Genomic DNA, 88,939 nt, shown 5'->3' on the forward strand with positions numbered 1-88,939 from the left:
GGGAAGGCCCGCTTGCAAAAGCGCGAGAACAATTTCTCGACCGATGTGCCAACGATGGTTACTCACGCTCGATGCTGCAGAAGATCGCTTGGGTACTCCTGGCCGTCGCAGAGGGCCTTGACCTTGAGCATGGGAAGGTCAGTACGCAGGACATTGAGCGCGCTGCGGACTGCAGACGACGGTTGAGACATCAGCCCATCCGTACCGAGGACTCGGTGTGGACACGCCAGATGTTTATCCACTTCGCGACGGAATGGCTGCGATACCTGGACTGCCTTCAGCAGACCGAAGAGGCACCGAACGCCTTCATGGCTCAGATTGACGCCTTTGCCTGCCATATGCGCGACGAACGAGGCCTGTCGCCAGTGACGATCAGCACGCGTTGTGAGCGCCTGACCTGGTTCTTTGCCGGACTGTGCCCGCCCCGGGATACGTTGAGCGCGATTACCGTTGCCGATGTCGACGCCTTCATTGAGTCGAAGAGTAAGAAAGGTTGGACACGTGCCTCTTTGGCCGCGTTGTCCAGTTCGTTGCGCAGCTTCTTCGCCTTCGCCGAAGCCCGCGGGTGGTGCCCTTCGGGAATCACTGCGGTCATCGAATCGCCGCGGCTCTATACCCGTGAAGGTATCCCGGAAGGCCCAGGCTGGGACGACGTCCAGCGCCTCCTTGTCGCCACAAGCGGTGATCGACCGGCAGATATTCGCGACCACGCCATCCTGATGTTGCTCGCGGTCTACGGCCTGCGGCGAGGCGAGGTCGCGGCGTTGCGGCTGGACGATCTGGATTGGGAAGGCGAGTCGATCCACATCACGCGACCCAAGCAACGTCGTGCTCAGCGTTATCCTTTGCTGCACGCCGTGGGCGAGGCGATCTTGCGCTACCTGCGCGAAGTGCGACCGCGCTGCGGGCATCGGGCATTGTTCTTGACGCTCGGCGCACCCATTCGCCCGCTGTCGGCGCCGAGCATTACGCCGGTTGCGCATGCCCATCTGAGTCGCCTGGGCCTCACCCTGTCGCCACGTGGGGCGCACTGTTTGCGGCACGCCTGTGCCAGCCACCTTCTCGCGTCGGGCTTCTCCCTGAAGCAGATTGGCGACCATCTCGGACATCGCAGCGCCAATTCGACCCTGAGCTATACCAAGGTCGACCTGACGGGGCTGCGGCAGGTGGCCGAACTCGATCTGGGGGCACTGCTATGACGCTCTCCGCGCAGGTTTCCATGTACATCGCTCATAAGCGCGCCTTGGGATACAAGTTCGAGACCGAGGAGGCGATCTTCAAATCCTTCTGCCGGACCGTCGGTGAAGGCCCACTGGCCAGCGTTGAAGGCAAGTCCGTGCTCGCTTTCCTGAACGGCGACGGACCGGTGAGCGCGTACTGGGTCAAGAAGTACCACGTGCTTTCGGGGTTCTACCGCTTCGCTCTGGCACGTGGTTTGGTCAGCAGCGTGCCGTTGCCGTACAGCCTACCGAGGCTGGACACTCCCGTCTTCGTGCCCTACATCTACTCCCACGACGAACTCAAGCGCCTGCTCGACGCGGTCCCCATCGCCTGTACCGGCCGAGCGCCAATCGACGCGTATGTCTTCAGAGCCTTGCTCTTGCTGCTCTACGGGGCGGGGCTCCGCATCAGCGAAGCCGTCTCGCTGAACATCGCTGATGTCGACCTCGAGCAAGCCCGCCTGATCGTCCGGGGGACGAAGTTCTACAAGAGCCGGCTTGTGCCACTGGGCAAGGATCTGACGCATGTCATGAGCGAGTATGTGGGCAAACGCAACGACCGCCACTCAGGCGGCGGGGACACGCCGTTCTTCTGCTTCCGGAACGGCGCGCCGCTGAGCAAGTCTGCCGCGCGCTGCACCTTTCGACGCCTGCGAACTGCCGCCGGCGTTGCCCGCGACGGTGGCTCAAGAGAGCAGCCACGACTCCACGACTTGCGTCATTCGGCCGCCGTTCATCGGCTCGTCGCCTGGTATCGCAGCGGCGCAGACCTGCACGATCTCCTGCCCAAGCTGGCGACCTACCTCGGCCACGTGAACCTGTCGGCCACGCAACACTATTTGACGATGACGCCTGACTTGCTTCAAGAGGCAAGCCGGCGATTCGAACGTTACGCCATGGAGAATGATCATGACTGACCACGCTTTGCTCGGACCTTGGGTCCGGCGTTTCCTGATCGACTATCTGGTGCAGGAGCGCAACCTTTCGATCAACACCCAGAGAAGCTATCGCGACATGCTGGCGCTGCTCCTCCCCTACGTTGGCGATCATCTCAAGAAATCGGTGGACCGACTGACCGTCGAAGATCTGTCGGTAGATCTGGTCCGCCAGTTCCTCGCTGATCTGGAAGCGAGGCGTCGCTGTATCGCCGCCACTCGCAATCAACGCCTCGGCGGCCTTCACGCCTTGGCTCGATTCATCGGCCAGAACAGTCCCGAGCACATCGCGTGGTGCGCACAGATCCGGCTGATCCCCTTCAAGAAAACGGCTCACCCTGGCATCACCTATCTCGAGAAACCGGAAATGGATGCGATCCTGGCGTCTCCGGATCGCCATACCGCTCTGGGTCGGCGCGACTACGTGCTGTTGCTCTTCCTCTACAACTCGGGGGCGCGCGCGAGCGAAGCGGCGGAGGTCCGGGTCAGCGCCATTGACTGGTATGCTCAATGCGTTCGAATCACCGGCAAGGGTAACAAACGGCGTGCCTGTCCATTGTGGCCAAACACCTTGGATGAGTTGCAGTTCCTGGTGGCAAACCGCGCGCCGGAGCAGCGTCTGTTTCTGAACCGCAACGGTCAGCCTCTTACTCGCTTCGGCATCCATACGCTGGTCGAACGCTACGCATCCAGAGCTTGTGCGCAATCACCGTCGCTGGCCAGCAAGCGAGTCAGCCCGCACGTGATTCGCCACACCGCGGCAACCCATCTGCTACGGTCCGGCGCCGACATCAACACTGTCCGTGCCTGGCTGGGTCACGTTTCGCTCGCCACGACAAATCTCTATGCAGAGACCGATCTTGCGACCAAGGCCCGTGCACTGGCCATGTGCGCGCCGGCGGCAGAGGGCGCGATCAATAAGTCCTGGCGCCAACAGCCAGACCTGCTGGCTTTCTTGCGCGGTTTGTAGACAAAGTTTATGTGGCATTTGCCCGGCTCCCGGCCTCGTGTCTTCAAGAGAATGAGGCCCGGGGCCACATATCTTTGAGCGCCACATACTGATAGGGCGAATACGGCAAGGTTGTCTGATGCACGACACCCAGACGGGCGAGGCCGCTGACGGTCTCTTCGGCGAGCATGGCGGCGCCGTTGTCGGTCATCAGGGCTCGTGGCAATCCGCGCTTCATGAAGGCCTGCGACAAGCCGTGCACGAGGCTCTCGGCGGTCTCGTCGAGATACCACTGCAGATGGCAGACCAGCCGGGAGCGATCGTCGATCACGCTAAACAGCAGCGGCTTGACCCACAGGCCGGTTCGGGTCAGAACCTTGCGTGAGGCGTGATGGAAGTCGAGATGCCAGAGTGCGCCGACATAGTCGACTTCGTAGCTCCTGACCTCCAGCCGGTCGAGCCGATCCCGGGCCAACAGCGCCCCGGCGGTTGCCCGTTTGGCGGACGCCTGGCGGAACATTCCCCGGGCCTTGAGATAGCGACGGATCGTCGGATACGACGCCAGGGAAGAGTCGCTCCCGGCCAGTGCGACACGGAGGTTGTCGAAGTGCAGTTGCACCGTCCAGCCCGGATGCTCGTGGTACTGGGCCGTCAGAATCTGGATGGCCACGGGCGTGATGCTCGTGAACCGACCGACGTTGCTGCGCAGGCGATTCCTGAGAACCGCTACCGGATCGGCGGCCGCGCGGGCCGCGTAGTACCAGCGCTCAATTGTCGAGGCGCCAAAGCGAACCTCCTGTCCTGATACCGGATGCCGCCAGGACTTGGTCGACAGGGCGCGCAGCGCCGGGGATAACTCGCCGGCGGCGGGCGGAGCCGCCAGCAAGGGGCCGATGATCGCAAAGCGCAGGCGCGCCCAGCGATCGCGTTTGAGGGGATCGATGAGAGAGGTCAAAAGGGTCTTCCAGAAGGTCGGTGCCGGCGGCACCAGGACGGGAAGTGAAGGCTACAAGCCCTTGAGGAACGGGCCTATCGACATCTTCTGCGGGTCATCAGCACCCCCCACGCAACGTGCTCGGCCGGACCGTGATCGGCGCCAGAAAGAGGAGAAGATGCCCCATGGCTTCTGTGTCATCGCCGACAAAACGTTCCAGCAAACGGCTCGGGAAGTCGTCAGTTACCGGCGGCATGAAGCGCGCACAACACGCTTGCCATAGCGCGGTCAGCGGAAATTGTTCTTTCCACCACTGGCGCCAACGCGCCAGGGTAAGCAACGGAATCGCCAGGGTCGTGGAGAGCCGCGCCGCTGCTGGGTTCTGCCCGGCATGCCGGGCAGAACCCAGCACTACCAGCAGCGCCAGATAGACGCGCCGGCCCAGGAAACGTACGGACATCGAGGTCGTCCGACGGCGACAATCGTTGCAGCAGAAGCTGAACCGCCGAGCAAAGTCGGCGCGCACTTCCGGCGGGCACCCACGGGGCTTTCGCGGATAGTCAGCGCGGTGCAGAACGCCGCCGCACGCACATCCTGCCGCTCGCGCCTCGTCCGCCAGCTCCGTGTCAACACGCAGCAACCATCGAAAAAAGTGGGGTTTTTGCAGGAGGGCATGGCACACTGGACTGGTCTCTTGGCATCGAAACCAGAGACTCCCCCAACGGGTGCGTTTGTTCAAGCCCCCTGAGGGGGGTCACCACCTCAACATCACCCTGCTTGACCAGTCAGGCAGCGAATTCCACCACGATTGGTGACCGTGCTCACTACGCCCGAGGCGCTGCCGGGCTTGAACGAAAGTCCATGGCCCCGACTGGTGGGCCAGGACTGGGTAGACGTCAAGATCTCGAAAGATTCGACGCTGGTCGCCGCCCGCAAGCTTGACGGCAGTCTGTGGGTGAGCCAGGAACGAGCCATGAAAGTGCGCATGGAGCCGCTGGGTTGCGGCTTCGCCGACATGGCTTTTGCGTACGACGAGGCCCAGGGTATCCACCTGCTAGCGCTACGCTCGGATGGTACTTTGCTCGACTACCATAGCGACAGGCGTGATGACGCCAACTTACGCCGCAACCTGCTCGTGCGTAAACCCGACGTTTTGGTGAGCGGTGGAGTGAAGCTGTTCCAGGAGAACGACTACTGGGGCAGTATAGGCGCGGCTGTCTTCCTGTTGCGCCAGGACGGCACGCTGTGGCGATGGTATTGGCGCTTCGGGACGCAGTACCCCAAGGAGGGTGTGCCGCCAGAACAACGCTTGGGCCGGATTGACTTTCCGCAAGAGTGGTTTCTGGGAGTTGCGCCGCAGCGCTGAGCGCTGTCTTTCTCGTTCTGCTGTCAGCCGTCTTGATGCACCCAGCAGCTGACACGGCGATAGCCACTTGGCGTGCACCGGTTGATGTACTCCAGCAAAGGCTGGATTGAGGCCTTCTGACGCCAGTTGTGGGCGGAATCACGGCTCCCAGAGGCGATTCGGAGCAAGAACGTGGCGGAATCGCTCGGAAAAGCGGTAATTAGTCGTACACATTGAACAGAATCGGTCGCGCTTAACGCGCAGTGGCTGGATTCACGAAAACCTCATGTAATTCGAGGTGCCAGGTAGGTTGGCGGCAGTGCCCATCAGCGATCCTCTCGGGTGTGCCACAGCCGCAGCACGTAGATGGCAGTTTTCTTAATTTCATAGCGCATCTCGTAATGCCCCACGCGAATCCGGCGCACCTCGCGCGGCTCGAACTCATCGATCCGTTCGCCGATGCGTGGGTTGGCCAGCAAGGCAGACGGCGCGGCCGCTAGCGCCTGTACGGTGCGTGCAGCCGCCGGTTTGTTTACCGGGGCCAGAAATTCGTATAGACGAGCCAGGTCGGAGAGTGCCTTGCTGGTCCATTTCAGGTCCATTAGCGCGGCACCGGCAATGGCGTATCGGAGCTGAGGCTGTCCGCCCATGCCTGCACGGCTTGGTGGTCGATGACCCGGCCGGCATCCACATCGGCCAGTGCCTCGCGGGTCAGGCGACTGCGCTCTTCCTCCTGGTCGATCCAGGCCGACAGCGCTTGTTTAATGATCCAGCCGCGCGACCTCTCAAGCCGAGCGGCCATCTGATCGACCTTCTCGGCCAAGGGGATGGGAACGTGTGCGGTCAGCACTTTGGTTTCGGTCTGTGCCATTGCGAGATCTCCTTCGTTTGTGCGACGGCTCTGCTTATTTGTGATTGAAATACAATCATAGTGATTTATAGTGAGTCATTCAAGCAAGGTGTCATCTTGAGCTATGTTTCAAATTAGCGTCAGGTGAACCGCTCAAGTCACGTTAGATTAGGGCAGCTTTCTGCCTTGTCTGACGTTGCAGGCCAAACGTCTTAGACTTGAACCTGACAGGTTCGCCGCTAGCGTGCTTTATTTTCCGTTCTCTGAGATGACCCTTGGTACATGGCCCAAATGCGTTTGACCTGACTTTCGCTACACCCAGCCAGCTTGGCGGTTTTCTGGATCGTATGGCCCGCCCGGCGTAGGGCAACTATGCGCTGGTGTGTGGTGGCATCCGGCTTCCGACCGGTGTATTTGCCGGACGCTTTGGCCAGTTGCACGCCCTGACGCTGCCGCTCGCGGCGTGTCTCGTAGTCGTCGCGAGCCATTTGCAGGGCCAGCTTGAGCAGAAGTTCCTGCACCGACTCCAGCACAATCTTGGCAACGCCGTCGGCGTCAGCCGCCAAGTCGGAGAGATCGACCAAACCCGGTACGGCCAGCCTCGCCCCTTTGGCCCGGATCGAGCCGACCAGTTGCTCGGCCTCGGCCAATGGGAGTCGGCTGATGCGGTCGATCTTCTCGGCGACCACCACTTCGCCCGGTTGCAGATCGGCGATCATCCGCAGCAGTTCAGGTCGGTCGGCGCGGGCACCGGATGCTTTCTCACGGTAGACGCCGGCGACGTAGTAATCGGCCGCCCGGGTACTGTGCTCGATCTCGGCCTGACGGGTGAGGTTCTGTTCATCGGTGCTGACGCGGAGATAGATGCGGGCGACTTTCATGGAGCCTGGCCAAGATGGGTATACGGAACTTGGCCAACTATAGATCAAGTAGCCAATAATGTGAAAGGCAATGTAAGTTGGCCAGCGTCTATTTGACCATCCCAATTGGCTAGAAACGAGGAAAAGTTGGCCTGCTTCGGCAGATTGTATATACTTGCGTATATACTTTTGCGCTGCGCCAGGGAGAACCGTGATGATCGAGACACGTATTGCCAAGCTGTTCAAGAACGGCGCCAGTCAGGCGGTGCGTCTCCCCTCGGACTTCCGCTTTGAAGGGGACGAGGTCTATGTCACGCGCGACGATGCAACCGGCGATGTCGTGCTGTCCAACCGGCCGGGGGCCAAAACCTGGAACGAATTTTTCGAGTTGTTGCATGAAGTCGACGTTCCCGCAGATTTCATGGCCGAGCGCCCGCTGAATGTGTTGCCTCAAGAACGAGGCGTCTTCGACGACGATCTCTCTACGAACAACAAGGTGAGCCGCTAGCGATGCTGCATATGCTGGACACCGACACGGCAAGCTACCTGATCAAGGGAAAATCGCGCGCGATAGAAACCAAGCTGGCGGCCCTCATGCCGTCGATGGTTTGCATCTCGGTGATGACGCGGGCGGAATTGCAATATGGCCTGAAGCGATTGGCGGGCGACCATCGTTTGCATCTGGCGGTGCGCCAGTTCTTCAAGATCGTCCGCATCCTGCCGTGGGACGCCGATGCCGCCGACTGGTACGCCGAAATCCGCCACCAACTCGTTAGCACGGGGCAACCGATCGGCGAACTGGATATGATGATCGCCGCACACTCGTTGTCAGCCGGTGCGGTGTTAGTCACCAACAACAGCCGCCATTACGAGCGGATCGCTGCACCGCTAATCCTGGACAACTGGGCATAGCACACCAACCAGGTTTGCTTGCTGCGAATGCAATCCTTGCGCAATCCCGCAGACGACGAATAGGCAGCGCGCTTGCCCTGATCTGGGGCCACACCTACCTTTGGGCCGAAATGGGGGAAGCGTACGGCTGTAGCCTTGGCTAGTCTGACGATGACAAACACCTAACCCGGTTTTCCGTTCTTATGGAAACGGGCAAATTATGGAAAGCTGACGTCGACGATAGTCTTTCTTGCCACCTCGCCGGCTTGAGCAGCTTTCCATAAAAATTCAGCTATCGCTCTATCGCCGCAGGAGGCACGGGGCGAGAAGGAACTACGTCCTCCAGCATGTCTGCGTCTGCCGTTAGTGGGTCTGCAAGGAAGCGATCAGTTTGTCCGGCACGGTGAAACGTCCTCGCTTGAGCCGTAACGGCGTCATTCCCTCAATCGTCTCGATCTTCTCCATGGGGTCTGCCCGCAGGTAAACCTCGGTCGTCTGCATCTGCGCGTGGCCAAGCCAAAGCGAGACCTTGCGCAGATCCTTGGTCGCCTGGAAAAGCACCATGGCGCAGGTGTGTCGCAGCACGTGCGGCGAAACCTGTTTATCGCGTAGCGATGGGCAATATTCAGCGGCCGTCTGGGCGTACTGCTTCAGAACGAAGGCAAAGCCAGCGCGTGTCATCGCCTGTCCGCGTGCATTGACGAACAGCTCCGGTGTCAACACATTGCCGCGAATCGCCAGCCATGCGCGCAAGTCGACCGCAGCTTGCTTCCACAGAGGCAATGCACGTTCTTTCCGGCCCTTACCCGTGATGCGTATCGTCGGCACCGGCTGCAACGCCAGGTCAGACAAAAGCAGTCCAGTCAACTCGGATACGCGCAGCCCAGCGGCCAAGCTGATATGCAACATGGCACGATCCCGGATGCCGATGCGGGTACTTACATTTGGGGCGTTCAGGACGGCTTCCATTTCCACCTGAGTCAGGTAGTTGATGAGGACGGTGTCTGTCTTCTTCGACGGAATTGCCTGGATACGCAGACTCTGCTCCAGCAACGATGGATCACGGTACTCGAGATAGCGCATGAATGACTTGATGGCGGCAAGCCGGGCGTTGCGAGTTCTGGCGGTGTTGCCGCGAGAAGCCTCGAGGTCAGCAAGAAAATCCATCACCAACGGCGCGTCAAGCTGCTCCAGAAAGAGCTTGGATGGCGTGACCTTGAAGCGGGCACTGGCGAATTCGAATAACAGGCGAAAGGTATAGGCATAGCTGTCGCAGGTATGGGGACTGGCACCGCGTTCTAACGGCAACCGCTCAAGGAGGTATGCTGTGATATGAGGGGCTATTGGGGTCATGATGCACCTCCTTGTAAATAGGCTTCGCAGGCACTGGCGATGTCGCTCGTCAACTGTGGCGTGCTGTCGAGATACCAGTAGGTATCGGAGACATGGGCATGGCCCATGTAGGTAGTGAGCGCCAGCGTGTGCTGCGCGACCCTGTCGCGCGACTCGGGACAGGTTTGCAGTGCCCGGACAGCAAAGCTATGGCGCAAATCGTGAAGTCGTGGACGGGGTCTGTCAGGGGGAGCGTTTACACCGGCAGCGGCCAGCACCGCCTGGAAGGTCTCGGCGGCAATCGCATAGCCCAACGGGTGCCCGCCCCGATGGGAAACGAACAGATGCTCGTCGGCGCCGACCACTTTGGTGCGGTGAACGAGATACTGGCCAATGGCGCTCGCCACACTGTCGGTAAATGTCAAGATAGTTGTCGCCTGAGTTCATGCTGCCAATGGCATACTCTTGCTGGTAGAGGTAGCAGCGGCCACGACGCCATCCCGTTCCGGGTTGAGCGTCACCGCAGCGATGGGCGACCAGTTCCGAGTCTGTCGACTCCAGCGCGCAGGGTTCTTCGCACGCGCGGCTTGGTGAGTGTGATCACCCGATTTGATGTTCTGATGTTCACCTACGGCGATGGTTGGTAGGGGTGATGGTAGGCGACCCTGGGGCTCCGCCCCAGACCCCGCGCTCGTCGCGAGGCAGCCGCCGGGGATGAACAAGTTCTTCCCCGGCAACTGCTCGCAAGCATCGGGACCCTCCAAGGCGTCAAGAGGCTTTCGCGGCATAAACGGGCCGATGAAGCCGGCCCATTTATTCCACGGTCCTCTTGACGCCTTTCCTGGTCAAAGAGCCACCCCCTTCTGTCGGCTCGTTCGTCGAGAGGGCCAAGACGACGCCTCCCGAGCGGACTTTCCGTCCGTCGTTCCTGTCGCCGCTGGTCATTCCGTGACCGTCATGAATCCGTACCGCTGACCGAAAGCCAGCCACGCCCGTCGGGCCGAAGAACGAGCCGGGTCGGATACCTCCACTCGCCCCAGGAGGTCGAGCAGCGCCCGAAGTGGCGCGTCGGTCTCATTGCCGATGGCGTCAATGACCGTTCTTCGGTCGCGCATCCGCTGGGCACGCTTGCGCTCTCGGTCTGTCATCGCTCGCTCGCCCTGGGGTGGGCGGCCTCTTTTCGTGACGGTCACCAAGGGCTCGGTCATCTTGTCCTCCTGTTTTTGTGCCCGTCACGGGAAGAACCGAACGTTCTGCGGTAGCCCCTCCCAAGGTCCGCAGGCGTCGTTCCGCCCGGGGCAGCGGTCAAGGGTCTTGGGGCGTGATCGCACAACAGCGCGGGCCCGTCGCCTGGCGGGAGGGTCGTCACCGGCCGGCCGCCACACGACGCAGCGCAGGGGCCTCGGGTGACGCGAAGACCTCGAGGTAAAGTTTCTCGTCGAGTTGCGGCAACTCACGCTGCGCCGCGGCGGCGAGCAGTTCGGCCGCGAGGGTGGTCAGGATGCGGTAGTTACCGGCGGCGTGATCGCACAGCGTATGACAGAGTGCGGGGGTCATCAGGCTGGCGTTCCCGGCGCGGCTCAGCAGATGGGTCAGGCAGGCGAGTAGCTCGTCACGCGACGCATACTCGGTGGCGAGGCGGGTACGGATGCGGGAGCCGAGCGGGATCAACTCCTCACGACGCAGCTTCTCGATGAGACGCGCATCGCCGGCCAGCACCACACACAGGAGCGGCTGCGAATCGAACCGCGCACTGGCGAGCAGGCGCAACTCGCAAAGAACGGCCGGACTCATCTCCTGCGCCTCATCGACCAGCAACACCACCCGGCGACGGGTCGTTTCCAGATGCGCGAACCAGACTTCGCGCAGAGCCTTGAAGCCACCCCAGCGGTTATGCGGGCGCAAGGGCACGGTGAAGATGTCGCCCATTTCGCGATAGAAATCGGCCAGGTTGCTCTGCGGATGGTTGATCGCGCCGACGGTGACGTCCGACTGACTTCCCAGACGGTCGGCCAGGAGGCGCAAGGCCACGCTTTTGCCGGTGCCTGGATCGCCGTGGATCATCGCGAAGCCCCCTTCGCGGATCTGAGCGTGTTCGATTCGCCAGCAGAAGTTCTCGATCCGGGGCGGAACAAAGAGGGCCTCGATTGGCAATTCAGGGGAGAAGGGATTCCACTTCAGCCCGTAGAGGGCGAGGAGCCGATGGTTCATGCCGGCTCCTTGTCGGCGGACGGCAAATACGCAGGCGGCAAGCCCGTCGCAGCGTAGTCAGCGAGCAGCTGGCGCAGCAGCGGCGCGATCCCGGTAGACGGCGGCGCCAGAGCCTCTGTCGTGACGGGCGCGAGGCGCCGACGCTGACCATCGGCGTTGGCCGACTTGTCGAGCACCTTGACCGGGCAAAGCACGACGCCGGTGCTCGGATCCACGAGATCGACGTGCCTGAGGTCCCAGCGGGCGTAGCGTAGATGAACCACCGGCAGGTGCCGATAACTGGCGGGGATCTCGAAGCGTATGCCAGCCAGACTGACCGTGCCATCGGCACGCCGCTGGCGGCGCGCGACCTCAATCCGGAAGGCGGCCTGCAGCGTGCCAGTATCCGGGCAGTCACGGCGAACACTGGGCCCAGCGAGATAGCGCGCCAAGGGGGTCGCATCGATCTCGGAATGGAGCGTACGGTGGTACTCTTGTTCGACCCAGGCCTGGCTGGCCTGATTGAGCAGGTCCAGCGTCAGCAATTTCTCGCCTTCGAGCATCGCCATCAGGCGCCCTTCGATGCGCCCCCAAAACGATTCCTGTTTGGCATTTTGATAGTTACGTGGCCGGCCACGTAACTATCAGTATGTGGCGCTCAAAGATATGTGGCCCCGGGCCTCATTCTCTTGAAGACACGAGGCCGGGAGCCGGGCAAATGCCACATAAACTTTGTCTACAAACCGCGCAAGAAAGCCAGCAGGTCTGGCTGTTGGCGCCAGGACTTATTGATCGCGCCCTCTGCCGCCGGCGCGCACATGGCCAGTGCACGGGCCTTGGTCGCAAGATCGGTCTCTGCATAGAGATTTGTCGTGGCGAGCGAAACGTGACCCAGCCAGGCACGGACAGTGTTGATGTCGGCGCCGGACCGTAGCAGATGGGTTGCCGCGGTGTGGCGAATCACGTGCGGGCTGACTCGCTTGCTGGCCAGCGACGGTGATTGCGCACAAGCTCTGGATGCGTAGCGTTCGACCAGCGTATGGATGCCGAAGCGAGTAAGAGGCTGACCGTTGCGGTTCAGAAACAGACGCTGCTCCGGCGCGCGGTTTGCCACCAGGAACTGCAACTCATCCAAGGTGTTTGGCCACAATGGACAGGCACGCCGTTTGTTACCCTTGCCGGTGATTCGAACGCATTGAGCATACCAGTCAATGGCGCTGACCCGGACCTCCGCCGCTTCGCTCGCGCGCGCCCCCGAGTTGTAGAGGAAGAGCAACAGCACGTAGTCGCGCCGACCCAGAGCGGTATGGCGATCCGGAGACGCCAGGATCGCATCCATTTCCGGTTTCTCGAGATAGGTGATGCCAGGGTGAGCCGTTTTCTTGAAGGGGATCAGCCGGATCTGTGCGCACCACGCGATGTGCTCGGGACTGTTCTGGCCGATGAATCGAGCCAAGGCGTGAAGGCCGCCGAGGCGTTGATTGCGAGTGGCGGCGATACAGCGACGCCTCGCTTCCAGATCAGCGAGGAACTGGCGGACCAGATCTACCGACAGATCTTCGACGGTCAGTCGGTCCACCGATTTCTTGAGATGATCGCCAACGTAGGGGAGGAGCAGCGCCAGCATGTCGCGATAGCTTCTCTGGGTGTTGATCGAAAGGTTGCGCTCCTGCACCAGATAGTCGATCAGGAAACGCCGGACCCAAGGTCCGAGCAAAGCGTGGTCAGTCATGATCATTCTCCATGGCGTAACGTTCGAATCGCCGGCTTGCCTCTTGAAGCAAGTCAGGCGTCATCGTCAAATAGTGTTGCGTGGCCGACAGGTTCACGTGGCCGAGGTAGGTCGCCAGCTTGGGCAGGAGATCGTGCAGGTCTGCGCCGCTGCGATACCAGGCGACGAGCCGATGAACGGCGGCCGAATGACGCAAGTCGTGGAGTCGTGGCTGCTCTCTTGAGCCACCGTCGCGGGCAACGCCGGCGGCAGTTCGCAGGCGTCGAAAGGTGCAGCGCGCGGCAGACTTGCTCAGCGGCGCGCCGTTCCGGAAGCAGAAGAACGGCGTGTCCCCGCCGCCTGAGTGGCGGTCGTTGCGTTTGCCCACATACTCGCTCATGACATGCGTCAGATCCTTGCCCAGTGGCACAAGCCGGCTCTTGTAGAACTTCGTCCCCCGGACGATCAGGCGGGCTTGCTCGAGGTCGACATCAGCGATGTTCAGCGAGACGGCTTCGCTGATGCGGAGCCCCGCCCCGTAGAGCAGCAAGAGCAAGGCTCTGAAGACATACGCGTCGATTGGCGCTCGGCCGGTACAGGCGATGGGGACCGCGTCGAGCAGGCGCTTGAGTTCGTCGTGGGAGTAGATGTAGGGCACGAAGACGGGAGTGTCCAGCCTCGGTAGGCTGTACGGCAACGGCACGCTGCTGACCAAACCACGTGCCAGGGCGAAGCGGTAGAACCCCGAAAGCACGTGGTACTTCTTGACCCAGTACGCGCTCACCGGTCCGTTGCCGTTCAGGAAAGCGAGCACGGACTTGCCTTCAACGCTGGCCAGTGGGCCTTCACCGACGGTCCGGCAGAAGGATTTGAAGATCGCCTCCTCGGTCTCGAACTTGTATCCCAAGGCGCGCTTATGAGCGATGTACATGGAAACCTGCGCGGAGAGCGTCATAGCAGTGCCCCCAGATCGAGTTCGGCCACCTGCCGCAGCCCCGTCAGGTCGACCTTGGTATAGCTCAGGGTCGAATTGGCGCTGCGATGTCCGAGATGGTCGCCAATCTGCTTCAGGGAGAAGCCCGACGCGAGAAGGTGGCTGGCACAGGCGTGCCGCAAACAGTGCGCCCCACGTGGCGACAGGGTGAGGCCCAGGCGACTCAGATGGGCATGCGCAACCGGCGTAATGCTCGGCGCCGACAGCGGGCGAATGGGTGCGCCGAGCGTCAAGAACAATGCCCGATGCCCGCAGCGCGGTCGCACTTCGCGCAGGTAGCGCAAGATCGCCTCGCCCACGGCGTGCAGCAAAGGATAACGCTGAGCACGACGTTGCTTGGGTCGCGTGATGTGGATCGACTCGCCTTCCCAATCCAGATCGTCCAGCCGCAACGCCGCGACCTCGCCTCGCCGCAGGCCGTAGACCGCGAGCAACATCAGGATGGCGTGGTCGCGAATATCTGCCGGTCGATCACCGCTTGTGGCGACAAGGAGGCGCTGGACGTCGTCCCAGCCTGGGCCTTCCGGGATACCTTCACGGGTATAGAGCCGCGGCGATTCGATGACCGCAGTGATTCCCGAAGGGCACCACCCGCGGGCTTCGGCGAAGGCGAAGAAGCTGCGCAACGAACTGGACAACGCGGCCAAAGAGGCACGTGTCCAACCTTTCTTACTCTTCGACTCAATGAAGGCGTCGACATCGGCAACGGTAATCGCGCTCAACGTATCCCGGGGCGGGCACAGTCCGGCAAAGAACCAGGTCAGGCGCTCACAACGCGTGCTGATCGTCACTGGCGACAGGCCTCGTTCGTCGCGCATATGGCAGGCAAAGGCGTCAATCTGAGCCATGAAGGCGTTCGGTGCCTCTTCGGTCTGCTGAAGGCAGTCCAGGTATCGCAGCCATTCCGTCGCGAAGTGGATAAACATCTGGCGTGTCCACACCGAGTCCTCGGTACGGATGGGCTGATGTCTCAACCGTCGTCTGCAGTCCGCAGCGCGCTCAATGTCCTGCGTACTGACCTTCCCATGCTCAAGGTCAAGGCCCTCTGCGACGGCCAGGAGTACCCAAGCGATCTTCTGCAGCATCGAGCGTGAGTAACCATCGTTGGCACATCGGTCGAGAAATTGTTCTCGCGCTTTTGCAAGCGGGCCTTCCCGGTAGCGCGCCAGCGCCGTGGGGCGCTTGAATAGCTCTTCAATCATGATCGATCTCCGTCTTCAACAAGATGGACGATCATCGTGATCCTGATCCGCGCAAACTTATGTGGCGTAAATTTGACCGACCGCCCGCAACCAAGCGGGGTGTTACGTCCGCCGCTCTCCAGGAACTGACGGCGTGAGATATCCCGTGGACGGCGAGGGCGAAAGAAGGCGGCCTGCCTGAAGGATGTTGGGACGAAGTGAACGAAAGAAGGGCCGGGACAACTCTGCTATCGTGGGAAGTTATCAAGACAAACCACACAGCAAAGCGCCCAGCCCATGCAGCGAATTGTAGCCGGCATCGAGACGATCGAGCAGCATCTTGAGGCCATCAAGCAAACCCCCGAAGCGTATCGCCCGCCGTGCTGCCCGCATTGCGGCCTGAAGATTCTCTGGCAGCACGGGCACTACGAGCGCAAGGCCGACCGGCGAGCCGGGCAGGATTCACTCAATCCGGTGCCGATCTGCCGCTACTGTTGCGCTGGATGTCGGCGCACGTGTTCGCGTCTGCCGGCGTGCATCGCGCCGCGCCGCTGGTATGACTGGTCAGTGCAGCAAGCGGTCCTGGCACAGCGGCTGAGCGGTGCGCCCGATCGCCCCGGCGCACCCGGCGCGGCGCCCGAGCGGCGCACCGCCGGTCGCTGGTGGGCCTGGCTCCAGGAGCGCCGCCTGCTGTTCGAGTTTCACCTGCGTGCTCGCTTTGCCGACCTCGGGCGGACGGTCGACGGCAGCGCTTTCTGGCGCCGGGTGTTCGAATCGATCGGCCTGGCACAGGCCATGACCTGGCTTGATCGGGAGATCAGCGTCCCGTGATGAACTGATTCCGAACGAGCGGCAGACGGTGAGGTCCCCGCCCGGGCGGGGACCTCACACAGTTTGCTCCTGTCATTAGAACGGCCGTTCTGGTTTGATCACCGCTCCGATTTATCACCAGGAGTGGTTATGAACCCGATTGATCCGAAAGCCCTGTTTCGCCTGTCCGTCCTCGGTCCCCTGATCAGCCGCGAGCGGCTGGAACGTGGCGAACTGCAACAGCTCCTCCGGGAGCTGGCCAGCCGCGAGTACGCCATCCCCGGCAGCCGTCGGCGCTATCTGAGCGAGAAGACGATTCAGGCGTGGTACTACGCCTGGCGCCTCCACCAGCTTGACGGCCTGACGCCCAAGCCACGCGCCGACCGCGGGCAGTCGAAGCTCCCGGCCGCCACCCAGGCGGCCATTCTCGCCGCCAAGCGCGACAACCCGCGGCGCTCGCTGTGCCAGATTCGACAATTGCTCGAAGCCACCGGCACCGTCGCCCGTGGCCGCCTGGCCCGGTCGACCATTCACCGTCTGCTGCAGCAGCACGGCCTGTCACGGATCACCGGCTCGGCCAGCCTGCCCGAGGAGAAACGCAGCTTCGTCGCCGCGACAGCGGGGGCGATCTGGTACGGCGACGTGATGCACGGCCCACGCGTGCCGATCGACGGCAAACTCGCCAAGAGCTATCTCGTATCGCTCTTCGACGACGCCTCCCGGCTACTCACGCACAGCGCCTTCTGCCCCGGAGAAACCGCCCTGGATATCGAAGGCGTGCTCAAGCAGGCGGTGCTCAAACGCGGCATTCCGCTCAAGCTGGTGGTCGATAACGGCGCCGCCTACCGCGCCGAGACGCTGCAAGGGATCTGCGCCCGGCTGGGCATCCACCTGATTCACTGTCGGCCGTACGCGCCCGAGGGCAAAGGGAAGTTGGAGCGCTGGCACCGCCGCTGCCGCGATCAGTTTCTCAGCGAACTCGATGAGCGCCATATCGCCAGCCTGGACGATCTCAATGCTCGCCTGTGGGCCTGGCTTGAACAGGTCTATCACCGCAGCCCGCACGCCGGTCTCGCCGGCATGACGCCGTTGGCGCGTTACCAGCAGGACCTGTCCAGGATTCGTCCGTTGGGGCCGTTGGCGGCAAGCCTCGATGCCCTGTTCCAGCATCGCGTCACGCGACTGGTCAGGAAGGATGGCACGGTATCGTATCAGGGACAACGCTTCGAGGTGCCCTTTGAACTGTCGGGCAAAACGGTGTCTCTGGTGGTCGATCCGCATACCGAGACGGTGATCGGCGTCGAGGACGAGCAAGGGGAATCGATCGGTGCGGCGACGCCACTCGATGCGCTGGCCAATGCCACGCGCCAACGACGCCAGTCTGACCCAGCGGACGCTAGCCCGCCCCAGAAAGGGGCGAGCGGCCCGAATCTGATCGAGCAGATCTATCAGCAGTACTACGACCCCGAAGGAGAGTGAGGTGGACCTTCAGCACTTTGGTTTGCGGCATCCGCCGCTGGGCAAGCAAGCGGCCGAGCTGTGGGATGACGGTACGCTGGGACAGTTGGCCGAGCGCTTTGCGTGGTTGTTGCACTCACCGGGCGTCGGCCTGATCACCGGCGAACCCGGGGTGGGCAAGACGGCGGCCTTGCGCCAATTGACCCGTGGCCTGAATCCGCATCGTTATCAGGTGATCTATCAGGCGGAGACCGACTTTGGTCGGCTGGATATCTATCGCGGTCTGGCACGGGCGCTGGGTGTCGAGCCGGGGTATCGGCGGGCGCAGCTGTGGCGCGATCTGAAGGAGCGGATTCTGCAGTTGGTCGATAGCCGTCAGCTGATGCCGGTGTGGATCATCGATGAGGCGCAGAATCTGCCGCCGGAGTTCTTTCGGGATTTGCCGGCCTTCCTCAACTTCGCCTTCGATACGCGCGATGTGATGGCGGTCTGGTTGATCGGTCATCCAACACTGGCGCAAACGCTGGAGCGGGCGCCTTATGCGGCGCTGGCGGGGCGGATTCAGGTGCGCGTGCAGCTCAAGCCGGTGCTCGAACGCGAGCGCTTCGCGCAGCTGATCCAGCACAGCCTGAAGAGTGCCGGTTGTACCAGTACGCTGCTCAGCGATTCAGGCCTGGAGATCTTGCGCCAGGCGAGCAAGGGCTTGCCGCGGCATGCCGGGCGAATTCTGCGCACGGCGATGCGCCTGGCGGTGCCGCGTGGTTTGAATCATTTGCCGGACGATCTGTTGCAGTTGGCGATCGAGGAATTGCGATGAAGCGCCGCTCTGCCGAGCCGCTATTCCCCGACGGCCTCTCCGATGAAAGCGTTGCCGCGCTCAGTCAGTTCCTTCACCAGCTCGCCGTCGCTTGTGAAAGCCGTTATGCCGTACAGCTACGCCGCTACCACCAGCGGCAGATGAATCTGTACGATCCCGAAGAGTCTTGGCGGTTGCCGCTGCTGCCGCCTCGGTAGGGCCTTCATCCCACGTTGCCGCCGGGATCACTCTTCCGGTTGCAGCATGGGACTCGGCCATCGTTTCAACCTCGAAAAGCTTGGGCCGAGGAGTCTGGATTAGGGCCGGACGTAACAGGTAACCACCAAGGCGAGCGACGAGGCGCACGGCATCACCCAACTGTCTGGGCTGAGGCAGTCTTTTTTTTAGCATAGGCCTCGAGCACCTCGATTTCGAGGTCGGAGAAGAGGACGTCAGGGGGAAGCCCGGGACATTCTCTGCCGAGCAGGGTCATCAACATGATCCGCCAGGCAATCACCAGATGGATGGCAATGGCGCGTTGCAATCGCTCGGCGCTTCGATGCGCCAGGGCTTCGACGCGACACCCGCTCTTCAGGACGCGATGCCAGTCTTCAATGCGCCAGCGCAGGCAGTACCAGCGCAGACACTCCTGTGCCTGCTCGACGGTCGTGATTTCGCGTGTCGTCAGCAGAAACCACTCAAGCGCCTTGGCATCCTCTGGCGGAGCGGTTTCCCGCACGTGCACGACCCACAGCGTGATCGGCGCCTTCCCCTTGTGTGCGAGTGGTGGCGGTAGATCGACGCGCCGATAGCGCAAGGCGACCGCCGCACAGCGCTGCTTTCGCGGCGCACGGGCCTTCTGCTTGCTTTTCTTCGCTCGGGCACTTTGCCGAGGCACCGTGATATTCAAGCGGCCCTGCACCGGGCTTTGTCTGGCCGACTCGAAGAGACGCAGGGCCTCGCCGGTACAGCGGTCATGCTGGGCTCGGATCAAGAGATCGACGCGGGCGCGTTGGCGCTGCTCATCGAAGAGTTCAAAGAAATCGGCCTCGCGATCCATGACACAGATCTGGCGTGTCGTGGGGAGCTCTTTGGCCAGTTGGCTGCACGTGCGCAAGCCCTCAATCCAGGCGAAGGTCTTCTTCTCTTCAATCGGCACCGGCGTCGCCCCCGGCGGCTCGTTCTTCGCCGTGGCGATCGGCGCCGAGCACTGCGCCGCCAGAACGCCGAGCGGCAGGCCCTCGGTGCTCACGATCAGCGTCGAATGCAGGTGCAGCCCCCGACTCTGGGCACCCGTCTGATTGCTCCCGATCACCCCCAAGCCCTCGCATTGCGCGAGTCCGGAATAATTGAGGTCGCTGCCATCCTGGATGCACAGGACCGTCGCCTGCGCTTTCATCCGCTGCAGGGTCCGTTGGCGGTGCGGTGCCAGGATCGCTTCAAGGGTGACGGCCGAGTCAGCGGCCTGGTCGATCAGCCGGTAGTGCCCCTTGACCGCGGCGCGGTCGCCTTGTGCCGCGCCGGAGAACGCGCGTCCGGGCATCGCCGCCAGCGTGCAGGCACTATCGACCAGGCGTTGGCTGAGCCGCTCATCCCCCAGTGCGGCCCCGGCAAACTCCTGCGCCGCCCACGCGTTGCCCTCCAGGCCCTCGGCGATCGTCAGCGCCGGTAGGCCGATCGGTTCGGGAAGCCCCAGTCGGCTGCGCCAGTCCGACGCCAAGGGATAGGCGTAGATCGCTTTGACCGTCTTGTTCTTCTGATGCGCGCGGTCTTGGCGGCCTCGACCTCGGGTTTGCCCGATGGCCTCCCAGTTCGCCGCCCGGTAACAGGTTCCGGCAAAATGCGCGCTGTCGACAAAGCTCTCGACCAGCCAGGGCCGATACCCGTACTGCGTTTGGAAATCCCCGCCCAGGCGACGAAGAACCATGCCCAGCACGTGCGAGGCCAGGTTGTGACAAGCGACCGACGGCCGAATCAGAAAGCGGCTCATGCCCACCACCCGGTGCAACTGTTGCCGGCGCGTCGCAGCGTCCCAGCCCATCCAGCGGTCTCGATCCGCCAGTTGCAGGGCGGCGGCACCAAATCCCAGACCACCCAGCCAACCATGCGCCGAGCCGATCAGATAGCGTATCTGTGCCCCCACCAGCGGTCCGGCCCCCTGCGGATGTTCGCTCAGCATCAGTTCAGATTTCCTGATCTCGGAGGAAACCGGGTTGGCACTTCAGACAAGAGTGAAGGTCATTCTTGCCCCGGTTTCCGGATGCGGAAAATCTTGCAGGGTGAGTTCCTCGAGGAGCGCGGCGATAGCGCGATCATGAGCTGGGCTGGCCATCCGGTGAATTTTGATGGTCAGGGTGTTGGCTAGCGCGTTCGGTTCGATGTCAGCGGAAGAAACGAACAATTCGCGAATGAGCGCACGTGCGTCGTCCTCCTTCTTCAAGTGGCGGCGCAATAGCGCCACCATGGCGGTCTCGGCCCGGTAGGCGACCATTTTCACGGTATCGCAGAGCATCTTGTTCAGCGGCGGCAGTTGGGTCGGTCGCTCGGCCTCGGGCAGACTGTCGATCGTCACCTTTCGGGGGCTTGCCTTGCGCGCCGCGCAAAGTCGCTTGAGCTCCTCCTGAACGGCCTGCAGTGCTTCGACAGACTCGGCGTTTTTCTGGATTTCGCCGCCGTCGTTCAAGGCCGTCCTGGCGATTGCGGCCTGCAGTTTTCTTTCGCTCTGGCGGGTTTGCCTGACGGCCTTGTCGAGTTCCCGCCAGCGGGGGTTAACGACCTGGTGAGTGCCGGGAAGAGATTCGTCTCCGTACTCGATAAGCCCATCAATATCATAATGTTCCATCATGTACGCGAAGTAGTTTTCCTGGCACCAACGGGCGAACATCCGCCCAGCGATGGTGGTGTTTCCGAGTTGCCGGGCGGTCGTGATCACGGCTGTTTGATGTCCCGTCTGGGTCAGCCGACGAACTTCGCTCACGGCCAGGCTGCCATCGCCTGTGCCGAGTCGGGTTTCGCGCATGGCGAGTTTCATCCCGGTGCTGCCGCCTGCCGGCAGATGGACTTCCTGTTCCTGAAACACCTCTTCGGACCAGAGGTCCTTGACGTTCTTGCGGTAGGTCAGTGCGCCGATGCGCTGTTTCCAGAGTCTGCCGAGGAGACTCTGGGTGGCCCCTTCCCGATCGAAGACCATGACAAACCGGTGCAGGGTCGGGTCGGCGTCCAGTTCGGCCGGCGTCGGCTGTCCCGGGACAATCTCCAGCAGTTGGGGGACGATGTCCTTGAGCAGGGTCTCGGCGAGTCCGTCATTGAGCGGCTGCGAAACCACAAAGAACGGGCGACCCAGGGCATCGTTAACCCAGTAGTCGGTGGTGCCCCGCAGGCACAGGCGTTCGCGCGAGACGTAGCGCTTCGACAGCCTGGCCTGCTCGCCGTGATACACCCGAACATGACCATCGACATACAGGTAACCCGCTTCTTCTGGCTCGCTTTCCATCCAGAGCTTCGCGAGATCCCGCATCCAGGCTGCCGGGTCACCCGTCTTGGCCAGCAGATGGACCTTTTCCCGCAGGGTGCGGACTTCCGGTACCCGGTCCAGGCCGATGACTTTGCCGAGTTCTCCGGGCGAGGTTTGTCGCAGATGTTCCGGCCGCTTGATTCGCCCCAGGGCCATGAAGCCGAGGACGAGAAGGATGTGCAAGGCGCTGTAGAATCCCCGGGGCAGCTTGAGATGGCGATCCAGGCCGGTCAGTAGCCCGTTCGCGCACAAGGCCGGCAAGCCGGCCAACAGCCCCCCCATCGCCACATCGTGGCTCGCTTCGAAGCGCGTCGTCGCACCGGTCGCCAATCCCAGCGCCGTTTGGATCCGCTCGTCGGCGCGCGTGCAGGCGGTGCCCATCCCCGCGGCGGCTTCCGCATCCGCCCGGCTGCGCTCACTCTTGGTGCTCGCCGCTTCCAATTCCCCTGCCTCTTGCGGCAAGGCGGCCAACTGCGGCACGCCCTGGCGCCGGATCGCCTTGCGCAGCGTCGACTCCTGGACGCCCACCTGCCGTGCCACTTCGGCAGGACGCTTTCCCTCGCTCAACAGCCGCGCGCATTCGGCACTCTTGTCCGGCGTCATGATCCGCGGCCGGCTCGCCGCCGCCGGTCGAAAGAAAGACGATGGCCCGGCTTTGCGGCTTTGTCCCACCCAGTTCATCAGCGTGCGGTGCGGGATGCACAGCGGTGGCCTTTCCAGTTCGACCGCCTTGACGTGCCCGTTCTCCATCAGGCTGGTCAGAGCGAACCTGCGGCCAGCGTCGTCTCCTACGGGGTGCGAGAAGTAATTGTCTCCCCCAACAAAGTAGATCGCTTGGCCATCCTTCTCCAGAATCGCCAACCCTTCTCCCACTTTCTGCGCACCATCCGGAAACCCTGGAAGCCACGATTGCCTCAACGTCTGCTCCTCCTTGCACTCCTAGCGAAGCTTGGTTTATGCCATAAGAAAATCATGGCCGTCAAAATAAAGTGCCACGTGCAATTCCGGAATTCTACCTACATTCCCGGCCGGGATCAGGAAATCTGCAGTTCGTTCCACAGCCGCATCTGATCGACCGTTTCAACCTGGAGTAGTGACAGTTCCTGAACCGCCTCCGCTTGCGCCGGTACACCGCTCGGCGCCTCGACCGGCTGTCCCAGGCGCCGTGGTCGGCGGCCTTCGACCGACACCCGCGGCCGTGCGCTGGGAAGGACAAAGTGACCGCCACGTTCCAACTCCCGCAGCGCCTTTATACAGCCACTGGTTTGTGCTTTCCCGCGCGCGTCGACAAAACCGAAGTGCCCGCACACCGCGCCAACAAACGCCGAACGAGTAGAATCAGCACGGCTATCCAAAAGGCTGCAGATCGCTTCGATCCAGCGCTGAAGCATGACTGCGCCAGCCCAGTACTGGCAAGGCGTTGCGGTGGGCAGGCAAAAAAGGTTTCGCACAAGGGAGCTAGACAGCCGGGGGGACTTCTGGCAGGATAGGTGGAGGGTCATTGGTCCACGTTTCAGCCGGAGGTATCGTGGTGGTTGCAACGAGCGAAGGGGAGTGGGTGCACTGCGGTCGCGTATTCAGCGCCGCGGAGATCGCCGAGGTGTGCGGGACGGTGGCGTGGCTGCCGGGATTGGCGCGCAAGGAGTTGGCGGCGACGGTCTGCGAGCACCTGGGGTGGACCACTCTGACAGGGACGGCGAAGATCAGCGCCTGCCTGGAGTTTCTGGAGCGTTTGCAGGCGGCCGGGCTGCTGACACTGCCGGCGATAAGGCCGTCGTCAGCACGCCGTTGCGCGCCGCCCGCGGCACCCGTAGATACGGTCACCGGGGAGCTTCCCGTGCACTGCGCCCTGTCGGCACTCGCACCGGTCTGCCTGGAAGTCGTTCGCGACGCGGCGTTGGTGGCGCAGTGGGATGCGCTGGTGGCGCGCTGGCACCCACTGGGTTTCCAGGGGGCCTTCGGCTACCGCCTGCGCTACTTCATCACGGCGGGCGACCGGCGGCTCGGCAGCGTCCTGCTGGCCGGCGCTGCCCGCGCGGTCGCCGTGCGCGACCGCTGGATCGGCTGGACGGCCCAGGCCCGCCGCGAGAACCTGGCGCGGGTGGTGAACAACAGCCGCTTCCTGATCTTTCCCCACGTCCGGGTGCCGCATCTGGCCAGTCATGTGCTCGGACAACTCGCGCGCCGCGCACGCGCGGACTGGCTCGATCACTGGGGCTTCGAGCCCCTGTTGCTGGAGACTTTCGTCGATCCTCGTCACTATACCGGCACCTGTTACCGCGCGGCCGGTTGGCAGTTGCTCGGGGCAACCAGCGGGCGCGGGCTGGCCCGCCCCGGCCAGTCGTATCGCAGCACGCCCCGCCAGGTGTGGCTCAAACCGCTGAGCGCCGATTGTCGCGACCGGCTGTGTGCCGCCCCTGGGAGCTCCCGGCCATGAGCAAACCCTGCCGTCGCCCGACACGCGCTGCCCTCAAGGAGCTGCGCTCAGAGAAGAAACGGCAGGAAAAGGCACTGAACGCGAAACGGCGCGCGAGTGGACAAGTCCTCCACTCCCCCACTTCTCTGCCCAACCGATGCTCAGCCTTCGCGACCGTCGGCGAGGAAAGGGAGGCCCGCGAGGACGCCGTGAGCAAAAAGACGCGTCTCCTGCGCAAAGAGCTACCCGCCTTGCTCGAGCAACTGGAACAAATTCCCGACCCGAGAGACCCCAGGAAGCGCCGCCACAAGCTGACCGCGCTGCTGCTTTACGGTCTGCTGATGTTCGTCTTTCAGTTCTCCTCTCGGCGCGAGACCAACCGCGAAATATCCCGTCCCCAGTTCATGGCCAACCTCCACCTGCTGTTCCCGGAGATCGAGACCCTGCCACACGCCGACACCCTGTTTCGGCTGCTGCGCGACATCGACCTTGACCACCTTGAGCAGGCCCACGTCGATCTGGTGAAGCGGCTGATCCGCGGCAAGAGCTTCCGCCGCTATCTGATCAACCACTGCTACCCCATCGCCATCGACGGCTCGCAGAAGGTCGCCGGCGACACCCTCTGGGCGGAGGAACTCCTCCAGCGCACCGTCGGCAAGGAGGAAACCCGCCACACCCAGTACTTCGTCTACGTCCTCGAGGCCAGCCTGGCTTTCCACAACGGCCTGGTCGTCCCACTGCTCAGCGAGTTCCTCGAACACGCGCTGGGCGATACCGAAGCGCAAAAGCAGGACTGCGAGCTGCGCGGCTTTGTGCGCTTGAGCGACCGGCTCAAGACGCTGTTCCCCCGCCTGCCGATCCTGCTCCTGCTCGACGGCCTTTACGCCAACGGGCCGGTGATGCAGCGCTGCTTGCGCGCCCACTGGCAGTTCATGATCGTGCTTAAGGACAAGGATTTGTCCACGGTCTGGCAGGAGTTCCGCGCACTCCACGCCCTGAAGCCACAAGCCGTGCAGCGCGCTTGGGGAAGGCGCCGACAACACTTCAGCTGGGTCAACGACATCGACTACGCCTTCGCGGCCAACGGGCGTCAGCGTCTCAAGCTGAACCTGGTGGTCTGTGAGGAAAGCTGGGAAAAGATCGATGAACAGGCCAGGACCGTCACCGAAACATCGCGCCACGCCTGGCTCTCCAGCCAACCGCTCAGACAAGACAATGTCCATGAGCGCTGCAACCTCGGTGCCCGCCACCGTTGGGGCATCGAAGCGGGCTTCCTCGTCGAAAAACATCAGGGCTACCACTACGAGCATGCCTTTGCCCTCGACTGGAATGCCATGAAAGGCTATCACCTCCTCATGCGCCTGGCGCATGTGTTCAATACCCTGGCACGTTTCACCCGGCAGTTACGCAACCTGTATCAAGAACTCGGTGTGCGCGGCGCCATCGCCTTCATCCGTAATTCCTGTGCTGCGCCCTGGCTTGACCCAGCACGCCTGCGTCTGCTTCTCGCCGAACCGTTCCTGCTGCAACTCGAATAACCTTGCCCAGGCCTGCCCAACACATCTTCCCAAGCGCGGCGCACCCCGCGCCGGGAAAGGCTCGCCTGGCGATCGTAACGGAGCTCCCTCGACCTCTCCTGTCCCACTGACTGAACACCAAACCCCCGCGCCGCAAGCGCTCCCTTGCCGCTAGCCAACCCCCATCTGGCCGCCTCGGCGGCGAAAGTGGGCGTAACCGGCAAGTGCTGTCGATTCGGGGAGGTCATGCGTCAGGGCTGGCTTCGATCGCGTCTGATTGGGCCAGCGTTCGTTTGATCTGATGTTGTTTTTCCATCCCGTCAGGATGGCCGACCCGCCTTGAAAAGTCCAGCACTTATTGTGGGGCAAGGGCAGGGCTAGCGTCCGCTGGGTCAGGCTGGCGTCGTTGGCGCGTGGCATTGGCCAGCGCATCGAGTGGCGTCGCCGCACCGATCGATTCCCCTTGCTCGTCCTCGACGCCGATCACCGTCTCGGTATGCGGATCGACCACCAGAGACACCGTTTTGCCCGACAGTTCAAAGGGCACCTCGAAGCGTTGTCCCTGATACGACACCGTGCCATCCTTCCTGACCAGTCGCGTGACGCGATGCTGGAACAGGGCATCGAGGCTTGCCGCCAACGGCCCCAACGGACGAATCCTGGACAGGTCCTGCTGGTAACGCGCCAACGGCGTCATGCCGGCGAGACCGGCGTGCGGGCTGCGGTGTTGGACGAAGCCGCTACGCGGAGGAAACCCCGGTGCTGTCGTCGCGTTGACTCAAGATGTGACCTCGCCCCTCATCCGAGGGACGTTCATGACGAATGCGAGGTTACCGCAAGATGGAAGAGATGTCCGCTGTCGCAACGACGATTTTTGACACGAACTACGAGCTGCACCAGAAGCACCTGAAGCTCAAGGGCTTGCAGCCGAAGACGATCGACGCGTATTCGCGCGCCGTCCGCCGGGTGGGAGATTACTTCGCTCATCAGATCGACGATCTGAGCGAGGCCGACCTGTTGGATTACTTCGCCGACCTGCGTGAGACGCACTCCTGGAGTTCGCTCAAGCTCGATCTGTACGGGCTCAAGTTTTACTACGAGCACGTGCTGAAGAAACCCTGGGTGGCGCCCGGTCTGATCAAGCCGCCGCGCTCGCTGCGCCTGCCGGACATCGTCACGGTCGAGGAGACCGAGCGGATTTTTCTGGCCACGCAGGTGCTCAGTTACCGCGTTTTCTTCTTCACCCTCTACAGTCTCGGCCTGCGCCTGGGCGAAGGCTTACGGCTGACGGTCGCCGACATCGACGGCGCGCGCGGGCGGGTGCATATCCGCGATGCCAAGGGCAACAAGGATCGCCTGGTGCCGCTGCCGACGGCCACCTACCGACTCCTGCGTTGTTTCTGGCAGCGCCACCGTAATCCCGTTCTGCTGTTTCCCAATCGCCGCGGCGGCTTGCCAGGTGCGAGCAGCGCCAGGACACCGCTCAATCGCAGCGGCGTTCAGAAGGCACTGCGGGCGGTGGTCGAATCCTGCGGGCTAAAAAAAACATTTCGCCGCACAGTTTGCGTCACGCCTATGCCACGCACCTGATCGAGGCGGGCGTCGAGCTCACCGAGGTGCAGAGCATTCTCGGCCATCACTCGATTCTCACGACGGTTCGCTACACCCATCTGACGGATCAAACCCGGCATCACGCCATCGACCGCATCAACGCGCTGATGGACCGCTTTTGTCTGAGCAAGGGGACGCCGCGATGATCCGCCTCGGCTCTGTCATTGCCGAATTCGAAGCGGACTTCATGACGCAATTTCGCCACCGCCTGAGCTTCGATCAGCTTCGGGCACTCTCGGCGATGCGCGATTGCCGCGGCCCGGCCAGCCCGATGATGCAGCTCCAGTGCGAAGGCTGCGATCAGCAAAAACTCGTTCCGCATTCCTGCGGCCATCGCCTTTGCCCGCACTGCCAGCACCACGAGAGCCAGCAATGGCTGGAACGTCAGATAGAGCGCCTCGTCCCGGCCGACTACTTTCTGCTGACCTTCACGCTGCCGGCCGAATTGCGCGGGCTCGCTGCGGCGCACGCCGACGTCGTCTTCGATGGCTTGATGCGCTGTGCCTGGGAAACGGTGCACCGCTTCAGTCAGAACGACCGGCAGTTGCAGGGCACGCCCGGCGCCATCGCGGTCCTGCACACGCACTCGCGTCGGCTCGACTTCCACCCGCATGTCCATCTCGTCGTCCCCGCGGCAGCGATCGATGCCGCGAAGCAGCGCTGGCGACGCAAGCGGCGCGGCAAGAACGGCACCTACCTGTTCAACGAGAAGGCGATGGCCAAGGTCTTCCGGGCCAAAATGCTGGCGGCGATCGAGGCGGCCGGCATTTGCCTGCCGGCGTCCTATCCGCGGGAATGGGTAGCGCACTGCAAATCGGTGGGCAGCGGCGAGAAGGCCCTGATCTACCTCGGTCGTTACCTCTACCGCGGCGTCATCCGTGAACAGGACATCCTCGCTTGTAAGGATGGGCGGGTGAGCTTCCGCTACCGCAACGCACAAACCGGCAAGTCGGAAAAGCGCTCGCTAGCCGGCGCCGATTTCCTCTGGCTGATCCTCCAGCACGTGCTACCCAAGGGCTTTCGCCGCGCCCGCAATTTCGGCTTCCTGCACGCCAACTGCAAGCGCCTGATCAGTTTGCTGCACCGCTTGCTGAAGTTCGATCCCAGCCGCTTCACGCCGCCGCGCAAGGAGCGGCCAGCGATGCTTTGCCCGTGCTGTGGCTCCGTGATGTCAATTGTCCGGACGCGTATTCGATCAACATCGCCCGCCTTCGTCGCTGCTCCACCGCTCGTCGCGATCGCTGCCTGATCGTGTAAGCCGCCTTCACAGCGCTGTCCGGCCGCCTTTGGGACTTCAGTTTCCCCAAGCTGAGTGACGGGGTCGCCCGGAGTTCAGTGGCCGGGACGCCAAAACGGCCGGATTTGCGCGATCTTCGCTGACGGTGCCGCAGCGCGCGGCGACGGCCCGCTCCCCGCCCTTCGGCATTCATGCCTGCGGGGTAAATCCAAAAAAGATATTTGCAGAGGGCGCGCCCAGCGCTCCGGCCCGGGCTCGTCCAACAAACGGATCAGATCGTGGCTTCGCACGATCTATCCTTATTCGTTATGGGTCACGGCGTTCTTCTCACACAGGGACTCGAACAGCGACGACAGCGCTGCCAGACGATGCCGTACGGTCATGCCGCTCAAGGCGCGCTGCACCAGGTCGTCGCGCCAGGCGATGACATGGGCGCGGGTGACGGTGCGAAATTCCTCGGGTTTCACGATGCCGGCGAACTTCATGAAATCCCCGAGGGCGTTTTCGTAGGCGCGACGGGTGGCCTTGTTGCCGAGATTGGCGAACCATTCGATCTCGGGGGGGACGTCGGCCAGGCGTTGAAACTGGTCGGCAGTCAGCAGCCGGCCGGCGGAGGTCGCCGGCGCTGACAGTGGGTTGGTCACTTCATTCGAGGTTGTCGTCTTCAAAATCATGTACCCCTATGTCGCGCGCGCCGTGCAAAACACGCAACAAGTCGATGCCGTCCGCCATGGCCAAGTAGAAAGCAACATAGCGACCGACCGGAAAGCTCCGCAGCTCTGGCATAAGTTCCGGCCGCGACCGCCCCATCTGCGGCTGCATGGCCAGCAGCCTGAACTTTTGCTCCAGGACTGCGAGAAAGTGGTCAGCGGCGTCCGCGCTGTCATCTGCGATGAACGACCAGATTTCAGCTAGGTCGGAATAGGCAAGCGGCCGTTTGAGGACACGAGGCATCGTCAGGTCTGCTCACCGGTGCTCGCAAGCCGCGCCGCGCGCAAACGGCGGCCTTCGGCCTTGATCTCTTCCATATCGAGCGGCGTCGCAGGTCCGCTATCAAGACCGGCCTGGATGTCTTGCCGAAGCTGCGCCAGCGCCGCCGCGCGCAACTGGTCTTCGCGCTCCATCAGCCGCAAAGCCTCGCGCACCACCTCGCTGGCGGAGTTATACAGCCCAGAGGTCACTTTCGAGCGCACCAGCTGTTCCAACTGTGGGGTCAGGTTGATGTTCATCGTCATGAGTGTCTCCAGTGGTCATGTCGCATCATAACTATCCGCATTGTCAATTATTGTCAATCTTTGACAACACATCCGGCGCGGGTCGGCCTCCTTCGTAAGCTGCATCTGACTATTGATAAAATATGTTATCAAGAGTACCGCGACCATGTCGAGCTGTTGCCAAGCAGATGTTTGCCGGCACGGCTGATACAGCACAACTCGCCTTGTTGCACTTTGCGAGGCACGCGCTGTAATGATCATGTATATACTTGGTTAGTACCCTTTGACAGGAGACCTGATCATGTCGAAAGAAGCCGTTTTCACGATGAAGCTGGAACCCGAGCTGCGTGCCGAGTTCATGGCGGAAGCTGAAGCCGCCCACCGCCCGGCGTCGCAGGTGCTGCGCGAGCTCATGCGCGAGTTTGTTCGCCGCCAGCGCGAGGCACGGGACTACGATGAGTTCCTGCGCCACAAGGTCGAGGCCGGCCGGGCCTCGATGCGTGCCGGGCAGGGGCGATCGAACGATGAGGTTGAAGCCGAGTTTTCCGCACGGCGTGCCAATGTGACGAATCGCCCGTGAGGGTCGTCTGGACACCAGAAGCGCAGCAAGACCGTCCCAGTCTGGTCCAACAACTTGCGCTTGCGCTTGCGCTTGCGCTTGGTCGTGGCGCCGAACAACATCTTGCGAAAGCGCGCCAGCGACGTCTTCGCATTCTGCAAGGCTTGCATCACGAAGCTGAAGGTCGACAGTACCTGCTTGAGTAACTCGTACTGCGGTGCCGGGAACGTCGGCCCGGCGAGTGCCAGAAGTTCGTCGAGTTGCGCCTGGGTGGCAGTGACGTGCTCGGGCGCTCTCATCCGCTCACCTGCGACAGTCGCTGGCGAAAGTCCTTGACCAAGGCATAGCCCAGCACTTCCTTGATCGAACGATTGGCGGCGTAGGTCGGTGCGTCCTTGCCACGCCCGGTCGTCGTTCCCAGGACCTGCCAGTTGGCGGCGCGGTAGCAGGTGCCGCGAAAGCGCTGCGGCTCAATGAAGGTTTCGAGAAAGTAGATCGGGTGCCCGTACATCGACTGCCAATCGGCGGACAGCCGGCGCGCCATGTGCCCGAGCAGGTTCGAGGCCAGATGCGGCACGGTGACCCAGGGCAGAATCAGAAAACGCGTGTTGTAGGCGAGCAGCCGGATGTTCTGCCGCCGTGCCTGCGCCCCCCAGCCAATGAATCGGTCACGGCTGCCCAGATGTCGCGGCGCCGAGCACCACGCCAAGCAGGCGACTGGTCGGCCCCGGGCATAAACCAGGTACTTCAGATGCTCGCCCACCGGCTGGCTATAGCCCAGATAGTGGTGATGCTGGAGCAGGCTGTTGAACAAGGGCTCATCAGCGGTGCGTCTAACCTGGCGCACCTCCAGCGGCCCAAGCTCAGCGAAGATCGCTTGCAGGCCTCAACGCTCACGAAAACTGACCCTTTTTCGCTCACGGAAATTGACCCACCGTTGGCGCGCGCCAACACCCAGGTTTTCGCCTCGGAGCGGGGTCAAGGGCGGGCTGCGGTTTTTGCAGCCCGGCGCAGCGTACCCTTGACGCCGTGTAGAGGCGAGTACGCTCGGGAATGGCTGTGTGCGCGGCATTTTCGTGCGCACAGCCATGACGACTAGGCGGGTCCGGTTTCGTGAGCAAAAGTGGGTCAATTCCTGAGAGCGTCAAGGTGCAGGGGGTCTCATCCACGTTCACCCGCGCCGGCTGCCGGCGATCGGCCAGCGGATTGCGCACCACCCTGCGCACCGGCGGTAATGCGATCAGCCCCTCGCGATGCAGCATCATCCCGCGGCACACCATGTCGCGCAACGCGCCATTGGCCTGCACCCAATTCCAGGCCTCACACAATCGTTTCGACAAACCCCTGCGACTCAAGCCGGGATGATCGGCGATCAACTGGCGAATGAACACGAGGTCGTCTTCGGAAATCGCCCGGTGGCGGTAGGTCAGCGTCGTTTGCATGCCTCGCAAGGTAAGCCAGCCGGCCTTGGAACGTAAGTGGAAAATGCAGCCGATCTCTTCCGTGACGCCTTCCAGCCCAGTCTCTTGGCGAATTTAGGCAGACTTGCCGGAGGGACACGATCCAGGCGCTGCGCGACTCGGGCAAGGACATCGACGAGAGGCTGCTGCGGCATCTCTCGCCGCTGGGCTGGGAGCACATCAACCTGACCGGCGACTACATCTGGCGGCAGAACAAACACGCCGAGCAGGGCAAGTTCCGGCCGCTGCGGGTGCTCGGTGAGGCTTAGCGTACGATTTTTCCCATTTCGTGAGCTGACCCCAGAAAGACGGAAAAAATTGCCTCACGAAATTTGCTGGGGTTTGAGCTTACAACCCCAATCCACTGCACCGCAGACCCCTTCCAGGCCTACGCGAACCGTAGCCCCCAATTTGTCACAAGCCTTGTGACAAATTGGGGGCGGCTTTCTTGTGCACCGATCTCGGGATCACGCCGGAAGTCCGGGCTGGTCATGCCGTTTACCTGGTGCACTGTTTGGAGGTGCTCAAGGTAGTTGACCGAATTGATTGACGGTCTACGCGAATACCTCTAGTCTTGTAGACTTATATGATCCTATAGGTGTATACATGCAAATAATTGCTGTAATCGCGCAAAAGGGCGGGGCCGGGAAAACAACGCTTGCGCTTGGCTTGGCTGTTGCCGCCATGCAGGACAAAAAAACAGCGCCGTCATCGACACCGACCCCCAAACCACCGCCACCAACTGGACTGACCGCCGCGACGCCGAAACACCTTGGGTTGTTGCCTCGCCCGTCGCCCGCATCAAACAAGCGATTGCCGCGGCGTTGTCTCAAGGCGTCGAACTTCTGTTGATCGACACACCGCCGCACGCCTCGCAAGAGGCCGCAGAAGCCGCGCGCGTGGCCGATCTAGTCTTGATACCCGTTCGCCCGCATCTCTTCGATATCGAGACGCTCAAGACCGTGCGCGACCTGCTCAAACTGGCAGGTGGGCCTCCTTCTCTAGTCGTCATCAATCAGGCTCCCGTGCAGGGCTCCGCCGCCCAACAGACCGCCGCCGCCATTCGGAACATGGGCTTCACCGTTGCGCCAACGGTGCTTCATCAGCGCGCCGCACACATGCACGCCACCAATATAGGCCAAGGCCCCACCGAATTCGACCCTTCCGGCAAAGCCGCAGCCGAAGTTATACAGTTATACAAGTTTACGCGTAATCTTATAGACAAATTAAAAAAGGAGGCAGACCATGGCCAAGCCGAACCCACTCGCGCGCGGGCTTGAGAAATTCACCGCGCCCAGCACTCCGCCACCGGCTGCGCCGGCCATCAAGGGGCGTGGGCAGAACCGCCCCGGTGCCCGCAAGGGGCAAGTGCTGATCGGAGGTTTCTTCGCCCCGGAAGTACACAAGCAATTGAAGATGATTGCCGTTGAAGGGGAAATCACCTTGCAAGAATTACTGGCCGACGCGCTGAACACCATTTTTGCCAGAGAGGGAAAGCCGGAGATTGCAAGACTCGGTCGAATTCTTGAAGCTCGCGACAGTTAAGCCATATAAAATATACGAGTATAAGTGTATACATGCATACACATAGACACATAGACATCCAAGGACAGTCAGGCGAGCAGGGGGGGTAAAAAAATGACCACTAAAAAGCTCGAAACGAGCCTTGAACTTATGCGACAGACGCTTGATAAGCGTGAAGCCGCGAAAATGCATCAGCTCGCCTTGTGGCCCGACAAAGACATGGGTGTTCCGAACGAATTGAGCCGTTCAGCTCTGTTCGCCGCGATCGATGACAAATTCCCCCGCAAAACCTACGACAATGCGCTCATTCCGTCTCAAACCGGCTTCGACATCACTTACACCGGACACCAACTCGACCAAGACCACATTGATATTTTTGAAGGCATCATGCACTTCGCGCGCGGCGTGCACGAAGGCAACCTGGTCCGCTTCAGCCGACACCGTCTTCTGAAGATCATCGGCCGATCGACAGGAGGCAATGAACACAAGTGGCTGCTCTCCCGCCTAAATCACTTAACAGCGACATCGGTCTGCATCAATCAAGGGAACAAACGCGTTTTCTGGGGCTCCTTGCTGCCCCGCGGCGCCACCGACAACGAGACTGGGGAGTACATCGTCGAAATCTCCCGAGATCTTGCAAAACTATTCGGCCGTGGCTTCACGCGCGTTGAATGGGAACAACGTTACCAGCAACGGTGTCCGGCTTGAATTTTGGCCGAAGCAGGTAATCCACCACAAGGCGGCGTCGCAGTCGTGTTATACGCGGATAATTTGAGTATTTAATAGAAAAGCGGCAGGTTCGAAATCGACGTGCTCTATGGCGCGGATATTGAGGCGGCAAAAATATTTTTAAAATAATGCGAAAAACACTTGACAAAGGTTTGGCAAATTGCTCGCAATTTTGGCTGTATAAACAACAGCTTATTGGAGTGTCTTGTGGATACCGAACGATTAACTGCGGTCATGGATAGCCTCATGAACCAAACCGTCTTGGGTGAATTGTTGGCGCCGATGGCTCGTGCCTTGGCGCAGGTGCGCGGTACCGACGCGGTATCGCGAGTGTTGAGCATGGCGGATTTTATCGGCCTGGGGGTGCTGCAGGGCCTCCGCACTCGGCTGTCATAGCGGTGTGAGGCCCAGCATCGTCATCCGGACATCGTCATCCCAAGCAGCTCCTTTGCGCTTCAAGCGTAAGCTGGCTTTAGTCTTGTCGGTCGTATCCAGACGAATCAGGTTGAGAACGATTTTCTTCAAGAGGGAGAGGTTCTGTGGGGCGTTGTCCTTGCGTACAGTGCTGGCATCTTCACGAAAGCTGACGTCGAGCACCCAGTGAAGGCGGTTTTCTACGCCCCAATGGCCTCGCACCGCGGCCGCCAGCTCTTCGGCGGTCAAGGCACGAGAACTGATGTAGTAGCGTCGCTCGAAGTTCGATTCCTTGTCGCCAACCTTGCGCAGGGAGTCGACCAGGCCGATCGTCTGGCACTTCGGCCAATCGGCCAGATCAACGAGTCCTTGCGCAGGCAAGACCGAGGCGATCTGTCCGACGATTCGACCATGGGACTTGCGGGCCTGACGGTGGCGATCAACGGCCTCGGATTGATACTGGTCGATGAACTCGGTCTCGATGGCTTCCAGCAACGTCGGCTGGTTGCCTTTGACCGCCAGCAGGTAGTCACCGCCTTGATCCGTGATCTGCCGAGCAATAGTTTTCTGGCAGCCCATGGCGTCGATGGTGACCAGCAACCCATTGATATACAGTGCCTTGAGGAGTTCCGGGATGGCGGTGATCTCATTACTCTTGCTGGCGACCTTTTCCTGGCCGAGGACAATACCCAATTCCGTAGCGAAGGCGCTGACCATGTGAATCGCGGTTTCGCCACCACTGCCGGAACCTCGCACCGTCTTGCCATCGAACGCGACGCTGCCTCGCAAGGCGCCGACCACCCCGGCCACCCAGCGGCGAAACGCGACCTCAAATTGCTTCGGGTCAAGCGCTCGGAACACCCGCAGAAACGTCTCCGTGGAGGGAACCCCGTTCTTGAGCACCAGGAATTCACGCAGCCATTTTTCTTTCCGGCGCCCCCAGTAGGCGATGTCTTCGATGGTGTCACAATCCGAGAGTACCCCTGCCATGGCAATCACCAAAATCTCCTGGAAGTCATGCAGCGTCCCGTTGCTGGGTCTGCGCGGGTCGTCCACTTCCCTCAAGCAGCACATCAGGCTCACTCCCGTCGTCACAGTCATTTCGTTCGTCCAAAAGACGAGAGTAGACCTGATTTCAACAGGGTTTACAAGTGGTTGTCATAAGCCCATGAATGTTAACGATTTTCCGCTGATCGAGTATGACAACAAGCACTATGCTATCCGAGTGCGGAGGCCCTGGGGGGTGCTGCGCCACCTGCAGGGCATGCGCACCCTGCGCGAGCAGGTGCAGTCGCTGCTGCATTGCGAGCCGGGGACGGCGCAGCGCGTCCCGCTGGCACGTTCCACCTGGTCGGACGCGCTGTCCTCGCGCCGCCGCCGCACGGTCTTGGAGGCGGCGATGCCGCCGTTGCTCACCGAGGCCCGGGCCGCGCTGCCGGATCGCCTGGCGCAATTCCCAGCCCTGCAAGGACGGCCGGTGTATGCAATGGATGGGACCTATCAGAGCGAAAGCGCCCACTACGGGCGGTGTACGCCCCGCCAGGGCGGGACGGACAATCCCAAGGGGCACGCGCTGTTGAGCTTCTACGACGTGCGCCTGGGTTGCCCCACCGACGTGCACGTCGACACCCGCAGTCGCCACGAAATCACTCTGTTGCGCGACTATGACCAATCCGCGCAGGCCATGACCCGTGACAAGGGCGCGCTGTGGCTGGTCGACCGCGCTTTCATCGACGCGACGTTTTGGGATGACCGGAAAAAGAGCTTGGGCGTGACCATGATCACGCGCATGAAAAGCAGCCTGTGCGTCGAGTCCACCGAGCCCTTAAAGATCGAGGATGTCCCGGCCAACGACGGGGTGCTCAACGATCTGCGCATCACCTTGCTCAGTTCCCGCCAACACTGGCGCCTGATCACCTTCCGCAGCCGACGAGGACATCTCGTGGAGTTTCTGACCAACGAGTTCGACCTCGCGCCCGGCGTCATCGCCTTCCTCTACTCCCGCCGCTGGGAGGAGGAGAAATGTTTCGACACATGGAAGAACGACTTCAGCCTCGCCAAGGCATGGGGCGCCAGTGTGGCGGCCATCGAGAATCAGGTCCGCCTGGCCGTTGTCACCAGCCTCTTGGTGGCCCTGCTGGTGCACTACAGAATGGGGCAGCACGGAATCGTGGACGAGAAGGCTTTGCGCAAGCAGGACCGGCGCCAGACCTCGGCGACCGACGGGACCGATCGCCCCGACTGGACTGCCCCGGTATTCCGCTACACCTCCAAGGTGAGCCGCCAAGTCCTGCGGTTTTTTAAGCACTGTTTTCACAAACCCGCCTCGCAGGCGCTCTACGAGGCCCAGTTGCGGCCATTGTTGTTGGCATACCTATGAGGCAGCCGGACACCATTGCACCAATAGCCATGAGAGTTCTCCAGTCATTACCGTGAAAGAACACCCTCCTGAAGGCGAGCGAATCTCTGGCACTTGATGCCATTGAGAGCAACAGGCGGGAAGAGTAGCTCAGGCGGCAGCGGGGATAAAACCGTGCTTCTTGAGCATCTTCAACCAGCGAGGGGCGTTGCGTGCAACAGATAGGGCTTCGAAGTCGGTTGCCGAGTCCCGGTAGTGCGTCTGTCGGCTGATCAACAGGAAGACCGTTTTGAGAATCTTGTGGGCGATGGCGACGATGGCGCGCTTATGCCCTCGTCGCAAGCGAAGCGCCTCGAACTTGGACTTGAAAGCACATCGCGTCCGACTGGCCGCGTGCGCGAACTGGCAAAGCAGGCGTCGGACCCAGGGGTTACCTTTTACCGTGAAAGAACACCCTCCTGAAGGCGAGCGAATCTCTGGCACTTGATGCCATTGAGAGCAACAGGCGGGAAGAGTAGCTCAGGCGGCAGCGGGGATAAAACCGTGCTTCTTGAGCATCTTCAACCAGCGAGGGGCGTTGCGTGCAACAGATAGGGCTTCGAAGTCGGTTGCCGAGTCCCGGTAGTGCGTCTGTCGGCTGATCAACAGGAAGACCGTTTTGAGAATCTTGTGGGCGATGGCGACGATGGCGCGCTTATGCCCTCGTCGCAAGCGAAGCGCCTCGAACTTGGACTTGAAAGCACATCGCGTCCGACTGGCCGCGTGCGCGAACTGGCAAAGCAGGCGTCGGACCCAGGGGTTACCTTTTCGTATCCGTCCGGTCTTTCGCTTGCCGGCGGACTCGTTGTTGCCAGGACAAATGCCCACCCATGAGGCCAGTCGATCAACCGAGCCGAAGGCGCTCATGTCATTACCGATCTCGACCAGCAGCAAGGCGGCACCGACGGCGTCGATGCCGGGGATGGTCTGCATCAATGCCAGCGTGCTTCGGTAGGGTGTCAGTTGATCGAGCAGATACTGGTCGAAACGATCGATACGGCGTTCGAGCTCCTCGACGTGCGCGATCAATTCATGCAGCACGAAGCGGTGGTCGGCGGTGAGTTCGCCGTCGAGCGCGTCGAGCAGTTCCGTACGGTCGGCCTTGAGACGGTTGCCGGCGAGCATCAACACCTCGGCGGGAGAGTGCTCGGCGATCAGCGCCTTGACCATCGCCCGCCCGGCGACGCCGTGGATGTCGCTCACCACCACCGACAAACGAATGCCGCCGTCGGAGAGGATCTTGTGCACGCGGTTCTTCTCGCTCGAAAGGATGCCGACCAGCTGCTGGCGTTGTCGCCCGACGTGGCGCAAAGCCCGAAACTGTGCCGGCGGCACAAAGGACGCGCGTAGCATGCCGGCTCGCGCCAGCATCGCCAGCCACTGCGCATCCGCCCAGTCCGTCTTGCGGCCAGGTACGGTCTTCACGTGCCGCGCATTGACGACCGTCGCGACGATGCCGACCTGTTCCAGCGCCGCATGCGGACTCTTCCAGTAGATGCCGGCGCTCTCCATGACGACCATCTCGGCGCCGTGAGCGGCCACCCATTGCGCCATCGCCTGGCGGTCACGCTTGAAACCACCAAACTCGGCCAACTCGACACTCGTCTGGCCGGCCTCATCTTCCGTGATCGCACAGGCCGTGATCTTCGCCTGATGAACGTCCAGCCCGACGACACGCTTGTACAGTTTCGCCAGTTCCATCCGTTACTCCTTTCCCGTAAAGTCACGAACGGGTGGGAACGGCGCTTGACCGAAACAACCTGCAGGGTTGCCCCTGCGGCCTTTTTACCGTGCGCTCTCTACGAGGCAATCCGGGGTACGAGTCGGTTCAGCGGGTCACGTTAGGCATCGGGGTCCAACCACCATCTCATTGCTCGACCTCTGCCGTTTCCACCCACTCGTATTTTCTTTCATCATCCGGGGTGGCGCGAGCCGCCTCACGCAATGACCGTTAGGACGCAACTGCCCTGACACAGGTGGACTTTACCGAAGTGTAGGAAGTTCAACGCCACCACACCAGGGAACCGCTGATCAATTGATGTTTTTGGTAATCGCACTCAAGCCAGCCATTTGAACCGACGCCGATGATCGATTTTTCCGCTTCTACCGCTCAGAACCGAGACATTTTTAGGCCTCGAAAGCCCCAATTCGGGCGCAGCGGACGGATTTCGCCCATCAACTCATCGGTTTTCTCCTCGCCAAATAGAGGTTGGTCAATCCGATAATCGAGAACACCTGCACGGCGACCTTCTTGTCGCCACCGCGATAAGAAGGCCTACGACCTGTTGATCCAGAGCGAGGCCGGCTTCGTCTCGGTGACCGGCACCGCTGACGAACCCCGCAAGGTTCGGGTCGTCGATCGCTGACATCGTCGCCGGCATGTACGTCTACAGCAAAATCCTGGCCACGCAGATGCAGGGCATGCAGATTGGCAAGGGCCAGCGCATCGATGTCTCAATGCTCGAATCGCTGCCGAGTGAACGAGCTACCCGCTGTACTACGTCTTCGACGGCGCACCGCCGCCAAAGTGCTTGTTGATCTCCGTGTACTCGGCCAGCAGATCGGGAAGCGGACGCTTCTACGCGCACGACCTGGTCTACGACATCTGCTGTGCGACCCGGCCAACTACCTGGGGCAGTCGGGCGTGATGGTCGATCGGGTGCTGGCGAGCCAGCGCTAGAGACCCTGACGGCAGGAAACGCAGTGGCGGGCCGTTCGGCCCCCCCCCCAGGGCCTCCGCACTCGGATAGCATAGTGTTTATTGTCATACTCGATCAGCGGAAAATCGTTAAAATTCACGAGCTTATGACAACCACTTGTAAACCCTACTGAAATCAGGTCTACTCTCGTCTTTTGGACAACCGAAATGACTGTGACGACGGGAGTGAGCCTGATGTGCTGCTTGAGGGAAGTGGACGAGCCGCGCAGACCCAGCAATGGAACGCTGCATGACTTTCAGGAGATTTTGGTGATTGCCATGGCAGGGGTACTCTCGGATTGTGACACCATCGAAGACATCGCCTATTGGGGGCGCCGGAAGGAAAAATGGCTGCGTGAATTCCTGGTGCTCAAGAACGGGGTTCCCTCCACGGAGACGTTTCTGCGGGTGTTCCGAGCGCTTGACCCGAAGCAATTTGAGGTCGCGTTTCGCCGCTGGGTGGCCGGGGTGGTCGGCGCCTTGCGAGGCAGCGTCGCGTTCGATGGCAAGACGGTGCGAGGTTCCGGCAGTGGTGGCGAAACCGCGATTCACATGGTCAGCGCCTTCGCTACGGAATTGGGTATTGTCCTCGGTCAGGAAAAGGTCGCCAGCAAGAGTAATGAGATCACCGCCATCCCGGAACTGCTCAAGGCACTGTATATCAATGGGTTGCTGGTCACCATCGACGCCATGGGCGTAAGTATTCGGTGAACCCGTAGCCCCCGCTTTTTTGGTCGGCGTGGTTCAGTCAGCGATTGGCGGGTAGACCGGAAATCTGGACTGGACACAGCAGCGGAAATCCGGCACCATGCGGCGCATGGACACGGGTGCGGACATCATTGGCGGAGGATCGGCGGCAAGTCACCGCCAAGTGGCGCCGTTCGCCGAGGTGTTGGTGACGCTAACCAAGGAGCAGGAAATCAAGCTCCGTTGGGAGGCCAGCTTCTGGCGGAGCCAACATCGACAAGCGCTGGTTCGGTTGGCGCAATCGGAGGCCGCTCATCGGGTGGAAATGGCGCAAGCGGCGGCGCGCGAGGCGGCCTTGCGCAGCGAACTGGAGCAGGCCAAGGGCAAGATCCGCGATCTGCAAAAACGCCTGTTTGGTCGCAAGTCAGAACGCTCTTCGGGAGCCGAGAAGAACCCGGCGGCGGACCAAAAATCGTCGCGAGCTCGAGGTCAGCAACCGGGAGCAGCGGGTCACGGGCGGAACCCGGAAAGTCACTTGCCGACGCAGATCGAGGTCATCGACATCGACTGCCCGCATTGCCCGGACTGTGGTCTGGGCTACGTCGACTTTCCCGGCACGGAAGACAGTGAAGTCCTCGAGATCGAGGTCAAGGCCTACCGCCGGAAGATCTGCCGGCGGCGCTACCGGCGGACCTGTCAGTGTTCGGGCGCGCGGGGTATTCTGACCGCGCCACCGCCGGCACGATTGATCCCGCGTGGAAAGTACGGCGTGTCGATCTGGGTGCACCTGCTGCTGTCGAAGTTCTTGTACGGCCAGCCGACGCATCGGCTTCTGCGAGACTTGTCCGACCACGGACTGACGCTCTCGGCAGGAACGGTGGCCGGCGGACTGCGTGCCTTGGCACCGCTGTTCGAGCCGCTTGAAGAAGCACTGCTTGGCCAACTACGCAGCGAGAAACAGTGGCACGCAGACGAGACCCGCTGGCGGGTCTTTGCCGAGACCGAAGGGAAGGTCGGACATCGCTGGTATTTCTGGGTGTTCCACGGCCCATCGGTCATCCACTTCGTGCTCGACCCGAGCCGCTCGGCGGCGGTGCCGATCCGGGAGCTCTCCGGTAGCGCCGGAGGAGTCATCATCTGTGATTGCGTATTCCACACCAAACTGGACACCGATTCCAGACGAAACTGGACAGTGATTCCACGGCAAACTGGACACCGATTCCAGAGCAATCTGGACAGTCATTTGTAATATCGTAGCGCGCGGGATAACCGTGGCACCCTCGGCAGATTTGCCGAGGCCCACATGGCGAATAGCAGGCTATCCATGCGCAAGATTCTTGACGTTTTACGGCTGTCCCTTGAGGGCGGCCGCAGCCACCGCGAGATCGCCCGGGCGACCCACGCCTCACCGACGACCGTCGGCGATCTCCTCCGTCGTGCGAAGCTCTACGGCGTCACCTGGCCACTGCCGGCGGGAATGAGCGAGCCGGAGCTGGAGGCGCAGCTGTACCCGCCGGCGGCACCGTCGAACCAGACCCGCCCCGAACCCGATTGGCCGGTCGTGCACCGCGAACTGCGGCGCAAGGGCGTCACCCTCGACCTCCTCTGGCAGGAATACAAGACCGAACACCCGGCCGGCTACCGCTACAGCGGCTTCTGCGCCCTCTATCGGCAGTGGGTCGGGCGGCTCTCGCTGAGCCTGCGCCAGACGCACCCCCCGGGCGAGAAACTGTTCGTCGACTACGCCGGCCAGACGGTGCCGATCACCGACCCGATGAGCGGTGAAATCCGGCTGGCGGCGATCTTCGTCGCCGTCCTCGGCGCCTCCAACTACACCTACGGCGAAGCCACCTGGAGCCAGAGCCTGCCGGACTGGATCGGCAGCCATGTGCGCACCTTCGAACACCTCGGCGGCGTCACCGCCCTGATGGTGCCCGACAACCTCAAGAGCGGCGTCACCAGCGCCTGCTACTACGAGCCCGAACTCAACCCGACGTACCGCGACCTGGCCACCCATTACGGCACCGCGGTTCTCCCCGCCCGGCCGCGTCGCCCGAAAGACAAGGCCAAGGCCGAAGCTGGGGTGCTTCTGGTCGAGCGCTGGGTCCTGGCGCGTCTGCGCCACCAGCGTTTCTTCAGCCTGGCTGAGCTCAACCGCAGCATCGCCGAACTGATGACCCGGCTCAATAACCGTCCGTTCAAGAAGTTGCCCGGCTGCCGCCAATCGGCCTTCATCGAACTCGATCGGCCGGCTTTACTGCCCTTGCCGGTGACGCGTTACGAGTTCGCCGAATGGAAAGTCGTCAGGGTCGGCATTGATTACCACGTCGAGCTCGTCGGCCACTACTACTCGGTGCCCTACCGCTTCGCCCGCGAGCAAGTCGATAGCCGGCTGACGGCGAGTACCGTCGAACTGTTCCATCGCGGCACGCGCATTGCCAGTCATGTCCGCAACGACGCCCGCGGCCGGCACACCACCGTCGATGCGCACATGGCGCCGGCCCACCGGGCGGTACAGGGCTGGAATGCCCCGCGCCTACTCGACTGGGCCGGGCGTATCGGGCCGCATGCCCAGGGCGTCGTGCAGAGCCTTCTGCATCAACGCCGCCATCCGCAACAGGCCTATCGGGCGTGCCTGGGCATCCTGCGCCTGGGCCAGGCCTACGGGGACGAGCGCCTGGAAGCTGCCTGCGAGCGGGCCATCGCTATCGGGGCGACGTCCTACAGCAGCCTGAAATCGATCTTGAAGAACGGCCTGGACAAGCAGCGGGTGAGCGCACCCGCCCAGACCCATTTACCTCCGGAGCACGCCAATGTGCGTGGCCCCGGTTACTACCACTGAAGGAGCTTTGCCATGCTGAATCATCCGACCGTCGAGAGACTCCACCAACTGCGCCTGCCGGGCATGGCCCGGGCCTTGGCCAGCCAGGCGCAAAGCCCCGAGATCGACCAGTTGTCGTTCGAGGAGCGCCTCGGGCTGCTGGTCGACTGCGAGGCGGCCGAACGCGAGTCGCGACAGAATGCGGCGCGTCTGAAACGCGCCGGGTTGAAACAGGCGGCGACGCCAGAGGATGTCAATTTCCGGCATCCGCGCCGACTCGACCGGGGGCTGTTCGCCCGCTTGATGACCGGGCGCTGGGTGAGCGATCACCAGAACGTGCTGATCTGCGGGCCGACGGGGATCGGCAAGACCTATCTGGCGTGCGCCCTGGCCAACCAGGCGTGCCGGCAGGGGCATTCGGTCCTCTATGTGCGTTTGACGCGTCTCTTGCCGGCGCTGGCGATCGGCCGCGGCGATGGCAGTTATCTGAAGTCGCTGGCGCAGTTGGCCAAGACCGAGGTCCTGGTGATCGACGAATGGGGGCTGGCACCGCTCTCCGACGAGAGCCGCCGCGATCTCCTGGAGATCTTCGATGACCGCCACGGGACGCGCTCGACGATCATCACCAGCCAGCTGCAGGTCGAGCATTGGCATGCGTCGATTGGCGATCCGACGCTGGCCGATGCGATCCTCGACCGGCTGGTCCATCAGGCACATACGCTGGACCTCGATGGCGAATCGTTGCGCAAGCCCGAGACGCCGGTATGAACGCCTCAGCAAGCCCAACAAGTTACCCACCGCCGCCCGCCAGCCCGCCTGCTATAGAAGGAGCGCAGCCTGGCGGGCGGCCGTGGATAACTCTGCGCGGTGCCACTCGTTGCGCCCAAAGCGCCCCACGGCCTGTGCCCTCGATTGCTGCGCTGCTGGCATGGCAACCCCTCCATCAAACCGTTACTGCGTAACGCTCAACAGGACCATCAACATGGCAAAAACTAATGCTCAACGGCAATCGGACTATCGCGTTCGTCACTTGAAAGATGTGGACGGCCAGGCCGAGCGGCTGAATCTGCTGGTCAATCTTCACGCCAAGCGTGCCTTGGAGCGCCTGGCGGCGTGTTACGCAGTAACGCAACGTGAGGTCCTTGAAAGCCTGCTTCGGGAGGCTGACCACGCCGCTTTGAAGCGCGCGGCGCGGGTTCCGAATGGAGAGACGGACTACTACGAAAAGCGCCTTCTATTGGCCAAAGAAGCCGTTACGCAGTAACGCCAAGCGGTTGCCTTTGCATGCCAAAAACTTGACCACAAGACGAGGCTCAGAGTAAAACCTTTTAACCCCGCGTCGCTACGCTCCGACTGTCCAGATTCACGTGGAATGGGTGTCCAGTTTGCCGTGGAATCGGTGTCCAGTTTGCGTGGAATACACAGTGATCGCTATTCGGCCTACAAGAAGCTCGCGCGAGTCCTTGACCACTTCATTCTGGCTTTCTGCTGGGCACATCAGCGGCGTGATTTCCTGGAACTGGCCAACGCCCATCCGGAGCTCGCGGACTGGGCACTGGCCTGGGTCGAGCAGATCGCTCAGCTCTACCACTTGAATGGACGGCGCCTGGAAGTCCGTAGCGACCCAGTACAGTGGGCCGAACGCGACCGCGCCTTGCGGCAGGCGATCACGCAAATGGCCAGTCAACGGGAAAGCGAACTGGCGAACCCGGCGCTCAAAATGCCGGCGAGCAAGGTGCTGCGAAGCATGCGCAAACATTGGTCCGGCCTGACCGTCTTTGTCGACCGCCCCGAGGTGGCGATGGACAATAATGCCGCCGAGCGCGCACAGCGCACGCCGGTGGTCGCACGCAAGAACTTCTATGGGTCGGGCAGTCTCTGGTCCGGCGCACTCGCCGCGACGATGTTCAGCTTGCTGCTGACGCTGCGCTTGTGGGGAATCAACCCGCGCACCTGGCTGACGGCGTATCTGGAGGCCTGCGCCGCCAACGGCAACCTGCCGCCGACGGACTTGAGTGCCTTTCTGCCCTGGGCGATGGCGACCGATCGACTGGCTCAGATGCGTGGCATCCCGGTCGATCAGAGCCGTCCCATCGATAGCTCGTGAAGCCTTATTGCGGGCGTCACTTTACCGACGACGAACTGCAGGCCCTCTGCCGCCTGATCGAAGCCCATCCTGGCAGCAGCCGCGCGCAACTGTCGCGCCAGGTGTGTGAGCTCTTCGACTGGCGTAAGCCCAATGGCGAGCTGAAGGATATGACCTGCCGGGTGGCCATGCTGCGTATGCAGGCCGACGGCCTGCTCACCCTGCCGGCGGCACGACGGGCCGCTCCTCGCCAACCCGAGTATCTGCCTACTCACGCCACCGATCCACAACCGTTGCTCACTCAGCCGGTGCATGAACTGCCGCCGCTGCGTCTGCATCAGGTCGTCGGTTCGGCGAACTCGCGTCTGTGGAACGAGTACATCGCCCGCTACCACTATCTCGGCCACACGCCCATGGCGGGCAGTCAGAGCCGCTACTTCGTCTTCGCCGGCGAGACCCTGGTCGCCTTGCTCAGCTTCGGCGCCAGCGCCTGGAAACTCGCCGCGCGCGAGCAATTCATCGGTTGGCACGATGAGCAGCGACAAAGGAACCTGCAACTGGTGGTGAACAATGCCCGCTTTCTGATCCTGCCCTGGATCCAGTGCAAGGGCCTGGCCTCCAAGATCCTCTCGCTTATGCAGCGGCAACTGCCCAAGGACTGGCTGGCGCGCTACGGCTACCGCCCCGTACTGCTCGAAACCTTCGTCGAGACGCCCCGCCATCGCGGCACCTGCTACCAGGCCGCCAACTGGATCAAGGTCGGTCAAACCGCCGGGCGAGGCAAGAAATGCCCCACCAGCAAGTCCATCCTCCCGATCAAGGACATCTGGCTCTACCCCCTTCACAGAGCCTTCCGATCAGTCCTCTGCCGCTAACCCGCCTCGGCAATGGCGCTGGCGCGCTACGGGTTGGCCGAATACTTACCCATGGGCTGCCAGAAAACTATTGCTCGGCAGATCACGGATCAAGGCGGTGACTACCTGCTGGCGGTCAAAGGCAACCAGCCGACGTTGCTGGAAGCCATCGAGACCGAGTTCATCGACCAGTATCAATCCGAGGCCGTTGATCGCCACCGTCAGGCCCGCAAGTCCCATGGTCGAATCGTCGGACAGATCGCCTCGGTCTTGCCTGCGCAAGGACTCGTTGATCTGGCCGATTGGCCGAAGTGCCAGACGATCGGCCTGGTCGACTCCCTGCGCAAGGTTGGCAACAAGGAATCGAACTTCGAGCGACGCTACTACATCAGTTCTCGTGCCTTGACCGCCGAAGAGCTGGCGGCCGCGGTGCGAGGCCATTGGGGCGTAGAAAACCGCCTTCACTGGGTGCTCGACGTCAGCTTTCGTGAAGATGCCAGCACTGTACGCAAGGACAACGCCCCACAGAACCTCTCCCTCTTGAAGAAAATCGTTCTCAACCTGATTCGTCTGGATACGACCGACAAGACTAAAGCCAGCTTACGCTTGAAGCGCAAAGGAGCTGCTTGGGATGACGATGTCCGGATGACGATGCTGGGCCTCACACCGCTATGACAGCCGAGTGCGGAGGCCCTGGCCCCCCCGTGATCCGCTACCCGTTGCTGCCGGCCCTTCTGCGAGGTGCAGGTGTGATGCGCCAGCGGCGATAGGGGCTGCCGCTTGCGACGTCGCGAGGCCGCGAGACCGGCAAGACTGACGCCGAGAGGAGCAAGGGTGCCGGGCTCCGGGACATGCGTTATGAGCAACGTCACATTGATCTCAGCGCCAGGGCTGACAACCGTTCCTGATTGCAATGTTCCGGAGAAGGAGTTTGCGGTGAAGGAAAACGTCGGCGCAAGAGAAAGGCCCTGAATCAGGCCTGGAGTGAAGCCGACCATGCCCACCCAATCACGGTAAGTGAGCAGGTATGTCTCGTCCAGACCCACCGCGCCGCCTGACAAGAACTGCGTCCGGTCGGATATGCGTTGACAATCCATGGCTTACAGGGGAGAGAGGGGTTGCTGTCACGCAACTGTAAAAAATCTCGACAGCCTGCTGCTCTGGCCTCGAGCCTAACGGTCATTGCGTGAGGCGGCTCGCGCCACCCCGGATGATGAAAGAAAATACGAGTGGGTGGAAACGGCAGAGGTCGAGCAATGAGATGGTGGTTGGACCCCGATGCCTAACGTGACCCGCTGAACCGACTCGTACCCCGGATTGCCTCGTAGAGAGCGCACGGTAAAAAGGCCGCAGGGGCAACCCTGCAGGTTGTTTCGGTCAAGCGCCGTTCCCACCCGTTCGTGACTTTACGGGAAAGGAGTAACGGATGGAACTGGCGAAACTGTACAAGCGTGTCGTCGGGCTGGACGTTCATCAGGCGAAGATCACGGCCTGTGCGATCACGGAAGATGAGGCCGGCCAGACGAGTGTCGAGTTGGCCGAGTTTGGTGGTTTCAAGCGTGACCGCCAGGCGATGGCGCAATGGGTGGCCGCTCACGGCGCCGAGATGGTCGTCATGGAGAGCACCGGCATCTACTGGAAGAGTCCGCATGCGGCGCTGGAACAGGTCGGCATCGTCGCGACGGTCGTCAATGCGCGGCACGTGAAGACCGTACCTGGCCGCAAGACGGACTGGGCGGATGCGCAGTGGCTGGCGATGCTGGCGCGAGCCGGCATGCTACGCGCGTCCTTTGTGCCGCCGGCACAGTTTCGGGCTTTGCGCCACGTCGGGCGACAACGCCAGCAGCTGGTCGGCATCCTTTCGAGCGAGAAGAACCGCGTGCACAAGATCCTCTCCGACGGCGGCATTCGTTTGTCGGTGGTGGTGAGCGACATCCACGGCGTCGCCGGGCGGGCGATGGTCAAGGCGCTGATCGCCGAGCACTCTCCCGCCGAGGTGTTGATGCTCGCCGGCAACCGTCTCAAGGCCGACCGTACGGAACTGCTCGACGCGCTCGACGGCGAACTCACCGCCGACCACCGCTTCGTGCTGCATGAATTGATCGCGCACGTCGAGGAGCTCGAACGCCGTATCGATCGTTTCGACCAGTATCTGCTCGATCAACTGACACCCTACCGAAGCACGCTGGCATTGATGCAGACCATCCCCGGCATCGACGCCGTCGGTGCCGCCTTGCTGCTGGTCGAGATCGGTAATGACATGAGCGCCTTCGGCTCGGTTGATCGACTGGCCTCATGGGTGGGCATTTGTCCTGGCAACAACGAGTCCGCCGGCAAGCGAAAGACCGGACGGATACGAAAAGGTAACCCCTGGGTCCGACGCCTGCTTTGCCAGTTCGCGCACGCGGCCAGTCGGACGCGATGTGCTTTCAAGTCCAAGTTCGAGGCGCTTCGCTTGCGACGAGGGCATAAGCGCGCCATCGTCGCCATCGCCCACAAGATTCTCAAAACGGTCTTCCTGTTGATCAGCCGACAGACGCACTACCGGGACTCGGCAACCGACTTCGAAGCCCTATCTGTTGCACGCAACGCCCCTCGCTGGTTGAAGATGCTCAAGAAGCACGGTTTTATCCCCGCTGCCGCCTGAGCTACTCTTCCCGCCTGTTGCTCTCAATGGCATCAAGTGCCAGAGATTCGCTCGCCTTCAGGAGGGTGTTCTTTCACGGTAACAGTCATGGCTGTTGACGGCAGCCATCCCCTTGCGTTTGCAGCGTCGCTAGCACCGTCGATGTTGACGCCACAAAAACCGGGAAGTGGCCGAAAGCTGTGAGGTGACGATTGCTTCGTGGCCCGCTGGCGATGGTTTTTACACGGCCTCGCCCGCGGGCTGTCCAACAAAATCCCGAGCTCGCCGACCTGTCAGCCTTCGAACCTGCCGCCCAAGCGCCCACATCGCCCCGAGTGGCTCCAGCGGTTGCTTCCGCGGCACTGGATGTACCGGCGAATGTTCGGTCTGAAAATGCTCGACCGGCCGGAGTGGGTCGGATCCGGGCGTAGCGAAAATAAGGAAGCCGTTCGGCCTGAACGTTTCCCGTACGGCCGGTAAAGGAGCCATACCCGCCGTCGGCGCCATGTGCCGCCAACTTGCGGCCGCTGGTCCGCAACAGCATTCACGTCCTGCTCGAGCCGGCGCCGCTCGCCGCGCTCGCCTTGCGCCTGGCGCCGCGCTGGCTGGCGTGGCTCGCCGAGAGCAGGCTGCGGACACGGGCACGGGCACTACGCCGGCTGCCAAAACGTCGGCAGCCGAAGCTGCGCACGCAGGTGCCACGACTCGACTATCCTTGTCGCCATCAGATCGAAACGCTGGGGCCGCCAGCCGCCGGCCAGGTGAACGGGGCGACTGCGCTGCGCTGCCCGTTGTTGGGCCAGAACGGCGCCGCGGGCAGCGTGACGGAGAGATAATCGACCTGCGGCGCCGCCATCGGATGCCGCACCCGGGACGAACGCGACGAGCAGGCGGCAGAGACGATGACGATCAGGATGATGGCCCGGTTGACCGCCCGGGCAGGCAGCGCGACTGCGTTGGCAACAGTCTTGCGCGAACTTTGCGGCCCGAGCCGTGCGGAAGGCGGCCGTTTGGGCTACGAGGGGAGGGGGCACAATCAGAGACGATGCACGCGAGTTCATGACGCTCGATCCATGGACCTTACCCAGCATTTCCGGCAGCTCGCCTGACGGCGATGCCCGGCAGCGCTACTGTTACGTCCGCCGCTCTCCAGGAACTGACGGCGTGAGATATCCCGTGGACGGCGAGGGCGAAAGAAGGCGGCCTGCCTGAAGGATGTTGGGACGAAGTGAACGAAAGAAGGGCCGGGACAACTCTGCTATCGTGGGAAGTTATCAAGACAAACCACACAGCAAAGCGCCCAGCCCATGCAGCGAATTGTAGCCGGCATCGAGACGATCGAGCAGCATCTTGAGGCCATCAAGCAAACCCCCGAAGCGTATCGACCGCCGTGCTGCCCGCATTGCGGCCTGAAGATTCTCTGGCAGCACGGGCACTACGAGCGCAAGGCCGACCGGCGAGCCGGGCAGGATTCACTCAATCCGGTGCCGATCTGCCGCTACTGTTGCTCTGGATGTCGGCGGACGTGTTCGCGTCTGCCGGCGTGCATCGCGCCGCGCCGCTGGTATGACTGGTCAGTGCAGCAAGCGGTCCTGGCACAGCGGCTGAGCGGCGCGCCCGATCGCCCCGGCGCACCCGGCGCGGCGCCCGAGCGGCGCACCGCCGGTCGCTGGTGGGCCTGGCTCCAGGAGCGCCGCCTGCTGTTCGAGTTTCACCTGCGTGCTCGCTTTGCCGACCTCGGGCGGACGGTCGACGGCAGCGCTTTCTGGCGCCGGGTATTCGAATCGATCGGCCTGGCACAGGCCATGACCTGGCTTGATCGGCAGATCAGCGTCCCGTGATGAACTGATTCCGAACGAGCGGCAGACGGTGAGGTCCCCGCCCGGGCGGGGACCCCACACAGTTTGCTCCTGTCATTAGAACGGCCGTTCTGGTTTGATCACCGCTCCGATTTATCACCAGGAGTGGTTATGAACCCGATTGATCCGAAAGCCCTGTTTCGCCTGTCCGTTCTCGGTCCCCTGATCAGCCGCGAGCGGCTGGAACGTAGCGAACTGCAACAGCTCCTCCGGGAGCTGGCCAGCCGCGAGTACGCCATCCCCGGCAGCCGTCGGCGCTATCTGAGCGAGAAGACGATTCAGGCGTGGTACTACGCCTGGCGCCTCCGCCAGCTTGACGGCCTGACGCCCAAGCCACGCGCCGACCGCGGGCAGTCGAAGCTCCCGGCCGCCACCCAGGCGGCCATTCTCGCCGCCAAGCGCGACAACCCGCGGCGCTCGCTGTGCCAGATTCGACAATTGCTCGAAGCCACCGGCACCGTCGCCCGTGGCCGCCTGGCCCGGTCGACCATTCACCGTCTGCTGCAGCAGCACGGCCTGTCACGGATCACCGGCTCGGCCAGCCTGCCCGAGGAGAAACGCAGCTTCGTCGCCGCGACAGCGGGGGCGATCTGGTACGGCGACGTGATGCACGGCCCACGCGTGCCGATCGACGGCAAACTCGCCAAGAGCTATCTCGTATCGCTCTTCGACGACGCCTCCCGGCTACTCACGCACAGCGCCTTCTGCCCCGGAGAAACCGCCCTGGATATCGAAGGCGTGCTCAAGCAGGCGGTGCTCAAACGCGGCATTCCGCTCAAGCTGGTGGTCGATAACGGCGCCGCCTACCGCGCCGAGACGCTGCAAGGGATCTGCGCCCGGCTGGGCATCCACCTGATTCACTGTCGGCCGTACGCGCCCGAGGGCAAAGGGAAGTTGGAGCGCTGGCACCGCCGCTGCCGCGATCAGTTTCTCAGCGAACTCGATGAGCGCCATATCGCCAGCCTGGACGATCTCAATGCTCGCCTGTGGGCCTGGCTTGAACAGGTCTATCACCGCAGCCCGCACGCCGGTCTCGCCGGCATGACGCCGTTGGCGCGTTACCAGCAGGACCTGTCCAGGATTCGTCCGTTGGGGCCGTTGGCGGCAAGCCTCGATGCCCTGTTCCAGCATCGCGTCACGCGACTGGTCAGGAAGGATGGCACGGTATCGTATCAGGGACAACGCTTCGAGGTGCCCTTTGAACTGTCGGGCAAAACGGTGTCTCTGGTGGTCGATCCGCATACCGAGACGGTGATCGGCGTCGAGGACGAGCAAGGGGAATCGATCGGTGCGGCGACGCCACTCGATGCGCTGGCCAATGCCACGCGCCAACGACGCCAGTCTGACCCAGCGGACGCTAGCCCGCCCCAGAAAGGGGCGAGCGGCCCGAATCTGATCGAGCAGATCTATCAGCAGTACTACGACCCCGAAGGAGAGTGAGGTGGACCTTCAACACTTTGGTTTGCGGCATCCGCCGCTGGGCAAGCAAGCGGCCGAGCTGTGGGATGACGGTACGCTGGGACAGTTGGCCGAGCGCTTTGCGTGGTTGTTGCACTCGCCCGGGGTCGGGCTGATCACCGGCGAACCGGGGGTGGGCAAGACGGCCGCCTTGCGCCAATTGACCCGTGGCCTGAATCCGCATCGTTATCAGGTGATCTATCAGGCGGAGACGGACTTTGGTCGGCTGGATATCTATCGCGGTCTGGCACGGGCGCTGGGCGTCGAGCCGGGGTATCGGCGGGCGCAGCTGTGGCGCGATCTGAAGGAGCGGATTCTGCAGTTGGTCGATAGCCGTCAGCTGATGCCGGTGTGGATCATCGATGAGGCGCAGAATCTGCCGCCGGAGTTCTTTCGGGATTTGCCGGCCTTCCTCAACTTCGCCTTCGATACGCGCGATGTGATGGCGGTCTGGTTGATCGGTCATCCAACACTGGCGCAAACGCTGGAGCGGGCGCCTTATGCGGCGCTGGCGGGGCGAATTCAGGTGCGCGTGCAGCTCAAGCCGGTGCTCGAACGCGAGCGCTTCGCGCAGCTGATCCAGCACAGCCTGAAGAGTGCCGGTTGTACCAGTACGCTGCTCAGCGATTCAGGCCTGGAGATCTTGCGCCAGGCGAGCAAGGGCTTGCCGCGGCATGCCGGGCGAATTCTGCGCACGGCGATGCGCCTGGCGGTGCCGCGTGGTTTGAATCATTTGCCGGACGATCTGTTGCAGTTGGCGATCGAGGAATTGCGATGAAGCGCCGCTCTGCCGAGCCGCTATTCCCCGACGGCCTCTCCGATGAAAGCGTTGCCGCGCTCAGTCAGTTCCTTCACCAGCTCGCCGTCGCTTGTGAAAGCCGTTATGCCGTACAGCTACGCCGCTACCACCAGCGGCAGATGAATCTGTACGATCCCGAAGAGTCTTGGCGGTTGCCGCTGCTGCCGCCTCGGTAGGGCCTTCATCCCACGTTGCCGCCGGGATCACTCTTCCGGTTGCAGCATGGGACTCGGCCATCGTTTCAACCTCGAAAAGCTTGGGCCGAGGAGTCTGGATTAGGGCCGGACGTAACAGCTACAGCAAACACTAATTCGTCGGGTTGACCTACAACACATGCAAGCGCACCGTTCGACCTTTCTCGTTCTCGCCCTGGCGCTGTTACTTGCGCTCCTCGTGCTTTCTGGTGCCAGGCCCTATGACCGGGCGACATGGGCGATGGAAGTGTTTCCCATCTTCATCGCAGTAGCTGTGCTGTTGACTACGTACAAGCGGTTTCCGCTTACCACGCTGCTCTACGTCTGCATCTTCCTGCACGCGCTGGTACTCATGCTTGGCGGCGCCTACACCTATGCCCGCGTCCCGCTCGGCTTCCAGATTGCGGACTATTTCGATCTCGCTCGCAATCCGTACGACAAGGTCGGGCATTTCTTTCAAGGCTTTGTGCCGGCGCTGGTGGCGCGAGAGATACTCGTTCGGGGTGCTTACGTGGTGGGCCGCAAGATGCTGGTCTTCAACGTTATCTGCATCGTGCTCGCGATCAGCGCGTGCTACGAGTTCCTCGAGTGGGGCGCCGCGCTGCTGATGGGCCAAGGCGCAGACGAGTTTCTCGGGACGCAGGGTGATCCCTGGGACACGCAGTCCGACATGTTCTTTGCTCTCATCGGCGCAGTCTGCGCGTTGTTGTTGCTGGCGGGCGAACAGGATCGGCAAATCAGGCGCTTGACGAGTGCAGCACGCCGTGAAACGGCTCCCGATGTGTCCGCCAGCACTGGCCGCAGACATCGCAGCGGCGAAACCTTGGGCAAGCTGGCGTCTGGCGAGCAGCGGCGACGCCCCGAAACGGGGAGCGACCCGTGAGGACGGCATCGCACCCGCGGGGCAAGGTTTTCCCTCTTGCCTCGTTTGCTCCGGGTTTCGTCAGCAGCACAAGAGCAACCCGCTTCGGCCGCAATTTGTCGGCGGACTGTTATTGCTTCAGCGCAACGCTTCTTGCTGGCTCAAGGCCCTGATTGGCGTCGGCTTCATCCCCACAGCCGCTTGCTGCAAAATAATCCATTTGCATGACCGGTGCCGGTCAGGGTTGTGCGCCTTCAAGGCGGGTTCTTTAACATTGACACGCAGTGCTCAAGTGCCAGATCCACCAAGGCACGCTCCTCGTTCTCCGTCGGTTTCCATTTGTACTCTGCGTGATACGGCCGCTTCGCCAAACACCGCCAAATCGTGCGGGCTGGCCAAGTAGTGCCGATGCACGGTGCCGCAGTGCGGGCAGGCCACGTCGCCAGCGCCAAGCCGACCCGAAACTGGGCGTGGCTGCTCCATAGTGCTGGCAAAACGCAGCTTTATCGTTGAATAAAGTGTTGTTTTTGGACTTCTATGGACTGCTGGGGAAGCACCGTAAGTCCCCTCGACAGGAATCGAACCTGTATCCCACGCTTAGGAGGCGCGTGCACTATCCATTGTGCTACGAGGAGCGGGGCGCGTATTGTAGCCGCTGCGCCCGGGTTTCGCCAATTTGGCGGCTGGTCTGCCAGCCCTGACGCATGACCTCCCCGAATCGACAGCACTTGCCGGTTACGCCCACTTTCGCCGCCGAGGCGGCCAGATGGGGGTTGGCTAGCGGCAAGGGAGCGCTTGCGGCGCGGGGGTTTGGTGTTCAGTCAGTGGGACAGGAGAGGTCGAGGGAGCTCCGTTACGATCGCCAGGCGAGCCTTTCCCGGCGCGGGGTGCGCCGCGCTTGGGAAGATGTGTTGGGCAGGCCTGGGCAAGGTTATTCGAGTTGCAGCAGGAACGGTTCGGCGAGAAGCAGACGCAGGCGTGCTGGGTCAAGCCAGGGCGCAGCACAGGAATTACGGATGAAGGCGATGGCGCCGCGCACACCGAGTTCTTGATAGAGGTTGCGTAACTGCCGGGTGAAACGTGCCAGGGTATTGAACACATGCGCCAGGCGCATGAGGAGGTGATAGCCTTTCATGGCATTCCAGTCGAGGGCAAAGGCATGCTCGTAGTGGTAGCCCTGATGTTTTTCGACGAGGAAGCCCGCTTCGATGCCCCAACGGTGGCGGGCACCGAGGTTGCAGCGCTCATGGACATTGTCTTGTCTGAGCGGTTGGCTGGAGAGCCAGGCGTGGCGCGATGTTTCGGTGACGGTCCTGGCCTGTTCATCGATCTTTTCCCAGCTTTCCTCACAGACCACCAGGTTCAGCTTGAGACGCTGACGCCCGTTGGCCGCGAAGGCGTAGTCGATGTCGTTGACCCAGCTGAAGTGTTGTCGGCGCCTTCCCCAAGCGCGCTGCACGGCTTGTGGCTTCAGGGCGTGGAGTGCGCGGAACTCCTGCCAGACCGTGGACAAATCCTTGTCCTTAAGCACGATCATGAACTGCCAGTGGGCGCGCAAGCAGCGCTGCATCACCGGCCCGTTGGCGTAAAGGCCGTCGAGCAGGAGCAGGATCGGCAGGCGGGGGAACAGCGTCTTGAGCCGGTCGCTCAAGCGCACAAAGCCGCGCAGCTCGCAGTCCTGCTTTTGCGCTTCGGTATCGCCCAGCGCGTGTTCGAGGAACTCGCTGAGCAGTGGGACGACCAGGCCGTTGTGGAAAGCCAGGCTGGCCTCGAGGACGTAGACGAAGTACTGGGTGTGGCGGGTTTCCTCCTTGCCGACGGTGCGCTGGAGGAGTTCCTCCGCCCAGAGGGTGTCGCCGGCGACCTTCTGCGAGCCGTCGATGGCGATGGGGTAGCAGTGGTTGATCAGATAGCGGCGGAAGCTCTTGCCGCGGATCAGCCGCTTCACCAGATCGACGTGGGCCTGCTCAAGGTGGTCAAGGTCGATGTCGCGCAGCAGCCGAAACAGGGTGTCGGCGTGTGGCAGGGTCTCGATCTCCGGGAACAGCAGGTGGAGGTTGGCCATGAACTGGGGACGGGATATTTCGCGGTTGGTCTCGCGCCGAGAGGAGAACTGAAAGACGAACATCAGCAGACCGTAAAGCAGCAGCGCGGTCAGCTTGTGGCGGCGCTTCCTGGGGTCTCTCGGGTCGGGAATTTGTTCCAGTTGCTCGAGCAAGGCGGGTAGCTCTTTGCGCAGGAGACGCGTCTTTTTGCTCACGGCGTCCTCGCGGGCCTCCCTTTCCTCGCCGACGGTCGCGAAGGCTGAGCATCGGTTGGGCAGAGAAGTGGGGGAGTGGAGGACTTGTCCACTCGCGCGCCGTTTCGCGTTCAGTGCCTTTTCCTGCCGTTTCTTCTCTGAGCGCAGCTCCTTGAGGGCAGCGCGTGTCGGGCGACGGCAGGGTTTGCTCATGGCCGGGAGCTCCCAGGGGCGGCACACAGCCGGTCGCGACAATCGGCGCTCAGCGGTTTGAGCCACACCTGGCGGGGCGTGCTGCGATACGACTGGCCGGGGCGGGCCAGCCCGCGCCCGCTGGTTGCCCCGAGCAACTGCCAACCGGCCGCGCGGTAACAGGTGCCGGTATAGTGACGAGGATCGACGAAAGTCTCCAGCAACAGGGGCTCGAAGCCCCAGTGATCGAGCCAGTCCGCGCGTGCGCGGCGCGCGAGTTGTCCGAGCACATGACTGGCCAGATGCGGCACCCGGACGTGGGGAAAGATCAGGAAGCGGCTGTTGTTCACCACCCGCGCCAGGTTCTCGCGGCGGGCCTGGGCCGTCCAGCCGATCCAGCGGTCGCGCACGGCGACCGCGCGGGCAGCGCCGGCCAGCAGGACGCTGCCGAGCCGCCGGTCGCCCGCCGTGATGAAGTAGCGCAGGCGGTAGCCGAAGGCCCCCTGGAAACCCAGTGGGTGCCAGCGCGCCACCAGCGCATCCCACTGCGCCACCAACGCCGCGTCGCGAACGACTTCCAGGCAGACCGGTGCGAGTGCCGACAGGGCGCAGTGCACGGGAAGCTCCCCGGTGACCGTATCTACGGGTGCCGCGGGCGGCGCGCAACGGCGTGCTGACGACGGCCTTATCGCCGGCAGTGTCAGCAGCCCGGCCGCCTGCAAACGCTCCAGAAACTCCAGGCAGGCGCTGATCTTCGCCGTCCCTGTCAGAGTGGTCCACCCCAGGTGCTCGCAGACCGTCGCCGCCAACTCCTTGCGCGCCAATCCCGGCAGCCACGCCACCGTCCCGCACACCTCGGCGATCTCCGCGGCGCTGAATACGCGACCGCAGTGCACCCACTCCCCTTCGCTCGTTGCAACCACCACGATACCTCCGGCTGAAACGTGGACCAATGACCCTCCACCTATCCTGCCAGAAGTCCCCCCGGCTGTCTAGCTCCCTTGTGCGAAACCTTTTTTGCCTGCCCACCGCAACGCCTTGCCAGTACTGGGCTGGCGCAGTCATGCTTCAGCGCTGCTGGTCTGCAGGGCCATCGCGTGCATGCCAAGGTCGTGACCCCTCTGAAATAACCGTTTACGCTCAACAGTCTGCGCGGGTCCGTCGACGTGCCTTTTGGCGACGACCAGATGCGAGCCAGAGCTGACCTCTTCCGTGCCGAGCTGCTGGGCGTTCTACAAGATTCATGCGATTGCCCTGGGTGGACAAGTCTCCCGCGCGTGTCGCTTCGATCAACAGCGTAGAATGGCGCGCTTGGCGCCATGCCCGGCGGCCACTCTATCCACCGACAGGACTTCGAACTGCACCCATGCCGTATCTGATTCTCACCGACGCCTCGCTCGCTTTCGGCCACGTGCCGCTTCTCGATCACGCCGAGTTCCAGCTTGACCTGGTCGCAACCGTGTCATTCAAGCTGCTGATTGTCACCCCCGCTCCTCGCACGTCTGTACCCGGCCTCAAGCTCCATCCGCTCTCTCCCTGTGTACTCTGCAGCGTCGTTCTCTCAGCGATCCTCTTCACTTGGCCGGCACTGGCGCCTCGACGATGGTACGGTCTGTGCGGCAGCCGGGATTGCGCATCGCTATGTGCTGCAGGGATCCGCCTTCCCTATCGACCCTGCCCGAATCGACCGTTTTCCGCGGCCGTCGTTGCCAGTCATGGGCGACTTGTACTTCGCGCTGTCCCCTCTTCCTGTCGCCTGGTGTACCTGCGGCTTTCCGCGACTCCCCGCTACTCCGCTCCGTGCCCACTTCGTCGAGCAAACTCCAGATTCGCCTCGTGTCTGTTCTCGCGTCGCATTGTCCTCGCTTTATCGCACTCTGTCTTTGCTCTCCGAACTGCCCCTGTGTCTTTCGCTCGTCAGTAGGGTGAGGACACACGCCGAACCGAAGCGATTTTTCTGTCTACTCCTCTTCATTACACCTCGTCCACAGTTCTTTTCACTCTTCTATGCACTTGGGACCACACAAGAGCTTAAAGCCCCACGTGGTCCATGAGGTGGTGTGGGGCAGCACAGGAGATGGCCAGTATCCCGTGCGACCGCTTCCCGTGCATCCGGATGTCCGGTCGTCTTTCTATCGGGGTAGGATAGAGAAGCCGCAACACCGTGTGGAGGAAACGGGGAGTGTCGGACTGATCACGCGGAGAAAATAAGTGATGGGGGAAAAAAAGTCAGAAACAGGGGTGGTGAGCACGGGTCGGGGACACCCCCCTCAAAGGGGGAAAGTGGACAGGTCAGCTGGCCTTCGACATTAAGACACAAAATTAACCGGCCGTTCGTCGCGCGGCGTGGCGACGCGTATTGTCGAACTCGATCGCGGCCGCCTGCTTTCCTGCCCGGGTAGCTTCAGCGAGTACCAGTCGCGCAAGGAAATGATGTTGCACGACGAGGCGGTGAACAATTCCCGCTCCGACAAATTTCTGGCGCAGGAAGAAGTCTGGATTCGGCAGGGCATCAAGGCGCGGCGGACGCGCAATGAAGGGCGCGTCCTGCGTCTTGAACAGTTGCGCCGCGAGCGCGCGGCGCGACGCGAGCGCCAGGGCAAGGTCGATATGGCGCTCGATGCCGGCGTCAAGAGCGGCAAGCTGGTGGCCGCTCTTGAGCACGTCAGCAAGAGCTACGGTGACAAGAAGATCGTGAGCGATTTTTCGTGCCGGCTGCAGCGCGGCGACAAGATCGGCGTCATTGGCCCGAACGGTGCCGGCAAGACGACCTTGCTGCGCATGATTCTCGGCGAGCTGGCAGCCGACCAGGGAAAGGTCTATCTGGGGACGAAAGTGGAGGTGGCGTATTTCGACCAGTTCCGCAGCGCGCTCGACGAAGAGGCAACGCTGATCGACGTCATCTCGCCGGGCTCCGACTTCATCGAGATCCGCAACCAGCGCAAGCACGTGATCAGTTACCTCGGTGATTTTCTCTTCGCGCCACAACGCGCGCGTTCGCTGGTCAGCTCGCTATCTGGCGGCGAGCGTAATCGGCTGCTGCTGGCGCGGCTGTTCGCGCGGCCGGCGAATGTGCTGGTGCTCGACGAGCCGACCAACGACCTCGACATCGAGACGCTCGAACTGCTCGAGGAATTGTTGCAGGAATACAGCGGCACGCTGTTCCTGGTCAGCCACGACCGGGCGTTCATCGACAACGTCGTTACCCAGACCATCGCTTCGGAAGGCGATGGTGTCTGGCGCGAGTACGCCGGTGGCTACCAGGACTGGGCCGATTATCAGGCCGCCCGCTTACGTGACGAGGCGCTGGCGGCGAGCAGTGGCAAACGCGGCGACGCGCGCGCCGCACAGAACTTGGCCAGCGCCAACGCGTCTGCGCAAAAAGCCGGCGGCGGCAAGCTGTCGTGGAAAGAGGCGCGCGAGCTCGAGGAACTGCCACCGCGGATCAGTGCGCTGGAGGCCGAGCAAAAAGCCATCGGCGAGCGTCTGGCCGACGCCCAGCTGTACCAGTCGCAACCCGATGAAGCACAGCGGCTGGCAGCTCGGCTGAGCGAAATCGACGAGCAGCTGCTGCGCTTGCTCGAACGCTGGGAGGCGCTCGAAGGCTAGCGGCGACGCGGGTCGCGCAGGACGAGCAGCGCCGCCAGCCCGGCCAGCAATCCCCAGAACGCCGAGCCGACACCGGCCAGCGCGACGCCCGAGGCGGTGACCAGAAAGGTCAGCAGCGCGGCTTCGCGTTCGGCTTCGTGGCTCAAGGCTGCGGCCAGGCCGCTGCCGATGGTGCCGAGCAGCGCGAAACCGGCAATGGCCACGACCAGCTCGCGCGGGAAGGCCAGGAAAAGCGAGCCGATGGTGGCGCCGAAAACGCCGATCAGCAGGTAGAAGACACCGGCGGAGACGGCGGCGACGTAGCGCCGGTCGGGGTTTTCATGCGCTTCTCGGCCCATGCAGATCGCCGCGGTGATCGCCGCCAGGTTGAGCGCGAAGCCGCCGAAAGGGGCCAGCACGATGTTGGCGGCTCCGGTCCAGCCGATCAGCGGCGAGATCGGCAGCTGGTAGCCGGAGGCACGGATGACGGCGACGCCGGGGACGTTCTGCGAAGCCATGGTGACCACATACAAGGGCAGCGCGACGCCGATCAAGGCCGGCCACGAGAATGCTGGCACGGTGAACACCGGTCGGGCCAGTTCGAGGTGGATTTCATCGATGCGCAGCAATCCCTGGCTGGCGGCGATGCCGACACCGAGCGCCAGCGTCACGACGATCGCGTAGCGCGGCAGCAAGCGGCGGCCGAGCAGATACGCGCAGAACATCGGAAAGACCAGAACGAACTGACTGCGCATGGCGACGAAAGCATCAAGACCGAAGCGCAGCAGGACGCCGGCGAGCATCGCCGAGGCGATCGAGATCGGTATCCGGCTGATCATCCGCTCGAAGTAGCCGCTGAAGCCCGAGATCGTGATCAGTGCCGCCGAGACGAGAAAGGCGCCGATCGCCTCGGCCATCGACACGCCTGCCGCGCTGGTGATCAGCATCGCGGCGCCGGGCGTCGACCAGGCGGTGAGCACCGGCACGCGGTAGCGCAGCGACAGGACGATGCTCGTCAGACCCATGCCGATACCGAGCGCTCCCATCCACGAGGCGGTCTCGGCGGCCGTCGCGTGCAGCGTTTGCGCGGCCTGGAAAACGATCACCGCCGAACTGGTGAAGCCGACCAGAACAGCGACGAAGCCAGCGATCAGCGCCGAAGTCGAGAAGTCGGCAAGCAGTCGCATGGCTTTTCTACGCGGCTGCTAGCGATCGCCGCTGCCGGCGGCTCGAGGCGTCGGAACGGGTCACAGCCGGCCCGCCTTGCGCAGCACTTCGCGAATCTGCGGCAGCGCCGCCTGCGCGGCCTTTTCGCCTTCGAGAATCGCGTCGTGGCGCGCCTGGAACTCGGTGGAGCCGACGGCGCCGACCTGCGGACGAATGACGACGTCGGCTTCCTTGAGTTCGTAGCGAGCAAGGCTCTGACCCATGATCGTGAAAGTCTGCATCAGGATGTCGAAGGTGCTGCGCACCGGCTGGTTGCCGGGAACGGCCGCGATGTCGACGGCGATGACCACGTCGGCGCCCATCTGGCGTGCGGCACGGACCGGAATCAGGCTGCTCAGGCCGCCATCGACGTATTCGCGGCCGCTGATGCGCACCGGCTGAAAAATCCCCGGCACGGTCGCTGAAGCGCGTACCGCCATGCCGGTGTCGCCGGTGCGAAAGACGACGCTCTCGCCGCTGCGAAGATCGGTGGCAACGGCTCCGAAAGGTTTTTTCAGAGCCTCCAGCGGCCGCTGGCCGACCGCTTCATTGACGAACTTCTGTAGTGACTCGCCCTTGAGAACGCCGCGATCGGGTAGCGACCAGTCGCTGATTTTGGTCTCATCAAGCCGGTGCGCCAGCTTCTGCAGCTCGAAGCCGTTATTGCCGGCGGCGTAGAGCGCGCCGACCACCGCGCCGGCGCTGGTGCCGACGACGATGTCCGGAACGATGCCCTGACTCTCGAGCGCCTTGATCACGCCGACGTGCGCGAAACCGCGCGCTGCACCGCCGCCGAGAGCGAGGGCCAGCTTGACCGGTTTGCCGGGCAGCGTCGCTTGCGCGACCGGCAACGGCGGTTTGCTCGCACAGCCGCTGACGGCAGCGAGCGTGGCGAGGGCAGCGATGAGTAGCAGCTGACGCATGGATTTCCTTTCGTCGGATAAGCGCTTGCGCTACTTGGCCGTAGCGCGTTTTGTCCGGAGAGAGCGACGCCAGATCGGCCAGGTGGCCGCGCTCGCCAGCCTGGCCTGATCAGCGCGGACCGTAATGGTACGACTTCACGGCGAAGGTGGCCATCTTCCGCTTTGCCGACCGTGCCGAGTGGCTAGCCGCCGCTCGCGTCGCCGAGCAGTTGAAGGGCGATGGCTGCCGCGCCCGCAGGTGCGCCGAAGTGTCTGCTTGCTGCGCTTCTACGGACCGTCGTTCGGGCGGACCTTTTCCTTGCTTCCTGCCGGTAATTGTTTACCATCTGCCGGGTCGACGCGAGATTCGGAGCCCGTTTGGCATGCTGCCCAATGCTCTGGCTCTGGCCCATTTGTCGATGCGCAGCCGGCAAGCGGCAGCATTTGCTGGCTACCTTTCGCGATCGAGACCTCCGGCGCCGGACAAGGCACAGGCCGATCAAGCCGCCACGCATAGTCGTGGCGCGGAAATTTTTGGAGAGAAGGAATCATGGCTGTAGCGCCCGAAACCGCCAGCATGGCGCTGTTTTGTGACTTCGAGAACGTCGCCCTTGGCGTTCGCGATGCGAAGTACGACAAGTTCGACATCAAGCCGGTACTGGAGAAGCTGCTCCTCAAGGGCAGTATCGTCGTCAAGAAGGCCTATTGTGACTGGGAGCGATACAAGGGCTTCAAGGCCGCGATGCACGAAGCGAATTTCGAGCTGATCGAAATTCCACACCTGCGTCAGTCGGGCAAGAACTCGGCCGACATCCGCCTGGTCGTCGATGCGCTCGACCTGTGTTACACCAAGTCGCACGTCGACACCTTTGTGATCATCAGCGGCGATTCGGATTTTTCGCCGCTGGTTTCCAAGTTGCGCGAGAACGCCAAGTCGGTGATTGGCGTCGGCGTCAAGCAGTCGACTTCCGACTTGCTGATCGCCAACTGCGACGAGTTCATTTTCTATGACGACCTCGTGCGCGAGATGCAGCGCTCGGCGCGGCGCGATTCCAAGGAGGTGCAAGCGGTCGTCAGGCGCTCGCCGGAGGAGGACGCGCAGCGCAAGGAGGAACTCGAGGCGCGCCGGAGCAAGGCCGTCGAGCTGGCGGTGGCGACCTTCGACGCGCTGATCGGCGAGCGCGGCGACAGCAGCAAGATCTGGGCGTCGATGCTCAAGGAAGCGATCAAGCGGCGCAAGCCCGACTTCAACGAGTCCTACTATGGCTTTCGTGCTTTCGGCAACCTGCTCGAAGAGGCGCAGTCGCGCGGTTTGCTCGAGATCGGCCGTGACGAAAAATCGGGTAGCTACGTTTATCGTCGCAACGGTCTTGGTGGGCTGGCAGAGCCGAGCGCGCCGGCGTTTGCCGCGCCGGCTGTGGCTGGCGAAGCGCCAATCGACAGCGCTGTGACTGAGGAGCTGGCCGATTCGGTCGGCGGCGGCCGCAAGGGGCAGGGCCGACGGAAAGCGGGCGAGAAAGGCGGCAAGCGAAGCCGCGAGCCGAAGGCGAGCAAGGAGGAGGGCGTCGACCTAAAGGAGGGCGTCGTAAAGGAGGAGCGCGTTGACGCAACCAACGCTGATGGTGGCGCGTTGGGGCAGCCTGAGTTGGGTCAACCCGAGCCGTGGCGCGACGAGGTCCCTGCACTCGAATCGCCGGCGCTGCCAGAAGCGCGCAAGTCGGCGGCCACAAGCAGACCGACACGACGGGCGCGGCCCACAAGAGCAGACAAGGTGCCGCCTGGAGAAGAGGCGCCGGCCGCGCCAGCGACAGTCGCCGAGCGTGGCGACAGCGGCAGCGACTCGCAGCCGGCCGTGGTCGCGGTGGTTGCGGGCGAGGCGGTGGCGAGTGAGGCGGCGGAGCCGGTCAAAAAAGCAGCAACGCGTAGTCGGCGGCCGCGCAAACCGAAGGTTGCGCCGGAAGCGGGCTAATCACCAGTCGCGGCAGCGGTGCCGGCAGGTGCCAGGATTGCGAGCCGCGACTTTCAGCAAAAGAAAGCCGCGACTCGCGTCGCGGCTTTCTTTGGCGGCTGGCCCGTTCTTGCGCTCAGGCCGCAGCCTGCGTCGGAATCATCCCGGCGATACGGACAATCCGGTTCTGGGTGTCGACATAGATCAGGTGCGGTGCATATTTCGCGAGTTCGACCTCGTTATAGACCGCGAAGCTGGCGATGATCAGGATGTCGCCCGGCGCGGCGCGGCGCGCGGCCGAGCCATTTACCGAGATGACGCCGGATCCACGCTCGGCGCGCAGCGCGTAGGTCGTAAAGCGCTCGCCGTTGTTGACGTTCCAGATGTCGATCTGTTCGTACTCACGAATATTCGCCGCGTCCAGAAGATCCTCGTCGATGGCGCACGAACCTTCATAGTGGAGCTCGGCGTGCGTGGTGCTGACGCGGTGCAGCTTCGACTTCAGCATTGTCCTCTGCATGGAATCACCGGGGTTTTGAGTTAGGGAAGGGCATTGTAGCGGCTAATTGCCGCCTGTCAACGGCCCCTTTTTGGGATTGATTTCGACATTGTCGATTAGCCGTGCAGAGCCCAGTCGGCTCGCTGCAAGGACCACCAACGGCCCCGCTGCAGGGTGGCTGGGGACTTGCAGGTCGGCCTGCAGACGAATCGCGACGTAGTCTGTTTGCCAGCCATGCTGGTCGAGTTCCTCGCTTGCCTGCCGTTCGAGTTGTGTGAAGTCGCTTGCGCCGGCGAGTACCGCTGCGGCGATTCGGCGCAGGATGCGTTGCAGGCGTGGTGCCTCGGCGCGCTCGGCCGCCGACAGGTAGGAGTTGCGCGAAGAGAGCGCCAGGCCGTCGTCGGCGCGGACCGTCTCGCCGCCGATGACGTCGATCGGCAAGGCCAACTGACGCGTCATGTTGCGCAGTACCAGCAGCTGCTGATAGTCCTTCTTTCCGAACAGCGCCGCTTGCGGCTGCACGATGTTGAACAGTTTGAGGACTACGGTGGCGACACCACGAAAGTGGCCGGGGCGAAATTCGCCATCGAGCTGATTCTGGATTGCCGGTGGGTCTACCTGGTAGGTCTGCGGTTCGGGGTAAAGCTCGGTCTCGGTCGGTGCCAGGAGCAGGTCGACGCCAGCGCCGGATAGCCGCTCGCAGTCCTCGGTGAAGGTGCGCGGATAGCGGTCGAAGTCGTCACTTGGTCCGAACTGCAGGCGATTGACGAAGATCGTGGCGACGACCGTATCGCCATGCACGCGCGCTTCTTTCATCAGCGCGATGTGGCCGGCGTGCAGGTTGCCCATGGTCGGCACCAGGACGACGCGGCCACGGTTTCTCAGCGCCAGGCGCAGTTCGGGGATCGAGGAGGGGATCTGCATGGTTTGATGAGACCTCTAAGGAACCTGGCGGGAAGCTGTAGTTCCGGGTTGCGGGTGAGTGGTGAGTGGTGAGTGGTGAGTGGTGAGTGGTGAGTGGTGAGTGGTGAGTTCGGCGGGCATACGCTGCCGGATCATCGCGGCAGCGGCCGAGCGTAGTGCCCGAGCGCCGTCATGGCGTCGTCGTCGCGTCCGCGCCGCTCTTCAGTAGCAGTGTTCCGCAGCCGGGAAGCTGCCGTCCTTTACGGCGGTGACGTAGGCGGCGATGGCCGCGGCGATCGATGCCTGGCCGCTCATGAAGTTCCTGACAAAGCGAGCCTTCTTGCCGCTCGAGATGTCGAGCATGTCATGCAGCACCAGCACCTGCCCAGAGCACTCGCGGCTGGCGCCAATGCCGATCGTCGGGATCGCCAGCCGCTCGGTGACTTCGACCGCCAGGGCCACCGGGATGGCTTCAAGGACGATCAGCGTTGCGCCGGCGTTCTGCTGGGCGAGGGCGTCGGCAAGCACTCTGGCAGCGTCCGAGTCATCCTTGCCCTGGACGCGGTAGCCGCCGAGCTGATGAACCGATTGCGGCGTCAGCCCGACGTGTGCGCAGACCGGGATTCCCCGGCTGGTCAGGAAGCGCGTTGTTTCGACCATCTCCGCGCCGCCTTCGAGTTTGACCATCTGCGCGCCGCTGGCGAGCAGCAACACCGCATTGCGTAGCGCTCGCTGCGGGCTTTCCTGGAAGCTGCCGAAGGGCATGTCGGCAATCACCAGCGGCCGTGTGCTGGCACGGGCGACGCTGGCGGTGTGGTAGGCGACGTCAGCGAGGGTTACCGGCAAGGTCGAGTCGTGACCTTGCAGGACCATGCCAAGCGAGTCGCCGATCAGCAATACGTCTACGCCGGCCGCTTCGCAGAGCTGCGCGAAACTGGCGTCGTAGCAGGTGAGCATAGCGATCTTGTCGCCCTTGGCACGCATCTTGGCCAGGTCGACGTGCGTCAGCCGGCGCGTCGCAACGTGGGTGGACATGGGTTTTTACTCTCCCCGGTTGAAATATTCGCGGTGTCCGCGCATCGCTTCGATGCGCTTGACGAGCAGGTGGAAGTCGTCGTCGGAATCGACGAAATTGAGGTTTTCGGAGTTGACCACCATCACTGGTGCCGCGTCGTAGTTGTGAAAAAAGTGCATATAGCTTTCCGCGAGGGCGCTCAGGTAGGCGTCGCCAATACGGCGCTCGTAGTCGATGCCGCGCTTGCGCACGCGGGCAATCAGTGTTTCCGGTTTGGCTTGCAGGTAGATCACCAGGTCGGGTGCCGCGACCGCTGCTGCGAGATGGTCGTAGACCTTGCGGTAGAGTCCGTACTCTTCTTCGCTGAGCGTCAGCAGCGCGAACAGCGGATCTTTCTCGAGCAGGTAGTCGGCGACCACCGAGCGGCTGCAGAAATCGGGCTGCGCGAGCGCACGCGTCTTGTCGAGACGCTGAAAAAGGAAGAACAGCTGTGTTTGTAGGGCAAAGCGCTGCTGGTCCTGATAAAAGCGACTTAGAAAGGGGTTTAGTTCGGGTTGCTCGAGCAACAGCTGCGCGTCGATGTGCTCGCCCAGGCGCCGGGCCAGGCTGCTCTTGCCGGCGCCCATCGGACCTTCGACGACGACGTGGCGGGCTGTGCGGAGGGTATTGCGTGCAGACATGAAAAGGCGGCAGTCGATGCCGGGTCAGTGTCTCTGGGAAGAAAGTGCGTCGGGCCTGGCGTCACCGTCCCGAGCCATTTTATTGAGGCTCTGGAGGACGCTCATGCTGGCGGTCTCCATCTCCTCGACGGCATCAACGGCCGCGGCAAAATGGCCTGCACGATAGGCGTCGACGGCAGCCCGGCCTTGCCGGTGAAGCTCTTGGTGAGGTGTTTCGATCGCCCGGTAACCGGCGAGCGTCGCGCAGCAGACCTTGCCCTCGCCTTCGTAATACCATTTACCCAGGCGGCAGTCCGTGTGGCTGGGAAAGTCGTCGGCCTTACACTCGGAAGTACCCATGAGTACCTGATAGACGTCGAACTTGAACAACAGATGATCGATCTTCGCCAGCTCGACGAAGCTGCGCAGCGCGGCAACGCCAACGGTTCGTTCCATCTGCCTGGCCAGGCTGGTAAAGCCGCCAATTGCCGCCGACGCCTCTTTGCCCTGTTCGCTGAACGAGTCCGATTGCTCGGCCAGTCCGCCGATACTCGTCTGCGCCAGGCTGGTCTCGTGTTGGATGCTGGCGACCAATCGCGAAATGTCGCTGGTGGCGTGCGTCGTCCGGTCAGCGAGCTCGCGAACTTCGTCGGCGACGACGGCAAAACCGCGACCGGCTTCGCCGGCACGCGCCGCTTCGATGGCCGCGTTCAGCGCCAGGAGATTGGTTTGGTCGGCGATTTCCTTGATCAGGTGGACGATGCCGCCGATCTTCGTCGTACTGTCTTGCAGACTGACGACTTTTTCGAGGGCACTGCGCGAGTCGGTCGCCAGCTGGTCCAAGTCGGTGCTGATGGAGTGCATCGAGTCGTGACTGCTCGCGCCGATGGCGGCCGCGTCAACGGTCGCTTTCTTTTCGTCGCGCAGGCGATGGGCCAGTTCGCCGATGGTCTGTTGTGACTCGGCCAGCGACTGGCGATACGACTGGAAGGCGGCAAATAGCCGCTGCAATTCGCTACGGTCCTGGGCGACCGCTTGCGAAGCGTGCACGCCCGCGTCGCGCTGCGCCGCGGCCGATTCGAGCTGGTCGCGCAGGTTCTGGTTCTGCTGTGCGAGCTCGCTGACGCGCCGCTCGAGGTCACGAACTTTCTCTCCGCATCCGAAAAACACGCTTTTCTCCCGCTGGCAAGGGGCCGCTGGTGGTGGCTGTGCGGTGAGCTCCGACAGCCGATGAAATCAAAAGGGGTCTAGGATACACAGAGCAGCGCCCCGATGGTCAGGTTTGCGCGCCACAGGTGTGCAAAATAACTGCACGCCCGGGCCAGCGCGGCGAGCTCACCCTCAAAAACCGACCACTTGCTCAGCGGCAGTCAGCGACGTCTGACCACGCAGGGTTCAGCCAGCGCGGCCCGCACTGAATCGTCGAGATTGCGGACGTTGGCGAAATTGCTGTCCCAGAGGTCGGCATCGGTAAAGTCGGCCGCTTCGAGGTTGGCGCCATTGAACAGCGCGTGGCAGTCGCGAATCGAGCCACCGCTGAGGTCAATTCCTTCCATCAGGACGTCTTTGAGGTAGGCGCCGGAGAAATCGGCGCCCGCGGCCTTGGCGTTGATCAGGTTGGCGCCGAAGAGATTGGCGCTACGCGCGTCGGCGCCGGCGAGACTGGCGTCGTCGAAAGTTGCGTGAAACAGGTCGGCATTGCGGAGGTCGGCGCTGGCCAGGTTGGCGCCGGTGAAATTGGCCCATTTGGTGTTGCTGCCGCGCAGGTCGGTTTCGCCGAGGTCGGCCCGGCGGAAGTCCGTGCTCGCCATGCGGGCGCCGGCCAGACGTGCCCCGCGCGCAAGTCCTTGCCGCTCAGGTTCTGGCGTGAAAATTCGCCGTGCGCGAGATCGGTCGCCGCTTGCGGAAGCTGGCAGTTGCCTGCCGGCAAATTATCGGCAAGCGCGTCGGCAACGGTAGCGCTGAGTGCCCGCGCAGCGAGCAGCGGGACAGGCTTCATCAGACTCGACTTCCAGTGCGCACAGAGCGTTGATTCTAGGCTTGATCGTCAACGCGCCGCTAGTATTTTCCTTGCGACTTCGTGCTACGGCCTTAGCGTTGCCCAGCCTAACTGGCCAGCGCTTCGCCCATGCGGATCGAGCCGGCTGGCGCCCACGCTGGATTGAAGCTCAGAACGTCTGCAGGGAAGAGCATGACCACCGTCGAGCCGAGCAGGAAGCGGCCCATCTCGTCGCCTTTCCCGAGGACGATCTGCTGGCCGTGGTAAGACCATTCGCGTAGTTTTCCGCTGCGCGGCGGATTGACCCGGCCGTGCCAGACGGTCGCCATGCTGCCGACAATTGTCGCGCCGACCAGCGCCATGGCGAAGCAGCCAAACGCCGCCTCAAAGACGCAGACGACGCGCTCGTTGCGGGCGAAGAGCCCCGGGACGCCGCGCGCGGTCGCCGGATTGACCGAGAACAGGTCGCCGGGAACGTGGATCATCCGCGTCAGGCGGCCGGTGACCGGCATGTGAATCCGGTGGTAGTCGCGCGGGCTGAGATACAGCGTCGCAAATTGGCCATCGGCGAAGCGCGCTGCCAGCTCGCTGTCGCCACCCAGCAAGGCCGTGGTCGAGTAGTGGTGACCCTTGGCCTGAAAGATCTGGTCGTGTTCGATGCGGCCGAACTGGCTGATCGCGCCGTCGACCGGGCACAGGAAATCGGCGTCGGCGAGCGGTCGGACGTCGGCGCGCAGCGGTCGCGTGAAGAAGTCGTTGAAGCTCGGGTAGCTGGTCGGGTCAGGATCGACGGCTTCGCTCAGGTCGACGCCGTAGCGGCGGACAAACCAGCGGATGACGGCGGTCGTCAGTTTGCCCGCTTCGGCTGCGGCGAGCGATCCGGCAAGGGTGGTCAGGGCCTGTTTGGGCAGCAGGTACTGCGCTAGTACGGTGAGACGATCGGACACGGTTGAGCCAGCTGGACGCGAAAAGAGCCAGGATTATACCGGTTCGGCCGACCGGCCGGCCGTGGCCGTGGCATGGTGACCGTGGGCGGGCGCCTGGCGCATGCCGCGTGCGCGGAACGTCGGGCCTCAGAACCAAGGCCGGCGAGCCGCCGGTGCAGCCTAGCGCAAGGAGGCGTTGATCTGCTCCAGAACGGCCGATCCCGGGCAGAGCTCGGCGGCGCCGAGAGTGTTCAAGGGCTCGTCGATGGTGTTCAGTTGTCGGTGCAGGTCGCAGGCTTCGGGGTCGACGTAGAGCAGTCCGGTGACCACTTCACCGCGCGCGGCGTGCTCGTGAACGTAGGCCATCGCGCGAACGCGGTCGGTGGGGTCGTACTCGGCGTGCAGTTTGCGCAGGCGTAGCACCGAGTCGTCGTGCTGGCGCACCTCGATGATCTCGCCCGCGCCATACTCGGCGGTGATCTCGTCGCGCTGCGGGAAGAAATCGAGTCGGTTAACGGCTTCGTTATGTTCGCGCACGTAGTCGTAGCTCTTGGTGCTGCCCGAGTGGTTGTTGAAGGCGATGCACGGCGAGACGACGTCGATCACGGCGGCGCCGGCGTGCGCGATCGCGGCGTGGATCAAGGGCACCAGTTGTTGTTTGTCGCCGGAGAAGCTGCGCGCCACAAAGGTCGCACCCATCACCAGCGCCAGGCTGGCGAGGTCGATCGGCGTGTCGTTGTTGGCCTGCCCGCGTTTCGATTTTGAACCCTTGTCGGCGGTCGCCGAGAACTGCCCCTTGGTGAGCCCGTAGACGCCGTTGTTTTCGACGATGTAGGTCATGTTGACGCCACGGCGCAGCACGTGCGCAAACTGCCCGAGACCAATCGACGCCGAGTCGCCATCGCCCGAAACGCCGAGGTAGATCAGCTCGCGGTTGGCCAGATTGGCGCCGGTGAGGACCGAGGGCATGCGTCCGTGCACGGTATTGAAGCCGTGCGAGTTGCCGAGGAAGTAGTCGGGTGTCTTCGACGAGCAGCCTATCCCCGAGAGTTTGGCGACGCGGTGCGGCTCGATATCGAGTTCCCAGCACGCCTGGATAATCGCCGCCGAGATCGAGTCGTGGCCGCAGCCCGCGCACAGCGTCGAGATCTTGCCCTCGTAATCGCGGCGGGTATACCCGACGCGGTTTTTGGCGAGACTGGGATGGTGGAGTTTGGGTTTGGCGAGGTAGGTCATCTCAGGCCACTCTGTCGGCTTTGCGCGAATGCACATTCAGGCGCGCGACGCGGTCGGCGATGGCCTGGGTGATGAAGCGGGCGGTAATCGGCGTGCCGTCGTAATGGACGACCGTTACCAGGCTATGCGGGTCTACGCCGGCCTCGTTGATCAGCAGCGTGGTCAACTGCCCGTCCAGGTTCTGCTCGAAAACGAAGACCTTGCTGTGCGCCGCGACGAAGTCGACGATCTCGTTCTGGAAGGGGAAAGCGCGTACGCGCAGGGCATTCAGATAGATGCCGTGTTCAGCCAGCGCATCGAGCGCTTCGTGCATCGCCGGACTGGTCGATCCGTAGAAGATGACCGCGAAGCGCGCCGGGTACCTGGCGGCGGTGAGCACCGGCAGCGGTACCAGCGACTTGGCGGTCTCGAATTTGCGCAGTAGTCGCTGCATGTTGTCGACGTAGTCCGCGCCGGCCTCGGAGTAGCCCGCGTAGGCGTTCTTGGTCGTACCGCGGGTGAAATAGCCGCCCTTGGTGGGGTGAGTTCCCGGGTAGGTGCGGTAGGGAATGCCATCACCGTCAACGTCGAGGTAGCGGCCGAAGTCGCTGCCCGCGTCGAGCGCCTCGCGGGTCATCACCTTGCCGCGGTCGTATTCGACGCTGTCGTCCCAGGCGAAGGGGCGGCACAGGCGCTGGTTCATGCCAATGTCGAGGTCGCTCATGACGAATACCGGCGTCTGCAGGCGCTCGGCGAGGTCCAGCGCCTGCGCCGACATCTCGAAACACTCGTAGGGATCTTCCGGAAACAGGAGTACGTGCCGGGTGTCACCGTGCGAGGCGTAGGCGCAGGCGAGGATGTCGGATTGCTGGGTGCGCGTCGGCATGCCGGTTGACGGCCCGCCGCGCTGGACGTTGATCAGTACCGTCGGGATCTCGGCAAAGAAGGCCAGGCCTATGAACTCGGACATCAGAGAGATGCCGGGTCCCGAGGTCGCCGTAAACGCTCGCGCGCCGTTCCAGCCAGCGCCGACGACCATGCCGATCGACGCCAGCTCGTCTTCGGCCTGCACCACGGCGCAACGCTGCTGGCCGGTCTTCGGGTCGACGCGCAGTTTCTGAGTGTAGCGAATGAAGGCCTCGGCGACCGACGATGACGGCGTGATCGGATACCACGCGCAGACTGTTGCGCCGCCATAGACGCAGCCGAGCGCGGCGGCGGTGTTGCCATCGACGAAGATGTGGTCGCCGACCTTGTCGCGGCGCTCGACCTTGAGTCCGATCGGCTTGAGGTTTTCGCGGGCGTACTCGCGGCCGACCTTGAGTGCCTGGAGGTTGGCATCGAGTAGCTTCTCCTTACCTTTGAACTGCTGCCCGAAGAGTGTCTCGATTTCGCTCGGGTCGATGTCGAGCAAGTGCGCCAGAGCGCCGACGTAGAGGATGTTCTTGAACAGCTGGCGCTGCCGCGGGTCGCTGTAGGTGTTGTTGCAGAGCTCGGTGAGCGGCATGCCGATGACGTGGATGTCATCGCGTGAGCGCGAGCGCGGCAGCGGTCGGGAATTGTCGTAGAACAGGTAGCCGCCGGTTTCGATTTCGCGGACGTCCTGGTCCCAGGTCTGCGGGTTCATGGCCACCATCATATCGACGCCGCCGCGCCGGCCAAGATAGCCGCGCTCGGTGACGCGCACTTCGAACCAGGTCGGTAGCCCCTGGATGTTCGAGGGAAAGATGTTGCGCGGTGAAACCGGTACGCCCATGCGCAGGATGGCGCGTGCGACAAGTTCGTTCGCCGAGGCCGATCCCGAGCCATTGATGTTGGCAAACTTGATGACGAAATCGTTGACCGCTTCGATCTTCTGCATTTTCGTTCCTCAGGCGGCTTGCGGGTCGGGAGCCGGCGCCGGCTTCGGCTTTTGTTTTGCCTTTGGCTTGTGCTCGGGTGACGGGGATTGCGGCGGCTCGGGCAAGGGTGGCGATGAGCCGGCATTGCGGCAAGCGGGTCCGGCGTGCGTCGTTTCGAAGAGAAACTTCTGCATGTCCCAGGCGCCCGTCGGACAGCGCTCGGCGCACAGTCCGCAGTGTAGGCAGACGTCCTCGTCCTTGACCATCACCCGCCCGGTTTTCAGCGAAGCGGAGACGTAGAGGTCCTGCGTGACGTTCAGTGCTGGCGCCAACAAGCGCGGCCGCAACTCGTCTTCGTCGCCGTTGGCGGTAAAGGAGATGCTGTCCATCGGACAGATGTCCATGCACGCGTCGCACTCGATGCACAACTTCGGCGCGAAGACCGTCTGCACGTCACAGTTCAGGCAGCGCTGCGCCTCCTGGAAAGCCAGTTGCGGGTCGAAACCGAGTTCGACTTCGATCTTGATGTTCTTCAGCGCCGCGCTGAGCTCGCGTAGCGGCACTCGCAGGCGGCGGTCGTCGGAGACGGCGTTGTCGTAGATCCACTGGTGGATGCCCATTTTCTGCGAGATCAGCGAGGTGTGCGGCGCCGGCCGGCTGGCGATGTCCTCACCGTTCAGCATGCGGTCGATCGAGACCGCCGCATCGTGGCCGTGCGCGACGGCCCAGATGATGTTCTTCGGCCCGAAGGCCGCGTCGCCGCCGAAGAAGACGTTGGGCAGCGTCGATTGCATGGTCTTGGCGTCGACTGTCGGCAGCCCCCACTTGTCGAACTCGATGCCGATATCGCGCTCGATCCACGGGAAGGAGTTGTCCTGGCCAACGGCGACCAGCACCTCGTCACAAACAAAGTGTGCGTCGGTTTCGCCCGTCGGCACCAGGCTGCGCCGACCCTGCTCGTCGAACACCACGCGCACTTTTTCGAAGGTCGCGCCGGTGAGGCGGCCGCCGATGTGGGTGAAGGCCTTGGGAACCAGGTTGTTGAGGATCGGGATGCCTTCGTGCATCGCGTCTTCTTTTTCCCAGGGGCTCGCCTTCATCTGCTCGAAGCCCGAACGGACGATAACCTTGACGTCTTCGCCGCCAAGCCGGCGCGACGATCGGCAGCAGTCCATCGCCGTGTTGCCGCCACCGAGAACGATCACCCGCTTGCCGATCGACGTGGTGTGGCCGAAAGCGACGCTGGCCAGCCAGTCGATTCCCAGATGGATCGATTTGGCGGCCTCCTGGCGCCCGGGAATGTCGAGGTCGTGGCCGCGCGGTGCTCCCGAACCGACAAAGATCGCGTCGTAGCCTTCGCTGAGTAGCTGTTTCAGCGAACTGACGTACTGACCACTCCGGAAGTCGACGCCAAGGTCGAGGACGTAGCCTGTTTCCTCGTCGATGATCTCTTCGGGCAGACGGAATTTCGGGATCTGGGTGCGCATCATGCCGCCGGCGCGTGCGTCGCCATCGTAGATCACCACCTCGTAGCCGAGCGGTGCGAGGTCGCGGGCGACGGTGAGCGAAGCCGGGCCGGCGCCAATGCAGGCCACCCGGCGGCCGTTTTTCTGCGCCGCGGGCGGTGGCAGGCGGTCGCGGATGTCTTCCTTGTAGTCGGCGGCGACACGCTTCAGGCGGCAGATCGCCACCGGTTCCTTGCGCTCGCGGCCATCGGCGGTGTCGTCCTCGACGCGGCCACGGCGACACGCGGGCTCGCAGGGGCGGTCGCAGGTGCGTCCGAGGATGCCTGGAAAGACATTCGACACCCAGTTGACCATGTAGGCGTCGCCGTAACGTCCGGCGGCGATCAAGCGGATGTACTCGGGAACAGGCGTGTGGGCCGGGCACGCCCACTGGCAATCAACGACTTTGTGGAAGTAGTCGGGGGCGCCGATATCGGTGGGCTTCAAGACGAGGGCTTCCTTTCTTCGGGTCGAGTCCGGGGCCACGGCTACGTAGCCCAAAAGAGAATTAATACTAGCGCGGCACTGCAAGCGTGAAAAGGGCTATTTTTCAGGATATTGCCGTCGCCAGCTAGGGCGACGGCGGTAAGTATTCGGCCAACCCGTAGTGAGCCAGCGCCGTTGGCGAGGCCGGTTAGCGGCAGAGGATTGATCGGAAGGCTCTGTGAAGGGGATAGAGCCAGATATCCTTGATCGGGAGGATGGGCTTGCTGGTGGGGCACTTCTTGCCTCGGCCGGCGGTTTGGCCGACCTTGATCCAGTTGGCGGCCTGGTAGCAGGTGCCGCGATGGCGGGGGGTCTCGACGAAGGTTTCGAGCAGCACGGGGCGGTAACCGTAGCGCGCCAGCCAGTCCTTGGGCAGTTGCCGCTGCATGAGCGAGAGGATCTTGGAGGCCAGGCCCTTGCACTGGATCCAGGGCAGGATCAGAAAGCGGGCATTGTTCACCACCAGTTGCAGGTTCCTTTGTCGCTGCTCATCGTGCCAACCGATGAATTGCTCGCGCGCGGCGAGTTTCCAGGCGCTGGCGGCGAAGCTGAGCAAGGCGACGAGTGTCTCGCCGGCGAAGACGAAGTAGCGGCTCTGACTGCCGGCCATGGGCGTGTGGCCGAGATAGTGGTAACGAGCGATGTACTCGTTCCACAGACGCGAGTTCGCCGAACCGACGACCTGTCGCACCGAGAGAGGCGGCAGTTCATGCACCGGCTGAGTGAGCAAGGGTTGTGGATCGGTGGCGTGCGTGGGCCGATACTCGGGTTGGCGAGGAGCGGTCCGTCGTGCAGCCGGCAGGGTGAGCAGGCCGTCGGCTTGCATGCGCAGCATGGCCACCCGGCAGGTCATATCCTTCAGCTCACCATTGGGCTTGCGCCAGTCGAAGAGCTCGCACACCTGACGCGAGAGTTGTGCGCGGCTGGCGCCGGGAGGGGCCTCGATCAGGCCGCGGATCGTCTGCAGTTCGTCGGCGGTAAAGTGGCGCCCGCAATAAGGCTTCACGAGCTATCGATGGAAGGTGTCTGATTGACCGGGATGGCACGCATCTGGGCCAGACGATCGGTCGCCATCGCCCAGGGCAGAAAGGCGCTCAAGTCCGCTGGTGGCTGGTTGCCGTTGGCGGCGCAGGCTTCCAGATAAGCCGTCAGCCAGATGCGCGGGTTGATTTTCCACAAGCGCAGCGTCAGCAGCAGGCTGAACATCGTCGCGGCGAGAGCGCCGGACCAGTGACTACCCGACCCATAGAAGTTCTTGCGTGCGACCACCGGCGTACGCTGGGCGCGTTCGGCGGCATTATTGTCCATCGCCACCTCGGGGCGGTCGACAAACACGGTCAAGCCGGACCAATGCTTGTGCATGCTTCGCAGCACCTTGCTCGCCGGCATTTTGAGCGCCGGGTTTGCCAGTTCGCGTTCGCGCTGACTGGCCATCTGCACGATCGCCTGCCGCAAGAGGCGGTCGCGTTCGGCCCACTGTGCCGGGTCGTTACGGACTTCCAGGCGCCGTCCATTCAAGTGGTAGAGCTGAGCGATCTGCTCGACCCAGGCCAGTGCCCAGTCCGCGAGCTCCGGATGGGCGTTGGCCAGTTCCAGGAAATCACGCCGCTGATGTGCCCAGCAGAAAGCCAGAATGAAGTGGTCAAGGACTCGCGCGAGTTTCTTGTAGCCCGCGTAGCGATCACAGATGATGACGCCTCCGGCGCTACCGGAGAGCTCCCGGATCGGCACCGCCGCCGAGCGGCTCGGGTCGAGCACGAAGTGGATGACCGATGGGCCGTGGAACACCCAGAAATACCAGCGATGTCCGACCTTCCCTTCGGTCTCGGCAAAAACCCGCCAGCGAGTCTCGTCCGCGTGCCACTGTTTCTCGCGACGCAGTCGGCCAAGCAGTGCTTCTTCAAGCGGCTCGAACAGCGGCGCCAAGGCACGAAGTCCGCCGGCCACCGTTCCTGCCGAAAGCCTCAGTTGGTGGTCGGACCAGTCTCGTAGAAGCCGATGCGTCGGCTGACCGTACAAGAACTTCGACAGCAGCAAGTGCACCCAAATCGACACGCCGTACTTTCCACGCGGGATCAATCGTGCCGGCGGTGGCGCGGTCAGAATGCCGCGGGCGCCCGGGCACTGACAGGTCCGCCGGTAGCGCCGCCGGCAGATCTTCCGGCGGTAGGCTTTGACCTCGATCTCGAGAACTTCACTGTCTTCTGTGCCGGGAAAGTCGACGTAGCTCAGACCACAGTCCGGGCAATGCGGGCAGTCGATGTCGATGACCTCGATCTGCGTCGGCAAGTGGCTTTCCGGATTCCGCCCGTGACCCGTTGCTCCCGGTTGATGACCTCGACCCCGCGACGACTTCTGGTCTGCTGCCGGGTTCTTCTCGGCTCCCGAAGAGCGTTCTGACTTGCGACCAAACAGGCGTTTTTGCAGATCGCGGATCCGGCCCTGGGCCTGCTCGAGCTCGCTACGCAAGGCCGCCTCACGCGCCGCCGCTTGCTCCGCCGCACGCGCCATTTCCACCCGATGAGCGGCCTCCGATTCCGCCAAACGGACCAGCGCTTGCCGATGTTGGCTGCGCCAGAAGTTGGCCTCCCAACGGAGCTTGATTTCCTGCTCCTTGGTCAACGTCACCAACACCTCGGCGAACGGCGCCACTTGGCGGTGACTTGCCGCCGATCCTCCGCAGATAATGTCCGTAGCCGTGCCCATGCGCCGCATGGTGCCGGATTTCCGCTGCTGTGTCCAGTTCAGATCTCCGGGCTGCCCGCCAATCGCTGACGGAAGCTCGCCCACCAAAAAAACCGGGGCTACGGGTTCACCGAATACTTACCGACGGCGTAAGTATTCGGCCAACCCGTAGCGCGCCAGCGCCATTGCCGAGGCGGGTTAGCGGCAGAGGACTGATCGGAAGGATCGGTGAAGGGGATAGAGCCAGATATCCTTGATCGGGAGGATCGACTTGCGGGTGGGGCACTTCTTGCCTCGGCCGGCGGTTTGGCCGACCTTGATCCAGTTGGCGGCCTGGTAGCAGGTGCCGCGATGGCGGGGCGTCTCGACGAAGGTTTCGAGTAGTACGGGGCGGTAGCCGTAGCGCGCCAGCCAGTCCTTGGGCAATTGCCGCTGCATAAGCGAGAGGATCTTGGAGGCCAGGCCCTTGCACTGGATCCAGGGCAGGATCAGAAAGCGGGCATTGTTCACCACCAGTTGCAGGTTCCTTTGTCGCTGCTCATCGTGCCAACCGATGAATTGCTCGCGCGCGGCGAGTTTCCAGGCGCTGGCGCCGAAGCTGAGCAAGGCGACCAGGGTCTCGCCGGCGAAGACGAAGTAGCGGCTCTGACTGCCCGCCATGGGCGTGTGGCCGAGATAGTGGTAGCGGGCGATGTACTCGTTCCACAGACGCGAGTTCGCCGAACCGACGACCTGATGCAGACGCAGCGGCGGCAGTTCATGCACCGGCTGGGTGAGCAACGGTTGTGGATCGGTGGCGTGAGTAGGCAGATACTCGGGTTGGCGAGGAGCGGCCCGTCGTGCCGCCGGCAGGGTGAGCAGGCCGTCGGCCTGCATACGCAGCATGGCCACCCGGCAGGTCATATCCTTCAGCTCGCCATTGGGCTTACGCCAGTCGAAGAGCTCACACACCTGGCGCGACAGTTGCGCGCGGCTGCTGCCAGGATGGGCTTCGATCAGGCGGCAGAGGGCCTGCAGTTCGTCGTCGGTAAAGTGACGCCCGCAATAAGGCTTCACGAGCTATCGATGGGACGGCTCTGATCGACCGGGATGCCACGCATCTGAGCCAGTCGATCGGTCGCCATCGCCCAGGGCAGAAAGGCACTCAAGTCCGTCGGCGGCAGGTTGCCGTTGGCGGCGCAGGCCTCCAGATACGCCGTCAGCCAGGTGCGCGGGTTGATTCCCCACAAGCGCAGCGTCAGCAGCAAGCTGAACATCGTCGCGGCGAGTGCGCCGGACCAGAGACTGCCCGACCCATAGAAGTTCTTGCGTGCGACCACCGGCGTGCGCTGTGCGCGCTCGGCGGCATTATTGTCCATCGCCACCTCGGGGCGGTCGACAAAGACGGTCAGGCCGGACCAATGTTTGCGCATGCTTCGCAGCACCTTGCTCGCCGGCATTTTGAGCGCCGGGTTCGCCAGTTCGCTTTCCCGTTGACTGGCCATTTGCGTGATCGCCTGCCGCAAGGCGCGGTCGCGTTCGGCCCACTGTACTGGGTCGCTACGGACTTCCAGGCGCCGTCCATTCAAGTGGTAGAGCTGAGCGATCTGCTCGACCCAGGCCAGTGCCCAGTCCGCGAGCTCCGGATGGGCGTTGGCCAGTTCCAGGAAATCACGCCGCTGATGTGCCCAGCAGAAAGCCAGAATGAAGTGGTCAAGAACTCGCGCGAGCTTCTTGTAGGCCGAATAGCGATCACAGATGATGACTCCTCCGGCGCTACCGGAGAGCTCCCGGATCGGCACCGCCGCCGAGCGGCTCGGGTCGAGCACGAAGTGGATGACCGATGGGCCGTGGAACACCCAGAAATACCAGCGATGTCCGACCTTCCCTTCGGTCTCGGCAAAGACCCGCCAGCGGGTCTCGTCTGCGTGCCACTGTTTCTCGCTGCGTAGTTGGCCAAGCAGTGCTTCTTCAAGCGGCTCGAACAGCGGTGCCAAGGCACGCAGTCCGCCGGCCACCGTTCCTGCCGAGAGCGTCAGTCCGTGGTCGGACAAGTCTCGCAGAAGCCGATGCGTCGGCTGGCCGTACAAGAACTTCGACAGCAGCAGGTGCACCCAGATCGACACGCCGTACTTTCCACGCGGGATCAATCGTGCCGGCGGTGGCGCGGTCAGAATACCCCGCGCGCCCGAACACTGACAGGTCCGCCGGTAGCGCCGCCGGCAGATCTTCCGGCGGTAGGCCTTGACCTCGATCTCGAGGACTTCACTGTCTTCCGTGCCGGGAAAGTCGACGTAGCCCAGACCACAGTCCGGGCAATGCGGGCAGTCGATGTCGATGACCTCGATCTGCGTCGGCAAGTGACTTTCCGGGTTCCGCCCGTGACCCGCTGCTCCCGGTTGCTGACCTCGAGCTCGCGACGATTTTTGGTCCGCCGCCGGGTTCTTCTCGGCTCCCGAAGAGCGTTCTGACTTGCGACCAAACAGGCGTTTTTGCAGATCGCGGATCTTGCCCTTGGCCTGCTCCAGTTCGCTGCGCAAGGCCGCCTCGCGCGCCGCCGCTTGCGCCATTTCCACCCGATGAGCGGCCTCCGATTGCGCCAACCGAACCAGCGCTTGTCGATGTTGGCTCCGCCAGAAGCTGGCCTCCCAGCGGAGCTTGATTTCCTGCTCCTTGGTCAACGTCACCAACACCTCGGCGAACGGCGCCACTTGGCGGTGACTTGCCGCCGATCCTCCGCCAATGATGTCCGCACCCGTGTCCATGCGCCGCATGGTGCCGGATTTCCGCTGCTGTGTCCAGTCCAGATTTCCGGTCTACCCGCCAATCGCTGACTGAACCACGCCGACCAAAAAAGCGGGGGCTACGGGTTCACCGAATACTTACGCGACGGCCGAACAGCGAGGCACGCCGCGTTTTGCAACGCGCTGTGACGCGCCGTGAGCTGGCGGCGCTTTGTCCGCTTGGCCAGCGCCGAGCGCACGAGAGTAAGATGGTGACTCGCAGTCACTGGAGCAACGAACATGGTCCGCCGCATCGCCTTCTTGTTTCCCGCATTGCTGATGGCGTTTTCGGTTGCCGCCGAAGTCGTCGACATCGACAATGCCGAACTCGCCCGCCTGCGCGCCGCGGGCGTTCCGCTCATCGACATCCGTACCGCCGACGAATGGCACGAAAGTGGCGTCGTCGCGGGCAGCAAGCTGATCACCTACGTCGACGCGAGTGGACGTGTCGATCAGCCGGCCTGGTTGGCGAGTGTGCAGGGTGTCGCCAAGCCCGATCAGCCGGTGATCGTCATCTGTCGCAGTGGCAACCGGACGCGGGCGGCGAGCCAGTTGCTGTCCGAGCAGGCGGGTTACCAGAAGGTCTACAACGTTAAGGGCGGCGTGCGCGCCTGGGGCAACGACGGGCGGCCGCTGACGCCGGTGGCCAGTGCCGTGGCGACGTGCCCTGCCGGCAGCCGCTGCTGATGCCGCCAACGGCGACGTGCCGATGGCCGCGCGGCGATCGCCTTCAGGTCGCCGTGTCGCCGAGCAAGTCCTGATAAACGCGCAGGTCGTCAGCCGAGAAGCAGCAAAAAATCAGCTCTCGGATCGAGCCGCCCGCGGGCAGTGACGAACGAACCACCGCCACCGCAACGCTGGCGGCCAGTTCGATCGGGTAGCCATAGACGCCGGTGCTGATGCTCGGGATGGCGAGCGTGCGGATCCCCTGTGTGGTGGCGATTTCGAGCACGCGCCGATAGCATGAAGCCAGGAGCTCGGGCTCGCCACGGCTGCCGCCGTGCCAGATCGGGCCGACAGTATGAATCACGTATCTGGCTGGCAGTCGGTAGCCGCTGCTGAGCTTGGCGTCGCCGGTCTGACAGCCGCCCAGACCTTGACACTCGCGCAGCAGCTCGTGGCCGGCGGCACGGTGGATCGCGCCGTCAACGCCACCACCGCCGAGCAGCGACGAGTTGGCGGCGTTGACGATGGCGTCGACGGTCAGTGTCGTGATATCGGCACGCAGCGCACGTATCAAGCTCGGCATGGTGTCTTCTTGTCCCGTAAGGTGTCGATCAGTGACCCGGCACGCGCTTACTGCGTTGCCCTACGCAGCGTTTCGTTGCCGCGCCGCGCGCCGGAGCAAACGGCCAAGGGCCAGTTCTAGCGGCGATTGTAAGGCAAGATCGGCAGTGCTCAAGCCTTGCAGCAGAGCGTGAAAATCTCGGAACGGGGGGCTTCTAGCGGACTGCACGCGTCTTTCCTGGCCCGGTGCCTGGCGCCGAGGGCCTTGCCGCGGACGCCGATCCTACTGCCGCCGTAGGGATTCAAGCTGGTATAGTTGCTCCCCGTGGTGGCGCTGTCCGCTGTTGGCGGTTGCTCATACCACATTCCGACAATTGCCAATGGAGGGGGAAAGATGTCTTTGTTGAGTTCCAGTAAAACGACATCGGTGGTCGTGGCGGCCGCAGCGAGCGCCTTGCTTGCCGGTTGTGCGACCATGGATATGGGTTCGGCGGGCGCCAAGACCACCGCGACGGGTTCGGCTGGCGGCGCCAATTCGCAGAATGCCAACAGCCAACTCGAACGCTGCGCCAGTTCGCTGGGGACCATCGCCGTCGTCGAGGATACCAATGCGCCGTGGTACGGGATCCTGACCGGCCAGATGCGCTTGGGTTCGACGACACCGGTGCTCAAGCTGTTGATCCAGCAGTCGAACTGTTTTGTGGTCGTTGAACGTGGTCGGGCGATGAACAACATGATGCAGGAGCGCGCCCTGGAAGACTCCGGGGAACTGCGCAAAGGTTCCAAGTTCCACAAGGGCCAGATGGTATCGGCCGACTATTCGATGAGCCCATCGATCACTTTCAGCAACGAGAACGCTGGGGGCATGGCCGGCGGTCTGGGTGGCCTCAGCCGCAGTCTCGGCGTTCTCGGAGCCGTCGCCGGCAGCATGAACGTCAAGGAGGCCAGCACGCTGCTGACGATCATCGACAACCGTTCAGGCGTACAGCTGGCGGCAGCCGAAGGGAGCGCCAAGAACATGGACTTCGGCGCCATGGGCAGCCTGTTTGGCAGCAGTGCGGGCGGCGGGCTGGGCGGCTATTCCAATACCGCCGAGGGCAAGGTCATCGTCGCGGCATTTACCGACTCGTACAACAACATCGTCCGGGCGGTAAAGAACTACAAGGCGCAGGAAGTCCAGGGCGGCCTCGGTACCGGTGGGCAATTGGGCGTCCAGGGGTCGGAGGAGGCGCCGGTAGCGAAGAAGAAGAGCAAAGGCAAGAGCAAGCAGCAATAAGCTCCAGCATGGTGCGAAGCGGCGCTGGCTTGTTCGGCGCGTTTCGCAGCGCGTGCGGCGATGAATACCATCCCGGCGGTGGAGGTCCTCCAGCAGTTTGCACGCACGAATCGGTCACCGTCTAGTTGCAGGGGAGATGAGCATCGTGAAAGCAGAGAAAGACGCCGCCGGCCTGGCCGCCGATCCGCAGTGGTACAAGGACGCCGTCATCTATGAGCTGCACGTCAAGGCCTTCTTCGACTCCAACGACGACGGCATCGGCGACTTCCACGGCCTGACCGAGAAACTCGATTACGTCGCCGATCTCGGCGTCAATACGATCTGGCTGCTGCCGTTCTATCCGTCACCGTTTCGTGACGACGGCTACGACGTTTCCGACTATCGCAACGTGCACCCCGCCTACGGCACGCGGCAGGATTTTCGCGCGCTGGTACGCGAGGCGCACAAGCGTGAGCTGCGCATCATCACCGAACTGGTGGTCAACCACACCTCGGACGAGCATCCCTGGTTCCAGGCGGCGCGGCGGGCGCCGAAGGGCTCGCCGAAAAGGAATTACTACGTCTGGAGCGACGATCCCGGGAAATACGCCGGCACGCGCATCATCTTCACCGACACCGAGAAGTCGAACTGGACCTGGGACGAGGTCGCGCAGCAGTACTACTGGCATCGTTTCTTCAGCCACCAGCCGGACCTCAACTTCGACAATCCGCACGTCCGCCAGGCGGTGATCCGGACCATGCGCTTCTGGCTCGACATGGGCGTTGACGGCTTTCGGCTCGACGCGATTCCCTACCTCATCGAGCGCGACGGTACCAGCAACGAGAACCTGCGCGAGACGCACGCGGTGATCAAGGAAATCCGCGCCAGCCTCGACGAGAACTACACCGGCAAGCTGCTGCTGGCCGAGGCCAACATGTGGCCGGAGGACGTCCGCGAATATTTCGGCGATGGCGATGAATGCCACATGGCCTACCACTTCCCGCTGATGCCACGAATGTTCATGGCCATCGCCCAGGAAGATCGGCATCCGATCGTCGAGATCATGCAGCAGACGCCCGATATCCCCGAATCGTGCCAGTGGTCGATTTTCCTGCGCAACCACGACGAGCTGACGCTCGAGATGGTGACCAGCAAGGAACGCGACTATATGTACAACATGTTTGCCGCCGACAAGCGCTCGCGGATCAACCTCGGTATCCGGCGCCGGCTGGCGCCGCTGATGGAGAACGACCGCGAACGCATCAAGCTGATGAACAGCTTGCTGCTGTCGATGCCGGGTTCGCCGGTGCTCTACTACGGCGACGAGATCGGCATGGGTGACAACATCTTTCTTGGCGACCGCGACGGCGTGCGCACGCCGATGCAGTGGACTTCCGACCGCAACGGCGGTTTCTCGCGCGCCGACCCGCAGCGCGTCTATCTGCCGCCGATCCAGGATCCGGTGTACGGTTTCGAGGCGATCAACGTCGAGGCGCAGTTGCGCGCGCCGGGGTCCTTGCTCAACTGGACGCGGCGCATGCTGGCGGTGCGCAAGACTTCATCGGCCTTCGGTCGCGGCAGCTTCAAGCTGCTGCATCCGGGCAATCGCAAGGTGCTGGCGTATCTGCGCGAATACGGCGACGACGTCATTCTCTGCGTCGCCAACGTCAGCCGCTCGGCGCAACCGGTGGAACTCGATCTGGCGAGCTTCAAGGGCCGCGTGCCGGTCGAGATGACCGGCCGCAACGCTTTTCCGCCGCTCGGCGAACTGCCGTACATGCTGACCTTGCCGGGGCATGCCTTCTACTGGTTTCGCCTCAGCACCGACACCGCCGCGCCGGAGTGGTACGAGCAGCGGCTGGCCCCCGACACGCTACCGGTGCTGGTCCTCTTCGACGGCTGGGCTAGCCTGTTTCGCGATCACGTCGTGCCGTGGCGGATCGGTATGGCCGAAAAGCTGCGCGCGCAGTTCGAGCGCGAGCTGGCGCCGCCCTACGTGCAACGGCAACGCTGGTTCGCGGCCAAGGGCGAGCGCATCGAACGCGTGCAGATCGTCGAACACGCGCGCCTCGAAGCCGACCAGCGGACCTGGCTGCTGGCGCTGGCCGACGTCCTCGGGCCGCGTCAGACCGGGCGCTACTTCCTACCGCTGGCGCTGGCCTGGGACGACGGCGAAGAAGAGCGCATCCGGAATATCGCCCCGGGAGCGCTGGCCAAGGTCCGCCAGCAGGCGGCCGTCGGCCTGATGGGCGACGCGATGGCCGACGACGCTTTCTGCCACGCGATCGTCGACGCAATTGGCGCCAGCCGCGTCGTCAAGGCCGGTGCTGGCCAGCTGCGCTTCGTACCAACGCGCTCGTTCGCCGATCTGGCGCGCGCCAAGCCCGGCGAGCTCAGCCCCGTCAAGTTGCTCGGCTTGAGCAGCAACAGTGTCGCCGTTCTCGGCAGCAAGCTGTTCCTCAAGGCCTACCGGCGCATCCGCGAAGGCATCAACCCGGAGCTCGAAGTTGGCCGCTTCCTGACCGACGTCGTAAAGTTCCCACACTGCGTGCCGGTGGCCGGTCATCTCGAGTACGTCGACCAAGCCGGTGCGGTCAGCACGCTGGCCTTGCTGCAGGCCTGCGTGGACAACCAGGGCGACGCGTGGACCTTCGCCGTCGATGCGCTGGTCCGCTACCTCGAAGCGGCGGGCGCGGCGCCGGGCGAGGCCGCCTTGCCCGACGGTTTTGTCGCGCTGGTGCGGACGCTGGCGGTGCGCACCGCGCAATTGCACGCGGCGCTGGCGCAGCGCACCGGCGATGACGCCTTCGATCCCGAGCCGGTGCTGGCCAGCGACATTCCGCTGTGGGTCAAGCAGGTGCACGACGATGCGCTGGCGACGATCGATGAGCTGGCGGCGCAAGCTGAACGCCTGCCGCAGTCCTTGCAGCCGCTGGCGGCGGCCGTCGTCGCTGGCTTGCCGCGCCTGCTGGAGCGCCTTGAAGCCTGTGCGCAGCAGTCGCCGCAGGGCTTGAAGACGCGCTATCACGGCGACTACCACCTCGGCCAGGTGCTGCTGGTGAACAACGACTTCGTGATCATCGATTTCGAAGGCGAGCCCGCACGATCGCTGCCCGAGCGCCGGCACAAGCATTCAGCGCTGCGCGACGTCGCCGGCATGCTGCGGTCATTCGACTACGCGCGCCATACGGCGCTGCAGCAGGCGACGCAGCACGAGGGCGACGTCGATCAGCTGGCGCCGGTTGCCGCTGCCTGGTTGCACGAAGCGCGTGCGGCCTTCCTCGACTCGTACTGCGGCGAGGCGATAGGCGCTGGCTTGTACGCCAGCGGCGAGGCGTTCGCGGCGCAGCAGCAATTGATTGAACTGTTCGAGCTCGAGAAAGCGCTGTATGAGTTGCGCTACGAACTGGCGAATCGTCCGGACTGGGTCGGCGTGCCCTTGCGCGGCATGGCCGCGCTGGCCGGCCTCGACGAGAACGCTTGAAAAGGAGATAGACATGCAAGACTTCGAAGTCATCGTTGATCCGCTACGCGCCTTCATGTTGCAAATCGGTGCTTACCTGCCACGCCTGGCCGTCGCGGTCGTCGTCCTGATCGCCGGCTGGCTGATCGCCAAAACCGTGCGCTTCGCCGTCGTCAAGGCGCTGCGGGCGCTGAATTTCCACGTCCTTACCGAGCGGGCGGGTGTGGATGGCTTCCTGCAGCAGGGGGGCACGGAAACCGATACCACCGATGTGTTCGGCGTCGTCCTGTACTGGGTGGTGATTCTGGCGGCCCTGATCATCGCCTTCAACGGCCTCGGCCTGCAGCAGGTCACCGATCTGCTGACCCGCGTGCTGTTGTTCCTCCCGAAGCTTCTGGTCGGCCTGCTGGTGATCATCGTCGGTAGCTACTTCGGCCGCTTTGTCGCCAACGTCGTGCACACCTACCTGCAAAACGTCGGCATCAGCGACGCCGAAGTGCTTGGCCGGATCGCCCATTACGCTATTGTCGTCTTCGTCGTGCTGATCGCTGTCGATCACCTCGACATCGGCGCCGGCCTGGTGCAGCAAACCTTCCTGATCCTGCTGGCCGGTATCGTTCTGGCGCTGGCGCTGGCTTTTGGTCTCGGCGGGCGCGACTGGGCGGCACGCTTGCTTGAGCGCTGGTTTCCGCGGCAGCGCGGCGACGATTGACTACTGACGACGGGCGGCTGGCGGCACTGATTCGGGCGGACGATGGGCAAACTACTGCTGGCACCAATGGAAGGTCTGGTCGACGACGTGCTGCGCGACGTGTTGACGCGCGTCGGCGGCTATGACCTGGCAGTCAGCGAGTTCGTCCGCGTTTCGGGCAATCTGCTGCCGCCGCGCGCCTTCCGGCGACTGTGCCCGGAGCTCGACCGGGGCAGCCGAACGCGCGCCGGTACGCCGGTCGTCGTGCAGCTTCTCGGCAGCGATCCGGCTTGCCTGGCCGACAACGCGGCGCAACTGGTCGAGCTGGCGCCGGCAGGGATCGATCTCAACTTCGGTTGCCCGGCGCCGACGGTGAATCGGCACGGCGGTGGCGCGATGCTGCTCGCCGATCCCGAGCAGCTGTTCCGGATCGTTGCCGCCGTCCGGCGGGCGGTACCGGCAGCCGTCCCCCTGACCGCCAAGATGCGGCTCGGCGTTCGCGATACGGCGAAGGCGCTGGATTGCGCGCGGGCCTTGGCGGCCGGCGGTATCGTCGCGCTGGTTGTGCATGCGCGCACCCGCGCCGACGCCTATCGACCACCGGCGCACTGGGAGTGGGTCGATCGCATCCGTGACGTCGTGCCGCAGCCGGTGGTCGCCAACGGCGAGGTGTGGACGGTCGCTGACCATCGCCGCTGTTGCGCGGTGAGTGGCAGCGACGACGTGATGATCGGCCGCGGTGCGGTCGCCGATCCATTTCTCGCCCGGCGAATTCGCGCGCAGCTCGCTGGCGAGGCGGTCGACGTCGACCGCTCGGCCGACTGGCGGCAACTGCAGCCCTTGCTGGCGTCGTACTGGCAGCAGGTCTGCGCCAAGGTCACTCCCCGGCACGCGCCGGGTCGGCTCAAACTCTGGCTGGGGTCTCTACGGCGCAACTTCGTCGAAGCCGAGGCCTTGTTCATGGCCGTCAGATCGCTGCGCGGCGTCGCCGAGATCAGCGCGGCGCTCGAGCGGCATGGGGTGCCGCTGCGGCCAGCGGCGCCGCTGCGGCCAGCGGCGCTCTGAGCGGCGGCAGCCGATGCAACACAACTCTCGCGTCCCGAGCAGTGCGCAAAACACGGTCCATGAGCAGTTGCCGATGGTCCTCGAGCGGCACCTCAAGACGCCTTTCCGCAAGCCCTATGCCGACTACAACCGGGCCGCTTTTGCGGCCAGTTTCGAGCGCTTCCAGCGCCTGGCGCCGGGCGCACCGCTGATCCTCGACGCGTGTTGCGGGGTAGGCGAGAGCAGCGTCGCTCTGGCCCGGGCGTTCCCGGGGCACTACGTGATCGGCGTCGACCAGTCGGCCGCGCGCCTGCAACGCGGCCAGCAAAGCCAGCAAGCTCAAGGTGCCGATTGCTCGTGGCCGGCCAACCTCGACCTGGTTCGCGCCGACCTGGTCGACTACTGGCGACTGCTGCTCGACGCCGGCGTGCAGCTCGACCGTCACTACCTGCTATACCCGAACCCCTGGCCGAAAATCGGCCACCTGCGCCGACGCTGGCATGGCCACCCGGTTTTCCCGGCACTGCTTGCGCTCGGCGGCGTCCTCGAGTGCCGCAGCAACTGGCCGATCTACATCGCCGAGCACTGTCTGGCGGTGCAGCAACTCACCGGCCGAGCGGCGCTTTGCCAGCCGTACGCGCCGGCACAGTCGATGACCCCCTTCGAACGCAAGTACCTGGATTCCGGCCATCGCCT

79 protein-coding genes, 1 tRNA gene and 12 pseudogenes (1 of these 92 only partly in view) are annotated in these 88,939 nt (G+C 63.0%); 46 read left to right on the forward strand and 46 right to left on the reverse strand.

Features of this window, described 5'->3' with window-relative positions:
* Positions 1 to 71: 71 nt before the first annotated feature.
* From QZ656_RS00725 to QZ656_RS00735, 3 genes are read left to right on the forward strand one after another with little or no spacing between them, the layout of a single operon-like run.
* The gene (locus QZ656_RS00725; RefSeq protein WP_291991598.1) at positions 72 to 1,199 is read left to right on the forward strand and encodes a tyrosine-type recombinase/integrase; all 1,128 of its coding nucleotides are present in this window, start codon (positions 72 to 74) and stop codon (positions 1,197 to 1,199) included.
* A gap of 20 nt (positions 1,200 to 1,219) precedes the next feature.
* Positions 1,220 to 2,137, forward strand: coding sequence for a tyrosine-type recombinase/integrase (locus tag QZ656_RS00730; RefSeq protein ID WP_291991599.1), 918 nt, complete (start codon positions 1,220 to 1,222; stop codon positions 2,135 to 2,137).
* Entirely contained in the window at positions 2,130 to 3,125 is a 996-nt protein-coding gene (locus QZ656_RS00735) for a tyrosine-type recombinase/integrase (protein ID WP_291991600.1), read from the forward strand. Before QZ656_RS00730 ends, QZ656_RS00735 begins: the two co-directional genes overlap by 8 nt.
* Before the next feature lie 88 nt (positions 3,126 to 3,213).
* Here the strand turns inward: QZ656_RS00735 and QZ656_RS00740 are convergent.
* Both QZ656_RS00740 and QZ656_RS00745 read right to left on the reverse strand, forming a co-directional pair.
* Positions 3,214 to 4,059, reverse strand: a pseudogene (locus QZ656_RS00740) (DDE-type integrase/transposase/recombinase); the annotation flags it as partial.
* A gap of 97 nt (positions 4,060 to 4,156) precedes the next feature.
* Positions 4,157 to 4,498, reverse strand: a complete 342-nt coding sequence (locus QZ656_RS00745) for a hypothetical protein (protein WP_291991601.1) — start codon at positions 4,496 to 4,498, stop codon at positions 4,157 to 4,159.
* Between the two features lie 348 nt (positions 4,499 to 4,846).
* On the opposite strand from QZ656_RS00745, the gene QZ656_RS00750 reads away from it, so the two are divergent.
* Positions 4,847 to 5,404 (forward strand): hypothetical protein, encoded by a 558-nt coding sequence (locus tag QZ656_RS00750; protein WP_291991602.1) that lies wholly within the window; start codon positions 4,847 to 4,849, stop codon positions 5,402 to 5,404.
* A gap of 305 nt (positions 5,405 to 5,709) precedes the next feature.
* On the opposite strand, the gene QZ656_RS00755 is transcribed toward QZ656_RS00750, so the two are convergent.
* The 3 genes from QZ656_RS00755 to QZ656_RS00765 all read right to left on the reverse strand — a co-directional run bounded on the left by QZ656_RS00755 (position 5,710) and on the right by QZ656_RS00765 (position 7,114).
* Complete coding sequence (locus QZ656_RS00755; RefSeq protein ID WP_291991603.1) at positions 5,710 to 5,985, reverse strand: type II toxin-antitoxin system RelE/ParE family toxin; 276 nt, start codon at positions 5,983 to 5,985, stop codon at positions 5,710 to 5,712.
* A complete protein-coding gene (locus QZ656_RS00760) occupies positions 5,985 to 6,254 on the reverse strand; it encodes a ribbon-helix-helix domain-containing protein (protein WP_291991604.1) in 270 nt (89 codons plus the stop codon). The genes QZ656_RS00755 and QZ656_RS00760 overlap by 1 nt, the downstream gene beginning before the upstream one ends.
* Before the next feature lie 218 nt (positions 6,255 to 6,472).
* Complete coding sequence (locus tag QZ656_RS00765; RefSeq protein ID WP_291991605.1) at positions 6,473 to 7,114, reverse strand: recombinase family protein; 642 nt, start codon at positions 7,112 to 7,114, stop codon at positions 6,473 to 6,475.
* A 193-nt stretch (positions 7,115 to 7,307) separates the two neighbouring features.
* Between QZ656_RS00765 and QZ656_RS00770 the strand changes: the two genes are divergently transcribed.
* Both QZ656_RS00770 and QZ656_RS00775 read left to right on the forward strand, forming a co-directional pair.
* Entirely contained in the window at positions 7,308 to 7,601 is a 294-nt protein-coding gene (locus QZ656_RS00770; protein WP_291992099.1) for an AbrB/MazE/SpoVT family DNA-binding domain-containing protein, read from the forward strand.
* A gap of 2 nt (positions 7,602 to 7,603) precedes the next feature.
* A complete protein-coding gene (locus tag QZ656_RS00775) occupies positions 7,604 to 8,005 on the forward strand; it encodes a type II toxin-antitoxin system VapC family toxin (RefSeq protein WP_291991606.1) in 402 nt (133 codons plus the stop codon).
* Between the two features lie 342 nt (positions 8,006 to 8,347).
* Here QZ656_RS00775 and QZ656_RS00780 read toward each other — a convergent pair whose 3' ends face one another.
* From QZ656_RS00780 to QZ656_RS00815, 8 genes and pseudogenes are all read right to left on the reverse strand, one after another.
* Positions 8,348 to 9,337, reverse strand: coding sequence for a tyrosine-type recombinase/integrase (locus tag QZ656_RS00780; protein ID WP_291991607.1), 990 nt, complete (start codon positions 9,335 to 9,337; stop codon positions 8,348 to 8,350).
* Positions 9,334 to 9,741 carry a tyrosine-type recombinase/integrase gene (locus QZ656_RS00785; protein WP_291991608.1) on the reverse strand — a complete coding sequence of 136 codons (408 nt, stop codon included), beginning with the start codon at positions 9,739 to 9,741 and terminating at the stop codon, positions 9,334 to 9,336. The genes QZ656_RS00780 and QZ656_RS00785 overlap by 4 nt, the downstream gene beginning before the upstream one ends.
* A gap of 516 nt (positions 9,742 to 10,257) precedes the next feature.
* Positions 10,258 to 10,524, reverse strand: a complete 267-nt coding sequence (locus tag QZ656_RS00790; RefSeq protein WP_291991609.1) for a hypothetical protein — start codon at positions 10,522 to 10,524, stop codon at positions 10,258 to 10,260.
* Positions 10,525 to 10,681: 157 nt separating this feature from the next.
* Positions 10,682 to 11,527, reverse strand: coding sequence for an ATP-binding protein (locus tag QZ656_RS00795; RefSeq protein ID WP_291991610.1), 846 nt, complete (start codon positions 11,525 to 11,527; stop codon positions 10,682 to 10,684).
* Positions 11,524 to 12,135, reverse strand: a pseudogene (locus tag QZ656_RS00800) (IS481 family transposase); the annotation flags it as partial. The pseudogene QZ656_RS00800 and the gene QZ656_RS00795, both read right to left, overlap by 4 nt.
* Positions 12,136 to 12,242: 107 nt before the next feature.
* A complete protein-coding gene (locus tag QZ656_RS00805) occupies positions 12,243 to 13,238 on the reverse strand; it encodes a tyrosine-type recombinase/integrase (protein WP_291991600.1) in 996 nt (331 codons plus the stop codon).
* Positions 13,231 to 14,148, reverse strand: coding sequence for a tyrosine-type recombinase/integrase (locus QZ656_RS00810; protein WP_291991611.1), 918 nt, complete (start codon positions 14,146 to 14,148; stop codon positions 13,231 to 13,233). Before QZ656_RS00810 ends, QZ656_RS00805 begins: the two co-directional genes overlap by 8 nt.
* Before the next feature lie 20 nt (positions 14,149 to 14,168).
* Positions 14,169 to 15,296 carry a tyrosine-type recombinase/integrase gene (locus QZ656_RS00815; RefSeq protein ID WP_291991598.1) on the reverse strand — a complete coding sequence of 376 codons (1,128 nt, stop codon included), beginning with the start codon at positions 15,294 to 15,296 and terminating at the stop codon, positions 14,169 to 14,171.
* 393 nt (positions 15,297 to 15,689) lie between these two features.
* On the opposite strand from QZ656_RS00815, the gene QZ656_RS00820 reads away from it, so the two are divergent.
* From QZ656_RS00820 to QZ656_RS00835, 4 genes are all read left to right on the forward strand, one after another.
* A complete protein-coding gene (locus tag QZ656_RS00820; protein ID WP_291991612.1) occupies positions 15,690 to 16,223 on the forward strand; it encodes a DUF6431 domain-containing protein in 534 nt (177 codons plus the stop codon).
* Between the two features lie 129 nt (positions 16,224 to 16,352).
* Entirely contained in the window at positions 16,353 to 17,681 is a 1,329-nt protein-coding gene (locus QZ656_RS00825) for a DDE-type integrase/transposase/recombinase (RefSeq protein WP_291991613.1), read from the forward strand.
* A 1-nt stretch (position 17,682) separates the two neighbouring features.
* On the forward strand, positions 17,683 to 18,477 hold the full coding sequence (locus tag QZ656_RS00830; protein WP_291991614.1) for an ATP-binding protein: 795 nt from the start codon (positions 17,683 to 17,685) through the stop codon (positions 18,475 to 18,477).
* Entirely contained in the window at positions 18,474 to 18,674 is a 201-nt protein-coding gene (locus QZ656_RS00835) for a hypothetical protein (protein ID WP_291991615.1), read from the forward strand. Before QZ656_RS00830 ends, QZ656_RS00835 begins: the two co-directional genes overlap by 4 nt.
* 152 nt (positions 18,675 to 18,826) lie before the next feature.
* On the opposite strand, the gene QZ656_RS00840 is transcribed toward QZ656_RS00835, so the two are convergent.
* The 3 genes from QZ656_RS00840 to QZ656_RS00850 form a co-directional block, all read right to left on the reverse strand.
* Positions 18,827 to 20,635 carry an IS4 family transposase gene (locus tag QZ656_RS00840; protein WP_291991616.1) on the reverse strand — a complete coding sequence of 603 codons (1,809 nt, stop codon included), beginning with the start codon at positions 20,633 to 20,635 and terminating at the stop codon, positions 18,827 to 18,829.
* Positions 20,636 to 20,677: 42 nt separating this feature from the next.
* Complete coding sequence (locus tag QZ656_RS00845) at positions 20,678 to 22,831, reverse strand: helix-turn-helix domain-containing protein (RefSeq protein ID WP_291991531.1); 2,154 nt, start codon at positions 22,829 to 22,831, stop codon at positions 20,678 to 20,680.
* Between the two features lie 173 nt (positions 22,832 to 23,004).
* Entirely contained in the window at positions 23,005 to 23,361 is a 357-nt protein-coding gene (locus QZ656_RS00850; protein ID WP_291991617.1) for a hypothetical protein, read from the reverse strand.
* 137 nt (positions 23,362 to 23,498) lie between these two features.
* Between QZ656_RS00850 and QZ656_RS00855 the strand changes: the two genes are divergently transcribed.
* Both QZ656_RS00855 and QZ656_RS00860 read left to right on the forward strand, forming a co-directional pair.
* Complete coding sequence (locus QZ656_RS00855) at positions 23,499 to 24,407, forward strand: DUF4338 domain-containing protein (protein WP_291991618.1); 909 nt, start codon at positions 23,499 to 23,501, stop codon at positions 24,405 to 24,407.
* Entirely contained in the window at positions 24,404 to 25,924 is a 1,521-nt protein-coding gene (locus QZ656_RS00860) for a transposase family protein (protein ID WP_291991619.1), read from the forward strand. Before QZ656_RS00855 ends, QZ656_RS00860 begins: the two co-directional genes overlap by 4 nt.
* 334 nt (positions 25,925 to 26,258) lie before the next feature.
* On the opposite strand, the gene QZ656_RS00865 is transcribed toward QZ656_RS00860, so the two are convergent.
* Entirely contained in the window at positions 26,259 to 26,591 is a 333-nt protein-coding gene (locus QZ656_RS00865; protein ID WP_366522065.1) for a Mu transposase C-terminal domain-containing protein, read from the reverse strand.
* A 161-nt stretch (positions 26,592 to 26,752) separates the two neighbouring features.
* Between QZ656_RS00865 and QZ656_RS00870 the strand changes: the two are divergent.
* Both QZ656_RS00870 and QZ656_RS00875 read left to right on the forward strand, forming a co-directional pair.
* Positions 26,753 to 27,660, forward strand: a pseudogene (locus QZ656_RS00870) (site-specific integrase).
* The gene (locus QZ656_RS00875; RefSeq protein ID WP_291991620.1) at positions 27,657 to 28,763 is read left to right on the forward strand and encodes a transposase; all 1,107 of its coding nucleotides are present in this window, start codon (positions 27,657 to 27,659) and stop codon (positions 28,761 to 28,763) included. The pseudogene QZ656_RS00870 and the gene QZ656_RS00875 overlap by 4 nt, the downstream one beginning before the upstream one ends.
* A gap of 287 nt (positions 28,764 to 29,050) precedes the next feature.
* Here QZ656_RS00875 and QZ656_RS00880 read toward each other — a convergent pair whose 3' ends face one another.
* The 3 genes from QZ656_RS00880 to QZ656_RS00890 are packed head-to-tail and all read right to left on the reverse strand — an operon-like array spanning position 29,051 to position 29,986.
* The gene (locus tag QZ656_RS00880) at positions 29,051 to 29,395 is read right to left on the reverse strand and encodes a site-specific integrase (RefSeq protein ID WP_366522066.1); all 345 of its coding nucleotides are present in this window, start codon (positions 29,393 to 29,395) and stop codon (positions 29,051 to 29,053) included.
* Between the two features lies 1 nt (position 29,396).
* Complete coding sequence (locus QZ656_RS00885) at positions 29,397 to 29,705, reverse strand: type II toxin-antitoxin system RelE/ParE family toxin (protein WP_291991621.1); 309 nt, start codon at positions 29,703 to 29,705, stop codon at positions 29,397 to 29,399.
* A gap of 2 nt (positions 29,706 to 29,707) precedes the next feature.
* Entirely contained in the window at positions 29,708 to 29,986 is a 279-nt protein-coding gene (locus QZ656_RS00890) for a type II toxin-antitoxin system ParD family antitoxin (RefSeq protein WP_291867145.1), read from the reverse strand.
* 280 nt (positions 29,987 to 30,266) lie between these two features.
* On the opposite strand from QZ656_RS00890, the gene QZ656_RS00895 reads away from it, so the two are divergent.
* Positions 30,267 to 30,545: an antitoxin of toxin-antitoxin stability system gene (locus QZ656_RS00895; RefSeq protein ID WP_291991622.1), complete on the forward strand. Its 279-nt coding sequence runs from the start codon at positions 30,267 to 30,269 to the stop codon at positions 30,543 to 30,545.
* A gap of 274 nt (positions 30,546 to 30,819) precedes the next feature.
* Here QZ656_RS00895 and QZ656_RS00900 read toward each other — a convergent pair whose 3' ends face one another.
* A complete protein-coding gene (locus tag QZ656_RS00900) occupies positions 30,820 to 31,407 on the reverse strand; it encodes a Druantia anti-phage system protein DruA (protein WP_366522090.1) in 588 nt (195 codons plus the stop codon).
* Between the two features lie 34 nt (positions 31,408 to 31,441).
* Positions 31,442 to 31,966: a hypothetical protein gene (locus QZ656_RS00905; protein WP_291991623.1), complete on the reverse strand. Its 525-nt coding sequence runs from the start codon at positions 31,964 to 31,966 to the stop codon at positions 31,442 to 31,444.
* A gap of 125 nt (positions 31,967 to 32,091) precedes the next feature.
* Here QZ656_RS00905 and QZ656_RS00910 point away from each other — a divergent pair.
* The 6 genes and pseudogenes from QZ656_RS00910 to QZ656_RS00930 form a co-directional block, all read left to right on the forward strand.
* Positions 32,092 to 32,253 (forward strand): annotated as a pseudogene (locus tag QZ656_RS00910) (Tn3 family transposase); the annotation flags it as partial.
* Positions 32,254 to 32,590: 337 nt separating this feature from the next.
* Positions 32,591 to 32,836 carry a hypothetical protein gene (locus tag QZ656_RS24005; RefSeq protein ID WP_366522067.1) on the forward strand — a complete coding sequence of 82 codons (246 nt, stop codon included), beginning with the start codon at positions 32,591 to 32,593 and terminating at the stop codon, positions 32,834 to 32,836.
* Complete coding sequence (locus tag QZ656_RS00915) at positions 32,833 to 33,264, forward strand: ParA family protein (RefSeq protein ID WP_291991624.1); 432 nt, start codon at positions 32,833 to 32,835, stop codon at positions 33,262 to 33,264. Before QZ656_RS24005 ends, QZ656_RS00915 begins: the two co-directional genes overlap by 4 nt.
* On the forward strand, positions 33,230 to 33,529 hold the full coding sequence (locus QZ656_RS00920; protein ID WP_291991625.1) for a ribbon-helix-helix domain-containing protein: 300 nt from the start codon (positions 33,230 to 33,232) through the stop codon (positions 33,527 to 33,529). The genes QZ656_RS00915 and QZ656_RS00920 overlap by 35 nt, the downstream gene beginning before the upstream one ends.
* A 93-nt stretch (positions 33,530 to 33,622) precedes the next feature.
* A complete protein-coding gene (trfA, locus tag QZ656_RS00925; RefSeq protein WP_291991626.1) occupies positions 33,623 to 34,216 on the forward strand; it encodes a plasmid replication initiator TrfA in 594 nt (197 codons plus the stop codon).
* A gap of 267 nt (positions 34,217 to 34,483) precedes the next feature.
* Positions 34,484 to 34,633, forward strand: a complete 150-nt coding sequence (locus QZ656_RS00930; protein ID WP_291991627.1) for a hypothetical protein — start codon at positions 34,484 to 34,486, stop codon at positions 34,631 to 34,633.
* On the opposite strand, the gene QZ656_RS00935 is transcribed toward QZ656_RS00930, so the two are convergent.
* The gene (locus tag QZ656_RS00935) at positions 34,628 to 35,725 is read right to left on the reverse strand and encodes an ISAs1 family transposase (RefSeq protein ID WP_291991628.1); all 1,098 of its coding nucleotides are present in this window, start codon (positions 35,723 to 35,725) and stop codon (positions 34,628 to 34,630) included. The genes QZ656_RS00930 and QZ656_RS00935 overlap by 6 nt on opposite strands.
* On the opposite strand from QZ656_RS00935, the gene QZ656_RS00940 reads away from it, so the two are divergent.
* Complete coding sequence (locus tag QZ656_RS00940; protein ID WP_291991629.1) at positions 35,640 to 37,031, forward strand: transposase; 1,392 nt, start codon at positions 35,640 to 35,642, stop codon at positions 37,029 to 37,031. The two genes, QZ656_RS00935 and QZ656_RS00940, sit on opposite strands and share 86 nt — an antisense overlap.
* A 129-nt stretch (positions 37,032 to 37,160) precedes the next feature.
* On the opposite strand, the pseudogene QZ656_RS00945 reads toward QZ656_RS00940, so the two are convergent.
* Positions 37,161 to 37,448 (reverse strand): annotated as a pseudogene (locus tag QZ656_RS00945) (IS110 family transposase); the annotation flags it as partial.
* 81 nt (positions 37,449 to 37,529) lie between these two features.
* Positions 37,530 to 38,750, reverse strand: a complete 1,221-nt coding sequence (locus tag QZ656_RS00950; RefSeq protein WP_291991630.1) for an IS110 family transposase — start codon at positions 38,748 to 38,750, stop codon at positions 37,530 to 37,532.
* Between the two features lie 557 nt (positions 38,751 to 39,307).
* Between QZ656_RS00950 and QZ656_RS00955 the strand changes: the two are divergent.
* The 9 genes and pseudogenes from QZ656_RS00955 to QZ656_RS00995 form a co-directional block, all read left to right on the forward strand.
* A pseudogene (locus QZ656_RS00955) lies at positions 39,308 to 39,526 on the forward strand (CoA transferase); the annotation flags it as partial.
* A 416-nt stretch (positions 39,527 to 39,942) separates the two neighbouring features.
* Positions 39,943 to 40,443 (forward strand): annotated as a pseudogene (locus QZ656_RS00960) (ISAs1 family transposase); the annotation flags it as partial.
* A gap of 112 nt (positions 40,444 to 40,555) precedes the next feature.
* Complete coding sequence (locus QZ656_RS00965) at positions 40,556 to 41,683, forward strand: transposase (RefSeq protein ID WP_291991631.1); 1,128 nt, start codon at positions 40,556 to 40,558, stop codon at positions 41,681 to 41,683.
* A gap of 54 nt (positions 41,684 to 41,737) precedes the next feature.
* Positions 41,738 to 43,276, forward strand: coding sequence for an IS21 family transposase (istA, locus tag QZ656_RS00970; protein WP_291991632.1), 1,539 nt, complete (start codon positions 41,738 to 41,740; stop codon positions 43,274 to 43,276).
* A 12-nt stretch (positions 43,277 to 43,288) separates the two neighbouring features.
* Positions 43,289 to 44,023 carry an IS21-like element helper ATPase IstB gene (gene istB / locus QZ656_RS00975; protein WP_291991633.1) on the forward strand — a complete coding sequence of 245 codons (735 nt, stop codon included), beginning with the start codon at positions 43,289 to 43,291 and terminating at the stop codon, positions 44,021 to 44,023.
* 160 nt (positions 44,024 to 44,183) lie between these two features.
* Positions 44,184 to 44,519 carry a hypothetical protein gene (locus tag QZ656_RS00980; RefSeq protein WP_291991634.1) on the forward strand — a complete coding sequence of 112 codons (336 nt, stop codon included), beginning with the start codon at positions 44,184 to 44,186 and terminating at the stop codon, positions 44,517 to 44,519.
* A gap of 144 nt (positions 44,520 to 44,663) precedes the next feature.
* Complete coding sequence (locus tag QZ656_RS00985; protein WP_291991635.1) at positions 44,664 to 45,362, forward strand: transposase; 699 nt, start codon at positions 44,664 to 44,666, stop codon at positions 45,360 to 45,362.
* Entirely contained in the window at positions 45,359 to 46,216 is an 858-nt protein-coding gene (locus QZ656_RS00990; RefSeq protein ID WP_291991636.1) for a DUF4338 domain-containing protein, read from the forward strand. The genes QZ656_RS00985 and QZ656_RS00990 overlap by 4 nt, the downstream gene beginning before the upstream one ends.
* A 51-nt stretch (positions 46,217 to 46,267) precedes the next feature.
* Positions 46,268 to 46,870, forward strand: a pseudogene (locus QZ656_RS00995) (ISAs1 family transposase); the annotation flags it as partial.
* A gap of 110 nt (positions 46,871 to 46,980) precedes the next feature.
* Here the strand turns inward: QZ656_RS00995 and QZ656_RS01000 are convergent.
* Positions 46,981 to 47,292: pseudogene (locus QZ656_RS01000) on the reverse strand (PEP-CTERM sorting domain-containing protein); the annotation flags it as partial.
* Positions 47,293 to 47,621: 329 nt separating this feature from the next.
* Here QZ656_RS01000 and QZ656_RS01005 point away from each other — a divergent pair.
* The 7 genes and pseudogenes from QZ656_RS01005 to QZ656_RS01035 all read left to right on the forward strand — a co-directional run.
* A complete protein-coding gene (locus tag QZ656_RS01005; RefSeq protein ID WP_291991569.1) occupies positions 47,622 to 48,842 on the forward strand; it encodes an IS110 family transposase in 1,221 nt (406 codons plus the stop codon).
* Between the two features lie 497 nt (positions 48,843 to 49,339).
* Positions 49,340 to 49,657, forward strand: a complete 318-nt coding sequence (locus QZ656_RS01010) for a hypothetical protein (protein ID WP_291991637.1) — start codon at positions 49,340 to 49,342, stop codon at positions 49,655 to 49,657.
* Between the two features lie 471 nt (positions 49,658 to 50,128).
* Positions 50,129 to 50,662 (forward strand): DUF6431 domain-containing protein, encoded by a 534-nt coding sequence (locus QZ656_RS01015; RefSeq protein ID WP_291991638.1) that lies wholly within the window; start codon positions 50,129 to 50,131, stop codon positions 50,660 to 50,662.
* A 129-nt stretch (positions 50,663 to 50,791) separates the two neighbouring features.
* A complete protein-coding gene (locus tag QZ656_RS01020) occupies positions 50,792 to 52,120 on the forward strand; it encodes a DDE-type integrase/transposase/recombinase (RefSeq protein ID WP_291991639.1) in 1,329 nt (442 codons plus the stop codon).
* 1 nt (position 52,121) lies between these two features.
* Positions 52,122 to 52,916, forward strand: a complete 795-nt coding sequence (locus tag QZ656_RS01025; RefSeq protein ID WP_291991614.1) for an ATP-binding protein — start codon at positions 52,122 to 52,124, stop codon at positions 52,914 to 52,916.
* Entirely contained in the window at positions 52,913 to 53,113 is a 201-nt protein-coding gene (locus tag QZ656_RS01030; protein ID WP_291991615.1) for a hypothetical protein, read from the forward strand. Before QZ656_RS01025 ends, QZ656_RS01030 begins: the two co-directional genes overlap by 4 nt.
* Positions 53,114 to 53,270: 157 nt before the next feature.
* A pseudogene (locus tag QZ656_RS01035) lies at positions 53,271 to 53,870 on the forward strand (DUF2238 domain-containing protein); the annotation flags it as partial.
* Positions 53,871 to 54,556: 686 nt separating this feature from the next.
* On the opposite strand, the gene QZ656_RS01040 reads toward QZ656_RS01035, so the two are convergent.
* From QZ656_RS01040 to QZ656_RS01050, 3 genes are all read right to left on the reverse strand, one after another.
* Positions 54,557 to 54,628 (reverse strand) — tRNA-Arg (locus QZ656_RS01040).
* 296 nt (positions 54,629 to 54,924) lie between these two features.
* Positions 54,925 to 56,445, reverse strand: a complete 1,521-nt coding sequence (locus tag QZ656_RS01045) for a transposase family protein (protein WP_291991619.1) — start codon at positions 56,443 to 56,445, stop codon at positions 54,925 to 54,927.
* Positions 56,442 to 57,350: a DUF4338 domain-containing protein gene (locus QZ656_RS01050; protein WP_291991618.1), complete on the reverse strand. Its 909-nt coding sequence runs from the start codon at positions 57,348 to 57,350 to the stop codon at positions 56,442 to 56,444. The genes QZ656_RS01045 and QZ656_RS01050 overlap by 4 nt, the downstream gene beginning before the upstream one ends.
* 1,420 nt (positions 57,351 to 58,770) lie before the next feature.
* Between QZ656_RS01050 and QZ656_RS01055 the strand changes: the two are divergent.
* Positions 58,771 to 60,033, forward strand: a pseudogene (locus tag QZ656_RS01055) (ATP-binding cassette domain-containing protein); the annotation flags it as partial.
* Here the strand turns inward: QZ656_RS01055 and QZ656_RS01060 are convergent.
* Positions 60,030 to 61,199: a benzoate/H(+) symporter BenE family transporter gene (locus tag QZ656_RS01060; RefSeq protein WP_291991640.1), complete on the reverse strand. Its 1,170-nt coding sequence runs from the start codon at positions 61,197 to 61,199 to the stop codon at positions 60,030 to 60,032. The pseudogene QZ656_RS01055 and the gene QZ656_RS01060 sit on opposite strands and share 4 nt — an antisense overlap.
* A 60-nt stretch (positions 61,200 to 61,259) precedes the next feature.
* Entirely contained in the window at positions 61,260 to 62,141 is an 882-nt protein-coding gene (locus QZ656_RS01065; protein ID WP_291991641.1) for a patatin-like phospholipase family protein, read from the reverse strand.
* 529 nt (positions 62,142 to 62,670) lie between these two features.
* On the opposite strand from QZ656_RS01065, the gene QZ656_RS01070 reads away from it, so the two are divergent.
* The gene (locus QZ656_RS01070; RefSeq protein ID WP_291991642.1) at positions 62,671 to 64,089 is read left to right on the forward strand and encodes an NYN domain-containing protein; all 1,419 of its coding nucleotides are present in this window, start codon (positions 62,671 to 62,673) and stop codon (positions 64,087 to 64,089) included.
* A gap of 115 nt (positions 64,090 to 64,204) precedes the next feature.
* Here the strand turns inward: QZ656_RS01070 and panD are convergent, their stop codons facing one another.
* The 14 genes and pseudogenes from panD to QZ656_RS01140 all read right to left on the reverse strand — a co-directional run bounded on the left by panD (position 64,205) and on the right by QZ656_RS01140 (position 80,554).
* A complete protein-coding gene (gene panD / locus QZ656_RS01075; protein WP_291991643.1) occupies positions 64,205 to 64,588 on the reverse strand; it encodes an aspartate 1-decarboxylase in 384 nt (127 codons plus the stop codon).
* Between the two features lie 42 nt (positions 64,589 to 64,630).
* Positions 64,631 to 65,491 carry a pantoate--beta-alanine ligase gene (panC, locus tag QZ656_RS01080; RefSeq protein ID WP_291991644.1) on the reverse strand — a complete coding sequence of 287 codons (861 nt, stop codon included), beginning with the start codon at positions 65,489 to 65,491 and terminating at the stop codon, positions 64,631 to 64,633.
* A 201-nt stretch (positions 65,492 to 65,692) separates the two neighbouring features.
* Positions 65,693 to 66,505 (reverse strand): 3-methyl-2-oxobutanoate hydroxymethyltransferase, encoded by an 813-nt coding sequence (gene panB, locus QZ656_RS01085; protein ID WP_291991645.1) that lies wholly within the window; start codon positions 66,503 to 66,505, stop codon positions 65,693 to 65,695.
* Between the two features lie 6 nt (positions 66,506 to 66,511).
* On the reverse strand, positions 66,512 to 67,165 hold the full coding sequence (locus QZ656_RS01090; RefSeq protein WP_291991646.1) for a deoxynucleoside kinase: 654 nt from the start codon (positions 67,163 to 67,165) through the stop codon (positions 66,512 to 66,514).
* A gap of 24 nt (positions 67,166 to 67,189) precedes the next feature.
* A complete protein-coding gene (locus QZ656_RS01095) occupies positions 67,190 to 68,314 on the reverse strand; it encodes a methyl-accepting chemotaxis protein (protein WP_291991647.1) in 1,125 nt (374 codons plus the stop codon).
* Between the two features lie 200 nt (positions 68,315 to 68,514).
* Positions 68,515 to 69,060 carry a pentapeptide repeat-containing protein gene (locus QZ656_RS01100; protein ID WP_366522091.1) on the reverse strand — a complete coding sequence of 182 codons (546 nt, stop codon included), beginning with the start codon at positions 69,058 to 69,060 and terminating at the stop codon, positions 68,515 to 68,517.
* Between the two features lie 190 nt (positions 69,061 to 69,250).
* Complete coding sequence (gene asd, locus QZ656_RS01105; RefSeq protein ID WP_291991648.1) at positions 69,251 to 70,090, reverse strand: archaetidylserine decarboxylase; 840 nt, start codon at positions 70,088 to 70,090, stop codon at positions 69,251 to 69,253.
* 159 nt (positions 70,091 to 70,249) lie between these two features.
* Positions 70,250 to 71,305 (reverse strand): 2-oxoacid:ferredoxin oxidoreductase subunit beta, encoded by a 1,056-nt coding sequence (locus QZ656_RS01110; protein WP_291991649.1) that lies wholly within the window; start codon positions 71,303 to 71,305, stop codon positions 70,250 to 70,252.
* 1 nt (position 71,306) lies between these two features.
* Complete coding sequence (locus QZ656_RS01115; RefSeq protein WP_291991650.1) at positions 71,307 to 73,145, reverse strand: 2-oxoacid:acceptor oxidoreductase subunit alpha; 1,839 nt, start codon at positions 73,143 to 73,145, stop codon at positions 71,307 to 71,309.
* A 138-nt stretch (positions 73,146 to 73,283) separates the two neighbouring features.
* A pseudogene (locus QZ656_RS01120) lies at positions 73,284 to 75,077 on the reverse strand (FAD-dependent oxidoreductase); the annotation flags it as partial.
* A 187-nt stretch (positions 75,078 to 75,264) separates the two neighbouring features.
* A complete protein-coding gene (locus QZ656_RS01125; protein WP_291991652.1) occupies positions 75,265 to 76,122 on the reverse strand; it encodes a DUF4338 domain-containing protein in 858 nt (285 codons plus the stop codon).
* Complete coding sequence (locus tag QZ656_RS01130) at positions 76,119 to 77,831, reverse strand: IS66 family transposase (protein ID WP_291991653.1); 1,713 nt, start codon at positions 77,829 to 77,831, stop codon at positions 76,119 to 76,121. The genes QZ656_RS01125 and QZ656_RS01130 overlap by 4 nt, the downstream gene beginning before the upstream one ends.
* A gap of 168 nt (positions 77,832 to 77,999) precedes the next feature.
* Positions 78,000 to 78,857: a DUF4338 domain-containing protein gene (locus tag QZ656_RS01135; protein ID WP_291991654.1), complete on the reverse strand. Its 858-nt coding sequence runs from the start codon at positions 78,855 to 78,857 to the stop codon at positions 78,000 to 78,002.
* The gene (locus QZ656_RS01140) at positions 78,854 to 80,554 is read right to left on the reverse strand and encodes an IS66 family transposase (protein ID WP_291991655.1); all 1,701 of its coding nucleotides are present in this window, start codon (positions 80,552 to 80,554) and stop codon (positions 78,854 to 78,856) included. The genes QZ656_RS01135 and QZ656_RS01140 overlap by 4 nt, the downstream gene beginning before the upstream one ends.
* A 249-nt stretch (positions 80,555 to 80,803) precedes the next feature.
* Between QZ656_RS01140 and QZ656_RS01145 the strand changes: the two genes are divergently transcribed.
* Positions 80,804 to 81,250, forward strand: a complete 447-nt coding sequence (locus tag QZ656_RS01145; protein ID WP_291991656.1) for a rhodanese-like domain-containing protein — start codon at positions 80,804 to 80,806, stop codon at positions 81,248 to 81,250.
* 43 nt (positions 81,251 to 81,293) lie between these two features.
* On the opposite strand, the gene QZ656_RS01150 is transcribed toward QZ656_RS01145, so the two are convergent.
* The gene (locus QZ656_RS01150) at positions 81,294 to 81,812 is read right to left on the reverse strand and encodes an O-acetyl-ADP-ribose deacetylase (protein ID WP_291991657.1); all 519 of its coding nucleotides are present in this window, start codon (positions 81,810 to 81,812) and stop codon (positions 81,294 to 81,296) included.
* A 381-nt stretch (positions 81,813 to 82,193) separates the two neighbouring features.
* On the opposite strand from QZ656_RS01150, the gene QZ656_RS01155 reads away from it, so the two are divergent.
* The 5 genes from QZ656_RS01155 to QZ656_RS01175 form a co-directional block, all read left to right on the forward strand.
* Positions 82,194 to 83,066, forward strand: coding sequence for a CsgG/HfaB family protein (locus QZ656_RS01155; protein ID WP_291991658.1), 873 nt, complete (start codon positions 82,194 to 82,196; stop codon positions 83,064 to 83,066).
* Between the two features lie 145 nt (positions 83,067 to 83,211).
* Positions 83,212 to 86,529 carry a maltose alpha-D-glucosyltransferase gene (gene treS, locus QZ656_RS01160; protein ID WP_291991659.1) on the forward strand — a complete coding sequence of 1,106 codons (3,318 nt, stop codon included), beginning with the start codon at positions 83,212 to 83,214 and terminating at the stop codon, positions 86,527 to 86,529.
* A gap of 13 nt (positions 86,530 to 86,542) precedes the next feature.
* On the forward strand, positions 86,543 to 87,220 hold the full coding sequence (locus QZ656_RS01165) for a hypothetical protein (RefSeq protein WP_291991660.1): 678 nt from the start codon (positions 86,543 to 86,545) through the stop codon (positions 87,218 to 87,220).
* Positions 87,221 to 87,262: 42 nt separating this feature from the next.
* Positions 87,263 to 88,264: a tRNA-dihydrouridine synthase gene (locus QZ656_RS01170; RefSeq protein WP_291991661.1), complete on the forward strand. Its 1,002-nt coding sequence runs from the start codon at positions 87,263 to 87,265 to the stop codon at positions 88,262 to 88,264.
* A gap of 13 nt (positions 88,265 to 88,277) precedes the next feature.
* Positions 88,278 to 88,939 carry the 5' portion of a methyltransferase domain-containing protein gene (locus tag QZ656_RS01175; RefSeq protein WP_291991662.1) on the forward strand. The gene runs 28 nt beyond the window's last position, so only the first 662 of its 690 coding nucleotides appear in the window; it begins with the start codon at positions 88,278 to 88,280; its stop codon lies off the right edge, out of view.

Source organism: Candidatus Accumulibacter sp. ACC003 (assembly GCF_907163085.1).
Taxonomy (GTDB): domain Bacteria; phylum Pseudomonadota; class Gammaproteobacteria; order Burkholderiales; family Rhodocyclaceae; genus Accumulibacter.

Bases quoted from the DNA above. Each gene is read 5' to 3' on its own strand.
- QZ656_RS01170 (WP_291991661.1), top strand. From the start codon at position 87,263: ATGGGCAAACTACTGCTGGCACCAATGGAAGGTCTGGTCGACGACGTG.
- QZ656_RS00835 (WP_291991615.1), top strand. From the start codon at position 18,474: ATGAAGCGCCGCTCTGCCGAGCCGCTATTCCCCGACGGCCTCTCCGAT.
- QZ656_RS00735 (WP_291991600.1), top strand. From the start codon at position 2,130: ATGACTGACCACGCTTTGCTCGGACCTTGGGTCCGGCGTTTCCTGATC.
- QZ656_RS00805 (WP_291991600.1), bottom strand. From the start codon at position 13,238: ATGACTGACCACGCTTTGCTCGGACCTTGGGTCCGGCGTTTCCTGATC.
- QZ656_RS01030 (WP_291991615.1), top strand. From the start codon at position 52,913: ATGAAGCGCCGCTCTGCCGAGCCGCTATTCCCCGACGGCCTCTCCGAT.
- QZ656_RS01020 (WP_291991639.1), top strand. From the start codon at position 50,792: ATGAACCCGATTGATCCGAAAGCCCTGTTTCGCCTGTCCGTTCTCGGT.
- panC (WP_291991644.1), bottom strand. From the start codon at position 65,491: ATGCAGATCCCCTCCTCGATCCCCGAACTGCGCCTGGCGCTGAGAAAC.
- QZ656_RS00885 (WP_291991621.1), bottom strand. From the start codon at position 29,705: ATGCCTCGTGTCCTCAAACGGCCGCTTGCCTATTCCGACCTAGCTGAA.
- QZ656_RS01110 (WP_291991649.1), bottom strand. From the start codon at position 71,305: ATGACCTACCTCGCCAAACCCAAACTCCACCATCCCAGTCTCGCCAAA.
- QZ656_RS01090 (WP_291991646.1), bottom strand. From the start codon at position 67,165: ATGTCTGCACGCAATACCCTCCGCACAGCCCGCCACGTCGTCGTCGAA.
- QZ656_RS00725 (WP_291991598.1), top strand. From the start codon at position 72: ATGCTGCAGAAGATCGCTTGGGTACTCCTGGCCGTCGCAGAGGGCCTT.
- QZ656_RS00765 (WP_291991605.1), bottom strand. From the start codon at position 7,114: ATGAAAGTCGCCCGCATCTATCTCCGCGTCAGCACCGATGAACAGAAC.
- QZ656_RS01150 (WP_291991657.1), bottom strand. From the start codon at position 81,812: ATGCCGAGCTTGATACGTGCGCTGCGTGCCGATATCACGACACTGACC.
- QZ656_RS00780 (WP_291991607.1), bottom strand. From the start codon at position 9,337: ATGACCCCAATAGCCCCTCATATCACAGCATACCTCCTTGAGCGGTTG.
- trfA (WP_291991626.1), top strand. From the start codon at position 33,623: ATGACCACTAAAAAGCTCGAAACGAGCCTTGAACTTATGCGACAGACG.
- QZ656_RS00965 (WP_291991631.1), top strand. From the start codon at position 40,556: ATGCGGCGCATGGACACGGGTGCGGACATCATTGGCGGAGGATCGGCG.
- QZ656_RS00905 (WP_291991623.1), bottom strand. From the start codon at position 31,966: ATGCAAACGACGCTGACCTACCGCCACCGGGCGATTTCCGAAGACGAC.
- istB (WP_291991633.1), top strand. From the start codon at position 43,289: ATGCTGAATCATCCGACCGTCGAGAGACTCCACCAACTGCGCCTGCCG.
- QZ656_RS00930 (WP_291991627.1), top strand. From the start codon at position 34,484: ATGAACCAAACCGTCTTGGGTGAATTGTTGGCGCCGATGGCTCGTGCC.
- QZ656_RS00920 (WP_291991625.1), top strand. From the start codon at position 33,230: ATGGCCAAGCCGAACCCACTCGCGCGCGGGCTTGAGAAATTCACCGCG.
- QZ656_RS01065 (WP_291991641.1), bottom strand. From the start codon at position 62,141: ATGCGTCAGCTGCTACTCATCGCTGCCCTCGCCACGCTCGCTGCCGTC.
- QZ656_RS01130 (WP_291991653.1), bottom strand. From the start codon at position 77,831: ATGCGGCGCATGGGCACGGCTACGGACATTATCTGCGGAGGATCGGCG.
- QZ656_RS00980 (WP_291991634.1), top strand. From the start codon at position 44,184: ATGGCAACCCCTCCATCAAACCGTTACTGCGTAACGCTCAACAGGACC.
- QZ656_RS00770 (WP_291992099.1), top strand. From the start codon at position 7,308: ATGATCGAGACACGTATTGCCAAGCTGTTCAAGAACGGCGCCAGTCAG.
- QZ656_RS00815 (WP_291991598.1), bottom strand. From the start codon at position 15,296: ATGCTGCAGAAGATCGCTTGGGTACTCCTGGCCGTCGCAGAGGGCCTT.
- QZ656_RS00745 (WP_291991601.1), bottom strand. From the start codon at position 4,498: ATGTCCGTACGTTTCCTGGGCCGGCGCGTCTATCTGGCGCTGCTGGTA.
- QZ656_RS01060 (WP_291991640.1), bottom strand. From the start codon at position 61,199: ATGCGACTGCTTGCCGACTTCTCGACTTCGGCGCTGATCGCTGGCTTC.
- QZ656_RS00790 (WP_291991609.1), bottom strand. From the start codon at position 10,524: ATGACCGAGCCCTTGGTGACCGTCACGAAAAGAGGCCGCCCACCCCAG.
- QZ656_RS01070 (WP_291991642.1), top strand. From the start codon at position 62,671: ATGGCTGTAGCGCCCGAAACCGCCAGCATGGCGCTGTTTTGTGACTTC.
- QZ656_RS00860 (WP_291991619.1), top strand. From the start codon at position 24,404: ATGAGCAAACCCTGCCGTCGCCCGACACGCGCTGCCCTCAAGGAGCTG.
- QZ656_RS00810 (WP_291991611.1), bottom strand. From the start codon at position 14,148: ATGTACATCGCTCATAAGCGCGCCTTGGGATACAAGTTCGAGACCGAG.
- QZ656_RS00795 (WP_291991610.1), bottom strand. From the start codon at position 11,527: ATGAACCATCGGCTCCTCGCCCTCTACGGGCTGAAGTGGAATCCCTTC.
- QZ656_RS01140 (WP_291991655.1), bottom strand. From the start codon at position 80,554: ATGCGGCGCATGGACACGGGTGCGGACATCATTGGCGGAGGATCGGCG.
- QZ656_RS01015 (WP_291991638.1), top strand. From the start codon at position 50,129: ATGCAGCGAATTGTAGCCGGCATCGAGACGATCGAGCAGCATCTTGAG.
- QZ656_RS00940 (WP_291991629.1), top strand. From the start codon at position 35,640: ATGGCAATCACCAAAATCTCCTGGAAGTCATGCAGCGTCCCGTTGCTG.
- panB (WP_291991645.1), bottom strand. From the start codon at position 66,505: ATGTCCACCCACGTTGCGACGCGCCGGCTGACGCACGTCGACCTGGCC.
- QZ656_RS01005 (WP_291991569.1), top strand. From the start codon at position 47,622: ATGGAACTGGCGAAACTGTACAAGCGTGTCGTCGGGCTGGACGTTCAT.
- panD (WP_291991643.1), bottom strand. From the start codon at position 64,588: ATGCAGAGGACAATGCTGAAGTCGAAGCTGCACCGCGTCAGCACCACG.
- QZ656_RS00820 (WP_291991612.1), top strand. From the start codon at position 15,690: ATGCAGCGAATTGTAGCCGGCATCGAGACGATCGAGCAGCATCTTGAG.
- QZ656_RS00890 (WP_291867145.1), bottom strand. From the start codon at position 29,986: ATGACGATGAACATCAACCTGACCCCACAGTTGGAACAGCTGGTGCGC.
- QZ656_RS00760 (WP_291991604.1), bottom strand. From the start codon at position 6,254: ATGGCACAGACCGAAACCAAAGTGCTGACCGCACACGTTCCCATCCCC.
- QZ656_RS00840 (WP_291991616.1), bottom strand. From the start codon at position 20,635: ATGCTGAGCGAACATCCGCAGGGGGCCGGACCGCTGGTGGGGGCACAG.
- QZ656_RS00825 (WP_291991613.1), top strand. From the start codon at position 16,353: ATGAACCCGATTGATCCGAAAGCCCTGTTTCGCCTGTCCGTCCTCGGT.
- QZ656_RS00950 (WP_291991630.1), bottom strand. From the start codon at position 38,750: ATGGAACTGGCGAAACTGTACAAGCGTGTCGTCGGGCTGGACGTTCAT.
- QZ656_RS01165 (WP_291991660.1), top strand. From the start codon at position 86,543: ATGCAAGACTTCGAAGTCATCGTTGATCCGCTACGCGCCTTCATGTTG.
- QZ656_RS00755 (WP_291991603.1), bottom strand. From the start codon at position 5,985: ATGGACCTGAAATGGACCAGCAAGGCACTCTCCGACCTGGCTCGTCTA.
- istA (WP_291991632.1), top strand. From the start codon at position 41,738: ATGGCGAATAGCAGGCTATCCATGCGCAAGATTCTTGACGTTTTACGG.
- QZ656_RS01145 (WP_291991656.1), top strand. From the start codon at position 80,804: ATGGTCCGCCGCATCGCCTTCTTGTTTCCCGCATTGCTGATGGCGTTT.
- QZ656_RS00875 (WP_291991620.1), top strand. From the start codon at position 27,657: ATGATCCGCCTCGGCTCTGTCATTGCCGAATTCGAAGCGGACTTCATG.
- QZ656_RS01045 (WP_291991619.1), bottom strand. From the start codon at position 56,445: ATGAGCAAACCCTGCCGTCGCCCGACACGCGCTGCCCTCAAGGAGCTG.
- QZ656_RS00895 (WP_291991622.1), top strand. From the start codon at position 30,267: ATGTCGAAAGAAGCCGTTTTCACGATGAAGCTGGAACCCGAGCTGCGT.
- QZ656_RS00935 (WP_291991628.1), bottom strand. From the start codon at position 35,725: ATGTGCTGCTTGAGGGAAGTGGACGACCCGCGCAGACCCAGCAACGGG.
- QZ656_RS00850 (WP_291991617.1), bottom strand. From the start codon at position 23,361: ATGCTTCAGCGCTGGATCGAAGCGATCTGCAGCCTTTTGGATAGCCGT.
- QZ656_RS24005 (WP_366522067.1), top strand. From the start codon at position 32,591: ATGCAAATAATTGCTGTAATCGCGCAAAAGGGCGGGGCCGGGAAAACA.
- QZ656_RS00730 (WP_291991599.1), top strand. From the start codon at position 1,220: ATGTACATCGCTCATAAGCGCGCCTTGGGATACAAGTTCGAGACCGAG.
- QZ656_RS00775 (WP_291991606.1), top strand. From the start codon at position 7,604: ATGCTGCATATGCTGGACACCGACACGGCAAGCTACCTGATCAAGGGA.
- QZ656_RS01115 (WP_291991650.1), bottom strand. From the start codon at position 73,145: ATGCAGAAGATCGAAGCGGTCAACGATTTCGTCATCAAGTTTGCCAAC.